Below are 115343 nucleotides of genomic sequence, written 5' to 3' on the forward strand. Positions count from 1 at the left end.
GAACGAGGCCACAGCGCACTCAACGGGCTCCCACCCATCAGCCGACTGTCACCAACCTGATGGCCGGGTACACCTAGAGTGTCCGGGACCCGGCGAAGGAGGACACAGGCATGGTGGCAATCGGCGCGCACGTCGACCAGACCGACCCGGTCGCGGAGGCGGTGGCCCGCGGCGCGGATGTGGCCCAGTTCTTCCTCGGCAATCCGCAGGGCTGGAAGGGCCCCGAGATCGCGTTCGAAGGCGGCGCGGCAGCGCTGAAGGCCAAATCCGCGGAGGCCGGCGTGCGCCTCTATGTCCACGCACCCTATGTGCTCAACGTCGCCTCGATGAACAACCGCGTCCGCATCCCGTCCCGCAAGCAACTCCAGGCCCAGCTGCACGCCGCCGCCGAGATCGGGGCTGCCGGGGTCATCGTCCACGGTGGACACGTCACCGCCAAGGACGACCCCGAGAAGGGCTTCGACAACTGGCGCAAATGCATCGACGGGCTCGAGATGCCGGTGCCGCTGCTGATCGAGAACACCGCGGGCGGCGACAACGCCATGGCCCGTCACCTCGACCGGATCGGGCGCCTGTGGGAAGCCGTGCACGATGCCGAGGGCGGCGACACGGTCGGGTTCTGCCTCGACACCTGCCACGCCCACGCAGGCGGCATCGAGCTGCCCGGGGTGGTCGAGAAAGTCCGATCGCTGACCGGTCGCATCGACCTGATCCATTTGAACGACTCCCGCGACGCGTTCGATTCCGGCGCCGACCGCCACGCCAACCTCGGGACCGGCAACTGCGACCCGGACGGTCTGGTCGAAGTCGTCGCCACGGCGGATGCGCCGATCATGCTCGAGACGCCGGGTGGCGTGGCTGAGCACGTTGCCGACATGAGGTGGTTGCTCGAGCGGCTGTGACGGCCCGGGACGATCGGGGACCTGCGCACCGCTCCGGAACGCGCCGCCCGGATATCGGGCAGGCGTCGCTAAGCTCACGCGCATGCCTACAGCCCTGATCACCGGCGCGACCGCCGGCATCGGCGCCGAGTTCGCGCGCCAGCTCGCCGACCGTGGTTATGACCTCGTGCTGGTCGCCCGCGATGAGGGGCGGCTCAAGGAGTACGCAGAGGAACTGCACCACGAGACCGCCGTCGACGTCGAGATCCTCTCGGCCGACCTCGCCGACCGCGATCAGACGCTGCAGGTGGCCGCCCGCCTGGAGGACCAGGCCCGGCCGATCCATCTTCTCGTCAACAACGCCGGTTTCGGTCTGCGCTCGACGATGCTCGAGCCCGACACGACGCTCGAGGAGCGCGCTCTCGACGTCATGTGTCGAGCCGTCATGATCCTGGGCGGTGCTGCAGCCCGCGCGATGAAGGAACGCGGCCGCGGCATCATCATCAACACCTCCTCCGTCGCCGGCGTGATGGCGATGGGCAACTATTCGGCCGTCAAGGCCTTCGTGACCGCTTATTCGGAGTCGCTCGCCACGCAACTCCGGCAGACCGGTGTCACGGTCACGGCCCTGTGCCCGGGCTGGGTGCGCACCGAGTTCCACGACCGCGCCCAGATCAACGCTTCCTCGATCCCCACTTGGGCCTGGATCGACAAGACCGTCCTCGTCCGCGAGGCGCTGGCCGACGCCGAGAAGGGCAAGGTCATCTCGATCCCCACACTCGGCTGGAAGGTCGCCATGACCGCGGCCCGGCTTATTCCCCGGTCGACCGCACGGTGGATTTCCGCCATGATCACGTCGAAACGGCACTGACCGGAGGCGGCCTTGGAGGGGTTCCACAACGAATTCACCCCCTTCGTCGTGCGGTCCCCACAAGCGTGGACCGGAAGGCGACAACGCTGTGAGGGAGGCTTAGTCTGTGGCGGTGAGTGAACGAGGGCGATATCGGTCGAAGAGCCACCGCGCGGCCCGTTTCGTCGCCCAACAACTTCTGCTCAAACCGACGGTGTGGGCACTGGTCGACGTCACAGTGCACGGCAAGGAGCGGCTCCGCCACCTCGAGGACCCCTATATCGTGGTGGCCAACCACTCGAGCCACCTCGATAGCCCCCTGATCATCGGCGCCCTTCCGCGTCGGCTGTCCCGCCAGCTCGCGACGGGCGCGGCGGCGGATTACTGGTATGGCAAGTTCTGGAAGTCGGCCTCCACCGGACTGTTCTTCAACACCTTTCCCGTCGAGCGCGGCCGCGGGCTGCGCGGTCGCGGTTCGAAAGCCCGAGGTCTGGCCGGCCATCTGCTCAACGACGGCGTACCCCTCCTCATCTTCCCCGAGGGAACCCGCTCCCGCACGGGCGCCATGGGCTCGTTCAAGCCCGGCACCGCCGCGCTCTGCATCTCCCGCAACGTGCCCTGCCTCCCGATCGCGCTCGTCGGCGCATCGTTGGCGATGCCGACCGGCAAAACGCTGCCCGTCAAGGGGCGGCCCAAGGTGCATGTGGTGTTCGGCGAGCCCATGTGGGCGACGCCCGGCGAATCGGCCCACGAATTCTCCGATCGCATCGCCGCGCGGATCCGGGAATTGCACGATGAGGTGGCCGCGCAGAGCGAACTGCCCCTGATGAGCGATTATGAACAGGCGGCGATCGCTGCCAAGGCAGCTGACCAGACCGCACCAGCGAATCCGGCTGAACCAACCGACGACGAACCGACACAGCAGTCGGACGAGGAGAAGGGGCCACAGCAGTGACCAATGGCGTGAAGCACATGAAGTGGTGGGGCTGGGGTGTCGAGGGCATCGCGTTCCACCACGAGGACAAGCCCCGATTCGCGCCGTTCGTGCTCGACAAGGTCGGCCTCGACGTGAACGCGCCGACGGAGAAGCCGCCGGCATTCGACGAGATCGAGGTCCCCGCCTCCCGCCTGACCGACGGCCTCAAGACCACGCTGACCGAGGTCCTGGGCGAGAAATATGTGGTCACCGAGGACATGGACCGCGTCGTCCACACGTTCGGAAAGTCGGTCCGCGACCTGATCCGCATGCGCCGCAATTTGCTCCAGCGCATCCCGGACGCGGTGCTCTATCCGGCCGACGAGGACCAGGTCCGGGCCGTCATGGACGCGGTCGTCGCGGCGGACGCCGTGCTGATTCCGTTCGGTGGCGGCTCCAACATCGTCGGTGCCCTCGAGCCGCGCGCCCGCGAGGAGCGCGTCGTGCTCTCGCTCGACCTCGGCCGCATGAACCGCGTGATCGACATCGACGACGAGGCCGGCCTGGCCCGCATCGAGGCCGGCGCCCTCGGCCCGGCGCTGGAGGAGCAGCTCAACCGCCGCGGCTGGACCATGGGCCACTTCCCCGACTCGTTCACCCACTCCACCCTCGGCGGCTGGATCGCGACCCGGTCGTCGGGCATGCAGTCCGACGTCTACGGCGATATCGCGGACATCACGCGGGGCGTCCGGGTCGTTCAGCCGGGCCGTACGCTGGTTCTGCGCCCCCTCCCGTCGACCTCCACCGGCCCGTCGGTGCGGGAGATGATCCTGGGCTCCGAGGGCCGGCTCGGCGTGATCACCGAAGCGACGGTGAACGTCCACCGGTTGCCCGAGGAGCGGGTGATTTTGGCGTACTTCTTCCCCGACTGGCCCACCGGCCTCAAGGCCATGCAGGCCGTCTCGAAGTCCGAGGCCGACGTGCTCGTCGCGCGCTGCTCCGACGACCGGGAGACCGCGTTCTCGTTCTCGACGCAGAAGAAGCAGAAGGGCCTGAAGAAGGTCGTCACCGAGGGCGTGTTCAAGGTGCTGGAACGCCGCGGGTGGGACATGGACAAGCTGTGCATGTCGTTCATCGGCTTCGAGGGCTCGAAGGAGCACGTGAAGCGCCAGAAGGAGATCGTCAAGAAGGTCGTCACGGCCCACGGCGGCATGGTCGTCGGCAAGGGTCCGGGCGCGCTCTATGACCAGAAGAAGTTCGACACCCCGTATCTGCGCGACTTCCTGCTCGACCGCGGTGCGGCCGCGGACGTGTCCGAGACCGCGGCGCCTTATTCGAAGCTGCAGACCCTCTATGACAACACGATCGCCGCCGCGGAAAAGGCGATGGCGGAGGTCGATTGCCGGGGGTACATCATGTGCCACCTCTCCCACAACTATCACTCGGGCGCGTGCCTCTATTTCACGTTCGCGATCGCCGACATGTCGGCTGACGTGCTGGTGAAATACGATCACGTGAAGCGCGCGATCCAGCAGTCGTTCATCGACAACGGCGGCACGCTGTCCCACCACCACGGTGTCGGCCGGGAGCATGCGCCGTGGATGGCGCAGGACATCTCGCCCGCGGGCGAGGCGATGATCTCCGACCTGATCGCGTCCGTTGACCCGAAGGACAACCTCAATCCCGGCGTCATCGTGCACACGGGCAAACCGGGCATCACCGTGATCTCGGCGGATCATTCCGATCCCGACGAAATTGCGTGACCGGACTCGCGGACGGGCGATTCTGGCGGATTCTTCCGTGATGGTCGACCAGGGCTCACACTTGGTGCCATGTCGCACGAGGTAGCCGTCAGTCGGACCATCGCCGCCGCCCCCGACGACGTCTGGGCTGTCCTGACCGATGTGGCCCGGTGGTCGTCTCTGCTGCGTCAGGTTGTGAGCGTCCAGGTCCTGACGCCCGGGGAGTACGCGGTCGGCACGCGGTGGCGCGAGACCCGCTCGATGTTCGGCCGGGACGCCACGCAGGAGCTGTGGGTCACCGAGGTCGAGGCGCCTCGGCGGACGGTGCTGGGCTCCGAATTCGGCGGCATGACCTATCGGATGGAGCATCTTCTCGAGCCATCCGGCGACCACACCGACAGCCGCCCCCGCACCCGGGTGACCGTGCGGCTGCAGTCGGACGAGTCCGAGGATGAGACCCTGTGGCTCTGGCGGGTGCTCGGCGCCCTCGGCTCGCGCGCGACGCAGGAGTCGATCGCCCAGGACCTGGCCGACCTTGCGGGCGCGGTCGAGCGACCGGAAACCCGCGACATGCTCGTGATCCATCGCCTGTTCACGCGCGAGCTCGCGGCGGGCCCGGACCTGGTCCGGGGGGTGCCGGCGGGTGACCTGCATCGCGCGGGAGTCGTGGCCGACCATCTGGCGGTCGTCCTCAACACCCTCGTCGATCACCACCACGGCGAGGATGTGCTGATCTGGCCGCTGCTGGCCGAGCGGACCACGATCGCACCGGACCTGAGCGCACGGCTCGATGAGCAGCACGAGCAGATCCACGCGGACATCATCGAGGCACGCATCCTGATGACGCGGTGGCTCGAGGCCGCCGACGGTGGCGTGCGCGACCAGCTGGCCGAACTCGTCACCAGCCTCGGCGCGGAGATCCGCGATCACCTGGAGACCGAGGAGAACGAGATCCTCCCGCTGATCGAGCAGCATCTGACCCGCGTGGAATACGAGCGACTCGTCGCCCACGGCCGGGAAAGTCTGCCGCGGGACAAGGCGGCCATGATCGTGCAGTTGTTTCTGGAGGGTGCGAACCGCAGCGAACGCACCCTGCTGCTCAACGACTATCCCCCGGCGATGCAGTTGTTCATCCGGACCGTCGGTGCCCGGCAATATCGGCGTTATGTGCGGCGACTCCGCGCGCGGGGCCAATAGACGCCAGCCGGGCGGGAACTAGCTCTCCAGTGTCCATTCCCCGCGCGCCCAGATGAGCAGAATCTCGCCGCCGTTGAGGTCGAGCACCTGCGACTCGAACCGACCGATGCACAGGTTTGCGGTGAAGCCGCGATCGTCCAGGCGATAGGCATAGGCGTTGAGCGTGTCCCGGGAATTCAGCGGCGCGAACGACAACCGCACGCTTGGGCTGTCGACTCGCACCACCTGGGCACCCTGACCCTTCAGCGGTCCTTGCTGGACGGGCAGGTCGTGCCAGGAGCGGAGGGTGAGCGTCCAGTTGCCGTGCGCGGTGATCAGCAACGAGTTGTGTGGCCCGTCGCTCATCTCGTGAATGGTGTCGATGAGCCACACCACATCGAAGCCCTCCCCGGCCGCCTCCCCACTGACGATCGGGAGCGCCGCTCCGGTATTGAACAACGACAGGTGGCCGACGCAGTCGTCGCACTGGAACTCGACGACCGTCGCGAAGTCCCCCAGTCGCTCGTAGGCGACTTCGGCATTGCCGGTCCCGTGCGCCTCCACCGGCATCCCGGTGTTGAGTCGGTGCTCCTGGCGGGGGAACTCCGGCCCGGGCTGGGGATCGGGTTCGCTCGTGCCCCCGGCGCCGTCACGGATGAGGCACGCGTCGGCCGGGGCGACGCCCGGCTCGCCGGCCGGGTCGGCGGGCCGGAAGGCAGCCACGTCCTGGGCCGCGCGTACGCCCACCAACAGCAGCAACGCGAGCACGCCACCGACGGCGACGGCGATAATTCCGTCGCGGACGGGGTGGCGGTTCGCGGGCACGGTGCGAGCCTACGCGCACACGCCTACGCTGGAGGCGATGAATGCACGTCCCCGGCTGAACCCCGGTCTGTCGTTCGCCGATCGCCGTGACGGCTGGGTCGGCGATATCGCGCTGACCGGACTGTTGCTCGCGCTCGCGGCCGTGTTCCCCTACCTGATCGGCTTCCGCTATCTCGTCAGCCCGATCGAGCTCCAGTTCCTCGTCTCGGTCCTGCTCATCGCCCCCTTGGCGCTGCGGAGCCACTATCCCCAAGTCATGCTCCTGTTGAGCGGATTGGCCGGGGTTGCCCACCTTTTTGTGGCCAACGGCCCGCTGCCCGCGCTCGTCGTGGTGCCGGTCGTCGTCTATTCGGTGGCTCGGGAAGTCGACGCCGTCAGCTCCCGCAGTGCGGTGCTCATCGGCTTGATCGGGGCAGTCGTGGGCCCGATGCACTGGTATCTCGCGAACAATTGGGAGATCAACTTCCTCGTCGTGGTGATGCTGGTGTGCACCGGGATGGTGCTGACCCCCTATGTCATCGGCCGCCGCCTGCAGGAATCCGCCAAGGCCAAGGACGCCGCCGAACGACTCGAGCACGAGCGGGTCCAGACGATGCTCGCGGAACGCGACCAGCGCGCTCGGATGGCCGAGATCAGCGCCCGCCAACAGATCGCCCGCGAACTCCACGACATCGTCGCCCACTCACTGTCGGTCATGGTCGTGCAGGCCGAGGGCGGTCGGGCTCTCGCCGCCAAGAAGCCCGAGAAAGCCACCGAGGTCCTCGAGACGATCGCCGGCACGGGGCGCGAGGCGCTCGTCGAGATGCGGCGGATCGTCGGGGTGCTCCGCAACACACCGGATGAGGAGTCGACCTATGCGCCGATGCCTGGGCTGGGCGACATCGGCGAGATGGTGCACCGGACCGGCGATCGCGTGACACTTCGAACGACCGGGCACCAGCCGGCCTGCGGCCCGGCGACCCAGCTGACGGTCTATCGGATCGTGCAGGAGGCGTTGACGAATTTCCTCAAACACGCCGGCGCCCGGGCCCGGGGCGAGGTGGAGCTGGACTTCGGCGCCGATCGCATCACCATCGAGGTCACCGATGACGGCTTGGGCTCCGCCGCCCAATCGGACGGCATGGGCAATGGCCTGAAGGGCATGCGGGAACGGGTGTCGGCCATGGGTGGCACACTCGAAGCCGGGCCCCGCCCCGAGGGGGGCTTCCGGGTGTGCGCTGTCGTGCCGCTCGCCGCGACGGGCAGCCATCGCTGGGCGGGCGGGGTGGCGTACGCCCGCGAACGACCGAAAGGACACCAGTGATCCGCGTATTCCTCGTCGACGACCAGTCCCTTGTCCGCAGTGGCTTCCGGATGCTCATCGAGGCGGAGGACGACATCGAGGTCGTCGGCGAGGCATCCGACGGTGCCGAGGCCGTCGCGGCGCTGACCGCCGACCCGGCCGACGTCGTGCTCATGGACATCCGCATGCCGGTTATGGACGGCGTCGAAGCCACCCGGCGGATCGTGCGGGCCGACCTCGGCACGCGCGTGCTGGTGCTGACGACCTTCGATCTCGACGAATATGTGTTTGCCGCGTTGAAGGCCGGTGCCTCCGGGTTCATGCTCAAGGACGCGCGGCCCGAGGAACTGTTGTCGGCCATCCGGGACGTCGCGGCCGGTGACGCGGTGGTCGCGCCGAGCGCGACCCGGCGGCTGCTGGATCACGTTGTGCCAACGCTGCCCGCCAATCCCGCAACCGGACCTGATCCGCGCCTGGACGTGCTGACCGACCGTGAGCTCGAGGTGCTCACGGAGATCGCCAATGGCGCGACGAACTCGGAGATCGGTGCGCGGCTCTATATGGCCGAGGGCACGGTCAAGACTCATATCGGTCGCCTCCTGTCGAAGCTCCAGGCCCGGGATCGGGTGAGTCTGGTGCTCTTCGCCTATGAAACCGGTGTCGCCGGCCGCTGAACGGCGCCTGATCGACCGGGACAACACTTCGGCGACCTCGGACAACACCTGAGCGACCTCGGACAACACCGGGGAGCCCTCGGGCAACACCGTGCACAACAGCCGCTGGAGAGGCTCATGGCATCACCTGCTGAGGGAGAAATGCCATGGGAGTCGCCGAACTGGTGCGGGAGTTCGAGTGGTTGTCGGAGACCGGTGCGCCGCGGGTCGCGGCCTGGGTTGATCGGCACCCGGCACTGGCCGGGTGCGTGAACCTGGCCGACGTGGTCGAGGCCGTCCGGACCGATCCCGACCCGGTCCTGCAGGCCTTGTTGCGTGAGGTGGGAGCCGGTTGCCTCTTGGCCGCCCGCGTGGTGCTGCAAACGATGCTGCCGAAGATGATCGTCATGTCCCGGAGTGACCGGGGCGCCTTCGTCATGGACTACGTGGCCCAGCTGTGGCTGCGGATCCTGGCCTATCCGCTGGATCGGCGGCCTCGGCGGATTGCAGCGAACCTGGCGCTCGACACGCTGAAGGCGGTCCAGGCCGAGCGCCGGCCGGGCGTCGTGCTGCTGGAGCCGCATCGGTTCGCCGAGCTGCCCGGGATGGTCGCTCCTGATCCTCCGCGGGAAACCCGAGGACTGCTGCGCACGGCTCTGGACCGCGGGTTGGTGGATCCGCACACACACGCCGTCCTCACCAGCGTCTATGCCGAAGGGTGCAGCGACAAAGAGGCCGCCGGGCGCTACGGGGTCTCGCCGGTCACGATTCAGCGTCGGTGCCAGCGCGGAGTGCGGATCCTCTCGGCCCACGCGGTCGAGTTGGCGGACGCGCTGTGAGCCGGTGCCGCTGCTCAGGTCATCGGTCGGGCCACCCTTGGCCATCACGGCCGACGCCGTCGTTGAGGTCGCGCGTTCCCCGGGCTGTGCGTTAGCCGATCAGAGCCCGCAACGCCTCGGTGTAGTCCTCGAACGCCCGGCGGCCCCGCTTGGTGAGCCCCAGGTAGGTGACCGGGGTGCGATTGTCGAAGGTCTTCTCCACTGCGATGTACTCGGCGTCCTCCAGTTTGCGCAGGTGCGTCGAGAGGTTCCCTGCGGTCATGTCGAGCAACTCCCGAAGACGCGGGAACGTGATCTGTTCGTCGACCTCAAGGGTGGCAAGCGTGGCCATGATCCGCAGTCGCGCAGCCGCGTGGATGACCGGATCGAGCTCAGTCATAACACCCGCCCCGGCGCGGAGCGTCGTCCGCGCCGGATCCACACGAGGCTGATGATGGCGGCGATCAGGAACCCGCCGCCGCCGGCGATCGCATAGACCAGATAGTGGGTGGGCACCCGGAAGAACGGCGCAACGGTGCCGACGACGACGGACCAAGCGCCGAGATAGAGCATCGGAACCGCGCGCCACAGGATTCCGGCGAAGACATACATGAGGCCGGCGAAGAAGACGTACATCGTCGGGTAGTACACCGCGAGGAGTTCGGCGGACATGCCGTTGGCGACCAGGCCGCCGCCGATGATGTAGATGGCAATGGGGCCGAGCCACCAGACCTGGCCATAGGCGACGCCGGTGAACACGGCATCCTTGCCACCGCGCGTACCACGCCCGACACGCGCCCCGAGCACGGCAGACAGGATGATCGCGGCGATGAGCAGCACGATGAAGATCGTGGCGGCGACCTCGATGGGCAGGGCGAAGCCGGGCCGGAGCCCCTCGGTGAGCCACAGGGCGGCGAAGCCGACGAGCCATGCTGTCCCCCACGCGAAAAGGATGAGCGGCACGAATCCGCCGCGCTTGCCGGCCACGCTGCGCTGCTGATCCTCGACGAGCGCGAGCATTTCAGCTGGCCCGAGAGCGCGGTCGTCGTCCAGAGGTGCGTCCGGTCTCATGATCAGGCTCCGTTCAGCGGCTGCAGGAAGGGGATGGCCAGTGCTGGCAGCGTGAACAGCAGATTGACCAAGCCGTGTGCGAAGACCAGCGGCATCAGTCGGCGCTGCCGGAGATAGATGACGCCCGAGCCCAGTCCCCAGACGAAGAAGGCCGCGGCGAAAACGAGCGCCGCTTCGGGTGTCGGGGCGTACAACAAATGCTGCAGGCCGAACAGCACCGCGGGCACGAGCAGAGCGAGAATCGGCGGCCAGACCCGGGCGAGTCGGCCCTGACTGAAACCCCGATAGACCAACTCCTCGGCGGGTGCGTTCAGCGGGGCGAACGTCAGCACGGCGACGATTCCGATCACGAGCCACACCATTGCGGGCAGGTCCGGCACGGCCGCCGGGTCAAAGAACACCACTTCGAAGCGCTCGAACGTCTCGCCACCGTGCAGCGCGAACATGACCAGCATGATCGTGCCGACGAACGGCAGATAGAGCACGACGATCCACAACAGGCCCCACAGCGCATCGCGCAGAAGTCGACCCCGCTGCAGCCCGAGGACGGCTCGCACGGTCATGCCGTCGCGGTGCAGCAGCCTGGCGACCAGCAGGAGACAGACGATGTTCACCGGGAGCATGGCCACGCTGGCGAGCACGGCGGGTGGCGGGAAGGCGACACCGGGCGCCACAGCCCTGACCAGCGACCAGGTCAATCCGCTGGCCGCAGCCACCAGAACGATGCGCAGCACGGGCAAACCCAGGGCCCAGCCGGTGTGCTTTTGACGATCACCGCTCCGAGCATCCGCGGAGGTCTCCTGTGTCAGGGTCATGTCAAGTTTGTAGTACAAACTACTTTTCACGTCAAGGGTCTTTGGGCTCGCTCGCCGGCCTGTGACAACTGTCATCCGGACTCCGTGACATCACCCCCTCATCAGGTGCACGCGTTTTCGCGACCCTTGATGCATGCCCAACCAAGCGGCGATCACGCTCACCGGACTCACCAAGACCTACGGCTCCCTCACCGCGGTCGACCAACTCGATCTCGAGGTGCCCGCCGGCCAGATCCTGGCCCTGCTCGGCCCGAACGGTGCCGGCAAATCGACGGCGACCGAAATGATCCTCGGACTCACCCAGCCCGACGCCGGGACGGCTCACGTCTTCGGCAACGATCCGACGACCGCCGTGCGCCGTGGCGACACCGGCGCGATGCTCCAGAACGGCACGCTCCTCTGGGACACGTCGGTGCTCCGACTGCTGAAGATGATGCGCGGCCTGCACGTTCGCCCGCTCCCGCTGAGCGAGATCATCGAACGCGCCGACCTCGGCTCGATCCTCAAGTCCAACACCAGCAAGCTGTCCGGCGGTCAGGCGCAACGGGTGCGCTTCGCACTCGCGATCATGGCCGATCCCCAACTGCTGCTGCTCGACGAACCCACAGTCGGCATGGACGTCGATGCCCGCAGGCGGTTCTGGTCGACGATGACCGATTTCACGGCCAGCGGCCGCACGGTGGTCTTCGCCACCCACTATCTCGACGAGGCCGACGAGTTCGCCGACCGCATCGTGGTGCTCAACCACGGCAGGCTCGCCGTGGACGGGACCGGCGATGAGATCAAGCGCATCGTCGGCGGCCGCCAGGTCAGCTTCATCGGGCCCGACCGCGACTGGGCCACCGTGCCCGGCGTCATCACCGCCGACCGGCACCGCGACCGCGTCGTCCTGCAGTGCGCCGATGCGGACACCACCCTTCGTGCCCTGCTGACCGGCGCGGACGCCGAGGCGCTCCGCGACATCGAGGTCACCGCGCCGTCCCTCGAGGATGCCTTCCTCAGCGTCGTCGCCTGACCGTTTCGCCCTCACGCACAAGGAGCCAGCACCATGACCACCACCGCCCTCACCCCGGGTCGCACGACCGAGGCGACCGCCCGATCTACCTCGCGTACCCCCCGATTCCTCCACTACTTCGTCCACAGCGTCAGCCACCTGGTCCGCGACTGGTCGTTCCTGGCCTTCCTGATCGCGATGCCCGTGACCATGTATCTCTTCTTCTCCGCCATCTACGGCGATCAGTACACCGAGGGCGGCGTCACCGTCGCGGCGGTCATGATGGTCACGATGGCCACCTATGGCGGGCTCGGCGCGGCCATGAGCGCCGGCGCCAGCATCCAGTCGGAGCGCTCGTCCGGCTGGTTCCGTCAGCTCATGCTCACCCCGCTCACCCCCGCGGAGTTCGTCCTGGCCAAGGTGCTGACGGCGCTCGCCGCGGTCCTGCCCGCGCTGACGGCGGTGGGGATCGCAGGAATAGTGCGGGGGGTACGCCTCCCGCTCGCCACGTGGGCCGGCGTCCTCGGGCTGCTCATGCTCGCCCTGCTGCCGATGGTGATCCTCGGACTCGTGATCGGCCTCTGGTTCAAGCAGCAGACTGCCAGCGCGGTGACCACGCTCACGATGCTCGCGCTGTCCATGGTCGGCGGCCTGTGGTTCCCGCTGGACATGATGCCGTCGGTGATGCAGACGATCGGCAAGCTGCTCCCGTCCTATTGGGCCGGCCAGATCGGCGTCTGGCCCATCGTCGGAGGTGGCTTCCCCTGGCAAGGGGTCCTGGTCCTCGGCTGCTGGGTCCTGGTGCTCATCGGGCTCGGGGCACTCGGCTATGGTCGCGCCGTCCGCAGCTCGCGGCGGTGACTCCAGGGAGGATGCCCGTGACGATGGCCGGCGGGGCAGGAGAGACCGGGTCGACCGACACCGCCGATCTCCTGGCGCCAGGATTCGATCCCGACGCCCAGGAACTGCCGTGGTGGCGGCGCATGATCGCGCAGGGGGTCGGGTACTTCGCGCCCAGCACCGTGTTCGTGGCGATCCCCGTCGTCTTCAGCATCGGCCAGCCGTTGCCCCGCGTGGTGGCGGTCAGCCTCGCGTCGCTGGTCATCGGTGCGCTGTTCATCGGCGCGACGCTGATCATGCACTGGTCGGAACGTGGCCGCTGGGGTTGGCTGGGCGCCATGGTGGTGGCGATTGCCGCGCTCGGTGTGTCGAGCACCGGGGACGCGCGACCCACCTACTTCGCGACCTATGTGAGCGCCGCCGGCGCTGTGCTCATCCCCTGGCGACGCGCGCGAATCCTGATCATGGCGGTTACCCTCGTCGTCCTCATCACCGCGTTGGTGCAACGTGATCTGTTCGGGGTCGTCATGGCGGCCATGGCCCTGGCGATCGGCCTGTCGGTCGGCCTGGGCTTGGAAACCGAGCGTACGCGCCGAGCCCTGCGCGTCGCCGAGGAACGGACCGCCGTCCTGGCAGTCACCGCCGAACGCGAACGCATCGGCCGGGACCTGCACGACATCCTGGGCCACTCCCTCACCACGATCGCCGTCAAGGCCGACTTGGCAGGTCGACTCGTGGGCCGCGACGACGAGGCAGCGCGGGCGGAGGTCGACAGCCTCGCCACCATCGCCCGTCAGGCGCTGGGCGACGTCCGGGCCACCGCCTCGGGCATGCGGGAGGTGCGGCTCGCCACGGAGATCGCCTCCGCACGGTCGGTGCTGGCCGCGGCCGGTGTCGAGGCCATCACCCCGAGCGCGATGCCCCTCCTGGAGGACGGCCGCTCCGAGCTCTTCGGCTATGTGCTCCGCGAAGCAGTCACCAATGTCGTCCGCCACGCGGAGGCCACCACCTGCACGATCACCTGCGACAGTGAGCAGGTGACGATCACCGATGACGGGCGTGGGCTGACCGGACGAGTGCCCGGTTCGGGCAGTGGGCTCGCGGGGCTGCGGGCACGGATCGAGGAGGCCGGGGGGTCGCTCCTCGTGGAGTCGGGCGGACGCGGGACGACCGTGACAGCCCGTCTGGAGCCGGTGGCATGACCCGCGTGCTGATCGCCGACGACCAAACCCTCATCCGGACCGCGCTGGCCACCATGCTCGGGCTGGAAGACGATCTCGAGGTGGTCGCGCAGGCGGACACGTGTGCGGCCACGGTGCGGCAGGCCGCGGAGAGCCGACCGGATGTCGTGCTGCTCGACGTCCAGATGCCCGCCGGCGGTCTCGGGGTGGAGGACGGAATCGACGCCCTCCCCCACCTGCTCGCGGCGGCGCCGGAGGCGAAGATCATCGTCGTGACCACGTTCGGCCGCCCGGGTTATCTGCGCCGCGCGCTGGAAGCCGGCGCCGTCGGGTTCCTGGTCAAGGACACCCCCGTGGATCGGCTGATCGAGGGCATCCGGAAAGCCGCCGCGGGCTTGCGCGTCGTCGACCCCGAGCTCGCTGCAGCGTCGCTGTCGATCGGCGCCTCGCCGCTCAGCGAGAAGGAAGCGCTGGTGTTGGCGGCGTCCACCGGCGGGGCCAGCACCGGCGAGATCGCCCGGGCGGTGCACCTGTCCGAGGGCACGGTCCGCAACTATCTCAGCTCCGCGATCGGGAAGCTCGGCGCCCGCAACCGGGCCGAGGCGCTGCGCCTGGCCACCGACAACGGCTGGGTATGATCAGCGTCGGCGGACCGGCCCGGCCGGCTGAATTCGTGGCATGTCCTTCCTCTTCCCCGGGACTAAACTGAGAAGTTGTGAACACTCCCCCGAGCCAATGGGCCCAGATCATCGCGGCCGACCCGCAGCACTCGCACCGCTATGCCGAGCGATTCCGTGCCCTCGAGGCGCGTGGTCAGGACATTTACGGCGAGGCCCGGCTCCTCGACTCCATGGTTGACCGCGGCGCGCATGTCCTCGACGCCGGGTGCGGCGCCGGGCGTACTGGCGGCTATCTCGCCCGGCAGGGCCACCGCGTCGTCGGGGTCGATCTGGATCCCGTCCTCATCGAGGCCGCTGCGGCGGACTTTCCGGGACCGACCTGGCTCGTCGGTGACCTGGCGGAACTCGACCTGCCGAGCCGGGGCGTGGCCGATCCGTTCGACGCCATCATCTCCGCAGGCAACGTGATGACGTTCCTCCATCCCGCCACCCGCCTTGCCGTGCTCAGGAACTTCGCTGCGCACCTCGCGCCCGAGGGTCGAGCGGTGATCGGCTTCGGGGCCGAGCGGGGCTATTCGTTCGACGCGTACGCCGCAGACGTCGCCCGAGCCGGCCTCCGGATCGATGCCCGCTTCGCAACCTGGGACCTCCGGCCCTTCACGGGCACGTCGGACTTCCTGGTGAGCATCCTCTCCAGAGCGTGAGGCTCCCCCAGCGTCAACTCCGCTGGGCCAGATAGTTGCTATTTCAACTGATCATGTCGCGAGGGCCGTTCACGAGACGCCCACGGACCGGACCAGCACGCCGGTCGCAGTCAACGGCCACCGGGTGGCAGACTGACTCGCTGAATGGATCACCAGGAGGTGCGGTGAGCGACGAACCACGGGCCGAGCCGCGAGACCCCGCGCTGGGCAGCGAAGAGGGCCTCGTGCCCCCTCGCGAGGGCCCGCGCGCCGCCACGGGTTCGGCGGCGGATCCGCATCCGACCGTCTACAACCACTACGGCCCGCACCGGAACGGCCTGCCGCCGATGCGGAAATACATCCGCGAGCTGTGGCAGCGCCGCGAGTTCGCCGTGGAGCTCTCCCGCTCGAACATGCGGGCCTCCAGCTCCGACACCTTCTTCGGCCAGCTCTGGCTGGTGCTCAACCCGCTGCTCATGGCGGCGGTCTATTTTCTGCTCGTCGCCATCCTGACCAGCCGGGCCTCGGCGAACCCGAGCTATTTCGCCCACCTGACCACGAACCTGTTCGTCTTCACCTTCATCACCACGTGCGCCAACGCCGGTGCGACCTCGGTCACCACAGCCGGCAAGATGATCCTGAACACCGCGTTCCCGCGCCTGTTGATCCCGCTCGGCGCCGTCCACACGGCCTTCTTCCGGTTCCTCCCGACCATCATCGTCACGATCGTCATCTTCGTCATCACCACCCTGCTCGGCGGAGACATCGGGTGGGGTCCCAAGCAGCTCCTCGCCCTCTATTTCCTGGTGATGATGATCCTGTTCGGCGCCGGCCTCGCGTCGCTGTTCTCGACGCTGCAGGTCTATTTCCGGGACACGAACAACTTCCTGCCCTATTTCGTGCGGATCTGGACCTATCTGTCTCCGATCCTTTGGACCGTCGACATGGTCCGGGAGCGAGCCGGGGCGCTGCACTCGCTCGCCCAGCTCAACCCCGCCTACCATCTGCTCGGCGGCTACAACGACCTGCTGCTGAGCGGCGAGATCCCACCCCTGAGCACGTGGTTGATCGCGACCGCGTGGGGCGTGGGCACGTTCCTCGTCGGCGCGCTGATCTTCATGACGAGGGAGCGTGAGTTCGCTGTCCGCATCTTCTGACCAGCCCGACGGGCGCCGCAACGGCTCCGAACGCACCCGGACGACCCGGGACGGCTATGTGCTCGAGCCCAACCGCACCGACCTCGCGGTGCGCGTGAGCGATCTCCGGATCACCTACAAGACCACCTTCGAAAAGCGCCCCACCCTCAAACAGGCGGTGGTCCGTCTCGGGCGCGGCACCCGACAGGTGCACACGGTCGAAGCGCTCAAGGGTGTGTCGTTCGACGTCAAGAACGGCACCACGATGGGAGTCATCGGCGCCAACGGCGCCGGCAAGTCCACCCTCCTGCGGGCGCTCGCCGGCATCCTGCCGCCCACCTCCGGCCATGTCGAGACCTGGGGCAAGGCGTCGACCATGCTCGCGCTGGGTGTCGGGTTCAACAACGCCCTCACCGGCCGGGAGAACATCATTCTCGGCGGGCTCGCGACCGGGCTGTCGCGCAAGGAAGTACGCCTGCGCGCCCAGGAGGTCGGCGAATGGGCCGAGGGCGGCACCGACCCCTTCATCGACCGCCCCATGCGGACCTATTCCTCCGGCCAGTCCGCCCGCGTCGGATTCTCCGTCGGCGTCCACATGGACCCCGACATCCTCATGGTCGACGAGGCCCTGTCGACCGGTGACGCCGGTTTCCGGGAGCGCGCGGCCGCCAAGCTCGAGGAGCTCCGGGCCCGCTCGCGGGCCATGTTCTTCGTGTCCCACGGCCTCGCCTCGGTCCGAGAACTGTGCGACGAGTGCATCTGGCTCGATCACGGTCGGCTGATGATGAGAGGCCACCCCGACGAGGTCACGGCGGCCTATCTCGAGTTCCTGCACGTCAAGAACTCCGAGCAGAACTCCGAAGAGGTCTGAGCCGCCGTTTTCCTATGGTGATCAGGTGCTGAGGACCTGGAACCGCTGGATTGCGTATCCCCTCGTCCTGCTCGCCGTCCTCGTCATCGCGACCATCCCGCACTGGATCGCGCGGTCGAACCAAGCCAACGCGCCGACCAACCAGTTCACGATCACCCACTTCACCGGTGACTACGTTCTCGAGCAACAGCCCGACGGGACCACGGACGTGTTGGTGACCGAGCGCATCGAGGCCTTTTTCCCCGCCGCAGGCACCAACCGCGGCATTGTGCGAGCGATCCCGCTGCACTATCAGGACCACACGAACACCCTGACCGAGCTCACGGTGACGGGGGACGTGCGCACCCGGTCCCCGCGCTCCGGACGGGGCGAGGAATCCGACGCAGCGGGCGCTCCGCAACCCTTCACGCGCACGGAGACCAAGGGCGTGGTGCTGCTGCGGATCGGCGACGCGAACCGTTCCCTGCAGCGGGGCCGGCAGGTGTGGGAGATCCGATATCGGCTCGGTGATGTGGCGCTGAACACCCCCGATCTCAGGGCACAGGAGATCTATCTCGACGCGAACGGTTCGGGGTGGGAGGTTCCGTTCAACCGGGTCACCGCCAATCTCCACGTGCCGGGCGAGCTGGCCGCACGGCTCAACGGGAACGCGGCCTGCTATTGGGGTCCCGAGGGTGCGACGAATACCTGCCAGGTCACCACCCGGACCAACGGAGGCGGGACGGTGGTCACCGGCACGGTGCAGAACCTGGACCGGCGCTCGGGGCTGACCCTCGCCGTGGGCTTCGAGAACGGCACGTTCCCGGTCGCCTATACCCCGACCCGCGAGCCGTGGCCCTGGTGGCTGTTCGTGCTCCCGGCGATCGGTCTGGTCTTCTATCTGGTCAGCCTCATCCGCTATCTCCGTGCCCGTGGGCTCGGCAAACCGCAGGTCCTGGTGACTGAATACTCGCCGCCGAAAGGGGTCCCGGCGCTCGCCGCCGCGGACATCATCGGTCGACCCGAGAAGGGCCCGACCGCCCAGTTGCTGGAGTTCGCCGAGGCCGGCGTACTCCACCTCGAAACGAGCCACCCACCCGAGCCGCGCCCGGACGGCCCGCCCACGTCCCTCGGGTTCCGCGCGCGACGCAGGCTGCGCGACTCACTCAGGATCCCGTCGGAGGACTTCGCCGCGATCGAGGATGAGACGGTGCGGGAGGTGCTGGTGGGCTACTTCCGCTATGGGTTCGACGCGCCCCATCCCGAGGTGACCGCGGAGCTCGCGGAGAAGCAGCAGGAGCTCGTGGTGCGCGGCGGCTGGCGTGAGTGGGGCCCCGAGCGCCCGGGTTGGTTCGGGTTCACCGTCTTCTGTTTTCTGGTGATCGGTGGGATCGGGATGTACGCGGTCCATCCGCGGGGCCAGGACTTCTGGTGGGCACTGCTGTCCGGGTTGATCGGGATGCTGCTGCTGATCGCCGCGCTCTATCGGGCTCCGTCCATCGGCCCGCTGACCGCCGAGGGGCGCCGGGTTCGCGACCACCTGCTCGGCCTCCGGCACTTCATCCGCATGTCCGAGGCCAACCGGATCGCGTGGCTCCAGGGCGTCGAGAGCTCTCCCGTGGCAAGCGCGGACGATCACGCCGGGCTGATCAGGATCTATGAGCCTCTGCTGCCCTATGCGGTCATCTTCGGGCTCGAGAAGTCGTGGACCGCCGTGCTCGGCGAACACCACCGGGTGGTCCCGGCGACAGGCCAGTGGCTCGGCGCGCTGCAGTCGCTGCCGTTGGGGGATGTGATGCGGACGCTCGACCACGGCTCCCGGCACCGCGGCCATCGGAACGCCGGTGGTTTCCGGTTCATCAGTGCCACCAACCAGTCGATCGGTGACGGATTCCGCGGATTCGGGGAGATCCTGGGTGACGGGATCGCCGCGATGTCCGAGGGGCGCAACGACGGTGGCGGGTCCCGGTGGGGCGGTGGCGGAGGGGGCAGCAGCTGGCGGTCCGGTGGCTCCCGCGGGGGCGGGCGGTCCGGCGGCGGCATGGGCGGCGGTGGCGGCGGCGGTTGGTGATGGCCGGGAGGTGACGCCGTGGCCCTGGCGTCGGGTTCGGTCCGCACGGGGCGACCATTCGCGCTGATGAGGCAACGGGTCGACTAGGCTGGTGGAGTCCTAGCCAGGGGAGTCAGATGGAGTTCTTCCGCGGCCTGAAGCGCCTCTGGCGCCACAAGCTGTTCCGCCAGCTCGTCGCGGTCCGCATCGGCACCCAGGCGTCCGACGGCATCCTGCAGGTGGGGATGGCGGCGTATGTCCTTTTCTCCCCCCAGGAACAGCCCGACGCGCAGTCGATCGCCCTCGTGCTCGCGATCACCCTGCTGCCGTTCTCGATCGTCGGACCGTTCGTATCCTTCACTCTCGATCATTTCAACCGGCGCCAGGTCGCCGTGGTCACCGACATCATCCGCGTGCTGATCGCCCTGATGCTCGGGGCCCTGGTCCTCAATCCCGACCTGCGCGACCACTGGACGATGTGGCTGTTCTATGGCGGCGTGCTGGTCGCGATGAGCCTCAACCGCTATCTGATGGCGGGGCTCTCCGCTGCCCTGCCCCACACCGTGGCCAAGAACGAATATCTGATCGCATCCTCCGTGATGCCGACGATCGGACCGGCTGGCGTGCTGATCGGGGCCGCGACCGCCACCGGCATCCGGTTCGGAGCGAGCACCCGGATGGAGACCTATCAGGCCGACGCGCTGATCTTCCTGGCTGCCGCGATCGGGTTCGCGATCACCGTGGGGCTCTCGCTCGCGATCCCTGTGCGGTCCCTGGGCCCGGATCGCGAGGAAGCCTCAGCGCCCGTGCCGTCACCGCGGGACGTGTTCGTCGGCCTGGCCGCTGCCATGGGCCATTTGCGGGAGCGTACGCCGGCGGCGATCGGCCTCACCACGATCGGCGCCCAGCGCATTGTCTATGGCATGACCCAGGTCGCCACGATCCTGCTGTTCCGCAACTGGTTCCACGAGGTCGAGGACATCGAGTCCGCGATGGCGGACATCGCGCTCTGGGCCGGTGCGACGGGTGCGGGGTTCATCGCCTCCGCCGTGGCGGTGCCGCCGCTGGCGCGGCGGATGGGCGTACGCCGCACCATGATCACGCTGTTGCTCGGCGCCGGGATCCTGCAGATCATTCCTGGTTCGATCTTCACTCTCCCGACGCTCGTCGCTGCCGGATTCGGGCTGGGTCTCGGCTCGCAGGCGCTGAAGATCTGCGTCGACACACTGGTCCAGGCCCACGTGGACGGGAACTTCAAGGGCCGAGTGTTCACGATCTACGACATGATCTTCAACGCCTGCTTCGTCGCCGCCGCCTGTCTGGTGGCGCTGCTGTTCCCGCACGACGGACACACGCTGCTCGGATTTGTCACCCTCGGCTGCCTGCTGCTCGTGGTCGGCCTCGCGTTCTGGATCCGCACCAAACCGATCGGTTCCCCGGCGTTCGACCGTGGCACGGAGTTCAACCCGCACGCCCAGCAGACCGCCGGCGCTCAGACGTGAACGCCGGGGCCTGAGGAGCCCGCTTCCCGGTCAGGTCACTCGTGATCGTGGCCCGCGTGGTCGTCGTGGTGATCATCGTGGGAATCGCTGCCCAACCCGACGTCCTGGATCTCGTTGGGCACGTGCGGCAGCGTGACGCTGTCGACGACCTTGGCCGACGGGAGATGCACCGCGTGCAACTGTGCGGTGGCCGGTTCGGTGACATAGGCAATGTTGCCCACGACCCGGAGGGTCGGGCGCGGGTTCTGCCAGGTCTCGGACTCCTCCCACGGTGCGGTCACCTTGATCGACTCGGTGATCGTGCCGTGCTCCGGATCGATCACGGTGAGATTGCCGTCAGTGGTGAGCACCAGGGCCTCGCCGTCGGGGCCGCGGCCCAGGGAACGGAACGAATAGCTGGCCGGGAGGTCGACCACCCGCAGCGAGTTCGCCTCGGTGTCGATCAGTGCTATCCGGGTCGGTCGCTCCAGCTTGGCGTCCTTGTCGGTCTTGTAATCCGCGAGCACATAGTCACTCGACCCGCTGCCCGCCTGGTTGCCGAGACGGCCATAGGCGTCGGGCGCTGCCACCTTGGTGATCTGCGTGCCCTTGATCACCAGGGTTCCGTCAGCGCAGCCGAGGGTGATTGCCTCGTGTGCGGCGGCTTCACCATGAAGGCCCGGGCACTCGTTGGTCGTGGCGAGCACCTGGCCGGACTTGTCGAGGACGTTCACGCCCGTGCGATCCGGGAGTGACACGATCATGCCGCCGCCCTGGATCGGAATCGCGACGCCATGGTGAGCCTCGAAGGTGGTCTTGATCGCAGCGTCGGGGCCCTTGGTCACGTCCGCCGGGTCCAGCACCTGGATGGTCCCGGCCTCGTCGCTGAAGAGCGCGAGGCGACCTGCGTGGAGAACCGCATGCCCGGGCTTGGGCGCAGGGAAAACGGTGTCTGTCAGCTTGGGCTCATGGCTGTAGAGGTGGAAGTGATCGTCGTGTCCGCGGACTTCGACACCGGTGTCGAGCACGTGGAAGCCCTGCGCCGTCGACACCAGCAGGTGCCGCTGATCGCCTGCCGCGTTGAGACGCAGGAAGCCATCGAGCGGAAGGTCAGCCACGTGCTGCATCGACTCTTCCTCGACGATCATGATGCCGCCGTCGTACGTGATGCCCAAGCGGGCATTCGCCACCTCCGGCGCTGCGGCCTGTTGCGTGACGTCGGGAGAGGCAGCAGGAGACATGAACGCTCCGGAGCTGGTGCATGCCGAGAGTGCCAACGCGATGGCAGCCGCCAGTGCCGCACCACGGAGTCGTTGTGGGGTGGGGAAATGCATGAATACCCTTTCTGCAAATGACAACGGTTTGCATTAGAGCACAGGGGGGTGTCTTGTATCAACGTTGGGCTCTCGCGGCGCGAGACCTGCCACCTCGCAGCATCAAGTGCCACACCTCGCACCATCGGCTGCCACGAATCATCAGGTGCCACCTCGCACCATCGGGTGCCACGCAACACCAGGTGCCACCTCGCACCATCGGGTGCCTCGCAACATCAGGTGCCACCTCGCAACATCAGGTGCCACCTCGCATCACGATCGCGACTTAGTGACGCGCATGCGTGCAGCGGAGTGAGTTTGGTGATGCAGAGTCGACACTGGTGTTGCAGAGTCGGCGGACTGAGGCCGCAAAGCCTGGCTGCACGGTGCGAACCGGGGCTGCCACACCAGTTCTTGGGGCGTGCCGAACCGGGGCTGCCACACCAGTTCTTGGGGCGTGCCGGAGCGGGTCTGCCAGACAAGTTCTTGGGGCGTGCCGAACCGGGGCTGCCAGACCAGTTCTTGGGGCGTGCCGGAGCGCGGCTGCTCAGCCCAGGTCGAGCCAGGAATCCCCCGAGTTCGGCCTCTGCTCCTCGGGGCGGTCGGTGCGCCACCGCGGGTCAGGGCCCGCTGGCCCGCGGCGCGAATGATCGTCCGCGCCTGCGTGTCCCGATTCCCCCATCTGCCCTGGCTGGGCCGATTCCCCCGCCGTCCCTGCCGATTGCACCGTCTGCTCGGGGATGTCCTCCGCGCCGGCGACATCGCGCGAAGCATCCGCCTGCTGCCCAGCGCCGGGGCGGTGACCATCACCGAGGTCCGGCGCCGGCACCGGGGCTCCCACGCCCTGTTCCATCCGCGGCCAATTCCCGGGCCCGGGATTCGCCGCGGCCGCGCGCGCGATCGACTGCGGCGTCGCGCCGGGCTCGCCTTCGGGGATCGGTGTCACGACGACGGCCGTGCCATAGGCGCACACCTCGGTGAAGCTCTTGCCGAGGTCGCTGGTGTCGAACACCATGCCCACCACGGCGTTGCCGCCGCGGCGCACGCACTCTCCCCACATTCGGCTCATGACCTCGTTGCGGCTGTCATAGACGACTTTGGTCAGCTCGGGCATTTCTCCGCCGCCGAGGCTCCGGAGACCGGCAGCGATGTTGGAGCCCAGGTTGGCGCTCCGCACGGTCATGCCCATGACCTCCCCGAGGACGGCCTCAATGCGATATCCGGGGATGCCGTTGGTGGTGACGATCAGCATGCGGCCCATTCAACCGGGCGCTCGGGTCGTGACCCGCACGACCCCGGCGCATCAGTTCTGCGCGGCCCACCACTCCCGCAACATCTCGGTCGCGCGCTCCTCCCCGAGCGGTCCGTGTTCGAGGCGGGCGTCGAGGAGAAACTTGTACGCCTGCCCCACCACCGGCCCCGGCCGCACGCCGAGCAAAGTCATGATCTGCTCGCCGTTGAGGTCGGGCCGGATGGCGTCCAGCTCCTCCTGTTCGGCGAGGGCCGCGATCCGCTTCTCCAAGTCGTCGTAGGCCCGGCGCAACCGCGCGGCCTTGCGCTGGTTGCGGGTCGTGCAGTCCGCGCGGGTGAGAATGTGCAGCCGTTCGAGCTGGTCGCCGGCGTCGCGCACATAACGTCGCACCGCCGAATCGGTCCATCCCCGCGCGTCATCGAACATGCCGTCCGAATAGCCGTGGAACCGCAGGTGCAACTCGACCAGGTGCGCGATGTCCGTGATCTCCTCCTTGGAGAACCGCAGTGCCCGCAACCGCTTCTTCACCATCTTGGCCCCGACCACGTCGTGGTGGTGGAAGGTGACCCGGTTGTCCTCGACGAACTTCCGCGTCGGCGGCTTGCCGATGTCGTGCAACAGCGCGGCGAGTCGGCCGACCAGGTCGGGTTCGGAGCCGCGCACCTTCTCGAGTGCGATGGACTGCTCCAGGACGGTCATCGAATGCTCGTACACGTCCTTGTGCCGATGATGCTCATCCACCTCCAGTCGCAGCGCGGGCAACTCGGGCACCACCCGGGCGGCCAAGCCGGTCTCGACCAGGAGGTTGAGGCCGGGCCGCGGGTTCTCGGTCAGGACCAGCTTCGACAGCTCGTCCCGCACGCGTTCTGCCGAGATGATGTCGATGCGTTCCGCCATGCCGATCATCGCGGCGATCACCTCGGGAGCCGGCGCGAACCGCGCCTCCGGCGTCGACAGTTGCGAGGTGAAACGCGCGGCGCGCATCATGCGCAGCGGATCGTCGGAGAACGACTGCTCCGGCGTCCCGGGCGTCCGCAACACCCCACTCGCCAGGTCCCGCAGCCCTCGGTGCGGGTCCACGAACTTGCGTTCGGGCAGTTTGATCGCCATCGCGTTGACGGTGAAATCACGACGCACCAGATCGCCTTCGATGGTGTCGCCATAGGTGACCTCGGGCTTCCGCGAGTCCTCGCGATAGATCTCGGCGCGGAAGGTGGTCACTTCGATGAGCCAGTACGCCTCCGTCTCGCTCTCCTCGGCTCCCGCGGCGGCCATCGGCACCCGCGCACCGATCGTGCCGAATGCCTTGCCGATGTCCCACACCGCGCCGCCGGGCACGCCGCGGGTGAACTCCCGCAACAGCGCCTCGACGTCGTCCGGCCTGGCCGAGGTGGTGAAGTCGAGATCGTGTCCGAGCCGGCCCATCAGGGCGTCGCGCACGGAACCACCGACGAGATAGAGCTCGTGCCCGGCGGTCGCGAAGAGTTCGCCGAGCCGGTCGACGACCGGGGCGATCCGCAGCAGTTCGGCGACCGCGTTGGCCTGGGCCTCGCTCAGGGCATGGGAAGGGGTTTTCGGCACGACAGATCAGTCTAACCGGCCGCCCGGAAGGTGTGTGCCACCCACACAGCAGGTTCCACGGTTGACGGGACCCCGGCGACTACGATGACCAAGTGAGCAGTCTGGGCCGGGACACGTGGCCGGGGGGCCGTGTTCGACGGGTCGCCGGCGTTCTCGGCACCCGCGCGGGACTGCTCGTGCTCACCTTCCTGCTGGTGGTCGCGGGGGCTCTCGGGGCGCCGCAGCCGGCGTACGCCCAAGACGATCTCCCGCCGGTCGACGTGCACCTGACCGGGCTCGATCCGGCGCTGCCGAGCCGATCCGACACTCTGACGATCCGCGGGACGGCCCGCAACACGTCGAGCGAACCGATCGATTCCGCCCAGGTGGTCCTGTGGCGGCACCGCTCAAGCCTCACCGACCTCGAGGATCTGCGGACGGTCGCCGGCCAGACGCCGGAGAGCGTGAACGGATATCAGCTGTGGACCGAGGGCGCCTACAGACGCCTCGCGCCGGAACAGCAGACCTGGGCTCCCGGCGAAACCCGGACCTTCGAGCTGTCGGTCCCCATGTCCGCCTTCTCCTTCGTGCGCACGTCCGGTGCCTATCTCATCGGCGCCCAGGTCGTCGGCCGCCATGGCGGCCGCACGCTCTCGACCCTCGGACAGGCCAGGGTCCTGCTGCCGCTCGGCCCGGTCGGTTCGGCGGCCACCGAGGGCACGAACACGGTCGCGAGCGCCGTGTTGCTGTCGAGCCAGCCCTCGATGATCGAGCCCGGCGTGTTCGCCGACCACCACCTCGCCGACGAACTCGCCCCGGACGGGCGGCTCACGGTGCTGCTGCGCTCGGCCCAGCGGGATCAGGTGTCCTGGCTCGTCGACCCCTCGTTGCTCGATGAACTGAGGGCGATGGCGGATGGTTACGTGGTCCGCACCCCCGACGGCGACCAGGAGGGCCCGGGTTCGGACGCTGCGGGCCGGTGGCTGGAGGCATACGGTCGCCTCGACCCCGCCCGCGGATTCCGTCTGCCCTTCGCGATCCCCGACCTCACGCTGCTCCAGCGGATCGGGCTGGCCGATGTCGTGAGGCGCGCGGCCACGACCACCGACAATCAGGCCGCAGACGGTCTGCCGCTGCTGGTCTATTCCGCCGGCGGCGCCCTCGACAACGAAGCCGTCGCCCTGGCGGAGTCCCTTGGCCCGGCCGCGATCCTGGCCTCCGGCGCGGACGCGCGGGGCGCTCTCATCGCCCCCGTCGGCACCGCCCCGATCATCAACTTCTCGCCCGGCAGCACGTCCGGGGGGCCCGGCCCCGAGCCCGCCCAGTCGCTGGTGCAGACCCGTCAACGGATGCTCGCCGAGAGCTTCCTCGCGGCCAACACCGAGTCGGGTTCGACGACCGTCCGGGTCATCACCAACGCCGAGGCGGCGGAGGCCGACGTGGCCGCCCAGGCGCCCTGGCTGCGACGCACCACCCTTACCAACCTGCTCACGGAGACCCCCGTGGACTGGGATCGCCAGCTGGCCTATGGCGACGCCGACCGCGTGGCGGAACTCACCGAACCACAGGTGGCCGCGCTTCAGGAGATCGTGAAGGGCTATGGGCCCTTCATCGAGATGCTCGCCGAGGGCGAGGACACCTCTCGGATGGCCGCCGCGACCATGGCCCGGGCGGCCAGCAGTTGGTGGCGGGATGACCGGCAGGGTTTCGATCGGTACGCAGCCCCGCAGCTCCAGGCTGCTCGGCAGCTCTGGAATGGTCAATCGGTGGAGCTGACCGCTCAGCGATCGGTCATCATGTCGGGTCAGTCGGGGTCGTTCCCGATGACGGTGACGAACAACCTTGATCAACCCATCCGGGTCACGCTCACCTTTGAATCGTTCCAGCCCCAACGACTGTCGATCCCGGCGATGCCCGACCTCATCATCCCCGCCAACCAGGGCGTGACCGTCAACGTGCAGCCCAAGGCAGTGGGCAACGGGCCGGTCCGGATCTCGGCCCAGGTGACCACGCCGGGCGGGACTCCGGTGAGCAAGCGCGTCTGGCTCACTGTCGAGGCCACCAACTTCGGCCGAGTCGGCTGGATCATCGTTGTCGCCTCCGGCATCGTGCTGATCGCCACCAGCGCCCTCCGGATCCGCCAGGTCCGTCGCGAGCGCCAGGCGGGCCGCCGAGTGGCACCCGATGTGCACACGACGCCTCCCGTCGTCACGATAGATCGATCAGACCCGCCGCCGGTCGGACCGGACGCTGCCGAGGAGCAGCCCGTGGTGCAGGATCGGTCCCCGGAAGGCGCAGCCCCCCACGAGCGGACCCCAGCGAGGTCCGACGGAGGAGAAAAACGGTGAACGAGAGCCCTCGTCAGGGTGGCCCGGCAGAGCTCGACTCCGACGCCGAAACTGCGCCGGTGCCCGCCGGCTCGCCCGCCCGCGATGCGGTGGAGGCCGACCGACCCGCGGCGGAAGCCGACCGGGCCGCTGCGGAGGCCGACGGACGCGCGGTGGAAGCCGACCGGTCCGCTGCGGACGTCGGCCAGAGCGCCGGGGGTGGCGCCACGCGCCGTCTGCTCAAGGCCCTGGCCGTCATGGGCTCCGGCACGATGGTCTCGCGGGTGTTGGGGCTGGCGCGGGTGGCGCTGGCGGCGTACGTCATCGGCAACGGAACCGCCCAAGCCGACATCTATGCGGTGGCGATCACCGTGCCGACGGCTCTCTACATCCTGTTCGCCGGCGGTGCGCTGAACAGCGTGCTCGTTCCGCAGCTCACCCGTGCGGCGAAACACGACGAGGACGGCGGTGAGGCCTACACGAACCGGATCACCACGGCCTTCTTGCTGATCCTGCTCATCGTCACCGTCACGGTGACGCTGGCCGCCCCGCTGATCACCCGGATCTATTCGTCGGACCGGTGGCGAAGTCCGGAGATGGCCGACCACTACCAGGCCATGGTGTTCCTCACGATGATCACCCTGCCCGAGGTGTTCTTCTATGGCGCCTTCGTCGTCCTCGGGCAGATCCTCAACGCCCGCGACCGGTTCGGTCCGATGATGTGGGCACCGGTGGCGAGCAACGTCATCCAGGTCCTCTCGTTCGTGGTGTTCCTGACCGCGTGGGGCAAGACCGACGGCGAGGATCCCTTCAGCCCCGCCCAGATCTGGGTGCTGGGCGGCGGCTATCTGTTGGGCTCGATCCTCCAGGCCGTCGTGATGGTGATCTTCCTGCGCCGGATGGGTTATCGGTTCCGTCCCCGCTTCGATCTCAAGGGCACCGGTCTGGGCAAGACGTTCAAGCTCGCCGGCTGGGCCGTGGGCTTCGTGCTGGTGAACCAGGTGGCGCTGGCGGTCGTCAGCCGACTCGCCACCTCGGCCACCGCCGGCGGAACAGGCGCGGGTCTCACCGTCTACAACAACGCCTATCTGGTCTTCCTGCTGCCGCACTCCCTGATCACCGTGTCCCTGGCGACCGCGATGGTGACCTCGGCCTCCCGACTTGCCGCCGCAGGCGACACCGCCGGCACCGCGGCCGAGGTCATGCGCACCATGCGGCTGGTCGCGACCGCACTCGTGCCCGCTGCGCTGCTGCTGGTCGCACTGGGCCATCCGATCGCCCGGCTGCTGTTCGGCAACGGCACGGGTGCGCGGGACGCTCCCCTGATCGGCTGGACGATCATGGCGTTCGCCGCCGGGCTCGTGCCGTTCACCATTCAGCACGTGTGCCTGCGCACCTATTACGCACTCGAGCGCAACCGGGACACGTTCTTCATCCAGGTCGTCATCGCCGCGGTCCAGATCGGCCTGTCGCTCGCGTTCGTCCTGCGCGCTGACCGGCCCTCGACGGTCGCCCCGATGTTGGCGCTCGCGCTGTCGCTCGCCTATCTGATCGGTCTGTTCATCTCCTTCCGACACCTGCGCAGGTTCCTGCCGGAATTGCACGCGGCCGAGTTGGTGCGCCACGTGGTGCGGGTCACGGTCGCCATCGCGCCGGGCGCCGCCCTGGCCGGTCTCCTCGCCGACCGGCTCGGCGAGACCCCGGGGCAGACTCTCCTGGGACTGGCCCTGGGCGGCATCGTGGCCGTCGGCTCCTATTTGGTGCTGGGGCGGGTCTTCCACATCACCGAACTCACCCAGATGCTGTCCCGCCTCCGACGCCGCAACCGCGGCGGGAGCGCAGCCGCACCGGACGCCGAAGCCGGCGTACCCCCCACGAACGACGACCCCACACAGGACGAATCCGACATCGCCACGCGAGTTCAGGCCGCGATCCGCGAGCCGCTGGCGGAGGATCTCGAGCCGCCGCTGGATCCCGATGCCCCGACGACGGCATTGCCGACGGGGGATGATGAGAACACAGATGATCTCGGGGGGACCGTGGACGACGAGGACCAGCACGACACTGCGGAGGAGGTGCACCCGATCCGGGTGCGGCCGGGCCGGGTGCTGGGTGGGCGATACAAGCTCGAGGAAATCCTCGTGCGCCGCACCGAGACCCAGACGTGGCGCGCCACCGACCGGGTGCTGTCCCGACCCGTCCTCATCCACCTCTTGCCGCCCGGCGAGGACGATGAACAGTTGCTGACCGCTGCCCGACGAGCGGCGGTCGCGACCGACTCCCGCTTCCTGCGGGTCCTCGACGCCCAGCCCGGGGACGAACCGCTGCGGCTGACCGGACCCGGCTCGGAGCACTGGGAGCCGGAGCCGGAGGATCCGGTGGGGCCATACATCGTGTGTGAGTACGCCCCCGGCGTGTCGCTCGAACAGCTCCTCGCCTCCGGACCGCTGAGCGCGCTCGAAGCGGCCTGGGTCGTCCGCGAGGTGGCCGACGGACTGGCGGGCATGCACGAGCAAGGGCTCTATCACGAGCGCATCAACCCCGACACGGTGGTGATCACCGCAACCGGCAACGTCAAGATCGTCGGTTTCCTGCTGGAGTCGGAGCTCTCTCCGCTCCGCCACCACCCCCTGATCCCGAGCACCGATCCCGAACGGGTCGACATCGCCGACCTCGGCCGGCTGCTCTATTGCACGCTGGTGTCGCGCTGGCCCGGTGGCCACGCGCACGGAATGGCTGCCGCCCCCGTCGACGCAGAGGGCCAGTTGCTCACGCCACGCCAGGTGCGGGCCGGCGTATCGCCCGCGCTGGACACGATCTGCGACCGCATCCTGTCGCCGGTGCCGCGGCAGCGTGAGGAGCCGTTGCACACGGCTCAGGACATCGTTCGATCGCTCAACCAGGTGCTCGGCACCGCCAATGCCGCGCAGGACCTCGAACGCCGCCTGCGCTATCCCGTGCCGGTCGTCCACATGCCTGAAGATCCGGAGCACGTGCCGGACAAGGACTTCTCCGATTTCGACACGGCCGCCGGGCTGCCGCTTGCTCCGCTGGCCGACCCCGATGCGCCGACAGGCCGCATTCCCGCCATCCGGGACGAGGAGCCGACCGACGAGTTCGCAGCGATCCGTGAGGAGTCCCCGTCCCATCAGTGGACGCCGTCGGACGCGCCTGAAACGAGCTACAGCCGATCCACGAGCTATCCCCGATCCGCGCTGGACGAGGAATTGCCCGGAGATCCGCCCCGACGCTGGATCCGCTGGCTGATCGCGCTCACGCTCATCGTGCTGTTCGGCAGCCTGATCGCCGTGGGGATGAGGTTCGGACAGGACCGTGCCGGCGACGGCGCCCCGCCGACGCAGTGGCCGATCGTGGGGGCGATCGACTTCGATCCCCAGGGCAACGACCGCCAGGAGAACCCGGACCAGGTGGCCCAGGCGCATGACGGGAACCAGGAAACAGCCTGGGAGACCGTCCCCTATCGGGCAGCGGGAATGAACAAGGCCGACGGCATTGGCGTGGTGTTCGATCTCGGCGAGGTACGCGAGGTCTCGCGGGCGGACCTGGTGCTGGCGGGCTACGGATCCAGCGTGGAACTCCGGATTCCGGAGGCCGGCGCCGAGGCAGCCGGGAACCTCGACAGCATCAAGCAGTCCGGGGTCTTCGCCGACTGGCGCCAGGTCCAGGCGACCGCGTCGCCGCGTCAGCCGGCGGCGGCGAGCGCCGAGCGCGAGGCCGTCACCTTCACGACGGACCAGCCGGTCCAAACGCGATTCGTCCTGGTCGTGCTCAGGGAATTGCCGCCCCCCGGGCCGCCATTCACCGGAGGCATCGCGGAAGCGGTGTTCTGGGGCTGACTTCGTGGCGTACGGTGAGATGGCAACATCTGCACCCGCAGCCGCGGAGGCAGCGGCACCACTTCCTGGGAGGTTCGCGCCGTGATCGATGATCGCTCCGACAGCGAACTCCTGAGCGACCACGTCGCCGGTGACCCCCTCGCGTTCGAAGTGCTCGTGACCCGCCACGCCAACCGCCTGTGGGCGGTGGCCCTGCGGACCATGCGCAACCCCGAGGAGGCGGCGGATGCGCTTCAGGACGCCTATATCTCCGCCTTCCGCCGTGCCGACACCTTCCGTGGCGACGCAGCGGTCACCACGTGGCTCCATCGCATCGTGGTCAACGCCTGCCTCGACCGCATCCGGCGCAACAAGGTGCGCCGGGCCGACCCGCTGCCGGAGGACCCGGATCGGGCCATGGAACTCGGCATCATCCCGGAGAGCGATGATCTGGAGGTCAAGGAGCGCCGGACCGACGTGGCGAACGCGCTGAGCCAGATCAACGCCGACCAGCGGGCCGCCTTGGTCCTGGTCGATATGGAGGGTTATTCGGTCGAGGAAGCGGCGCAAATTCTGGGCTGTGCGGTGGGTACCATCAAGAGTCGTTGTTCCCGGGGCCGGGCCAAGCTCGTGCCGCTGCTGGCGCACCTGCGCGAAACGCGCGGCACCGAAGCCGCTCGGGGATGATGGGAACCAACCGAAGCAGGACGACCGTCCAACCGGAGTCGCCCCGCCCTGTCCCCCACGGGGTGTCGAGCCGCCAAGTGGAGTCCTCGGACTGCACAGCACGAACCGCCCGACCGAATGTGAGGATCCAGTGACCGATCAAGTGCCCGGGCAGCGCAGATGCGAGCACATCGCGCTCGAAGTCCTCGCGGACGCCGCTGAGCACCTGCTGACTCCCGACGAGCAGCAGCGCGTCGAGACGCACCTGCAGATGTGTCCCGAGTGCACTGAACTCGCCGAGGCCTTGTCCGAGGCTGGCGCCGCCGTGCGGGAACTTCCGGCCCCGCCGATGCCGGCCGACGTGCTGGACCGACTCACCGGACTGGTCCGGAATGAGTCTGAGCGGCGGGCCAGTGGTGTCGCGGAGGCCGAAGCGGAATCCGGGTTGGTCGAAGCCGCCAAACGCACGGATCTGGGCAGCTTCCGACAGAACCCGATCGTCGGCAAGACGGTGTCACCTCATCAGGCCCATCTTGTCGGTCGCAAACTGCCCCGCGAGCAGCGATCGGAGCACTGACCGCCGGATGTCCCACCTCCCCCATCTCAACTCACCGCCATCCCGCAGGGGTGGCGGTCTTGTGGTCTGGGTGGCGACGGGCGTGGTGGTGTTCTCCGTCCTCTCCGCGCTCACGCTGGTGGTGCTCGTCCGATCCGCTCCACCCTCCACGTCGGCCTCCGTCCCGGTGAGCACCGCCGCGCCGGCGCCGGACCGCTCGGTCTCCCCGGCCCCACATTCGAGTCCGGCGCCGACGGCCAGCACGAGCGGGCGCGATCGGCTGAGCCGCAACGTCCTCACGCGGGTCCAACTCGGCGAGACGACCTGTCCGGACGTGCGTCTGCAGCGCGGTTCGGTGCAGGAGGACGCTCTGGCCGGCTATCTGCAGTCACTCGTCGACTGCCTGATGGCCGTCCACGAAGCACCGTTCGGGGCCGCCGGCGTCAACCTCCAGCCCCCGGCGCTCGCGACGGCATCGGAGATGGAGCGGTCCAGCTGCGTTCTGAGCACGGAGGAGCCGGGCGACTGGGCAGGGCTCTATTGCGGAGCGAACAACACCATCTATTACCGGACCGACTTGGCCCCGGATGACCCCCTGCATTATGTGGAGGTCATCGCTCACGAGTTCGGCCACCACCTGCAACACCAGACCGGGATGCTGGCCATCGTCGCCCGGGAACAGCGGGCGACGCGAACCGAACCGAACGGAGGTGCTCGAGCCCAGGAGTTGTCGCGGCGTCTCGAGCTCCAAGCCGAATGCCTGACCGGCCTTCTGGTGGGGCCGGAAGGGCCACTCGCCGTGCGGGCCCCGGAGTTCGGCGACTTCCTCGCGAGCAGAGCCGCCGTGCCGCCTGACTGGGCCGCCACCCACGGCACTGGCCGCGCTCAGACACGGTGGTTCAAGGCCGGTGCTGGGGCCAGCGGCTCGGATCGCCTCAGTGCGTGCAACACGTTCTCGGCGCCCGCCGATCTGGTCGACTAGTCGGACTGCGTCAGAGCCAGCGCGTCAGCACCGGCAGCTCACCGGGGCCCAAGACCTTGACCTTCGCCCCTTCGCGCCCCGCCAACCACGCGGCCATGTCCGCAGCCCGCGCCATCACCCGCAGGGGTTCACCCGGACCGTCCAGGCGCCACGCCTCCCCGGTGTCCTGGGAGAGGACCTCCAGGGCCGGGGTTCCGTCGTTCGTCCGGTGCCGGACCATGTCGTCGATCAAGGCGGCGAGGAACCCCGGGGGCAGATCGGTGAAATAGACCTCGTCGCCCAAGTCGGTCGCGTGGATCAAGAGCTCTCGGGCGAGGAGCCACGGCAGGTCACCGGAGGTCTGCTCGGCGCCATCGACGGTGACGGTGTCCGTCCAATCGGCACGCTTGGGTCGTTCGCCCAACACTTCCCGCAGGGCCAATGCGGTCTTCCGATAGGACTCGCGCAGTTCGGTCGGCGCCGTGGTGGAGGCCGCGGCCGGAACCGTGGCGCCCAGCGCTGCCGCGTACGTCCCCACCCGTTCCACCACATGCGCAACCAAGTCTGCCTCGGTCCAGCCGGGCAGGCTCGACTCCTGCGCGAGACGATCGTCGTCCTGCGCCGCCAGCGCCTTGGCGAACAGGTCCACGCCGAGGCGCACCCACTGCAACGATTCCGCCAGATCAGGCATTCAGATCTCCTCCGCGACGGCCCTGTTGATGCACCGTCCGAGATGCTCGATCTCGGTGATCACCTCGGCGCCGTCGGTCAGATAGCGAGGTGGCTTGCGGGCATGACCAACCCCGCCCGACGTCCCGGAAGCGATGACGTCGCCGGGTTTGAGGGTGAGGATGGTCGAGACATACTGCACCAGCGCAACCGGATCGAACACCAGATCCCTCGTGTTGTCCGACTGCATGACCTCGCCGTCGACGAGACAGCGGACCTCCAACGCCGGCCGGGTGCCGCCGGGGAGCTCATCCGGAGTGACCAGCCAGGGGCCGAACGGTGCCGAGTGCTCCCAGGTCTTGCCCTGATCCCACATCAGCGTGCGGTTCTGCCAGTCACGCATCGAGATGTCATTGATGATCGTGAAGCCGGCAATCGCGGCGTCCGCCTCGGCCTCCGTCGCCCGGCGGACCGGTCGCCCGATCACGATCGCGAGCTCACATTCCCAGTCGCCCTTGTCCGACTCGGGCGGCAACTGGATGTCGTCGCGGGCGCCGATAAGGGCCTCGGGGAACTTGGTGAAGAGCGTCGGATAGTCCGGCGCCTCGCGCCCCATCTCGAGGATGTGGTTGAGGTAGTTCTGCCCGACGCAGATGATCTTCCCGGGCCACGTCACCACGGGCGCATAATCGGGATCGCTCAGGGGAATCGCCGGACCGCTCGCGCGTCCCGCCTCCGCAAACCGCGCAGGATCGGCCAACAGTGCCTCGACGGTGGGCGCGCCCAGAGCGGTCGCGCTGTCGCCGTCGATTCGCACGGCGATCGTGCCGGTGTCGTGGCGCAGGGTGGCGAGCTTCATGGCGGACCTCCTCGGGACGCCGTCGATCCTAGCGCCGCTCGCTCATGACGGCGGCTACTCGGGGGTTCGGTCAGAAACCGCAACGGGAGGGGGGTCGACGACAACTATCTCCGTCGACCCCCCTCTCCGCGCGGTTTGTGACGTCAGAGCCACGTACCGCCCTGGCGGTCGCTCGGCTCCTCCTCATCCGCCTTGAAGGAGTGGATCCAGTCCAGGTGACGATCCCAGGAGGACGGATCAGCGAGGCGGGCGTTGCGCTCGTCCGCACGCTGACCCGGCGGCAGATGGAGGACGTCGGCGTTGGTGATGGAGGCGTACTGGATCTTGCGGGTCCGGCCCCGACGAACGCGTTCGAAATCGGCACGCGCCTCATCGAGGTCGTTTGTGGCGGCGAGCTTGTCGGCCAGCACGATCGCGTCCTCGATGGACGTGTTCGCGCCCTGACCGTGGTGGGGGACCAGAGCGTGCGCGGCATCACCGATCAGCGTGATGCGGCCCTTCGTCCAGCGGCTCAACGGGGGCCGGTGAAACAGCGCCCAGCGCTCGGTGCACGTCACCGCGGACACCATCTCGATAATCGCTGGGTGCCAGTCACCAAAGCCGGCGAGCTTCTCCGCGTCGTCCGTCGGGGCGATCCACGCCTTGTGCGGCCAGGGAGAGGGATTGCGTTCGACAAGGAAGAAGTTGTGGTCGCCGTCGGCACCGATCGGATAGTGCAGGCAGTGGCGGCCGTCACCCATCCAGAACTGGATGGCCTCCGGGTCGGGCATGGACGGCATCTTGTCCGGGGTAACGACGCCGCGAAAGGCGCTGGCGCCCGAATAGAGCGCGTCGTCATAGCCGAGCATCAGGCGGCGGACGGTGGAGCGGGCACCGTCGGCGCCGATGACCAAATCGGCCGTCGCGGTGGACCCGTCCGCGAACTTCAACACGGCCTCATTGCCGGAATCGTCGATCTCGAGCAGGCGCTTGCTCAACTCGATCCTGTCGAGGCCGACCGCCTGCGAGAGGACAACCTGGAGGTCGGCGCGATGAATGCCGACATACGGTGCGCCATAGCGGGCCTTGTAGTCGAAGCGATGCTCCGCGATCTTGTCGCCGCTGCGTCCGTCACGATAGATGAGGGCCTGGACCTCGTACCAGACCTTCGAAATCGCGTCCGCCAACTCCAGCCGCCCCGTATAGAACCGCGTCGCGTTCGCCGACAACGCCACCGCAGCACCGACCTCGCGGAGTTCGTCCGCCTGCTCATAGATGGTGGCGTCGAAGCCCTTCTGTCGCAGTGCCAGGGCGAGCGTCAGGCCGCCGATGCCGCCGCCGACGATGGCGATCCGCAAATCCTTCATGGGTGTCCTCCGCGTTGAGTTGCTGTGATGGCACCAGCCTAGGAGGCAGCACTATGTCGTGTCGTAGAGCAAAATTTAGGAATTTCCCTCGCACAATTCCGACACTCCGTCGGAACTACCCGTCTAGAGAGGGCGCTTCGCCGATTGGGCGCCGAGCCCGGACGTCAGCACGGGATGATCCCCGCAAGCTCGGCGATCCGGAGGCCCGTGTGGAGTTCTCGTCGGATCCGACCGTCCGCGAGGTCGACGCCGGTGACGGCGCGGACGCGGTCGAGGCGGTAATAGAGCGTGGAACGGTGGACGTGCAGCGCGCGTGCAGTGGCCGCCGCATCGCCACCGTGGGCGAGGTATTCCTCCAACGTGCCCAGCACCTCTGTCCCCAAGCCGGCGCTGAGCAGCGTCCGCACTGGAGGCGGCAGGTCGTCGAGCGTCAATTCGTCAAGCGGCAATCGCACGAGCAAGCGGTCCAGACCAAGGTCGGACCATGCGAGGACCCGTGCCTCGGCTCCCGTGGCCACGCCGACTCGCCAGGCATCGCGCGCCCGTCGAAACGAACCGCCCACCTCCGTGAGGTCGCCCACGAGCGGACCCAGCCCGGCGCGGACGCCGGCGTACTCCTCCTCCAGAATCCGCGCCAACCGCTCCGCGACGACTGGGCGCGGGAAGACGAGAATGCCCAGGCCGCCGCCGATGCCGGCGCCGGCCACCGAGGCGGTCGACGTGCGCCCCACGAAGTCGATCGTCGCCTCGACCGCGAGCCGGGCAATGGCATCGGCCTGAGCCGGATCGTGGGCGGGGTCACGGGGGTCGGGCCCGAGGGCTACGGCGGAGTACTGGCGCGCAGCTCCCAGCATCTCCTCCTCCACGAGCGCCGCCGCAGCCGAATCCCGAGCGGCCGAATCGGAGCCCAGCAGGCTGTCCAGCAGAGCGCGGACGCGGTGGCGGTCCCGCTCGGCATAGAGGGTGCGGAGGGACAGCAACAGACCCAGTTCGCCGGCGTGCTCCGCAAGCGTGGCGACGGTGGCGGACGGGAGCACGCCCTCATCCGGATCGAGAGCGAGCAACAGGAAACCCACGCGATGACGATGGTCGCGCAGGGGTGTGAACAGGACCGGCCCGATCCCGGCGACCTCCTGCAGCTGTGGTCCGGCGCCTGCCGGCGGGACGTGCCACGAATCGCTGTGGGCGAGCACGATCGAGAGCCGGGCGCGGTCGAGCTCGGATTCGTGGATGGAGTACGCCACCACCCGCAACCACTCATCGGTGATCACCAAACGGCGGTTGATCAGCTCCGACAAGTCCTGCAGCGAGTCGTGCAGGTCGGCGATGGGCGGCACGGGCACAGGGTACGCCGCCCATCGGTAGCATGGACATCCCTCGATGCCCCGGGAGGCATGCGCACATGGATGTGTTGATGGTCCTGAGCCTGATCGTCGCGGCCGGCATCATCGTGTGGATCGCCCAGCGGACCCGGAGGTCCGGCCCGACCCCGAGTCCGGGTTTCCTTCCGTTGCTGGAGGGCCGGTTGATGCAGACGGACGCCGAGCCGGGGGCGGTGCGGGATGCCCTCGAGGACGTGCTGCGCACATATCGCGAGCCGGTCCATCCCAGCGTTCCGCTCCTCACCCGGGCGGGATTTCGCTGGACGGGGGTGGCGGCGGAAAAACCGCGGGCGGCGTACCTCTGCCTCGACGACGACCAACGCACCCTCATGGTCACCCTCCGCCCGGTCGCGACCGGCACCGAGATCGGGATGATCCCCCTCCACAACCGCCCTGACCGCCTGCTCATCGCCATGGCGGGCCACCTGCACGCCCGGATCCCCGTCCGCTCGACAGGAACCGTGCCGAGCAATGTGATCGCGTTGACCGCACCGCGCGTGCCGAAGGACTTGGTCGACAGCACGCTGGTGCGCAGTGGCTATCCGGTCACGGCCGGAAACGTGGAGATCGTGGGGCAGCGTGCCGTGGCCGAGAGCGAGCGTCGGGCTCGGGAGATCGTCGCGAAACGCGATGGCGAATCCGCGGCGGACGACTGGCTGGCGGAGTGGCGCGCCCGGGACCAGCCCTCGGGTCCCGCGGAAGCGCATATTGCGCGGCTGCTCCAGCGGCTGGTGTCCTGGGATTCCAGCCTGCTCACGCAGATCCAAGGGTTCGCCCTGCACGTCCGAGCCAGTCTGTTGGACTCGATCGCCCACCGCGAGCCCGGCTCCGATTGGAGCGACCTCGCAGACGATGTGTCCGAATGATCCTGATCTGGGAGGCGTCATGATGAAGTTGCCCAACCTCGGCCCGATCGGGGAACTAGAAGCATCAGAGTGGATCGGCACGCCCCCGGCGCCCACCCTGGCAGAACTGCGCGGGCGGGTGATCGCCATCGAAGCGTTCCAGATGCTGTGTCCGGGGTGCGTCGCCCACGGTCTGCCCCAGGCCACGAGGATTCATCAAGGGTTCGGCGACGAGTTGGTGGTCCTCGGGTTGCACACGGTGTTCGAGCACCACGAGGTGATGACCCCTGCCGCGCTGAAGGTCTTCCTCAGTGAATATCGGATCCCGTTCCCCGTGGCGATCGACGAGCCAAGGGGAACCGGCACACCGGCGACGATGACGCGTCTCGGACTTCGGGGTACGCCGAGTCTGCTGCTCGTCGACAAACACGGCGACGTGCGTCTGCACCATTTCGGGCAGGCCGACGATCTGCTGCTCGGCGGAGTGATCGGCCGGTTGCTGGCCGAGTGAGCGCCGCCAACAGCAGCGTGCCGCACCAAGGACTGAACCATGGCCCGGCCGGCCTCCGAGGCTCTCAACGCTCCTCGAAGACCGGCCGGAACCGCTTCTGTCAGCCCAGGCCCAGCGCTGACAGCATGTTGATAAAGTTGATAAATCCGTAGAAGGTGATCGCAAGCATGATGGTGCCCTTCGTGGAGGCTCCGGGTCCAGCCCGGCTTGCCCTGCTTTCCACTTCCGGATCGTCGGATGCAGCGGACCTTCCGGCATGGGCACCCACGCGTTGCGTCGCTCCCGCTTCTGGCTATCGAAGTGCCCGCGGTTGTACCAGTTTCTGATGACATGACACGGCGCCCTCCTTGCGTTTGCATGGCGGTGACCACAGCACTCCGATCGGCGGGGCTGCTAGGTCACGCGACAGAGCTGCGATCCGTTGGGGGCAATCATGAGTGCGTCTGGTTCTGCTGTTGATCCACAGGCAACGGCTGCCGAAGCCGACTTCTATGAGGCAATCCCCCTCGATCGGGACGCCACGACCGAGGAGATTCGACAACGACTGCACACACTGAAACTGCAGTGGGGTGCCCGTGCCGGGAAGGCGGGCCAGACCGGCGAGCAGGCCCGCACCAAACTGGCGCTCATCGAGCGTGCGCTGGACGTCTTCGCCAACGAGGATGCGCGCGAGCTCTATGACCTGAGCCTGCGCCGGAAACCTGACGCAGGTCAGCCGGAAGAGCTGGTCATCGACTGGTTGGCGCGGGCCTGGACCTACTATTTCATCGAGGACGAGGGCGCCGCCGGGGTCGCTGCTCGGAAGGCGAAGGAGCAGGCACCGGATAATCCGCTGACCTATGTGGTCTCGGCGTGGGTCAACCTGATGCGGGATGAGATCCGCGACGCCAAGCGGGACGCCGACGAGGCCTTCGTGCTCGACGAGCTCGGTGAGGACACGGTGGATGTCCATCACGTGCGCGGGGTGGTCTTCTTCCAGCAGAAGATCTATGACAAAGCCCACCAGAGTTTCGACCGCGCGCTCGCGAAAGCGGTGCCGTTCGAGCAGGTCACCCTGCACCTCCGAAAGGCATGGGCGTTCGAGCAGGAGCACAAGGCCAGCCAGATGTTCGATGCGCTGGAACGCGCGCTGTCCATCCCCGTCGATATCGACTCGGCGCAACGTGACCGGCTCCACCGCACCACCTATTTCGCCGTAGAGCACCTGATCGCCGGAGAGCACGGAACTGTCGCACGGAGGACCCTCCAGCGACTGTCCCAGCGAGTCAAGAACAGCAAGATCAATGAGCGGTCCAAGACGGACATCCTGCGATTCATCGATCTCGCAGTGCAGCGAGCCGACTTGGAGGCACAAGCAGCCGAACTGGCCTCGGTCGCAGCGCCGGAGGGGCTGCCGGCAGACATTCCGTTCAAGTCACTCGGGGTTGCCCTTGTGGCTTTCTTCCTCGCCTTCGAACTGAGCTTCTTCTGGCTGGTTTTCCTCGGCGCAGCAGGATTCGCCGGCTTCATGATCTATCACCGGGTGCAGTGGAGCCAGACCAAGAAGGCCTTCGAAAGTGCTCAGGCCGAACTTGCCTCCATCCACGAACAGATCATGCGCAAAACGACCGTGATCGAACGCACGAAGAGCCAGGACGCGCTCACCGCGCGGTAGGCGATTTTAGTCCGGTCCCAGCCAGCCGCGGCTCAGCGGGAACGTCAGCTGAGGGTCAAACAACCAAGGAGAAGTGCCACCGTGCTGGACACCGCCACGCAGGTGCTTGTGGGCCGTTTCGAGCTTCCCCTGCTCGCGCACGGGAACATCTGGATCGAGGACTCGATCGAGAACCGGGACTCGATCGGCCTCACCCAGATGATCATCCAGCAAGCGTTGGCGCGGACGCACCCGGGACAGCTGGAAGTGATCGTCTTCGACGAGGGACTCAGCGGCTTGGGTGCGCCGTTCGCGCGGCTCAACAACGGCGGCGAACAACTCCTGCAAACCATCTTCGACACCCAGGACCTGACGGAGACCCTGACGTTTCTGCGGCAGCACGTCCAAGGCGTCAACGGCGTGATCCAAGGCCTGGAAAAGAACCTGTTCGACTATCGCGCACGGGTCAACTTCGCTGTCGAGAACTTCAAGCTGGTGGTGATTTCCACCGACGTCTCGATCCTGAACGAGGAGACCCAGAACAGCCTGAGCACGCTGCTCAAGGCCGGGCCACCGGCGGGAGTGAGCTTTCTCATCCACTCGATGACGCTGGGTGTCAACCCGTTTCTGGTCAGCCGTTGTCTAACGCTGTCGGTGCAGAACGGGGGGATCTATCTGGGCCCGGACTTCCTCGACGACTTCCGGGCTCCCTCAGCACAGGACCTCATCGGGCAAGCAGAACGCGTCGCCCGCACGTTGGCCCGAACTGCGGTGACGCCGATCGCTTTCGAATCGGTGCAACCCCTGACGGCCCCGTGGACGAAATCGAGCGCCGAGGGCATCACATTCTCCTTGGGCAGATTCGGCGAGGACGTCATCGAGGCGACCCTCGGCGACGAGTTGAACCAGCGCCACAACGTGTTGATCACCGGCGCCGTGGGCCAGGGCAAGTCCAATGCGATCTCCGTGATGCTGCACAGCCTGTGCCACCGCTATTCTCCAGCGGAATTGCACCTCTATTTGCTGGACTTCAAAGAAGGGGTGACGCTCCAACCGTTCTTCAATGCCGAGACCGGTGAGTTCCTTCCCCACGCTCGAGTCCTCGGGCTCGAGGCCGACCGCGAATTCGGGCTCAACGTCTTCCGGCACCTTTTCGAGGTCTATCGCGAGCGGATGGCCACGTTCAAAGCCGCTGGCGTGCAGAGCCTTCAGCAATATCGGCAACAGACTCCGCACATTGCGATGCCCCGGATCCTCCTGGTGATCGACGAATTCCAGATGATGTTCGCAGAACGCGACCGCATCTCCGATGAGATTGGCGACCTCCTGGTCAAGGGCGTACGCCTCTTTCGTGCCGCCGGAATCCACATCGTCCTGGCCTCACAGACGATCGGGGGCAACCTGACCCTGATGGGTTCGGCGGGCGAAGGCCTGTTCGGCCAGGTGCCGATCCGCATCGCCCTCAAGAACTCGCTGTCGGAGTCGTTCGCGACGCTCGGTCCCAACAACAGCGCCGCCGCCCATCTTCGGGCCCGTCAGGCAATCGTGAATCTCGACTACGGCAACCCCAGCAGCAACAAGAAGTCCACCATCGCCTTTGCCGACGAAAGTGTGCTGGCCCCGGCACGCACACACTGGTGGCAGCTCAGCGGACCGGACGCCCTGCCGCCCTATGTGTTCGAGGGACAACGCCGTCGCAGCCTCGCAGAGGATCGGCAACGGCTGCGGGACCTGGCGGCGAGTGCCACACCGACGGCCCTGCTCGGGATGCGCATCGAGGTCCATGGCCGCCCCTTGGAGATCCCTCTCCCCCGCGATCTCGGGCGGCACATCGCGATCGTCGGATCCGGCCGTGGCGCGACGTTGGTGTCCAGTGCGGGGGCGTCGCTCGCGGTTCAAGTGCGCGGGGCCCGGTTTGTCGTGCTCGATGGTCTGGATGGCGGGCCGGATGAGTACGCCGGCCTCGCGCAGGTCGTCTCCGCGTCCGGCAACAGCTTTGTTCATGTCCCCAAGGATCGGGTCGCGTCGACCGTCCAGGACCTTCACGACGGGATCGTCGCGACCGGCCAAGCCTCGGATCAGCCGGTGTTCGTGCTCGGCTATGCGTTGGATCGCTGCCGGGGGCTGCCGATGGAGTTCCAGTCCCTGTGCCAGGACGGCGCGGCGTTGGGCGTACACATCCTGGGGTGGTGGACCAAACTCGAACTCTTCCGCAACCAGGTCGGCTTCGGCGGGGAGAGCTTCTTCGACACCAAGGTCGCCCTCCGCCTCGATGCCCAGTCGGCCAAGCAGTTCCTCGGCGATCCCCTGCTCGAATGGGCGGCCCAGGACAACCGGGCGCTGGTCGTCGACACCGTCGCGCTGGACCGCCCAGTGCGGATCGTGCCCTATTCGCTGCCGGACTTTCCGGTCCTGACCCATTAAGTCCTCACCCACCGATCTGATCGGACCCACGGAAAGGCGTACCCCATGTCTCTCGGCCAAGTGATCGCGCTCGTTGCGGATCTGCAGCGCAGCATCGATCAACAAATGACCCAGATCACGGAATTTCAGCGGAACAACCGCGACAACATTGCGCTAGTGACCCAGGAACTCCAAGGCAGCCGCCGCGGTCACGACAAGCGCATGACAGCCCAACTGACGCGAGTCGAGGACTCGCTGTCCCGCTCGGCCACTTCTCTTCGCCAAGCCTCGCAGGCCCTGGCCCGGATTCAGCTCGTCTGAGGGAGACACCATGGCATCGCTCGATGAGGTCCGCGTTGCGGCCTATCGCATCCAACAGTCCGGGGACGAACTGTCGATGCGCCTCAAGGCTGCGGCCAACCACCTCAACCAGAAACGAAACGAGCTCGCGCGGGTCGTCGGCGCCCAGAGCCGGTCCGGTCAGGAGGCGCTGTCGCAGGTCTCGACGGCAGAGCGCCACGTCCTCGATTCCGCGGCCCAACTCCTCGGGCTCCAATGGCACATCGACGAACTCCTCACCGATCTGGCGAACTGAGGATGGCGCGCAAGGTTGACCCGGGCCTGGTGAAGCAGCGGCGGACAGCGCTCGACCTCCTCGCGATGGCAAGGCTGGAAGTCTCCACGATGGCAGAGAAGTCCGAGGAGATCCGGGCGCTCACCGAGGCGCAGGTGCGTGGTCACGCTGGCGGTGAGCGGGTCGCCCACCAGGCGGGTCGGGCTGCGGAGTTGCTGCACACGGCGCATCAGGCGCTGCTCTCGGCGTCGTCCGCCGCCCAGGACATCGATGTGACCGTCGAAGTGCCGGACGAGCCGCGCTATGACTGATCTGGCCACGATTGCCCGGGCGCTCGAGGCGCTCTGCACGGTCGTCCACGGGGATGTCTATCGGGTGCTGAGCAGGGCGGAGTCGTTGATCGCCGAGGCGCGCGAGGTGTTGGCGGAGTTCGACGACCCCGCCGCCCGCACCGCCCACCAGCACGCCACGACTGCGCTGGATCAGGTCCGCAACGCGCGATATGGCTTCCTCGATCAGTTCGTCAGACAGGGCACTGCGCTGTCGACCCGTCTGGACCAATTCTGAGGCTCGGCCGCACCGTGAGATCACAGGGATCTTTCCCGTGCTCCAGCGGGCGGACTGCCAGAGTAGGAACCAACTCATCGCATCACCGGGGGGACTGCCATGACGGACCATGTCGATGTCTTGTTGTCTTATGCCCACAAAGACAACGAGCAGGACTGGGATCTGCGGGTCAAGGACTGGTGCCGGACGCAACAACAGGCCGACGAGTGAGCGAGGGATCGATGTCCACGCCAGCAGCACCCAAGCCCCCGCGCAAGCGGAAGATCACGCCCTTTCTCCTGGTGAGCCTCGGATCGATGATCCTCGGCCTGATCGCGGGCCTCGTGCTGGGCGGCGTACTCCCCTCCCTCCGTCCACAGCCCGCGCCGATCGTCGTGACGCTTGAGCCGGAGACGCAGCAGGCGACGACACAGGAACGGGTGATGCCGGACATTCGAGGGCTGAGCGAGAAGGACGCCCAGCAAACGCTGGCGGACTATGGCGTCAACGCCGAAGACGTGAGCCTGACGCGGATCCCGCACCTGTCGCCCGCGGGGTTCGTGGTCGCGCAGGACCCGATCGGCGGGACGAAGAACCCGGGCAAGGTCACACTGTCGCTCCCCGAGCCGGCGCAGGTGCCGGATCTCGCGGGACGAGGCGAGGAGACCGCGCGAACAGCGCTGTTGGAGATGGGGGCGACGGCGACGGTGACACGGAGGTACGCGCCGGGGGCTCAGCCCGGTCAGGTCGTCGAGTCGTCGCCCAAGGCGGGCGAACCGCTGGTGGAGACGGTGGCGCTGGTGGTGGCGGCGACGCCACAGACGGCGTACCTCGGCAACATCCGCGCCTCCGGCTCCTGCTCCCGGGGCAGTGTGTCGGTGAACGGCGTACGTCACGAGAACTCCGCCACCTGCTCCGCCAGCCGCGGCCGGCAGACGGAGACCTATTGGCTGCTGAACCGGCGCACCGCCACCCTCACCGGCACCCTCGGCCTCGACGACCGCTCCGACCCGGACGCACGCGTGCGGATCGTCATCGCCGGGGACGGCCGGGAGCTCTTCGCGGGTGAGTTCCGCTATGGCGAAAGCCGCTCCATCGACGTCCCGACCCTCAACGTCCTGCGCTTCACCGTCACGACCGAACGGCTCGACGAGGGCCGCAACAACGCGACGATGGTCCTCGGGGAAGCGGTCGTGAGCGGATCGGTGGACGACCTGGCGTCGTTGGAGCAACGATGAAACGGGTGGGGTACGCCGTCGTCGCGCTCCTGATCATCCTCGCGTCGACGCTGTTCGGGCGTGGGCCGGGGGCGTACGCAGCAGTCACCGCCCCGGACAGCGTGCTGTTGCTGATGGACCTGTCGGGATCGATGTCCATGCGTGACCGGGCGCAGCGGATCAAGATCGAGGGCGCGAAGACCGGTGTCATCTCGCTGCTCGAATCACTGCCGAGCACCGCACGGGTGGGGTTGATGACCTATCCCGGGAGCGGTGGCTGCACCGCGCCGCAGCAGGTCCGTGGCATCACCCCACTCGCCCAGGGCAACCTCGGTGCGCAGGTGTCCTCGCTGCCCGCACCCGCCGGCGAAACGCCCACGGCGCTCGCTTTGCGTACCGCTGCGGAAACCGTCCGCGAATCGGGCGGCAACGCAACGATCGTGCTGGTCTCCGACGGGCTCGCCAACTGCGGCGAACCAGCCTGTCCGGTCGCCAAGGAGATCGTCGCGTCGGGGGTGCCGATCACGATCAACACGGTCGGGTTCGACATCGATGACCAGGGCCGCGCGGAGCTGCAGTGCATTGCCGATGCGACAGACGGCAGCCATGTCGACGTCACCGACGGTGGCGAGCTCGGCACGCAGATCGCGAACCAGATGTCCCCCACCCTGGAGATCTGGGCCAACTATCCGTCCGCGCCCGTGCCGGTGTCGTCGACCGGTGGGGTCGTCCGGGCCAAGATCACCAACAGCGCCGCGGTGACGGCCCAGAACGTGCGCGTCGCGCTGACGCCCCGGGATGGCGCCGCGTTCATCGGCATCCTGCGACCCGTCATGTCTCTCGGCAACATCGCCGGCGGGGAGAGCCGGGACGTCGCCTGGACGATCCCGACCTCCCCGGAGCTCGCCGGCAAACAGGTGGAGCTGCGGATCACCGTCACCAGCGCGAACGCCGCCATGGCGCAGGCTGACGGAATCGTGCGGTTCGGTGAGGGGGCGCTCGTCGGGCCGAACAGTCAGTTCGCCGACTTTGAGCGCGTCGCGGTGTTGGGTGACTCGTTCTCCGCCGGCGATGGCGCCCACCGCAAGGAACGCGACTATCGCGACCAGCCGACCGGGGGCCGGATCTGTCGGCAGTCGGACAAGGCGTACGCCGAGCAGCTCTTCCCCGGCAAGGTCGACAACTTCGCGTGCACGGGCGCGGAAACCGCGAATGTCACGGACAGCGCGCAACACCCGGGCGTCCCATCTCAGGTGCAGCAGTTGGCGAGCGCATTGAAGGGCGGCAAGCGCTATGACGCCGTCTTTCTCACCATCGGCGGGAACGACGCAATGTTCGGGGATATCGCCACGAACTGCATTGCACACCAAATGCTATCTCCGCTGTCCCGGGGAGCTGGCTATATCCTCAATCCGTGCGGCGTCGATCCGGCGTCTCTGCTTTATGGCGTGCAACAGGACCAATTCAATGGCGTTGCACCGCTGCTGAGCATGACCTATGAGGACATCGCCAAGACATTTGCCGCACAAGGTCTCGATGTGCCACCGATCATCGTGTCGCCCTATCCCTTGATGTTTCCCTCAGACCGCGGCCTCCGATCGAGTTGTGGACTCATTGACTTGGGTGTCAGCGCGCAGAGGGTCGAACAATTCTTGGTCTTCCAGCGAAAGCTCAACCGGATGGTTGAAGAAGCCGTCCATCAGGCTCGCACGACCAACGGCATCCCGATCTATTTCGCGAGCGGCGCTGAATTCGCCTGGCAACCGTCACACACCATGTGTGGGTCCAGCTCGTGGATCAACCTCCCCCGACCGGACAATGCCTTCACCTGGACGCGCCTGACCCATGACACGCCCTTCCATCCCAACACTGACGGACATGCGGCGTGGGCGCTCGCGCTCGCCCGCTGGTCCGAGACACCCGGGCTGGAACTGCAGCAGGGCACCAAGCCGGCTGGTTCACGGCTGCTGCCGTGGGTCTTCCAGCTCGCCCCGCGCGGGGCGATCAATGGTGATGCGGGCAGCAACGTGGTCACCACCGGGCTGGCTGATCTTTCGGTGAGCGGGTTGAAGCCGGGCACGCAGGTCATCGCGCTGGTCGCATCCCATCCCGTGCCCTTGGGGCATAGCATCGCCGACGACCAAGGCCGGGTAGCGCACTCCGTATCCCTCGACGACCGCATCATCCCGCCCGGACCCCACACGCTGAAGCTCGCCGTCACCGAAGGCGACGGCCGCGAGCACGTTCGCGAATCGCGGCTCTATGTGACCCGGCCAATGCCTTATGCGTACGCGGGTCTCGCTGGCCTCGGGCTTGTGCTCGTCGTCGCTGGCCTGATCACCCGGCTCGTTGGCAGGCGGGGGTAGGCCGTTTGGCTCACCCAAGCCTCGGTCGCTCCTCGCTAGATCGCGACAAAAGGTCGGACCGGATAGATTTCCACGTCCTCGCCCTCGTGGCCTGACGGGAGCTCTCCCACCCGCCAGCCTTCGCCGGTCGTCTCGCAGTAGTAGTAGCGCTGCCCCTCATGCTCCACGAAATGACCAGGAATCCCGTCGGGCACGGCGACGCCGAGCGCGGCATGGCTCGGCAAGAAGAGCACAACGACATCGTGGCCCAGTCGTCGCAGCAGTGAACCGGCAAGGAACGTGGTGTCCTCGCAGTCGCCGGTCTCGTCATGCATGGTTTCCACGGGATAGCGCCAATACTCCTCGTGCCCGGTCGAGTCGATGTCGAAGGAATAGGTGATGGATTGCACCATCGCCAGCACCGAGGAAATCTGTTCATAGGTCGAATAGCGAGAGTCCGTCGAGAGGTCCCGGAGGCGCACCGCGAGCCGCTCGACGTCGGCGGTGGTGCCGCGGACGACATAGCGTTCGATCTGCGGCACGCCGCCAACCCAGTCCACGCCCGGGTTCGACTCCTTCAACCGTTCGTAGGTGGGCAGGTGAACAGCCACCTTGACGGTGTGGTCATCGACCCCGAACACGTGCCGGACCTGCCAACTGAAGGTCCGAAAAACGAAGTCGGGGTGGGCCCCGTCGCCATCTCCGTCGGCATCTGGGTCCGGGGGCTCTGGAGGATCCAGGGTGGGCACGGGGGGTACGCCGATCAGCTCCCGCTCCTCGATGGGTTGCCCGCGCAGCACACCAAACCCGATCACAGCGCCCAGCGATAAGGGCAAGAGGGTGGGTTGAGTGAGGGATGCGAGCGACGCGAGGATAGCGAGCACCAGGCCCACGCCCTCCCAGCGGGCGAGTCCCACTCGCCGCTCGGACTCCCGGAGCCACCGTTCGAAGCGACTGCCCGAGCCCCGGCGACTGAGCTTCCCCGTGCTCGCCAGGAGGACCAACCACACCGCGATGCCGCCTGGGATGAACAGCCACCACGGAAGCATGTCCCGCAAGGGAACGCTGCCATAAACGAGCAGCGCCATGAGGGCGGTCGCCAGCAGTGCAGCGCTCTTCACCGCGGGCGTGGCGGCCCGCTTCCCCTCATCGGGTGCCCCGGTGAACAGCCGCTCCCAGAACAGCAGGATCCGGTCGAGCCACCGCAGAAACTTGCCGCCGAGTTCCTGCAATGCACGGGCGGGGGGCCCGAAGATGCGCGCCCAGATCCCCGGCGGCGTCCCCGGAGGGGTCTGCTCTGTGGGATCGGGGTCGGGTGGGCTCGACTGTGGAACGGGATCCACCGGGGGGTCAACAGGTGACGGAACCGGTTCGACAGGGTCGGTCATTGCTGTTTCCGTTCGAGCGTGGCGGCCGGCACGGCCCGCACCCCGATGTGCACCACCGAGTCGGCGTCGCTCGTGGCGATCCGGCCGGACACCCCTGCTCGGTTCAGGAGATCGTCGAGGGCGGACGGTGTGTTGAGCGTCGCGAAACGGTGCACACTGTGGGCCTCCACCAACTCGTCGACGCGCAGCAGCGGGGTCATCACCGCGCCCAGCACGTTCCTTGCCCGGTCTTGTGCGGATGAGCTGTCAGCGATCAAAGCGGAGAGGTTCGGCCACATCTGCGGGAGGAGAACGGTGTGCACCATCGTCACCAAGGCCTCATCGAGCTGGGTCGCGGAGCCCTGTGGATCGGCCAACACTTGCTGCAGCAGCCGACGCGGCAGGTCGAACTGTTCCGGGAGCGGCAGAGAGCGTGCGAGGTCAGCGGTGGAGAGGTCCTCCGGCGTCGGGACGAACACGGAGAAGTCTGTGGTCGACAGCTCACCCAGGACCCGGTCCTCGATCCGCTGCGCGCACAATGCGCGGAGCTCCTCGAGCGACGTCCGCAACGTAGCCAATTGGCCAGCCAGGGATCCTCTTGCTCCCACAGCCATTTCCCGCAACTCAGTCACGGACCGAGCAGCAGCATCGAGCACCGCCAGGGCCACCAGGCAACGGACCCGGCGCTCGGCCAACCGCAGATAGCGACGGCGCAGACCGTCGATCCGGGATCTCGCCCGGGCGTACCCCCACACCACCATCCCAACGCCCACCAACCCCACCACGATCGACAGCACGGTGAAGTTGGGATCCCAGCCGAACTGGCGTTGGAGAAAGAGGTACGCCCACACTCCGAGGGCCCCAAGTCCCAACCCGCGGACCACCACGGCGGCGGGATAGGGCAGCTTCCGCAGGCACACCGCCAAGTCCTCCTCGATCGCCGCCATCTCGTCCGCCTCGGCCGCACACGTCCCCTGCGCGTCACCGATCGCGAGAGCGACCCGCTCGGCAACCTCCTCCAGTTCCTCGCCGACGCACTCGACAAACCGCGCCGCACGCGCGACATTGACACGGCTGCGCAGCACGTCCCATGTCCGGTGCTCGAGATCCGCCTTGACGGGGTCCAGGTGCTCCGCACGATTGCGCTCGATCTGGATCCTCGCCTCGCGCACCAGATCATCCGCCTTCTGTTGCACGAAAGATCGAAGGGCATCCAGCAGCAGCTCCGGGCGCACATCGGTGAACAACGATTCGTCGATCTGAATCTCGCTCTGGATCGATGATCCCCGAGGCGAGCGGCTGAGTCGGTCGAGATGGCTGGCCCGGGCCAGACTCTGATCGACCACCCACTGCCGGCCCTCGTCGCACTCGGTGTGCTGGGCGGGCAGCGGGGCCAGCAGGGCGTCGTCCAACGCTTGGTGGACATGCAACGCCGCGATCGCTGCGGACAACACCCGCGGCCGGTAATGGACCGCCGACGCGCCCGCCAGCCAATGCATCCCTGGTTCGAGTGATTGGGGCAAGTTGGCGACGATGAGCGCGTACGCCAGGTCCGACGCAATCCCGATCTCCTCGTCCTCACTTGTCAGTGCCCGAGCATGGCTGGCGCGGCTGACCACGAGTTCAGCGGCTGGGGCGGCGTCTTCGGCGACCAGGCCGTCGCCGCCGCGATGATCGACCGCGTCGTCCACCACGCCGACGTCCTCACCCTCAAGGGCGCCAGCTACCGACTACGAAACCGCGGGATCGACACCCTGCCCAGCATCAAGACCCAAGACACGGCAGACTAAGCAACTACGAACCGGTGGCCTCGTTTTCGACCGGGTGGTTTCCAGCGATCATCGCAACGAGGACTACTCGTAAAGGGGTTCTCGCATGTCGTCTCGTCGTGTTCCGAAGGGTCCGGGTCGCCGACCAAGCTGGACACCGACCCCGTGCTGCGGGCCTATGTGCTCCACCGGCTACAACAACGCTGGAGTCCGCAGCAGATCAGCCGCGCCCTGCGTCTGGCACACCCGAGCGAGCCCGCCCGACGCATCGCCACCGAGACGATCTATCAAGCGATCTACCGCCCGAACTCGGGAATACTCGGCGAACCAGCGTGCTCACCGTTGCGCACCGGGCGTGATCACCGCCGTGGGCACACCCGCCAGATACGCGCCCGACGCCGGTTCGCCCAGCCCATGCTGTCCATCCACGACCGCGGCTTCGAGCCCACCGACCGATCCGAAGCGGGCCACTGGGAGGGCGACCTCATCGTCGGTCCCCACAACCGTTCCGCGATCGCCACGCTCGTGGAACGTCAAACCCGCTACCTGAAGCTGGTCCACCTGCCGGCCCACGACTCCACCGAACTGCACCGCGCGCTCGTCCAGGTGCTCCGACACCTGCCGCTGCGGCTCCGCCAGACGCTGACCTGGGACCAGGGGACCGAGATGGCCCGGCACCTCGATATCACGGCCGACACCGGCACACGGATCTTCTTCTGCGACGCTGGCAGCCCCTGGCAACGCGGCAGCAACGAAAACGCTAACGGGCTCCTGCGCCAGTACTTCCCCAAGTCGACCGACCTCTCGGTGCATACCGCCGGTGATCTCGCTCGAGTCGAGTCCCAACTCAACACCCGACCCCGCATCGTTCTTCAAGACCGCACGCCTGCAGCACTCTTCACCGCCTTGCTAGGCTCCGAAAACCACCCCTCGTTGCGATGACCACTGGAATACAAGCCGTCGGATCGACCCCATTTTCGAGCGTTGCCGACAAGATCGTGGTACTGGCCCTCCTCGTCCACGTCCGGGCTCATCTCGATCACGTTGAGCGGCCAGTTCCTGAAGGACCCACACAGCAAACTGAATTGACTCAGTGTGTCCTGCACGCGCCTTGCGGCAGCCGAATCGCCGAGGCGATTTGCGAACTTGCCCGGGGTCAGGCATGACGGCCGGAGTGAAGATGTCGGGCACGCGACTCGTTCCACGACGGCACGTCCATGCAGCCCGCCCGCAGGTGGCGTACTCATCGCATGCTGAGATGTACCGCCAGACCAGCCGGCATGGGCGGTGGGTGGATACCGGTGGTTGGGCGGGTGCTTCTCAGCATGCCGACGGGGCACGCCGCCAAGAGCGGGACGACGCCGTGCACGATCGAGGTCCGGTTCACGATCGGCTTCGTTCAGGTTGCTCGTTGCCATACCCGCGCACATCCCCCGGGCAGGCACCGGCCCGATGGCCGATCGCGAGAGCACGAACCTCGTTGTTCACCCGTGCGGAGTCAGCGGCCACAGGATCGAGGATCACGACGAGCACACGGCTGGCGATCAGCGGTTCGATCGCCCGGGCGTCGAGTTCGCCGGCTTTCACCGCCAGCGATCCACGGGGATCCGACGCTCCCACTGAGGCCGATGCCGCTTGCCGAGCCCCAGCAACCCGGCTCGCACGAGCAGAGCAGCCTGCTCAGCCCGATCCCGCTATAGGACACGAAGACGTCTTGCTCCCATGCCTCTATGGCACCGGGCAGCGCTCGCGTACCGTTTTCGACGCCCACGCCATCCGCCTTCCGTGACGCGCAGGGAACCACCCCGCGAGATTCACCCTAGGAAGGATGGGCGCGCCATACCTGTCCTGATTTGAGCGGACAGCCGGTCCCCCCCAGCCCCCGAGCTCTAACGCCGATATCTTTCGGCAAACCGGCTCTTCGTATTTGAGGGTGTAGCCCGCGCTGGGAATGGATCCGGCTTGGTCGGCGCGTCGGTGGCTGGGTAGGGGTCGAGGTCTTTCGATGATGAAGGTTCCTACACGCCTCATCAGAAAGACCTCGACGTGTCCGACGTTACCTTCAGCAGTGCTGACTTGACCACATTCACCGGCCTTGACGAGTTCGGCCTCGAAGTCACCGGACAACTGCTGAAGCAGGATCGGGCCGTGCTGGCGTGCCGGGTGGTTGAGCCGGATGAGTGGTGCCGTCGCTGCGGTTGTCAGGGCGCTCCGCGGGACACTCTTACCCGGCGGTTGGCGCACGAGCCGTTCGGCTGGCGCCCCACGATGTTGCTGGTCCGGCTCCGCCGGTACCGCTGCACCGAATGTGGCCATGTGTGGCGCCAAGACATGACCGCCGCGGCCGCGCCACGGGCCAAGATCTCCCGGGGCGGGCTGCGCTGGGCGTTGGTCGGGCTGGTCTGTCAGCACCTGTCGGTCGCCCGGGTCGCCGAAGGCCTCGCGGTGTCGTGGCACACCGCCAACAACGCGGTGCTGGCCGAGGGTCGCCGGCTGCTGATCAACGATCCCACCAGGTTCGACGGCGTCCAGGTGATCGGGGTCGATGAGCATGTCGTGCGCCACGAGGCGCTGTTGTTTCGGATGGAGGTGAGAGACCTGCATCGCACTGCTGTCGTAGCAGCGGGGTGAAGCTGGCGGCAGCCTGCCCTTGGGGAACGCCGGGGCCGGTGGGAGCAGCCGCGACAAAGTCAGGACGGTCCAGCACTGCCGGATGGACCGGGTCTGGTGAGCAAGACGGGAAGGTGTACGAGAGGAACCGGTGTCGTAACGCCTCTTGATCGTCGACCAGCTCGAACCCGGTGGATGCGGGCTGGAGCGCGGTGCAGAACCGCTTGGGGGCCGTCACCCAGATGGCCACCGGGGCGGGGAACTGTCAGAACGGCGAGCGTGTCGGGTCTGGCAGGTCGTGGTGAAGGTCTACGGCGTAGCCACGACGAGACCGCAGGGGCAAAGCCGGGCACCTCGCCCGTCGACCGAACAACAGTGAACGTGGGAACCACCCGCGGCCATTCCCCGAGTTGGGGGATAGGTGCGTTGCCTGCCGAAGGGCGCGGGTGGGGCGGAGCCGTCGTAGTACTCCGAGGCCGGGAGAGCCGGCCACTTGGGAAAGGACGGCAGCAAGAGAAGCAAGGGAGGGGCTGTGATGTCCGAAGATGCGCCGGTGAATACCGGCGCCGTCAGCTGGCCGAGCGATGCCCGGGCCTATCTGGCGGTACGGAGGATGCAGACCAAACTGCATGGTTGGGCGGCCGCTGACCGCGGCCGCCGGTTTGATGATTTGTACAACCTGGTCTGTGACCCGGCGTTCTTGACGATCGCGTGGGAACGCGTCGCCTCGAACAAGGGGGCACGGACCCCGGGAGTGGATCGCGCCACGGTGGCGCACATCACTGCCCGGGTGGGGGTAACGGCGTTCCTGCAAGACCTTCGGGACCAGTTGCGGTCCCGGACGTTTCGGCCGGTCGAGGTACGGCAGGTGATGATCCCGAAAGCGAGCGGCAAGCTCCGCAAGCTCGGCATCCCGACCGTGGCGGACCGGGTCGTGCAGGCCGCGCTCAAGCTGGTGCTGGAACCCATCTTCGAGGCCGATTTTCAGCCGATGTCGTATGGGTTTCGTCCGAACCGGCGCGCCCACGATGCGATCGCGGAGATCCACCACTTCACCAGCAAACGGTATGAGTGGGTGCTGGAGGCCGACATCGAGGCGTGTTTCGACATGATCGACCACACCGCCTTGATGGACCGGCTCCGGCGCAGGATCGGCGACAAACGCGTGCTGGCGCTGGTGAAGGCGTTCCTGAAAGCGGGGGTGCTCACCACGGTGGGCACCACCGAGGGAACGATCACCGGCACTCCCCAGGGCGGGATCTTATCCCCGCTACTGGCCAATATTGCTCTATCGGCGCTGGACGATCATTTCGCCCGGCAATGGCAGCAATCGATGGCCACCCACAGTAAGCGGCAATATCGTCGCCGAAAGGGCAAGGCAAATGTCCGGTTGATCCGGTATGCCGACGACTTCGTGGTCGTGGTAGCCGGAGACCGGCAGCACGCCGAAGACCTCCGCGACGAGGTGAGCGCCGTGTTGGCCCCGATGGGGCTGCGGCTATCACCGCACAAGACCCGCGTGGTCCATATCGACGACGGCTTCGACTTCCTCGGGTTCCACATCCGACGGATGCGCAAACGCGGAAGCCGCAAGTCGTTCGTCTACACCCGGCCCTCGACCAAGGCGATCGCCTCGATCAAGGCACGGGTGAAGATTATGACCTACAGATCAACCCTGCACCGCGAGCCGGGGTACCTGATGGACTACCTGGGCCGGGTGCTGCGTGGATGGGCACACTACTTCCGGCACGCTGCTGCGAAACGCAGCTTCAACGCGATCGATTCCTACACCTGGGAACGGATCACAGCGTGGCTACGGAAGAAGCACCGCATCGGATGGCCAGAACTCCGGCGCAGATACTGCCTGCCCGGAACCTGGCGACTCACCCACGACGGGGTCAGGTTCCGGGGCGCAGCCAGCGTCCCGGTCGTCCGGTACCGCTACCGCGGCTACCAAATCCCGACCCCGTGGACACCGACAGCTGCCACCATCAGCTGACCAACCACTACTCATGCGGAGAGCCCGGTGCGGTGAAAATCGCACGCCGGGTTCGGCGGGCGGGCTGTGGAAACCCACCCGGGGCAACCCGAGCAGGGCGCCACAGCCCGACCCAACTGGCGCCACACCCGTCGCGGGGACAAATACGTCACCGTCATCATCGACCTCACCCCAGTCCGCGACGGCACTGGGCCAGCGCGGCTGCTCGACATGATCGAAGGCCGCTCCAAGCAGGCCTTCAAGACCTGGCTGAGCGAGCGCGACGAGGGTTGGCGCCAAGGCCTGGACGTGGTGGCGATGGACGGGTTCACCGGGTTCAAGACCGCCACCACCGAGGAGCTTCCCGAGGCCTCCACCGTGCTGGACCCGTTCCACGTAGTCCGGTTGGCCGGGGATGCGCTAGATCGCTGCCGCCGCCGGGTCCAGCAGCAACTGCACGGCCACCGCGGCCGCAAGGCCGATCCGCTCTATCGGGCCCGGCGCACCCTGCACACCGGTGCCGATCTGCTCACCGATCAACAACAGGCCCGGCTGGAGACGCTATTCACCACCGATGAGCACGTTGAGGTACAAGCCACGTGGGGCATCTACCAGCGCATGATCGCCGCCTACCGCGAACCCGATCGCGCGCTGGGCCGGTTCCTGATGCAACAACTAATCGACAACCTCAGCTCCGACGTCCCCGACGCTCTCGTGGAGATCATCAGCCTCGGCCGGACGCTGACCAAACGCGCCGAGGACGTGCTCGCCTACTTCGACCGACCCGGCACCAGCAACGGACCCACCGAGGCCATCAACGGCCGACTCGAACACCTACGCGGCTTGGCCCTCGGATTCCGGAACCTCACCCACTACATCGCCCGCGCACTGCTCGAGACCGGCGGATTCCGACCTCGATTACACCGTGGATTGTGATGAGCCGGCAAACCCCTCGCCCGGCACGACCCAGATTGCTGCGGTCTCAGGCCGGCGTACCACCCAATCCCCCGAACGCACGACCACGTCACCTTCAAGCGTCTCGATCACTTCACCGGCCACCCCGCGCCGCGCTTCGACCGTGCCGGTCCGCTCATAAACATCGCCGTGCACCCACGCATAGGTCGCCCGGAACTCGTCATCGGTGATTGTCCAGTCACCATCGGCGGCGTGGCGGACGGGCAGGTGGGTGCTGTCGGGAGAATGAGTGCGTAGCGCCCAGTCGCCCGCACGCCCGCGCAGGAGGTCACCGCCCTGGGTCCGCCAGGCCAAGTCCTCGGCCAGTCGCCGCGCCCTCACCTGCCCACAGCGTCTAAAGCGCTGCCAATCGGCTCGACGGCTCCCAGCTACGTCCGCATCACCATCGGCTTCGTTCATCCCACTCACCTCTCCAGTCTCCCCCGGTCCGATGCGGCCACCAAGGCATGCGTACGGTTTGTTCCTCCGCCAGTCCTAAGCTGTCGTCACATTTACCCGCCACTGAGGCTCACGCAGCACACGTGTCAGCCAAAGTTGGGACTAGTCCACCCTCCAGCGTCGCGGCATGATGCGAGTAGTCAGACGTTTGACACCACCGGCATTGGACTTGAACTGGGAGAGTGCGCATCTATGGCAAGCATCGATGAGATCCCTGTCGCAGTCGCTGCTTTTCAGCGCTCCTCGGTCGGGAAGGAAACACCTTTGAACGGCATGTCCCACGGACCGACCACAGAGGTGTTCCGGCAGTGAAGCTCCGCGTCGGTCCCAATCTCCCGATAGTGCTCGGCACCGTCGGCGCCGCCAGTGCAGGTGCGTTGCTGCTGGAAAAGGGTATTGAAGTGCTCGCCGAACGCACTCAGTCCACCCTGCTCAAGAACGCAGCCGGTCTGGGACCCTGGGTGATCATCGCTATTGCTGCCCTCATCCTGGTAGTCAGCGGCATGCTGTTCTTCATCGGGACCACATGGAACAAGCGACGCTCCGCGCGTTTGGGCATCTTCCTCGCAGCTTTCGCCACCAGCCCGGTCTATGGAGACGATCGTGTGGATCACGAGATCTCCTTGTTCGAGGAATGGGCGCGCGACACCAACCCTGAAGTTCAACTGCTGCAGGCAGTCAAAGTCACGGTGACCGACCGCGACAGCATGACCCGCTTCCGTGATCGCGTCGAGAACAGCCTCACCCAGGGACGACGACTCACACCGAGTGGCCATGACACAACATTGCGGGTGAGCGGCCGCTTGGATGCATGCTTCCTGCTGGGCACAGCCCTGCGCAGCACGACGGGAATGGCCGGCCCGGTCTGGGTCGTTAGCGATAGTGCTACCAACTATGCAGACGGTTTCACTCCCGTCGCTGTGTTCCGCCCCGACGGCGAGGCCACGGATGAGCTGCAGCCGACGGATCATCCCGCAGATCTGCCCGCCTCCGAGTTGCGGGAGACCCCGGCCTATCTGCATGACCTTGAGCACAAGGCCGTATTGCCGCTGATGCGCTTCGATGACTCAGAACCAGTCAACGCGCTGTTCTGCCTCAACAACGGCACCTGGGAGACCTGCACACATCAGGCCCGTCATGGCGCCGTGGTTCTGGGCTTCGACTCCCTCAACGAGCCCAGCCCGCAGGGCCGCGTGCCCAGCACGCTCCTCGACCACCCCTCCACACTGGAAGATCCCGTGCTCGCGATCACCGGCATGAAAGGCATCGGGTCAACGTGGGACGCCTATCAGCGTGTCCTGGACCGCATCGTCGAGAACGCTGCAACCGCAATCTCCGCCGCCCACCCTGGAGCGCCTCGATTCGTAACCCTCGTCGGCCCCTCCGCGTTAGCCACTGCTTTGGGCGCGCGCTTGGGGTCGCCCGATGCGACGTGGGTGCCGCTGGCGTTCGTGAAGGAAAGGGGGTACGCCCCCAGCCCTCTCATCTAGGCAATGCTGAAGAAGCACGCCTTTTGGTCGACATCGACATTCCTCTATCAATGTGCGGGCGTTGCGAAGCCCGCTCGACACTGAACGGCTTAATCCATGGTCATCACGCTCATCAATCTGACCCCTCACCACGTCACCGTCTTCACTGATGCCGGAGAGGTGACGTTCGCGGCAACCGGCACATTCGCACGTCTGGCCGAGACGAAGACCTCAGCCGCCGACTTGACCACCGCCCAGGGGGACGTGCCCACCGAAGTGGTGACATACCACGGCCTCACCGACCTCCCAGACCCACAGCCAGGGATGGCCTATCTGGTCTCTCGGGTCGTCGCGGCGGAATCCGATCGGACCGATCTATACTTCCCCTCCGGTGAGGTCCGCGATAAGGATGGCCGGATCATTGGCTGCCGCACTCTGGGTCGGTTCGAGCATGCAGACAACCGCTGACCACGCCTTCGACGGGATGTGCGCGATCGGCCTCGCAGCGAAGTCAGCGGGAAGATCGCCCACTTCCAAGCCGAACTCCTGGGTGACCATTATGACCAGCGATACCCGGCGGGAAGTGCGCCCAACAAGGGAACAAGTGTGCAACCCCCCTGACAAGGGGAAACGCTCGATTGAAGGCTTTCGGAGAGCCCAGCCGCCACCCAGTCCAGGACAAGTGTGCAGAGCCCTCGTGTTTCCCCTTGTCAAAGATCCATCCCCGACGGTAGGGTCCTGAAGAACTCATCGCCAAACAGCGAATAGAAACGCGGCCGCCTTGGCGGACTTCTTCGCCGCCTGCTTGTCCTGAAGAACTCATCGCCAAACAGCGAATAGAAACGCGACTGCGGCGCTCGTGCAGAAGCTCACGGTTACAGTCCTGAAGAACTCATCGCCAAACAGCGAATAGAAACCCACGCGCCTCCATCGCTGGCCTGTTTGCGCCCGCTCGTCCTGAAGAACTCATCGCCAAACAGCGAATACCGACTGGGTGTTAGGCATTGGGGTCTTCATCGAGCTTGATACGCCATACGTGACGCTGGCACGTCGGTCTGCGCAACACAACCAAAGGGGCGCCGTGCTCAAGCGCCTGCTGAGATATACCGCCAAGCAGGCCGGAAAAGTCGATGGAGGGATGCCGGTGGGAATGGGCGGCGGTACCTCATTTTGCTTCGTTAGGTACCCCATTAGTTCAAGCGTTCCGGCAGATGCCCTGGCGCGAGGCTCGAGTTTGGGGATGCTGCGTCCGCCAACGCCTATCGCGCAGCGACGAACCCGAGAACGGCGAGCAAAATGACAAGTCCAAGGGCGAGCAGCCGCACAAGATCTCCTCGCCTGTGTCGGCGGCGTTGGAATCGGCGCTCATCGGCTTCCAGTTCCGTGAGATCGATGTGGGCGATGGCGGCATAGAGGGCGAGGCGTTCCCGATCGGCCGGACCGCCTTCCATCGACAGATCAAAGACCGAGGGGGCGCTAGCGAACGCCTGCTGCAGCACGGGCGGGACGTGGTCAGCGCGAACGAAGGAGCCCTGCCGCCACGTGAGATCCAGCTCCGGTGAGCAGGACACGAGAAGCAGCCGATCGGTCGAGCCGGTGGTGGCCAACCACGTCTCGATCTCGCTGTTCGCCCACGTGGAACCCGCGGTCTCGCGATCAAGGACGACGACAAGCACACGGCTGGCGACCAATGGCTCGATGGCCCGGGCGTCCGGTTCACCCGCCTTCAGCGCCAAACGATCGATGAAGATTCGGCGCTCCCACTGTGGTCGGTGCCGTTTGCCGAACTCAATCAGCGCGGCACGGACCAGGACAGCGGCCTGCTCAGCCCGTTCGCCACAGCACGACAGAAAGACGTCATGCTCCCAGGCGTCGACGGAGCTGGGCTGCCCTCCACCTCTTCGTTCGACCCCCACGCCATCCGCCTTCCGTGGGCCCACAAGGGACTACACAACTCACTCTAGGAAGCATCGACGCGGCATGCCTGTCCTGATTTGGTGGGACATCCGGGGCGCCCTCTTCCGGCCAAGGCCGCTATCTCTCGGCGAGCCCGTCGCGCCGGTCCCACCTGCGGGAAGAACCCTTCCGGAAGTGGACAGTGCGGCATGAGGCTCTTGATGTCGTACGCCGGTCCTATGCTGTGGCCACGTCCCGCCGCGAGTGCGGTCGGTGCGTGGGCATCGGGGGTTGCACGTGAAAACAACGAGAGAGCTGTGGGTCGACGCGTGGGGGACTCTGGACCTCCGGATCCGCGAGGGCGGTCTCACCAACGCCGAGACTGGTGGTCCGAATGCCGCCGCGGCGAAGCATCTCTTCCCGACCGTGTTCGGTGGGGACCTGGCGGCGGCCCATTATGCCTCCCGATCTGTGACCAGCACCAGCGCGGTGGTGGACGAGACCCTGTCGGGCACCCTCCTCCTTCAGGCGGTCAAGGCCAAGGAGGCCGAGCTGTTGCGGCTCACGCTGCTGCTCGCCAGGCTCGACAGGATCCGAAAGGCCAATGCTGCCGGCCGGCCACCGGAGGAGAACCCGAAAGATCTGCTGATGCCCGTCGCCCGCGAGGCATTCGAGTCGACCGCATCACGCCCGACCGATTCGGAGTTGCGCAGTCGGCTGCTCGCCGTTTGGCCCCATGTCGACGATGGCTGGGAGCACTGGCGGGTCCACAAGGTGAAGGTCGCCAACTGGGCTCTGGCTCGCGCCGAGATCGCCGCGGAAATGCAGCAGCAGATCGATCGGGCTTGGGCCAACCGGCCCATCTCACCATCAACGCCGGAACTCTCCACACCCATCGTCGAGGTGCTGAATCGGTGGCGCGAAAAGAAGTCTGCCCCCGGCCTGTCCCTCCACTGGGCGGCTCTGACAGAAGCCCTCACCGACACCAACACCGACGTCTGGGCACAAGCAATGCATGTCACGGGCACCCCCACACCCAAGCCCCACGTCGTTCACACGGTGAGCCCCTATCTGCTCGACTGCTCGCTGAAGAATCGTCTGGCGGGCGGTTTCAAGACCCAGGGCGGCACACTGCCGCCCCTGGGCCAGCTGTTGCGCGAGGCCGCCGGCCGCACGACCCTGCCCCTCGGTCTCGCTCAGCCCGAGGCTCGCGCGACGTTTGCGCTCGGGGCCATGGCCGTCCAGATGCTCCCGGTTTCCAGCCAGCCGGCGCAGGTGCGACAGGCGCTGCAACGCGACCGAGATCAGTTCGGCGGCACCGGGACGGACTTGCTGTCTGTCATGATCGAAACCCTGGACCGCAAGGGGTTGCTGCGCGACCACGTGGGTGGCGGAGAAGCGCCGCTCGACGAAGACCGCACAGACCAGCAGCCCGGCGCAACGGCTAGGCCGAACAACCGGGCGCGTCGCCAGCGGCGAGCGAATCGCTTCCCGCCAAGGCTCGCACTGCTCGCCGGCTATCCCGAGGTCTCGGGTGCGCTGCAGGATCCCTGGATCGGACCGCCCACCCGCCTGTGGCCACGGCTCTTGGGCCGCGAAGTCCGCGGGCTGCCGATCACCGACATCGATGATGCAATCGAGCTGATCCGATCGGCTTTCCTTTCGTGGGTGAACGACACCCTGAGCGGGAGGCTTGAGGGGCGCAGCCGTCGGCGAAAGCCGACCGCCCCCGATGACAGACTGATGTCGGACGACGTGCTCGCGCTCATCAGCGCTTGGCCGGACGCCGATCGAGCCCGCATCCGCGAGGCCATCGCCTGGGCTGATCCCAATGGGGAGTTGCCGGACGCCGAACCGTTCAAGAAGCTCTGGGAGAAGCTGGTGCCGTCTAAAGAGCCCGGCGCGATCCCCTGGCAGCACGCGCTCATCAACCTCCTCAACCATCGCCGAGGCCGATCATGACTACCCTTATCCTCCATCGCTCGGGCCCGGACTCCTGGGTCGTCACGTCCGACCCGAACCAGCTGACGATGCCCGAGATGCCAGCCATGCTGTCGCTGCGGGGCGGCCTATTCGCGGCCGATGCGCGACGCCCCGATCTGGTGCCTTGGGCTGATATCGACAACGTCGAGGCGGCAGCGGACTGGATCCTTGTCTTTTATGGCTCCGAAGTTCTCGCCGCGCTCGAGACTGAAGCAGCTGTGGGCGACCACATCGCGGTGGAGATCACCGATCCGCCGACGAACCACCCACTGGCCCGGCTGGCGCTCGCCCGCTGGCTGCACCGTTGGTGGCCCTCGGCACATGCGGGGGTGGCCCGCCTCGACCAACGCCTGCTGCGCGCCGAGATCGGAGCACTCACTTGGGCGATGCAGGACTGGCTCGACGAGGCCGACGGCCCCGAAGCGTGGCTAGGAACCCACGAGTGGGCCGCCGTCGAGACCGCAGTGGCGCAGGCACCAGGCTTTGCCTCCGGGGCCGAGCTCGCACTCGAACCCACCGCCTCGGGGGGCACAGCGGGTCGGCGTACCTCTTTCACCGCCTCCCTCCATCTCCTCATCGACGCCGCCGACGACTTGGCCCCGGACTCGCCCGTCGCGACCGCGGATCTGCCGTGGCCCGAAGAGCTGATCGAGCCGGCGCTCGTCCCAAGCGAGCAGGACGACTATGCGTTGACAGCGGGCGGCACGACGACCGCCGCACCCGACTGGTGGCTCGTCCCGCCGCGGAGCGTGGGGGGCGGGGAGGACGCGTTGCGCTGGACCGAAGATGCCGGCGATCTGACCGTCGAGGTGACCGTCGGGGACGAGCCAGCCGACGGGCTGCGGTTGCGGGCCTATGCGGAGGGTGACGATTTCCCGGTCGCCGCCGGTCCTCTGGTGCGGGAGGGGGCGGTCTATCGGGGCCGTGCCCGATCGACGGCTGTCGAACCTATCGACCTGGTCGAGGTCTATCACCCCGACCAGGTCCGACCGCCGGTGCCGAGCGGGATGGCGGAGAGTTGGCGGCGGGGAGTCCGCGGCATCGTCAACCTCAGGACCCATGCCGCCGCCACCGGTCAGGCACTGGGCGGGATCTGGCCCTTTGCCGCCGAGATTCTCGCCACCACCCCATTGACCCCGCAATGACCGCACGCCCGCTCAGGCGTCGGTGCCGCGCATCTGGAGCTCCGCGAGCCACCTTTCCAGGTCCGGGTCGTCCCGGCGCGGGGCTTCCTTGCCATAGGCCGCCTGCCGGATCTCCTCGGGGGTAATGGGCTGACGGTGCGCGAACGAACGGGCCCACCGCTGTGACCGGAGGATGATCCGCTGGGCGGAATCCGACGTGAGCGGCGGTCGACCGACCCGTTCGTTGTGGTCGACAACGAGGGTGAAGGCCTCGCTCGGGACCGCACCGCACGTCAACGTGGCGGCAGCTCGCTGAGCCGGGATGCGCGTCAGTTCCCCGGGCTGCCACCCGCCGAGGCGCGCACTGAGCCGAGCGGCGTCGTCGAGGGCACATCGGAACGCCAGCAGGCTTGCCGAGTTGGCTTCCAACGCCTGATGCAGCCCGGACGAGAGCTGGCCCTGGTGTTGGTGCGCGATGACCGCCCCGATCCCGAACTTGCGTCCCTCCGCGAGGATGCTGGGCAGCACGCCATGCTGGAAGAGGTGGGCCTCATCGATGACCAGGAGATGCGGATCCTCCCGGTCCTGCCGCTGCAGAATCGCCGCCCACAGCTGTTGCAGCACGAACATGCCGATCACCTGCGCGCCCGACGTTCCGAGCCGAGGCATGCCCAGATCGACGAGCGTGATCTCGCGCTCCGCCACCCCGAGCGGCAGCGCCAGTCCGTCCGCGCCACTGCCGAGCAGGGCTCGCAACTCGGGTGTCGCGAGCAGCCGCTGCATCTTCGAATGGACCCATCCGTCGAAGTCGGCTGTGTCCGAGCCGCCCTTCTGCGCCACGACCTCACGCAGCACCTGGGCCGACAGGTCCGGGTGGGACCGGGCGATCCGCTTCGCCGCGGCCGCGAGCACGTCCCGGTCGCGCCCCAGGAGGGTCATCGCCAGGAGGCTCGCGCGCGGCCCGAGCAGCGCCCGGCTCAGCGCGGCCATCTGACTGAACCACCGTTCGAACCGCGGCCCCACGATGCCTTGGCGGGTGGGATCGAAGATCTCTGACAACAGTTCGAGCGTCGCGGCGACCTCCGCCTCCATGGCACCCTCGCTGCGACCCGCCCACGGGTTGATCGGAATCACGTGCTCGAGGTCGGCACACCGGATCACGCGGATGCGGCCCGCGTACTCCCCCTCCGCCTCCGCAACAACCCGATCCACCGTCGTCCCGTGCGGGTCGATCAGGGTGACCCCGCTGCCGTTGCGCGCGGCTTCCTGGACAAGGGCCGCGAGCGCGGTCGACTTCCCGGTGCCCGTCTGTCCGATGATCTGCAGATGCCGCAGCAGATCGGTCATCCCCAGCCGAGCCTCTGCGGTCTGTCCGGTGGAAAGGGTGAGGGTGCCGAGACGTACGCTGGGTCCGCTCGGTGCCAGCTCGCTCGACAGCGCGCGGTCGCGTGCGGGGCGCTCCCCCGTGCGTACGCCGCGCAACGGCTCCGGTCCACAGGTGGGGATTTGCAGGAGCGCCGCGACCGCACCTTGGGGAAGCGCGGCCCCCGACAGGTCGTCGCCCTTCCACCGGGCAGCGTTCGACGGGAGCCCCAACGAGCCGTGCTCGATCAGGTGGAGGGCGCGGGTGGCCTGCCGGAGCAGGCTCCGAACCCGGGGCGGGAGCGCACCGCCGGACGCCACGAGCAGTCGCATGCGCAGGGGACGACCGAGATAGCCGGCCAACTCGGTCGACGCACCCTGCCACGTGTCGGTCAACAGATCCTCGACCGACTGCTCGTCTCCCACCGGGCAGGGCTGCAGGTGCCAGCGGATTCGCAGGCCGGGAGTGTCGGCGACGGCTTCGAGAAGGTCGGCGCCCACGCGGAGGCCGGTCGGCCAGCCGACCGGGGCGCTGACGGGGACCGGCTGGACCCCGAATCCGATAGCGGCACTGATCCGGTGCGGGATCGCCGCGGCGCAGACGATCTCGGACAGAACATCCGAATCGAGGGCCTGCGGCGACGGTGGCACGGTCGACTCGACCAGTTCCATGCCGGTGCCGAAGATCCATTCCAGGTCGGGAGCGGGAAGTGCCGTGGGGTCGGTCAGTCGCAGCGTGGTGCCACCGGTGCCGTTGTTCGCCATCTCCCAGGTCAGCACCGATTCCGCCGGGAGCTCGGCAGCAACGGTCAGGAGGCGGGCGGCGATCAAGCCGGCGACACGGTGGGGATCGTCCAGTCGATAGAGCTGTTCAACGCGATAGGTCTTCATGCCCCGACAACCCGCGGCCGGGTCGGCGCGTGCGAAAATTTCCGCTGGCGATCGCGGGTCGACGGGCGCACTCCTTGAGGTCGGTCAGTCGTCGGTCGTGCGCGGCAAGGTAATCCCGAGCGTGCCGGACTGATCGTTCCAGTCGAGCAACTCGGCGAGGAACGGCAGCTCGGGGTCATCGACGTCGGGGGGGCAGGAGGTGAGTACGCCAACCCCGACAGCCCACCGCGCCGCCAATATGCGTGCGGGTTGCACGGCCGCAGGATCCCAGCGTGCATCGGTCACCGCAGCGTTCGATCCCCCACCAGCGGTGAGCGCATAGTCCGATTGCTCCGCCGAAACGAGCGGTGCACCTGCCGCGACGCGGGCAGCGAGTGCTGCGTACTCCCCCCACAACGGGTCATCCACTCCCAACGACCGCACCATCAGTTCCACTGCTTGGGCCAGGACGTGCTCGATCCGTGGTGGCGGATCGGTGAGTTGGGGCAGCGCCGCGATGAGGTCGAGGAGGCCTGTGGCGTGGCGGGTGGGATCGACCTCGGGCGGAGCAAGCGCAGCGCACGTGGTGGCCAGGACGGCCAACTCGATGTCGGCCAGCAGGATCGCGGTTCTCGGGATGGGTTCGGTCCGGGGCCACCAGTGCCGGACCCACGCACCGACGGCCAGCCGCGAAGCAGCAAGCCGCAACTCGGTGGGCTCCAGCAGCTCCTCGGGAATCGCGTCAGCGCGCTGCGCGATCAGCGCGGCGGCTTCCTCACCGAGCAACTCGACCAGCCAGGACGCGGCGCCGTCAGCGGCGATGCGTGGCGGAGCCCAGGGGTCGTCGGCCAGGAAGGCGAGAACCCCACTGGCGACCGGCAACTCGGCTCGCGCCGACTCGGGCGCGTCGGCCCACCAGGCGGGTCTCAGCTCCCAGGCGTCGCCGTCCCAGAGGACGGGAATCATCGGGCGTTGCTCACTGTGCGCGGGGTCGTTCTCGAAGAGACCCAGCAGGCGGTCCAAGTCGGCGCGGAGCCCAGGATGGCGGTCGAGGATGCCCGAGACGTCGAGGTCGAGTTCGTCAGCTGGGTCGTTGAAGTGGTTGTTCGGCATATCAGACCTCGATGATGGGTCGGGAGGCGCGGGTGTGATGGGGGCAGCCGGGCAGGCAGCAGTGGTAACCGAGTTCGGCGGCTGTCCCGCCCTGGAGGGCGAGGGCGACGCGGGCTTCCAGGACGTGGAACTCGACCAGCACGGTCGGGAAGTGCTCGCGGGCAAGCAGATTCCAACGGCTGGGGTTTGCCTTGTCGACGTCCGCCGCGAGGGCTTCGAACTGGTCGGGATCCACGCTGAAGAACCCCGCATCGTCGGACTTGAGGGAGAGGGCGGCGAGGGTGAGACGTTTGTATTCCGTCTTGGTCACGCCATCCCGCCGGCCCACCATGTCGTCAACTGTGTCCAGGACTCCCGCCAGCGCTCCGGCCGTGACCTTCAGCATGTTCCGGCCGGCGAGGACTTGGAAGAAATACAACGTCCTGACGAGGCCTACCCGCAGCGCGTCCCGTTCACGGCTGAGACCGGAGGGATCCTTGCCATAGAGTGCGGCGACTTCCTTGCCGGTGCGCTGGTCCACCCCGGCGAACACGTGCGCCATGTCCACGGCGCGAGCACCCAGGTGACTGGGCGGAACGGGATTCTGGTGGCCGCGGTCGGCCAGCACCTGCAGCATCGTCGACACGCTTTCCGGTGGGACGGGCCCCGGCGACTCATCGGCCCAGAAGCGACCCATCCCCGGGTTCCACTCCCGCCTCGAAGCCGGCTGGGTACGCTCCCCGGAGAGCGGCAGCTCGGACACGTCCGGGCCCGTCTGCTGTCCCGCCTCCTTCTTGAGCAGAAGGCGAGCGGAGTTCTTGAGCGCCTTGTAGACATATCCGGGTTCGGTCAGCGTCGACAGGCGGTCGGGTTCGGTGCGGCTCCACAGCTCGTGCGACCGGAGAAACTTCCTCCAGGTCAGCGCCATGGCTGCTTCGGCGACGTCCTTGGAGAATCGGCTGTCCTGTCTCAGGGCGACGCAACGCTCAAGGAGCGTGGCCTTGAGCCGCTCACGGAACTCAGCGGACGGACTGGGGATCTCTGACATTCGTGCGGCCTTCCCTGTGCGCGGACATCATGACATGGGGTGCTGAATTCCGACGCTGCGGAGCATCCGAAACGGCGTCACAAGCACGGCAGACCCTGCACCGGCCTGCCCGTGCGCAGTTCCAGAGCGAGGGCGAGGTTCGCCTGACGCACGACAATCGGATAGCGAGGCACGTTGAGCAACAGGAACCGCTGAGCGCCGCCGTCGTCATCCGAGTCTGCCAGGGCACCGAACTCATCCAGCTGATCATCGGTGAGCCCGGCGCAGAGGGCCTCCCCCACCCGGAACTCGAGGCTGCGGAACCAGCGACGGTGCAGTTCCGCATTCTGGTCCTCGCAGCACTCCTGGCGGCCGGCGTCGAACAGCATGCGAGCGAAGGCCGGGTCGCCGCACGCGCCCGGGATTCTGCCGTTCTTCCAGGCGACCTCAAAAGCGGTCGGGCAGTGCAGATCGTCCAGCGCGCCGAGGCAGGCCCCGTCGGCATAGAAGCCCGGGCCGGGTGCTCCCCACGCGGGTCGGTCCTCCGGGCGCCAACTCGTCCGGCCCTCGGCCGCGATCACGTTGGCGCTGTCCGGCCCGGCCAACTCACAGACCAGTTTGGTCAGGGTGCCGCGCACGTCCCGAATCAAGTCGGCATCAACTGCCTCCGGTGCCTCGACGACCTGCTCATAGAGCCGCAGCGCGTGGCCCGCTGCGACCGCGAACTCGCCCCGAATGATCCCGATGTGGATCTGGACGAGTTGGACGATCACGTCGACATCGTCGGTGCCGAAAACGTGCGGCCGGTTCAACGCCTGCTCCCCGGCGGTCAGCTCCAGTTGTCGGATCAGCCCCATCGCCTGCGCGAGAGACTGCTTGCTCTGTTCGGTCGGAAATCTCATGCCCCGCTGTCCACTTCCGGAAGGCGCACCCAGGCCGGCGTGATCGGTGGCTGCTGAGCACTCGACGGCTGCGGTCTTGGTCAGCCCGCTGGATCAAAGTGCGGAAGACATGGAGGAGGCGATTCGGACAGCAGACGGAGCACGTCCACTCGAGGTCACGGTCGTTCGAACCCGTTGACCTTGTGAGTGCCGTCGCAGAAAGGCTTGGTGGCGGACCCACCGCAGCGGCACAGCGCGATGGTGCGGCGCTTGTCCAAGCGGTTGCCCTCGACGTCCACGACCTCGAAGTCGCCGCGCACGAGCAGCGGCCCTTCCGGACAGACCGTGATCCGCACCGCCGGTTCGCTCACGCGACGACCTCGTCGCGGGCTGAGGAAGGCAAGGGCTTGCGCAACGACGTACGCCCCCCGGTCCAGCTCTCCAAATAGTGCTCACCGGCCAACCGGTCGAGCTGGAGGGCACAATCGGCACCGAAGAGGACGTTCGGCCACTCGTCCGGATGGTCTTCCACCAACCGGCCGGCAAGCTCGCGGCCGGCGATCTGCTCGTGCACGGCGTCGGCTTCCACATGTTCGTCGAAATAGGCAGCAGCAGGTTCGGGCCAGTTCAGTCGGCGAAGGCCGCGCGCATAGTTGCGGTTCGGCTGGGACGAGGTCATCTCGAACATCGCGAGGTGCCCGGCGACCGCACCCCGCAGGCGTCTGTTGAGCCCGAACAGAGTCATCGCGTTGACCCCGGCGAGGGTGATGGCGGGAATGTGGTCGAGATACGCCCCATAGTTCGTTCTCAACCCCGCTGTCGCCATCGTCGTGCGGAACATCTCCGCGTGCATTCTCCCCGGAATCCCGCCACCGTATTCATCGGACTGGATCTCCACCAGCGCCGCCTTCGCTGGCCCGGTCAGGCGCGGAATCGCCCAGGTGTGAGGGTCCGCTTCCATCAGCTGATAGGGCGACTTCTGCACCAGCCACTCCAGGACCTGTTCCTGTGTCGCGCGCCGAGCCACGAAGCGGGACACGGAAGGTCCGGGTGCGTTCCGGGCGCGCTCGAACAGGACTTGGGCGACGTCTTCCGCCGTGCGGATCGGCGGTGCCTCCTCGTCGACCAGTTCGCGCAACGAGGTCTCGAAGCGATCCTCCAGAACCTGTCGCACCCGCAGCAGATCGGGGTCCCACTCCCAGCGGTCGTCGACCCCGGCGATGCGCCGATAGTGCAACGCATGCAGGAGAAAGAGCGTGATCTGGAAATCCTCGTCGTGCAGCAGATCACGCTGGGAACCGTCTTGCCGGAGCAGTTCCGCCGCGGCCACCACGCCGTCCCGACCGTCGCCGGGTGACTCCAGCAGCACCTCGCGGATCGCTGCACTCAGTGGCCCTCGGGGCGATGGGAGAAGCATCTTCTGTCCTCGTCGAACAGTTGCGCGTGACCCCGGTGTCTCGAGGTACCTGAACAGACCCAGCCTAGTCTGAGTCGCCAAAAGTCGACATCCGCTCGGAATTGGCGAACCCCCCGGCCGGTGTAGTCACGGTCGGGGGGTTCTGAATCTGCTGCTTACGCTATGCCAAGTCCTCGCGCCCGGGCATTCGCCGTGCCGTGGGTTGGAACGAAATCATCGGTCTTCTCCTAGGACGCACGTCGGTCCCTGGTCGCTCAGTCCGGAACCGCCGTGAGAATCGTCGCCAACAGGCGGCGGAGGGCTTGGCGCCCCTCGGGCCCGAGCAATGCATCCAGTTGGTCCTCGATGCCTTGGATGGTCGCCATGCCGGCCCGCACCGAGTCCTGCCCGCGAGCCGTGAGGGTGACCAGCTTGGCTCGGCCGTCGTCGGGATCCCGGGTGCGCACGACATAGCCGAGTTCGACCAGTTCGTCGACGAGTTCGCCCATGGCTTGGGGGGTCATGTTGGCCCCCCGCGCGAGATCGGTGACGCGGGATCCTTCCGGGCGGATCTGCGCGAAAACGGCGGAGTGCTTGGGCTTCTGCGGATAGCCCGCGCCCACGACACCGTCCACGATCTTGAAGCCCAACAGGCTGTACGCCTGCCCCAGCATCGCCACGGTATTCGGCAGATTCTCCTCGTCGCCCATGGACTCGATGATATTAGGAAGGCTACCTTTGTATCCTCCGCATCCATCCGTGCGATTCCCTGGAGGTCGACGATGACCACACCATCCACTGCTGAGCCTTTCTTGGCGCCCGAGGCCCCCGCCGAGATGGCACTGGTCCATCGCATCGCTCGGAGGGCCTTTCGGGATGTCGCACGGTGGATCGACCAGATTCCGCCGGAAGGCACGAAGCGCTCCCGGTCCGTTGGGGCTTTCCTGACGTCGATGCTCGATATGGTCCACGATCATCACGACCACGAGGACACGCTGATCTGGCCGAAACTGCGCGAGCGTGTCGACCCGAGCCTCGTCGATTCGATGGAAAAGGCGCACCAGGGCATCGCGGTGGCAGCCGCGGATGTTCGGCACCTGGCTTCCGCCTGGGAACGGGATCCCTCCCGCGCCCATCAGATGGCCTTGCTGGCTGCTCTCGCGAAGTTCCGCGAGCTGTTCACAACTCATTTGGACGAAGAGGAGCGGGAGGTCGTCCCGCTGATCGCCCGACACCTCACGCGTGCCGAATGGGCAGCCGTCGGGCAAGCCGGCTTCGAGAAGATCCCGAAGTCGTTCCGGTTCACGGCGACCGGTCTGCTCCTGGATGCGGCGACGCCGTCCGAGGCGGCCCGGCGGCTGGGTGATCTGCCCAGGCCGGTGCAGATTCTGTGGTCCCTCGTCGGCCGGCATCTCTATCGGCGGACCCTCAACCAGCTGCGCGGCGCCCCCATGCCGCCCCCGCTGCGTCTCTTCATGCGCGTCGGGGTCCAACGCAGCATCGAGGGCTATCGGCGCACCGGCGGCCGCACGGGAGCATCCGTCAAGGGGCTACCGGTCCTGCTGCTCACCGTCGTCGGGCGGCGGAGCGGCTTGGACCGGACTGTCCCGGTTGCCTATTTCGATCGGGGCCCGGATCGCCTCGTGGTCGGCTCCATGGGTGGCGCTCAGCGCGAACCGGACTGGTTCCGCAACCTCCGCGCCACAGACACCGCCACCATCCAGATCGGCGCAACCGTCCAGCAGGTCAGCGTACGCATCCCCGAGCGGGAGGAGCGCGACCAACTCTGGGAAAGCATCATCACCGAGGCGCCGTTCTTCATCGCCTATCAGCGCCGGGCGCAGCGCTTGATCCCCATCGCCGTGCTGACGTCCGTCGGCGACAGTTGAGCCGACTATTGAGCGCGCGAAGCAGGGCGGCCGGTCGGCGCTCATCGATTTGGCGAACCAAGAACGTTGTAGTAGCTTTCTTCAGCGGTGCTAACGCACTCAAGCGCCTATAGCTCAGACGGTTAGAGCGCTGCCCTGATAAGGCAGAGGTCACTGGTTCAAGTCCAGTTAGGCGCACCATACCTTTCCCTAATCAGGGCATGTTTTCCGCTGTCACAGGCAGAGCCCGTGCCCACCTATGCACCCGATTCCAAATGGAAATCTCAGGCAGCGTGAGTCAGGGAAGGACCAACGGCGGCCTGCAGAACCGGCATATCCAATTGATCGCCATCGGTGGCACCGGGCTCTTCATGGGCTCGGGCGGTTGGCTGAACTGGATCGCCAGGGGCATGGCGGACATGATGGCCGTCGCGGGCTAGGACTTATGACGGCGCAACACCAGGTGCCAATGTCCCCCATTTTGGGGACACCTGTGCGAGCGGGGTGGGCTTGTGCTGACCTGGCCCGCACAAGAGAATGCCGACGTGGGTGCGTTGTTGCTGTTCATCGGCCTACTCCTGCTCGCGCGAATCATCACGGCGCTGCGCGACACCGGCACTCGGGTCGGGGTGCCCCTGAGACTGATCTTCAGAGTGGGGGCGATCCTCGACTTCACCACCGTCCAGGACTTGGAGAGGGCCCTCGGCCAAGTGACGGCCCGGGGAGACATCGTGATGGACGCGCGTCGGAATGCGGTCTTCGCCCGGCGAATGTTCCGCCGACTGGATGTGTTCCGAGGGCTGGCACTGGCGACAGCAGCGGCGTTGATCTTGTTCACCGGGATTCCGGACGCTGTCGTCGCTGTCGTCGCGGCAGTCCTGCTGTGCGTCCACGGCAGCCGCTTGGTGAGCATTCTCTCACTGGGGCGGTCGGCCGGCCCGGGAGGTGCAACAGACAGATTCAGCACCTGGGTCGGGTACCTCACGAAGGCCGGACTGCTTGTTGCCGGACTGATGATGGTCGGCGTTGCGGGCGAGCGGTTCGAGGATGGTGCGGGATGGGTTGCGGCTCTCCTTGTCGTGCTCGCCACATGCGCGGTAGGTGGGAGCCATGTGCCGGCTCGCTGGTTGTCGCGGGCGAGGCAGAAACACGTGGCCGCCAGCGGGTTCGGCCGTGACGCCGATCGGGATTCGGTGCTGCTGCTGAGGTCGTTCGGTGACGACGGAATCATGATCCGGACACCGCTCGCCGGTCTCGGCCCGACCAACCCAGCGATCCCATTCGTCGTCCGGGAGCGATTCGAGGAGTTCCTGGGCAACACCCTGATGACCCGAACGGATCGCCTGGTGGCCATCGGCCGACCGGGGGAGCGGCTGCCGGAACTGGGCGCTGTTCGGACGTACTATCCCGATGACCAATGGCAGGAGGCCGTGCAGGTAACGGCCACGCGGTGCGCAATGATCATGATCATCGCCGGGAGCACCGACGGGCTGGCCTGGGAACTCGAGCAGCTCCGGAACTGGGAACTCCTCAACAAGACCTTGGTCCTGCTTCCTCCGGAATCAAACACGCAGCGGGCGTACACGCGATTCGAACGTGTCTATCAGCAGCTGTCGGAGGGTCAGGAACCCCCGACCGAGGAATGGAACCGGGCTATGTGGGTGGGCCTTTCGGTCCGCAGAGGCCGCGTTCGGCACCTGGTCGGCGAGGGTCAGGACTGGGCGTCCTATCTCACGGCTATCAGTTTGTTTCTGTCGGAGCGGGATGGCGATCTCGCGGCAAAGGGAGATCCCGACGCAGTCCGCAATACGGTTGCTCAGCCGGGCAGTGAACCCACCGCTCGCGACCGGCGCAGGATTCTCGCTCTGCTGGCCTCCGGTCAGGGCCAGCCTCCGTCGCTCGCGATAGAGACCTATCGGAAGGTCTCGGAGCGTGCCGAGCAAGCAGGCGCGGTGGCGCTGGCTGCCTATGCGAAGTACGCGTACGCCACCGCTCTCACTGCTGCGGGGGGGCACGGGTCTGCCTGGAACGCCTGCCTCGAGATCATCGCTGCCTGCCGCAGTGGATTTGCTCGATACCCCATCGGCTCGGGGCAGGTCATCAGCGATCTGGACCTGCACGTGCAGGCCCGCGAACTGATGCTGGCCCTGGCCGCCGAGCATGGTGTAGCCGATGTCAGTCAAGCTCTTAGGGACCTGTACGCGGCACTGGTCACCGCTCGTTCCTGGAAGCGCGCTGCCGAGGTGGCGGCCGAGATCGGCAGCGCGGAGGGAGCCATCGATGGAATCAATCACTGGTTCAGGTTGGCTGTCACCGCCGAACACCGCGCGGGGAACCAGGTGGGTGCCGCCCGAACGGAGGTCGAGTGGGCGCGCCTGCTGATCAGCCGGGACTGGAGTCATGAAGCCGAACCCCTCATCGCGCGGGCCATCGAGGTTCTTGATCGGGCGCACCTCGATGAGGATGTGAAGCGGGCCCGAGCGCTGTTGACCCGCGTTCCCAGCCAGGCAGTCTCCAATGAGGACGTCGAACACCAGGCGTTGCGGCGTCGGTGCCAGCAGATCGTCGAGGATGACTTCACGGAGGCGGCGGCAGATGACGTTGCCTGGGATATCCCTGCCCTCGTCCCCGATGGGTCCCTCGGCGATGATTCCCGCAAAGCTATTGGCGACCCAACCGCGATCGAGTGGGATTTCGGCGAGTGTGAGTCGCCCGCGGTCCCGGACTATGGGGAGCGCCCGCCCGGGCTGGCCGATGAGCCCTTGTCCCCGAGATCCGCACGGATTCTGGAGTGGCTTCTCGTTCTCGGCAACAGTTCGCGGTTCCTGCCGCTGCGCATGAGCGTCTGGCGGGTGGGAGTTTTCCTGGCCCGTCGGGCGGGAGCCTCTGGGGCCGAGGGCCTGTTCCGGGTCTTTATGGGCGAGCAACTGTCCGTCCGCCACCCCAAGAGAGCCGAGCGAATTCTGAAGAACGTCTTGGCGGCGCGGGAGGCCGGATGGATCAGACTCGGTGACATCACGTTGACCGGTGCCGAGTTGGTCGACGTCGCCTTGGGAAGCCTTGTGGGCGTCAAGATTCTTCAGTGTGACCTCGCCGCGGTGGCCGAAATCGAGCGACGGCGGCTTGAGAAGGTGCATCTGCTCCGGGCATCAGATGCCCCCGAGCTCGCCGCGAAAAGGCTCGCCCGCGCACTCGCGTATGTCGGGGGGTTCGAGGAGGCCGACAACCTATTCGCGCAGGCAGCGGAGCGGCGACCTGATGACCACCAGCTGCATTTCATGTGGGCGGCGAATTCCGTGGCCCGCGGCGATGGACCAGCTGCACAACGACAGCTCTTGCGGGCTATGGCTCTTCGCGGAGGGGCGACCCCCACTCCGGCCACCCTCGGGTTGGAGGGCGACGTGGCACGTCTGCTGGGTGATGACGAGGGCGCGCTGCAGGCGTACCGTGCAGGAGTCCTGAACGAGTACGCGACCAGCTACGACCAGCGCCGATTCGACCAACGCTTCACAGCTCTCGGGGCCGTGCGGTCGAGGGATTACTACGGGTAAGGCCAACCCAGACGCCTTGGCCCCGTGTATCTGCCTGTCAACCCTCTTGTAGTCGCGGCGAATCAGGACCGAGCGATATGGATGCCAGCAGGGCTCGGCGTCGTCTTCTTGCTCACAACAAGGCGATCGGCACTCCCGAGAACGGCGACGATCGCCATCGTGACGCCGATGATTTCCAACACTTCCTCCAAGTGGTACGCGAGCGCGAAGTGCCACGTCACGACCTGGAAGTGCTGCAACAAGAGGCTGCCGATGACCTCGAGCACGACGGCGCCGAGAAGGAACACCGCACCTGCCCACACGAGGCCGCTGCGGGTCTGGGCTGTTTCCGACCTCGCGAGGAGTACGCCCGCGATGCCAACGATCGCGGCCAGGAGGCTCCCCGGGATTACCCAGGCGTACGCAAGTTCCCAGCCCATGTACTGCTGCATCGCGGCGCCCAGGCTGTCGAGTCGTTCGTGCAACTCCGCGTACTCATCAACGGAAGCGCCCCAAGCCAGCACCCCCAGGGCATACCAACGACGCCGCCCGGAGGACCAGCCGACTGCGGCGGCGGCCAGTCCGAGCAGCAACCAGAGCATGGAGCTCCACCAGGCCGGGATCGTCTGCTCCCGGCCGAGGTCCACGGTCATGGAGACCGCCAGCCAGATCGGGCTTTCCGGCGCTGGTCGCCGCAACACGCCCCAGACATAGACCGCCCAGGAGATCGCGGCGAGTCCGAGAGCCACCCCCACACTCACACGGAGGAGGCGTCGCAAAGGGATTCTGACGCCGCGCCACCAGGATCGAGGAGTGAGCAAGGACATCATGCGCAGACACTAGGTCCCGAAGATGAGTTGAAGATGAAGCTGCTAATCGACAAGATCACGTGTCTCGCCGAACGATCCATCGACTCCAACGACCCGATCGGTTCCAAGAGCGGACCGGCACGATGCAGGATGAGCCCATGAACCCCACGATCGACGCTTGGGTGTCCGCCGACCGCCGCTTGGAGCTGTCCGCCATGCACGCGTGCTTGGCCCCCGGTGCTGTGCTGGTCTCGCCGCTGACCGATGCATTCACGTTCAATGGCCCGGACGAGGTAATCAAGGTGTTCGGCTCGGCGTTCGAGTTGCTGCGCGACATCGAGATCCAAGGCGTCACGGGCGCGGACAAGGATTGGGTCGTGCACGGCACGAACACACTCAACGGTCACAACCTCGAAGAGATCCAATGGCTCCGTCTGGACGAGCACGGGCTCATCGAAAGGATCACGCTGTTCATCCGGCCGCTGCCGGCGGCGTTGGATCTCCTTGCCAGGATCGGTCCGCCCATGGCACGCCGTGGCCTGTTCGGTCGAGCGGGTGCGGCCGCGTCCAAGGCGGCGCTGCCGCTGGCCGCGGCACTGCGCCTCACCGAGCGCACGGTGATGCCACGGCTGCGTTAGGGCGTGGCCATTCTCGGACCGATCACCGGGAGGGCTCTCAGTCCTCCGCGAGCGTGAGCTCGAGGCCGCCGATCATTGCGGAGGCGAGGTTGTAGAGGAAGGCGCCCAGCGTCGCCAACGCAGTGAAGATAACGACATCGATGACCGCGATCAGTGCCGCGGTGCCCATCACCTTGCTGGTGTTGATGTAGTCCTGAATCCGGAACGGGGTGTCATCACCGGGGGTCTGGATGATGTCGCCGACGATCTTGTTGATCTCCTCGAACATGCCGGATGAGGAGATCACCGCCCAGATCGTTCCTGTCGCGACCCAGAGCACGATGCCCGCCGCCACGGAGAACAGGAACGCCGTCTTCATGACCGACCACGGATCCACTTGCGAGAGCCGCAGGCGCGCCTTGCGGGTGCGGCGCGCCACGCCTGCCCGCCGGATCGACCCGGTGTCCTCGCTGGTGTCCGGGGCGGGAACCGCTGCCGCGGTGGATCCGGTGGCCTCCCGGGTTCCCATCGCTCCGGCGGCCGCACCGGCCACACCGGTGGACACGGTCCGGGCCCGGTCCTTCATCTTGTTCATGAAGCCGCCGCTCTGACGCGCTTCAGTCGCCTTGTCGGCCTGGGCGTCACCGCCCGGGCGCTTCAGCACAGTCGTGTCGGAGTCGCCGCCGTGGTCACTCTGATCACCGGATCGATAGATCTGCTGGCCCGGTGCACCCGGACCGGCGGACGGCCGGGATGCGCTTGGGGCTGACTGCGGAGCGCTGGCTGCAGAACGCGCTGCGCCCGCCTGCTGCAGGGGATCGGTGTGCTCCGTGGCCGGAGCGCCGGTCGGCGGGGTGTCACCCGGCGCGGCGCCCGTTTGCTCGGCCCCGGGCTGTTCGGCACCGGGCAGCCGCCCGCGGGACGAGGGATTGTTGCGCCGCACCCACTCCCGGACACGATCCGCGCGATTCCCGGTCTGGCCCTTGTCGTTGCCGCGGATATCGCCGGCTGGACGGATCATGGTCGTGTCGGGCTCCGCACCCGGCGGGGTCATGCCGGGTTTGTTCGGATCACTCACGGTTGTCCTCCTCCGCCTCGGCGGCATCGTCATCACCTGCGTCGCCTGCCCCCGACGTCACGTCGTTCGGATCGGAGTCGTGTCGCGACGCTCCATCATGCCCCCCGGACCCGGCCTCGGTCGATTCCGACGTTCCGTTATCGCCGTTCTCGTCACCGTTGCTGCCGTTGTTGCCATTTTCATCCGTCACCACCGAGTTCTCGGGATTGAGTGCGATGAGTGAGACGAGATCGTCCGCACGAACCCCCACGAACTTCACTCCCATGGTGTCCCGGCCCTTCACGGGCACCTCGGACACGGGGCTGCGCGTGATCTGGCCGCTGTTCTTGATCGCGATGACCTCATCGGACTCCTGGACCACCAGGCCACCGACAAGCTGCCCGCGTTCGTCGTTCAACCGCATGGCTTTCACACCAAAACCGCCGCGGCCCTGCTCGCGATATTCGCTGACGCGTGTCCGCTTGGCGAAACCCTCGTCGGTGACGGTGAACACGAACCGGTCGTCCTGCGGCAGATCCGCATCGATGATCGCCATCGACAACAACTCGTCGCCGTCACGGAACTTCATGCCGGTCACCCCGGACGTCGCCCGGCCCATCGGCCGGAGCTGGGAGTCATCGGCCGGGAAGCGGATGGCCTGACCCTTGCGGGACAGCAGCAGCACGTGGTCCTCCGGCCCGCACAGCCCCGCGCCGATCAACTGGTCATAGTCGTCACGGAAGTTGATGGCGATGACGCCGGCTTGACGTGGCGAGTCGTACGCCGACAGGTCGGTCTTCTTGACCAGCCCGTTCCTCGTCGCCAGCAGCAGATAGGGCGCATCCTCATAGCTGCGGATCGTCAACACCTGGGCGATCCGCTCGTCGGGCAGGAACGACAACAGCCCGGCCACGTGCGAACCGCGGGCGTCCCGCCCGGCCTCCGGCAGCTGCCACACCTTCGCCCGATAGACCCTGCCCATGTTCGTAAAGAACAGCACCCAGTGGTGGTTCGTCGTGGCGAACAGGTGCGCGACCTCGTCATCGGCCCTGAGGGCGGCTCCCCGTACGCCCTTGCCCCCTCGCTTCTGCACCCGATATTGCTCGGTGCGGGTGCGCTTGGCATAACCGCCCTGGGTGATGGTTACCACGACGTCGAGATCCGGAATGAAGTCCTCGTCCGACATGTCGCCGTCGGCGGAGACGATGCGGGTGCGGCGATCGTCACCGAATTTGTCCACGATCTCGGCGAGCTCGTCACCGATGATCGTCCGCTGGCGCTCATCGCTCGCGAGGATGTCCTTGAGGTCGGCGATCCGGAGTTCGATCTCGGCCAGGGTGTCGATGATCTTCTGCCGCTCGAGGGCCGCCAGGCGGCGGAGCTGCATGTCGAGGATCGCGGTCGCCTGGACGTCGTCGATGTCGAGCAGCTGCTTCAGCCCCTCCCGCGCCTCCTCGGTCGAGGCGGAACGACGGATGAGCGCGATGACCTCGTCGAGGGCATCGAGCGCCTTGACCAGACCGCGATAAATATGGGCCTGTTCCTCGGCCTTGTTGAGCCGGAACTGGGTCCGGCGTCGGATCACGTCGATCTGGTGGGTGATCCAATAGGAGATGAACTGGTCGAGCCGCAGTGTGCGCGGCACGTCGTCGACCAGCGCGAGCATGTTGCAGCCGAAGGTGTCCTGCAGCTGCGTGTGCTTGTAGAGGTTGTTCATCACCACGCGCGGCTGGGCGTCGCGCTTCAGCACGATCACGAGCCGCTGACCGGTGCGGGCCGACGTGTCGTCCTTGATGTCGGCGATGCCGCCGAGACGTCCCGTGTTGACCAACTCGGCAATCTTCTCTGCCAGCCGATCGGGGTTGCACATGTGCGGCAGCTCGGTGATGACCAGCAACGGCCGGCCCGACGAATCCTCCTCGATGTCGATCACCGCGCGCATCGTCACGGAGCCCCGACCCGTGCGGTATGCCTGCTCGATCCCGTCCCGCCCCACGATCAGGGCGCCGTTGGGGAAGTCGGGACCCTTGACCCGCTGCATGGCGGCCTCGAGCAGTTCCTCGCTCGTCGCCTCCGGGTTGTCGAGCGACCACTGGACTGCCTCGGCAACCTCACGCAGGTTGTGGGTGGGGATGTTGGTCGCCATGCCGACCGCGATGCCGGTCGAGCCGTTGACCAGCAAGTTCGGGAACCGCGCCGGGAGCACGGTCGGCTCCATCTCGCGGTTGTCATAGTTCGGCTTGAAGTCGACGGTGTCCTCGTCGATGTCGCGGACCATCTCCATGGCCAACGGCGCCATCTTGCACTCGGTGTATCGCATCGCCGCCGCCGGGTCGTCACCCGGTGAACCGAAGTTGCCCTGGCCGGACACCAGCGGGTGCCGCATGACCCACGGCTGCGCGAGACGCACCAACGTGTCATAGATCGCAGAGTCACCGTGCGGGTGATAGAGGCCCATGACCTCACCGACAACACGGGAGCACTTGTTCCAGCCGCGATCGGGGCGATAGCCCCCGTCATACATCGCATAGAGCACCCGGCGATGCACCGGTTTGAGCCCGTCGCGCACATCGGGCAACGCGCGGCCCACGATCACGCTCATCGCATAATCGAGATAGGACCGCTGGATCTCGACCTGAAGGTCGATCGGCTCTGTCGTCCCCTTTTGCGGGGGGACGATCTCGTCGACCATGGACTCGGTGTCGTTCGTCGGTTCGTCCGGCGTGTCGGTCATCAACGATCCTCACTGGTGGCGAGCCGCACAGCTCAATGCCGCCCGCCAAGGGTGTCTTGGCAATCCCTCCGATTCTAGTCGTTCCCTGCGCTAAGCCCAGCGCTAGCGCGGGCGTGGTCTCCGACCCGCGGGTCGGCAGGCTCGATCAAGCCCGCGGCGCCAGGGCGATCGGATTCGCATCGACGGGCTGCAGTGCGACCGCGCACGCCGCGCTCGCCTGGATCGACGAGCCGAAGCGCGTCCCCGCCACTTCGGCGTCCAAGCACGCCCGCGCTCGCGCCAGGACCGACGGATCCGCGGTGAAGGCCTGTCCGGCCAACACCAACCGATCCGCAGAGCACATGTCCAGCACGTGCCCGGCTGTCCGGGCGAGCATCTCGGCGCGGCCTGTCAACAGCGAGCGAAGCTCCACGCGGCCGGCCGCCGCTCCCCGGAACACCAGGTCGATCCGTGGTTTGTCGACCCAGCCTTCGGCGTACGCCCGCTGCGCGATCGCCGTGTCTCCCGCAGTGGCCATCAGGCACCCGGTCCGCCCGCACTCACAGGCGGCATCCGATCCCGTCGGGAAATGGTTCAGGGCCGTCTCGGGTGAGTGCACGGCCCGGTCGTCCGACTGATCCACCACGACGAATCCGGCGGTTTCTCGGGCATAGAGAAAGGCCGTACGCCCCGGGCCCGCCGCCTGCGGAGCCAGGAATTCGGCGCGGGCCATGGCCGGGATGTGCTCCGTTGTCTCGATGTCAAGACCCAGCACACCGTGCATCTCCTGCGCCACGTCCCCCGAGTTCCAGTCGAGCTCCCGCCAAGGGGCCACGATGCCGGCGGCCAACGGCTGGCGGTGGGGCGCAGCGGCAAGGAGATCGCCGGCCAGCTCGCCGAGTGCGCCTGGATCCAGCTGGCGATGCGGCTGGACGCGCGCATCGAGCACGCGCCCGGTCAGGTCACCGAGCGCCACCGTTGCCATTCGCCGTCCCAGATGCAGGCCGAGCACGGCGAAGCGGCGCGCGTCTACCGCCAGCGGCGTACCCGGACGGCCGACCCCGCGGATGGCCGGACGCTCGATGGCATAGCGAAGCAGGCCCGCGTCGACGAGTGCGGAAGCCGCTCGCGCCACCGTGGCGGCGCTCAGCCCAGTGCGCCGTGCGAGTTCTTCGCGCTTCGCCGTCCCGAGGCGCCGCACCAGCGCGAGAACCCGTCCCGCGGGTGGATGTGGTACGCCGATCTGCACCTTCGGGTCCTTTCGCCTGTCCGGGGCCAGATATTAGTCAGATCTATGGATGCATTGTCGAAAGTAATGCTCACGTTGAGACAAATGCGGCAGCAGGTGCCAAGGAGCGAGGCCTCGTTAGCCTCACGGTGAGCGAAAAGGTGTCCGGCCGGCTGGGTGAGGCATACGGTCTCCAACGAATCATCTATGGATTCATTGGATTTCGTAATGGAAGGAGCTCCCATGTGGAAGCTCGTCGTCATCGCGCTCGTGGGTCTAGCGGCCCAGCTCGTCGATGGTTCTCTCGGAATGGCCTATGGCGTGACGTCCTCGAGCCTGCTGCTGGCAGTCGGTATGGCTCCAGCGGCGGCATCGGCGGCCGTCCATTTCGCCGAGATCGGCACCACCTTGGTCTCAGGCGTTTCGCACACGAAGCTCGGCAACGTGGATTGGCGCACGGTCGGCATCATGGCCGTTCCCGGTGGGATCGCCGCCTTCCTTGGCGCGACGCTGCTGGCCAGTCTCGACGGTGATCTCGTCAAGCCGTTCGTCGCCGTCCTGCTTCTCCTGCTCGGCGCCTATGTGCTCGTCCGCTTCCTCGTGCTGCGGGGTGGGCGTCCCACCATCAAGGGCAGCCCGAAGGCCGTGTTCCTGATTCCGCTCGGCGCGGTAGCGGGCTTCATGGATTCGGTCGGCGGCGGTGGTTGGGGCCCGGTCGGCACCACGACGCTGCTCTCTTCCGGACGCCTCGAGCCCCGCAAGGTTGTCGGTTCGATCGACACCGCCGAGTTCGTGGTCGCGATCGGCGGTTCGGTGGGCTTTCTGCTGGCCCTCGGCCATGCGGGCATCCCCTGGTCCGTGGCCGGCGCGCTCCTGCTGGGCGGGGTCGTTGCGGCGCCGATCGCGGCGTACCTGGTCCGGATCATGCCCGCGATGGTGCTCGGCGTGGCCGCAGGCGGCCTGATCATCGTCACGAACGTGCGTACGCTCGGCAAGGCCGTGGGCATCGATGGCGCGATCCTCAGCCCCGTCCTGATCACCCTGGGCGCCGCGGCGATCGCCCTCACTATCTGGAGCATCCTCGCGGTTCGTCGGCGTTCACTCACCGAGCGCGCCGAGGCGCCGGCTGAGAGCGGGAACTCCGACGCGGAACTGCTGGACCGCAAGCTCTGACGACGACTGTCAGAGCTGCCTAGATGCAGTGCCCCACGATGGCCCCGGATCGCCCGGGGCTGTCGTGGTCCGGCCCCTGCGACGTTCCCTCAGCGTGTCAGATGTCCAGGAATCGAACATCCTTGGCGTTGCGCTGGATGAAGGTCCGGCGCATCTCGACGTCCTCGCCCATCAGGATCGAGAACATCTCGTCGGCGCGCGCGGCGTCCTCGAGCGTCACCTGCAGCAGGATCCGGTTCTCCGGATTCATCGTGGTCTCCCACAGGTCGTCGGCGTCCATCTCACCCAAGCCCTTGTAGCGCTGAATCGGGTTGACCTGCGGCAACTTCTTGCCTGCCTCCTGACCCGCCTTGACGAGCGCATCCCGCTCGGCATCCGAATAGGCCAACTGATGCTCGGCGTTCGTCCACCGCAGCCGGAACAGCGGCGGCTGGGCGAGATAGACGTGACCGTTGTCGATGAGCGGCTTCATGAACCGAAACAGCAGCGTGAGCAGCAGGGTGCGGATATGGGCGCCGTCGACGTCGGCATCAGCCATCAGCACGAGCTTGTGATAGCGCAGCTTGTCGAGGTCGAAGTCGTCCTGCATGCCGGTGCCGAGCGCGGTGATGATCGCCTCGACCTCCCGGTTGGCGAGAATCTTGTCCAGCCGTGCCTTCTCGACATTGAGGATCTTGCCGCGGATCGGGAGGATCGCCTGGGTCCTCGGGTCACGCCCGTTGCGGGCCGAGCCGCCGGCCGAGTCGCCCTCCACGATGAAGAGTTCGCACTCCTCGGGGTTGGTGGACTGGCAGTCCTTCAGCTTGCCCGGCAGACCGCCGGACCCGAGCAGCCCCTTGCGGTTGCGGGCCAGATCGCGGGCCTTGCGAGCGGCGGCACGCGCTGTCGCCGCAGCTTGAGCCTTGCGGACGATCATCTTTCCTTCGGACGGGTTCTGCTCCATCCAGTCGGACAGAATGTCGTTGACCGCGCGCTGGACGAACGACCGCGCCTCGGTGTTGCCGAGTTTCGTCTTCGTCTGGCCCTCGAACTGGGGCTCGGCCAATTTCACCGAGATGATCGCGGTCAGCCCTTCGCGGATGTCCTCACCCCCGAGCCGGTCCTCCTGCTTCTTCACCATGCCCCAGGCCTCGGCCCACTTGTTGACCGTATAGGTCAGCGCCGAGCGGAAGCCCTCCTCGTGCGTGCCCCCCTCGTGGGTATTGATGGCGTTGGCGAAGGTGTGGACCGATTCCGTGTACGCCGTCGTCCACTGCATCGCCACCTCCAGCGACAGGCCCTGGGCATCGTCCTCGGTCTCGAGATTGATCACGGTGGCGTGAATCGGCTCGCCCTTGCCACGGGTGTTGAGATGTCGGACATAGTCGATCAGGCCCTCGTCATAGCGATAGGTCGCCGCGTGCTGTTTGCCGTCCTCGTCGACCTTGTCCTCGCGCTCGTCGGTGATCTTGATCGTCAGGCCCTTGTTGAGGAACGCCATCTCCCGGAAACGGGTCGAGAGGGTCTCATAGGAATAGTCGGTGGTTTCGAAGATGTCGGGCGAGGCATAGAACGTCACCCGGGTGCCCGTCTCGGTCCGTTCGGGCCCCTTCACGAGCTCACCGGTCGGCACGCCGAGGTGGAACTCCTGGGTCCAGAGGTGACCGTCGCGCCGGACTTCGATCGTCAGCTTCTCGGAGAGCGCGTTGACCACCGACGCACCGACACCGTGCAGACCGCCGGAGACCTTGTAGCCCCCATCGCCGAACTTGCCGCCCGCATGCAACTCCGTATAGACGAGCGTCACCGCCGGAATGCCCTTGCCGGCGTGGGTCTCCACCGGGATGCCGCGACCGTTGTCGCTGACCGAGATGCCACCGCCGGCGAGGATGCGCACATCGATGGTGTCGCAATAGCCCGCTAGGGCTTCGTCGACCGCGTTGTCGACGATCTCATAGACCAAATGGTGTAGGCCGCGCTCGCCGGTCGACCCGATATACATCCCCGGGCGCTTGCGAACGGCTTCCAAGCCCTCGAGCACTGTGATGGCCGACGCGTCATAGACGCCTTCCTCCACCAGATGCCGCTTCTGCCGCTCCGCCTTCTCCTCGACCATCGCCGACTGCTCCGCTGTGATTCCAGGGGCCGCGTCGGGAACCGGCACGTCCGCGACGACTTCCTGGTCGCCATCCGGGGAGAGCGAGTCCGGGCTCTGCGTCATGGGCATCCTTCCGATCACAGGGGTGGGGGCCAACCTGGGCCAGTCTACTGGGTTTCGCCGGAGAATCAGAGTTGGCGAGGGCTGCTGTCCACAAGAAATGCCATTCATTCGCCCATAACGGGCTGTCGCAGCGTCCAGCGGGGGTGGAATAGTTCCCCTATATGGCCCCCGGGGCCACCAGGCCGCCAGAGGGCGATTCCGTCGCTCCCGGCAGGATCCGGGGAAGCCCCAATCAGACCCACGACCGTGCGCTCAAGCACACGCCACCGGGGTATATCCTCATATCTGGTGTGATCACGAATGCTCCGGGAGGTGGCGGACTAGATGGGCTGGATTCTGGCCATCGCCGTGTCACCGGCGCGCACGTGGGCCGCTCGCGCGCCCTTGGCCTCCGGCCCCGCCGAACCAGAGCTGATCCGCCTTGCCCCCGTGACTCTCACCCATGAGCCGGCCCCCGGTGCACCCGAGTCAGAACCCGAAGTGCCGAGCTCAGTCGTGGCCGGACCGGTTGCCGAGGACACGGCGGACGACTCGCCCGCACCGGTCGCGATCCGCACCGAAGGCATGCCCTCGGCCGTCTGGTCCGACGGCGAGCGCACCCTCGTCGGCGTCGCCGCCCTGGACCAGGCAGGTCTCCACCCCGAGGGCTTGGTCCTGGATCCGTATGCGTTGATCTCCGGCCAAGGCCCCGACAGCCCACATCCCGTGGCCGACGGGAAACATGACCCCGTCGAACTGGTGGCCGCGCTGCTGCGTGAGGCGTACCAACTGTCGGTCGACCACGTCGGCTCCCCACCCGACCGCACGCTCGTCACCCACCCCGACGGGTGGACCGGCGAGCAGATCCTCACCCTGCGTCGAGCGGCCGACCGGGTCGGCATCCGGCTCGATCCGGTGCCCGAACCGATCGCGGTGGCGGCGGCATATCGGGCGTTCGGTGGGGAAGGTACGCGGCTGCTCATGCTCGATGCCGACCGCAACACGGCCTCCGCGCTGGCCCGGATGGGCAACATGTTCATCGTGCTCGGCACCGCCGGAGCCGATGACAATCTCGCGGCTCCCGACGTGCTGCCCCGCCTGGCGAACGAAGCACTCGAACAACCCGGTGTGCGCCGCGAACTCCTCGACGACGTGCTCGTCACGGGAGAGTCGCTCGAAGCAGGCCTCGCCGATATCGGCACCACCCTTCTGCGGCGACCGGCCACCGAACTGCCGTCGTGGGTGCTCGCGCCGGGTGCGCTGCACTACGACCGCTCGCTCCACGAGGTTCCCCCCGAGCCGGCACCGGCGCCCCCGCCGCCACCACCACCGCCGCCCCCGGTGCCGCGGATCAACCACGCAGCGCCCGCGAAAAAGAAGCGCCTTCAGATCGTGCCGCTGCTGATCCTCATCCTTGTGGTGCTGGTGCTCGCGGAGTTGCTGTTCATCTATTGGCCGTTCTGAACTGAATTGATGCGGCGGACGACCCCGCACCCTCGTGCTCCGCAAAGTCTCTGCCGAGCCGGGTACGTGCCCCGTCACCGAGGCTCGTGCTCAGTCAGTTCCAAGGCCCTTCGGGGAGCACTGTCACCGGCACCCAGAAACCCATCGACTTGCCGTTGGGGGCGGTGTCCCAGGACTTGTCGGTAAAGCCCTGGTTGATCCGGTGTGCGGCATAGCTCTGCTCACGGACGCCGACGAACACGTGGCTGGTGGGTTCCCATTCCGCGGGCAGCTCGCCGCTCACCCGGACGGGCAGGTCGGACATGCCCGGGTCGAGTTGACTGCTCTTGACCGTGACGAGCTCCCCGTCAGGTCTGCGGACCATCGCGTGGAAGTCCCGACCGCGATAGATCCAGCCGTCGGGCAATGCGATCACGCCGGCCCGATAGAGAACCAGGCCCTCCTCGGTCGTGTTCGTCGCGGTGCCATACGCCCTCAATTCCCACGTGGGCTCGTCACTGCTGAATTCCTGCTTGGGCTGGAACCGCACTTCCGCCCGTTCCATGCGGAGGGTGAACGAGCCCGCGTCGAGGCTGGTTCCCGGCGGGTACGCCTGCACCCGATCCCGGCGGCGTTCGAACCCACCGCCGGCCCAGATCGTGCCCAGCACGAGAATCAGCACCGCCAGGATCACCAGCAGCGCCATGTCGCCACCGGGGCGCCGACGTTGGGGCGCTCGCCACGCCGGATCCAGCGGCTCGGGATCGAGTCGGATGCCGGGAGGATTGGAGTACGCGGAACCGAGGGGCGTGGTCATCTTGGCTCTCCCGGGCGCAGCACTTTGCTGCGATAAAGGCGGTCGGTCTCGAAGGTGAGCCGGATCCCCATGAGGTGGTCCGCCTCCGTCTGGGGGATCTCGAACATGATCTCCCCACGCGTCGGGACGCCCGGTGCGAACTCGTGACAGCTGAACGAGGCAGGCCGCCCGACAGAGGCTTTCGTGGTGTACTCCCACTTCTTCCCATCGCGGCCGAGCAACTCCATGTGGCAGAACGACTCGGGCTCGGGCACCGTGGCCTCGAACGTGGTGATGATGAACGTCGCGCCGGGCGATGCGGACTTGGTGGCGTACTCCCCCGACACCTCCCGGCTCTGGTGCATCGCGAGGATCCGGATCTCCACGCCGTCACCGGTCACCGCGCTCACACCCGGCGGCAGCTGCACCCCGACGGCCGTCTGGTGCATGGTGGCATAGAACACCCAGCCGGCGATGTAGGTCGCACACAGCATCAGCACGATCCACAGCCCCAACCAGGCACGCGGCCCCCGCCGGCTCACGCGAGCGCCGCCATGTTCTCCGGCGGCAGTTCGAGCATGTCCTCGACTCCGACCGCCCGGAGTTCCGCCGCCCGCGCCTCGTCGATGCCGAGGTCGACCACGGCCCGGGTGCGATAGCGGAACGTGGTCTCCACCTGCGCGATGGTCACCCGCAACCCCTCCAGACGATCGGGGTCGACGTCGAATGCGACCGTCCGCTCCTCCCAGAAGCCGGTCGCCACCTGCGGTGGACGCCCGGCGGCCACATCGGTGGGGACGTCGTCGGAATAGCGCGCAGCGAGCTCCGACATGTCGTTCGCGCCGGTCGTGTGGAACTCTCCCCGCAGTCGCACCACGATGAAGATGCCGTTGGCCACCCGCTCGTCGGTCGCATCCGCGACCCGATAGGCGGACCCGACCGAGAGCACACTCGCGCGTACGCCATCCACGTCCACCACGTCACCCACGCCCACATTGACGTTCTGGAACCGCGTCCCCCAGGCATCCGGACCGAAATAACGATCGAACAGGCCCTCCAGGCCGCCCGCCGCCAGGAGCACCACGAACGCCACGATCACCGCAGCGATGTTGCGGCGGGTCAGCCGACGCTTCACAGCCGTGATGCGGTTCATGACTCCGCCACCCGGGCAGGACGAGCGCCGGAATCCACGGGGGCGACGCCGGCATACCGCTGGGCATTCGCCGCCTCCGCGCGCGAACGGAAGAACAGCAGGCATTCCCGCAGCGCGACCGCGAGCAGGCAGACCCGAAGGGGCTCGAACGGCAGATCTCTGGACAGGTCGATGAGGACGTCCCAGGTGTACCAGAAATCGACCGTGTGACCGCCCATCGCCCGGGTCATCAGGCTGGAGAACACGTCCGACATCCGGGTGATCGCGAGGTGGAGGAAGGCGAAGGCGGCCAGGAAGAGCACCCCGGCATGCAGGACCAGGCGCAGGGACTGGAACGTCGGGACGTACTTGTCGTCGATGTCGCCGAGGAACACCTCCTGGAACTCCAGCCAGGCGCGGCGTTGGGTGGCCGAGCCGGCCCTGCGGGGGCCGGTGGACTTGCGGCGCGCGAGCTCGCGGGCGGCATCCGCGGTGCGCGTGCCCTTGCGCCACAGGTCGGCGAGCGACAGCACGTGGGAGCCGTAGATCAGCGCGGCGACGGCCAGCCAGGCGAGTGGCTGACCGATGACGTCCAACAGGAACGGGAACACACGCTCGCCGAGGAAAGCGCCGACGACCTTGATGATCGCGGGCAGGTTGATCTCGACGACCGCGAGCACCGCGGCGAGGCCGTCGACCCAGGTGTCGATCCACTGCGAGAGCGCACGGTCGAAGAACCAGTCCTTGAGGTAGGTCAGCAGGTGTCCACCCGACAGCAACAGACTGAGCATGAAGAAGGCCTCGACGAAGGCGGCGAGGAGCCCCAGAACCCGCCAGCCGGTCGCGTCGTGGACGAGGTCGAGAATGCGCCGGATGACGTACGCCCCCGCGACCACCGCGAGGACGATGCCCACCTGCTGCGCGGTCTGCGGCGCGAGCTGTGACGCGAGAGTCTTGCCGGAGAGGACGCCGGTCTGGACGAGCGAGCTGACCATGAGCTCCTGGGCCCGCTCCTGCACGAACCCGAACGCGGCATAGATGCCGAGAAACGGGAGCAGTGTCAGCGCCAACAGCCGCGAGATGCCCTCGTCACGGTCGTCGGCGGGCGCGTCATCGGGGAGCAGCCGGCGGATGCCGAGCTCCGCGCCGACGAGCCGGAGCTGCAGGACGATCGCACCGAGGACGAAGACGAAACCGGTGGAGAACACGACCAGCGCGATCCAGGGGTGCTCGTAGGAGATCGAGGCCCCGATGCGCAGCGCCGCGCCATAGCCGAGCCAGCCCAGCAACTGGAGGGCCACCAGCTGCGGGAACAAGCGCACGAACATCCGGACGGTGTCCACGGTGAGCACCCGGAGATACCGCCAGAACTCAGCGACCGCGTCGGTCAATGCGCCTGCCATCGGGGTGGATCATAGGCAAGGACGGGGGCGCGAGCAGCAGCCAATGGACGGCGCGCTGGTTAGCATGGGTGACATGCCCAACCCCCTGATCGAGTCGCTCCTGCACGCTGTCGAGGCGCGGCCGACCGATGTGCCCCTGCGGCTGCATCTCGCTGAACTGCTGATCCAGGACGGGCGCGGTCCCGAGGCCGTGCAGCACTGCGCCATCGCCCTCCAGCACGACCCGACCAGCACCCAAGCGCACGCTCTCATGGGCCGGGCATTCGCGCAGCACACTCCGGCAAGCCAGCAGCCCGAGCAGCACACTGCCTCACGCGAGGAAGCTGGGCCGACGGCCGAGGTGCCCCCGAGCGGACCTGCGGCGTACGCGAGCGATCGCGAAGACCAGGAACCGTTCAACTGGTCCGTCGCCGAGGAACAGTTCACTGACGGGCCCGGGCCGATGTTCGTGACCGACGAAACGAACGACAGCCAGCCGACGGCGCACCCCATGGCCGAGCAACTCCATGACGGGCCCCCGCAGCACATCCCGCCCGAGGACGTGTGGGAGGTCGAGAGGGCCGGGATCACGCTCGCGGACGTGGGCGGAATGCAGCACGTGAAGGAGCGCCTCGAGATCTCGTTTCTCGCGCCGATGCGCAACCCGGAGTTGCGCCAGCTCTATGGCAAGAGTCTCCGCGGTGGCCTCCTGCTGTACGGCCCGCCGGGTTGCGGAAAGACGTACATCGCCCGCGCGATCGCCGGCGAGATGGGCGCCGGCTTCATCAACGTGACGCTGTCGGACGTGCTGGACATGTATATCGGGCAGTCCGAGGGCAACCTCCACGACCTGTTCGAACTCGCCCGCCGCTCTGCGCCGGCAGTGCTCTTCCTCGACGAGATCGACGCGATCGGCCACAAACGCACCCAGAGCGGGTTCAACAGCCTCCGCAACGTCGTCAACCAGCTCCTGCAGGAGCTCGACGGTGTCGGTTCCGACAACGAGGGCGTCTTCGTGCTAGCCGCGACGAACACGCCGTGGGACGTGGACCCCGCCCTCCGACGACCGGGGCGCCTGGACCGCAGCGTGCTCGTCCTCCCACCCGACGAACCCGCCCGCGCCGCCATCCTGCAACACAACCTCGCCCGCCGGCCGGTCGAGGGGATCAACCTCGCGAGGCTCGCCCGCGACACCCGCGGGTTCACCGGCGCCGACCTCACCCACCTGTGCGAAAGTGCGGCCGAGTTGGCGATGATCGATTCGGTACGCTCCGGCCGCGCCCGGATGATCGGGATGAAGGACCTCGCCACCGCGCTCAAGCAGGTCCGGCCGTCTGCGCGGCCGTGGTTCGACATGGCGCGCAATGTGGTGACCTATGCGGATCCGAGTGGGGAGTACGCCGACCTCGCCGCGTATATGAAGCAGAACAAACTGCTGTGAGCGACCTCGGTCGGCAACTCCAGCGCGCCAACGAACTGGTCAGTCTGGGCCGGGACAGTCAGGCGATGGATCTGTTGCTGCAGCTGCTGCGCACCCATCCCGGGGAGTCCGGACCGATCGAGGTCTGCCTGGCCCGGGCCCATCTCGTGGCCGGGCGCGCCGAGGAGGGTCGCGAACACGCGCTGCGTGCCGTGCGCGCCGCCCCGAGCGACTATGGCGGACACCTGCTGTTGGGCATCGCCCTGCACATGCTGCAACGGCCGGCCGAAGCGGTCGAGCCGTTGACGGTGGCAACCCGCCTCGATCTCGACGATCCGGATGCACCCCAGCGGTTGGCGCAGGTGCTGACAGATCTGGGGCGGTTGACTGAGGCGTACGCCGCCGCCGGCGAGGCCATCCGCCGGGACCCACACTCTGCCAAGAACCACTTCGCCATGGGCTATGTGCTGCACGAGTCGAATCCGGCGGAGGCGATGCGGGCGTACCGCACTGCCCTCGAGCTCGACCCGCACCACAGTGGCGCCAAGCACAATCTCGCCGGAGTGGCGATCCAGGGTGGGGACTGGGCGACGGGTACGCGCGGCATGGCCGCCGTGCTCGCCGACAGCCCGCAGGCCCAGAGCCCCGTGTTCCTGTTCGATCAGCGACTGGTGAGCGTGCTCGCGTGGCTGCACTGGCTGATGTTCGGTGGAGTCATCGGTTATGGCATGGCCGCGTCGGTGCATCCGGCCGGGGCATTGGTGTGGGTGTTGGCGCTGCTCGGTGTCGGCGCAGTGATCGTCCTGCGCGGGACCAAGACGCTGCGGGCGTCACTGCCGCAGGGAGGAGGTCGCTATTTTGCGGGCTTCCCGAGGCGCGAACGCATCGCCGCAATCTGGGGCGGTCTGCTCGGAGCCGGCTGGCTGTGGCTGCTCGGCTCCGCGATCACCGGCCTGCTGGTCACCGACGGCCAATGGGCCGGCCTAGGCGCCATTGTCTTCCTGTTCCTCGGCTGGATCCTGAGCTGGGTTCGCGTACCCCTCGCGCGGCGCCGCGCCGAACGCATCCGGCACGGATAGGGCTGCGCGCTCGTCCGCTAACCGTACGTGTCCCGCGGGCCCCGGCCCTTCACCGACCGACGCCCGTGCTTCCAACTCGGTGCATCGGGGCCCTTCACCATGACGCGGGTGACCGAACCGTCCCCGAGCTCGCCGTTCAGCCGTGCGACGAGTTGAGGTGCGAACATTCGGAGCTGCGTTGCCCATGCCGTCGAGGTGGCGCGCACGGTGAGCACGCCGTCGGCAAACGCCTCTGGCGCGGAATGGTCCGCGTTGACCGGCCCCACGAGCTTCGGCCAGTTGCCGAGCAGCAGGTGGATGTTGACCTGCGTGTTCCAACCCTTCTGCTCCACCAACCGATCGAGGGCCGCGCCGACAAGCATCGGGTCCCGGTCATCGGGATGCGCCCCGGAGGACTGCGGTCCGGTCGGGCGGGGTGGTTTGCGGCGACGTTTGCGTACGCCCGGGCGCGACTGCGCCGACACCGACGCCGCGATCTGCCGGGCCAGGTCCACACCGGTGGGGTCGTGCTCCTCGCCGGCGGCCGCGAGCTCGGCGGAGCGCTCGACGGGCTCATTGGAGGGATCGCGCTCCCTCGCATCAGTCGGCTCACTCATCACGCACCTCCAGATCCATGGCGTCAGGGTGCACCTCACCCGCGGCAACCCGGAACCGCCGTCCGGCCAGGACGTCCGGCACATCGGCCCCGACAGCGGCGGTCACCAACACCTGCTCCGCCTCGACGACCCCCGCCGCCAACCGCTCGCGCCGCGTCGCATCGAGTTCGGCGAACACATCGTCCAACACGAGCACCGGTTCGATCCCATCCGCCCTCAGCAACTGGAAGGACCCGAGCTTCAGGGAGAGCGCGAAGGACCAGGATTCGCCGTGGGAGGCGTAACCCTTCGCCGGGAGGTCCCCCAAAGAGAACACCACGTCATCCCGGTGCGGTCCGACCAGGGAGACACCGCGGCGCACCTCGTCCGCCCGATTTTCGGTCATCGCGGTGGCCAGGGCGGCCGCCAGCCCGGCGCGGTCGCGGGCGTCGCCAAGTTCCACCGAGCACCGATAGTCCGCGACGGCAAGGTTGTTGGTGGGGGCGATGCCGGCGTACGCGGCCGCGGTGTGCGGCATCAGATCCGCCAGCGTGTCCAACCGGGCCTCCAACAGTTCGCTCCCCGCCGCGGCGAGCTGGGAGTTCCAGACCTCGAGTGTCGCGTCGGCGTACTCATCCACCGGGCCCTGCCGCCCCGCCATCGACTTCAGCAGGCTGTTGCGCTGCCTCAGAATGCGGTCATAGTCGGCGCGCACGCCGGCCATCCGCGGCCAACGGTTCACCACGAGCGCATCGAGAAAGGCCCGCCGCGCCGCGGGATCACCCTTGATCACCGACAGGTCTTCGGGAGAGAACACCACGGTCCGGAGCATCCCGACGAGATCACGTGGCCGCGGGAGCGGTGACCGGTTGAGCCGCGCGCGATTCGCCTTGCCCGGGTTGATCTCGATCTCCAACAGGATGCGGCGATCGTCGACCAGGCCCGCGCGTACGCCGGCCCGCACCACCGCCCGCTCCGCACCCGCCCGGACCAACGGGACCTCCGACGCGACCCGGTGCGAGGTGAGCGTGGACAGGAACTCGATCGCCTCGACCAGGTTGGTCTTGCCCTGGCCGTTGGCGCCGACGAAGACGGTCACCCCGTGAGTCAGCGCGACATCGACGCTCGGATAGGAGCGATAGTCGGCGAGCGAGAGGTGATCGACATACACGCCAAGGAAGTCTAGGCCGGGTTTCCGGGAGTCGCCGGAGCGTGCGGCGGAGGCTCGGCCAAGCGGGTTGCGAGTCGGTGGCTCGATGCCGTGTGGTTGGGGTCCCTGGCAGTCGACCTCGCTGCATGGCGCGTCACTCTGCATCCTGACTGCGACCTAGTGACACGCATGCGCGTCGGAGAGTGGACGTGGCGATGCAGGGTGAGGGCCCGTGTTGCGAGGTGGAGGGCCGTGTCACCGAGTGTCTGGGTGTCCTGGTTGCGGACCGGCGTCACCGTTCCTTGATCGCGTGGCCACCGAACTGGTTGCGCATCGCGGCGATCATCTTCATGGCCGGCGAGTCCTCCTGGCGGGAGGTGAAGCGGGCGAACAGCGAACTCGCGATCGTGTGGACCGGAACCGCCAGATCGATGGCTGCCTCGACCGTCCAGCGACCCTCGCCCGAGTCATCGGCATAGCCACGGATTCCGTCCAGGTGTTCGTCGGCATCGAGCGCGTTGACCGCGAGATCCAGCAGCCACGACTTCACGACCGATCCCTCGCGCCACGACCGGAACGTTTCCCGGACATCGGTCACGTGCTCGGCCGCCTCGAGGAGCTCCCAGCCCTCGGCATAGGCCTGCATGATGGCGTACTCGATCCCGTTGTGGACCATCTTCGTGAAATGTCCGGCGCCGTGGCCGCCGGCGTGGACATAGCCGAACTCGCCCTCGGGCTTGAGTGCCTGGAAGATCGGCTCGAGCACGGCGACGTCCTCGGCATCACCGCCGACCATGAGCGCGTAGCCCTGCTGCAGACCCCAGACACCGCCCGAGACGCCCACATCGAGATAGTGCACCCCGTTGGCGCCCAAGCGTTCGGCACGCGGGATGTCGTTGCTCCACCTGGAGTTGCCGCCGTCGATGACGATGTCCCCCGGACTCAGGTGCTGAGCGACGTCGTCGATCACGGAGTCGACAATGCGATCGGGGACCATGATCCAGACGACCCGCGGGCTCTCGGTCAGCTGAGCCACCATGTCGGCGGTGCTGGCGCTGTCCGATACCTCGGGATTGGTGTCATAGCCGATGATCGTGTGGCCCGCCCGGCGCAACCGCTCACGCATGTTGCCGCCCATCCTGCCCAGTCCGACCAGTCCCATTTGCATAGCGTGCTCCTCACTCGGGATCCCGCCTCACACGATATGACGAAGGCCTGGTCGACGACACAGCCCTTGCCCGAAGTTGCCGAGCCGGGACGTCAGGATCTCACTCGCAGTTGTCGCACACTCCGGTGGACGGCAGCTCGACGAAACAGGTCGGGCACAGCGGCCGACGGCGTTCCGCCGGCTTGACCGTGCGTTTCGGGCTCGTGCCGCCCCTGCTCGCGCCCGTGTTCGAACCACTGTTGCTCGAACCGAGGGATCGGGTGCGCGGCGACCGGCTCGAGGAGGTCTTGGCACGGGGCACCTTCGCCCCATAGGACTCATAAACCGATTGCCGGGCGGTCGGGTCGACCTTGCTGTCGGGATCGTCGACCAGCAGGCTGAGCGCCGGCTTGCCCGCTTCGCGGCACCGGCTGCCGACCTCCCGCAGCACGTCATCCAGCCACACCGCGAAGGGCATGTCGGTCAGGATCCCGGAGCGGCGTTGGACCTCGGCGCCCAGGTCGGCGTACTCGATCGTGCGGCCATAGCGGCCCGCAACCTCCGTGAGGATCTCCGTCGCTCGCAGGGTCCATTCCCGGTCCGCGTCTGCGACGCTCACGGGGCGATGATCGGTTGCTTGCCAAATACCCTGCGCCACGTGGTCCTCCTGGTTGCTCCCTGGATCAGGGTAGAACGTCAGCCCGGCAGCCGCATCAACATGATCACGTGGCGATAATCCAGCAGTTGATCGCCGTCGAGCTCGGCCAACCCGGTGATGAGGCACGGTTTGCCAGGGGCAGTGAATGAGAAGTGAGCGAAGGGCGCGTCCAGCACGCTCAAGGCGTCCAGCAGGTAGGTCGGGTTGAAGCCGGCGGCGGTGATGGGGGGCTCGCCACCGGAGAGGTTCTCCACCGCGGCCGAGATCGCCTCCGACGCCTGCGCCTGATCACCCGTTGCTGCTTCGAGGACGACCGAGTCCTCCTCGATCATCATCCGCAGCGAAGTGTTGCGCTCAGCGACGAGGGCCACACGCTTGGCGGCGGCGATCAGTTCGGCGGTGTCCGCGCGGACGGTCAGGGCAGGCTGGATGTTCATGAGGTGGCGCACCTTGGGGAAGTCCCCGTCGAGCAGGCGTGTGGTCGTTTCGCGGACGCCACCGGTGCCACTGCCCGAGAAGCCAATGATGCCGTCCGTGCCGGCGCCGGAGCCGGCCATCGACACCGTCACGGCATCGCCGGAGGTCATTGATTTCGCCGTGTCGGCGAGCACTTTGGCGGGGACGAGCGCGGCACCGCTCGCCTGTGGGCTGTCGGGCTGCCAGGTGATCTCCTTCAGCGCCATCCGATAGCGGTCGGTGGCCAGCAGCGAGATTGTGTCGCCGTCGATCTCCATGCGTACGCCCGTGAACACGGGCAGAAGCTCGTCTCGGCCGGCCGCCACGACGACCTGGCTCACGGCCTCGGCGAAGTCCGCCGATGCGATGCGACCGGCGGACTCGGGCATGGTCGGCAGCGCCGGGTATTCGGCGACCGGAAGGGTCTGCAGCGTGAACCGGGCCGATCCACAAACGAGTTCCATGCGGGAGTCGTCGGCAGAGATCTCGACTGGCTTGTTCGGCAGGGAGCGGGAGATGTCCGCGAGCAGCCGGCCGGAGACGAGCGCCTCGCCCTCGTCGGCCACCTCGGCGCGCACACTGATCTGGGCGGAGGTCTCGTAGTCGAAACTCGACAGGACGACACCATTGGAGTCTGCGCGGATCAGCAGACCGGCGAGGATCGGGACGCTGGGCCGATTCGGCAGACTGCGCGCAGCCCACGCCACGGCATCGGCCAACACGTCACGCTCGAGGCGGATCTTCACCATTCCTCCTTGCCGGTCGTCAACCTTGGAAGCATCCGGTCGCATCCAGGGCCCTCAAGTCGGCCAGGAATCAAAGAAACGCGGGCTCGACGGCGCTGTGATCATACCCATGTCTGCTAGATCGTGCCGAGGCCTGGGTCAGGTGATCAGGCGGACGCGGGAATGACACTTCTGTCCCCAGGTTGGCGTTCTGCGTGACTTCTCTCGAACCTTGAAATTTGTAATTCAGTAATTGTCATCACGGTTGGGGAAACTGTGGACAACTGGCCGTTTGCGCTGGTCGGCGCATGTTTGGGGGCGTTGGTGAGGGTGTGGATCGCAGAAAACTACACGGGGAGGATTTGAGGATCGTCCTGGCCGGTGGTGTGCCCGTGCACATTCACCACGGACGAATTGGGGACGGACCATCGTGCTGTCCACACGTTATCCACAGCTGTGCACAGGTTGACCGGTCAGCCGGATCACCTGACCATGACCTTAGAAATTGGGGTGCGGTCAGCTTGGTATCTCCCCCTCCGGCGGTGGAGACTGGCGCCATGGTTGGGGAAACTCTTAGCAAAGGAGGACGGCGCCGCGAACAAATTCTCTCGGCGGCCGTGGAGCTGTTCGGGGAAGTGGGATATCGGGGGACCTCGCTGCGGGACATCGCGCAACGAGTGGGTATCACGCATCCAGGTCTGCTCTATCACTTTCACTCGAAGCAAGAGCTGTTGAGCGCCGTCCTGGCACGGCGCGACGACAGCGACGAGATGACGTTCGGTCTGGCCGAACAGGGCGAGAGCGGCCGGGACTACGCCGCACGGGTGCTCAAACTCGCCGAGCACAACTCGACGACACCAGGGATGATCGAGCTGTTCGCAACGCTGTCCGCCGAGTCGACGGATGCTGAGCATCCGGCTCACGGCTTTTTCAAACAGCGCTATCAGAAAGTGATCGACGCGCTTCAGTCGATGTTCGACCGGTTGAGTGCCGAGGACGAGCTGCGCGATGGCGTGGCCACCGACGGCCTGGGAGTCGCTCTGGCCGCTCTGATGGACGGTTTGCAGGTCCAGTGGCTCTATGACCGCGAAGCAGTCGACGTGCCGGATTTGGTGCGCCGACACATCAATGCCTATCTGAAGACGCCTCTCTGAGGGCTGACCGTGACGCGGCGTCCAGTTGAGGGATGGGACCCATGCGGGGGATGGGGCCTATTCGCGGGGTCGTCGACGACGAGCGGCACCGCGCATCAGCGCTGAGCAGCCTGCTGTTTGATGCGACTGGTGAGCTCGGTGACTTGGTTATAGATCGTTCGACGCTCGGTCATCAGCTGTCGAATCTTGCGGTCTGCGTGCATCACCGTCGTGTGGTCCCGACCGCCAAACTCCGCACCGATCTTCGGCAGGGACAGGTCGGTGAGCTCCCGACAGAGATACATCGCAATCTGACGAGCGGTCGCGAGCGCATGGGTGCGCGACGATCCGCAGAGGTCATCGACGGCGAATGAGAAATACTGCGCGGTCTGGGCGATGATCAGCGACGCCGTGATCGGCGTCTCCCCACCATCCGGAATCAGGTCCTTCAACACTTGCATCGTGAGGTCCATGTCGACCTCCTGCCGGTTAAGGCTCGCGAACGCGGTGACGCGGATGAGCGCCCCCTCCAGCTCGCGGATGTTGGATTGCACCTTGGAGGCGATGAACTCGAGAACGTCGAGCGACACCGTGAGACGTTCCTGAGCGGCCTTCTTCTTGAGAATCGCGATGCGGGTCTCGAGGTCGGGCGCCTGGACGTCGGTGATGAGGCCCCACTCGAACCGGCTGCGGAGTCGGGGCTCGAGGGCCTCGAGCAGCTTGGGCGGGCGGTCGGAGGTCATCACGATCTGCTTCTGGGCATTGTGCAACGTGTTGAAGGTGTGGAAGAACTCCTCCTGCGTTTGGATCTTCGACTCCAGGAACTGGATGTCGTCGATGAGCAGGACGTCGACATCGCGATAGCGCCGGCGGAACTCAGCGGTCTTGTTCTCGGAGATCGAGTTGATGAAGTCGTTCGTCATCTCCTCGGTCGAGACATACCGGACGCGGACGCGGTCGTAGTAGTTGCGCACGTAATGGCCGAGCGCGTGCAGCAGGTGGGTTTTTCCGAGTCCCGACGAGCCATAGATCATCAACGGGTTGTACGCCTTGCCCGGCGCCTCGGCCACCGCGACGGCCGCGGCATGGGCGAATCGGTTGGACGCGCCGATGACGAAGCTCTCGAACGAATACTTCGGGTTGAGTCGGGAGTCGAAGGCCGACGTCGAGGTAACACTGCCGGTGTTGACCGGGACCAGGGGTCGCGTCGGTTCGTCCAACCCGGATTCGGCCGGACCATCCTGCGCGGGGGCCGCGGGTTCGGGTTCCGGGACCACCTCGAGCAGCGTGGGATCGATCGTGATGGCGAGGCGGCTGTCTCGACTGAAGAACTGAGAGAGTGACGCCTCGATGCTCTGGCGCAGACGTGATTCGACGCGCTCGCGAGTGAACTCATCGGGAACCGCGACCATCACCGTGGACTGGTGGACGGTCAGCGGCCGGGTGCGACGCAGCCAACTGCGGTGTTCCGCCGGGGCCTGCGCCACGATGTGGTCCCAGGCCTCCTGCAGCGTGGGTTCCGCGCGTCCGGCGTCATTCCGGCCGAAGCCCCTCGAAGGATCCGACAGGCCGAAGTCATCCAAAGCGCACCCCGAGGTTGGCTGGGCTCACGGGGGTGTCCCGCAAGCGGAATTCGACTTTCCCACACAATTGTCCACAGGCTGTGGGTACCCCACACTCTTGTGCGTACACCACATCGTCCAGGTCAGCCGTGCAGCCGACTTGAGATGCGACCGTAGAGCAAGCCACCCGACGATCGCAACACCCTGTCTTCCCATCTCGGCGTGTCGAGTGGACGTGTCCACCGTGAGTAGTTCGTTTGACCGATGGGGTGTGTCCGCGTACCGTAGTGAGGTCGCCGGGACGTCCGGCCACCTTTCTGTGCGCCCTGTTTCGGGCGTGACCGAGAACAATGTCCGAAGCCTACGAAGAATATGGGGTTGTCCCGTGAGCAAGCGCACCTTCCAGCCGAGCAACCGGCGCCGCAGCCGCACCCATGGTTTCCGTCTCCGGATGCGCACCCGTGCGGGGCGCGCCATCCTGGCCGCCCGGCGCCGCAAGGGCCGGGTCAAGCTGGCCGGCTGACCGACCACGCGCAGCAGCACCCGTGCTGCCCAAGGCGTCCCGGATGCGGTCGGCGCCGGAATTCCGGCGCACGATCAGGTCCGGCGTGCGCGCCGGGCGAACCACTGTGGTGGTGAGTGCCCTTCGAGCCGATCCGCAGGCGGCAGATTCGCGGGCAGTCGGAACCTCGGCTGCTGAATCAGAACCAGTGAGCGTGCGGGTCGGTTTCGTCGTGTCCAAGGCCGTCGGCAACGCGGTGATTCGCAACCGGGTCAGGCGTCGCCTGCGGCACTTGAGTCGGCCGTTGTTGGAGCGTACGCCTCAGGGCACGTGCGTGGTCGTGCGCGCCCTGCCTCCGGCTGCTCACCCCGACGCGGCACTCGGCACCGACCTGACCGGGGCCTGGGAGACCTGTTTGAAGCGGCTCGAAAAGCGTCCGGAGAGGGTGCGGCCATGAAATGGCTCCTCATCGGGTTCATCCGGTTGTGGCGCGCGGTGATCAGCCCGATCTACGGAAACGTGTGCAAGTACTACCCGAGCTGCTCGGCGTACGGGCTCGAGGCGGTCCAGGTGCACGGCGCACTGCGCGGCTCCTGGCTCACCGTCAGCCGGATCGCGCGCTGCAATCCGTGGTCGACCGGGGGTTACGACCCGGTGCCGGGGACGCCCGCCGCTGCTGACTGGGAGCGCGAACAACGCGAAAAGGCAGCAGCCGGACCCGGAGCGGACCCTGAGAAGCACGGGACGACCTGCTCCCACGGCGAGACTGGAACCACTGACCCGGCTGCGGAGTTCGACTCCGTGGCATACCCGCCTGTTGATCCCCAAGGAAAGAATTGATGGAGACATTGGCCCCGATGCTTGTCCCGATGGCCGGCTTCTGGGACACGATCATGGCGCCGCTGCACTGGGCCGTGTCCGGCCTGCTCGTGCTCGCGCACAACCTCTTCTCGCCGTTGTTCGGTCCGGACTCCGGCCTGACTTGGACGCTGTCGATCATCGTCCTGACCGTCGTCATCCGGACGCTGCTCATCCCGCTGTTCGTCAAGCAGATCCGCTCGTCGCGGAACATGATGACGCTGCAGCCGAAGGTGCGGGAGCTCCAGAAGAAGTACGCCCACGACCGGGAGAAGCTCGGTCAGGAAACGATGAAGATGTACAAGGAGGAAGGCGTCAACCCCATGGCGTCCTGCTTCCCGCTGCTGCTGCAGATGCCCATCTTCTTCGCCCTGTTCCAGGTCCTGAACGCAGCCGCCAGGGGTCAGGTCAAGGGCGCGTTCATGACCCAGGAGCTCGTCGACTCGATCGGGCAGGCCACGATCCTCGGGGCGAACCTGGCCGGCACCTTCCTGCCGATGGACAGCTTCGGGGCCGACCAGATCGTCGCTCTCGTGCTGATCCTTGCCATGGTGGCCAGCCAGTTCTATGTGCAGCTGCAACTCAGCGCCAAGAACATGCCGCCGGAGGCCATGACCGGGCCGATGGCGCAGCAGCAGAAGATGATGCTGTATCTGTTCCCGGTCATCTTCGGCATCGGTGGCGTCGCCTTCCCGATCGGTCTGCTGATCTATTGGACGGCCTCCAACCTGTGGTCGATGGGCCAGCAGTTCTATGTGATCCGGCAGTCGCCAACCCCGGGCACGCCGGCGTACGCCGCTTGGGAAGCCCGCATGCGCATGAAGGGCCATGACCCGTCGACGTTCAAGCCCGGTCAGAAGCCGCCCAAGAAGGCGGACAGCGTGGCGGTCGCCGAGACGCGCGAACCGTCCAACGAAGAGCTCGGAGCAGAGAACGTTCAGCCGGAACGTCCCCGGGTGCAGCGTCAACAGCCCCGTCGTCAGACGCGGTCCAACCGCAAGAGATAGTTCAGGTGGCGCCTGCCGAGGGCGGGCGCCACACCCATCCCCGGCCGACCAATGGCCACCCGTGGTGTTGCGCCACGGTTTCGTGAAGGAGATCTGAGTTGAGCGATTCTGCGAACCCCGTCGAGCAGGAAACGACCGAGAGTGCGGAGGTGGTTGAGTCTCCGGACGGTGGCGTCCTGGACGTGCGGGATTCTGATGCGTACGCCGCCGCGGACGACACTGCGCACGACGAAAGCGGCGATGACGTGGAATCGGACGAGGTTGACGCGGACGACGATGCCGACGCCGAGGATGACTCGGATGACGACGACTCGGATGACGACGACGCGGACGATGACGACTCGAGCGACGAGTCGGATGACGATGCCGACGACGATGAGTCGGAGGACGACACCGCAGAGCGGTCGGGGCGTTCCGCCAAGCTCGTGGCCCTCGATGAGGAGGGCGATATCGCGGCCGACTATCTGGAGGAGCTGCTCGACATCGCGGACCTCGACGGCGACATCGACACCTATACCGAAGGCGGCCGCGCCCACGTCTCCATCGTGACCGACGCGAACGTCCTCGTCGGCAAGGAAGGCGAGGTCCTCGAGGCGCTGCAGGATCTGTGCCGTCTGGCTGTGATGACAGAGACGGGCAAGCGCAGCCGGCTCATGCTGGACATCGCGGGGCATCGTGAGAAGCGCCGGCGAGAACTGACGGATCTCGCATCCGATGCGGTCGAGGAGGCCAAGGCTTCCGGTGAGGCGGTGCGGCTCACGCCTATGAACCCGTTCGAACGCAAGATTGTTCACGACGTGGTGGCGGCGGCGGGGCTCACGAGCGAGTCCGACGGTGAGGAACCGAACCGTCGCGTCGTCGTCATGCCGGCCTGATCGGCACGCGATGACCGGACCCGAAGGCGGGAGCGGGGGTGCGCCGAAGCCGGCGTACTCTCCCGGCGAAGCCGGTTCCTCCAGTCCCACCAGCGCCCTGGGCGAAGCCGGTTTCTCGAGCCCCGCCACGTCCACCGGCTCGGACCCGGTGGCAATCGCGCGGGAGGTCTTTGGCGAACGCTTTGATCTCGCTGAGGAGTACCGCAATGTGCTGGCGACCCAGGGCATCGAATGGGGGCTGATCGGTCCGCGCGAAGTGGACCGGCTGTGGGAGCGCCATCTGCTGAACTCCGTGGCCCTGGCCGACCTGGTGCCGGAGGGTTCGGAGGTCATCGACGTTGGATCCGGCGCCGGTCTGCCGGGAATCCCGCTGGCGATCCTGCGTCCGGACCTGGGAATGACGCTTCTCGAACCCCTCTTGCGGCGCTATAACTTTCTTACCCAGGCTGTGGACAACTTGGGGATAAGCGATCGGGTCGGTGTGGAACGCGGTCGGGCTGAGGACTATGACGGGGCGTACGACGTCGTCACCTGCCGCGCAGTCGCTCCTTTGGCGAAGCTGTTGCCCTGGGTAATCGGCCTGCTGGGTCCGCGCGGCGCCGTGCTGGCGTTGAAGGGGTCGAGTGCAGCGGATGAGGTGCGTGGTGTGGCCGGATACCTGAGCAAGAACCGCCTCCAGGCCCAAGTGCTTGATGTGCGTGCTCATCCGCAGGCGGAGGTCACGACCGTGGTGCGGATCCGCCGCAGCTGATCGTATTGACGCGTGCCCCAGGAGGCGCGGCGCGTCTGCCGGATGGGGTCGGCTGGGATGGGTACGGTCTTTGTGCTGATACAAATCCCGTCCTGAGCAGCATTTCCCCTGCATCTGACACGTTCGTTGCCCGGAGATTCTGATCGGGACCCCGAGTCGGGGGTTGACCGATGCTGTTTGTTGATCCGCGCTCCGAGGTTCCACTCTGGGAGCAGTTGCGCGATCAAGTCGCGTGGCAGATCCGGTCCGGCGAGCTCGTCGCCGGAGACCGGCTTCCCGCAGTGCGCCAACTCGCCGGCGAGCTGACCATCGCCCCCAACACGGTGGCACGCACGTATCGGGAGCTGGAGGGCGATGGGTTTGTCCGAACCGCGGGTCGCCAGGGAACGATCGTGCTCGGTCCGGGGGCGGATGACCTGGGTGATCAGGTGGTCGGGTTGACCGAGGCATACGTTCGCGGAATGCGAGCCCTGGGCCTCCAGCCGGAAGCGATCGTGACCTCCCTGCGGCGGACGTTGGCGGAACTTCGATAGACGCCGTCACGGACATCTCGTCCGACCAGTCCGCCGTGCGCTCGGCGGTTCGCCAGGCTGTGTGACTGACTTCGGTGACGCAAGGCAACGCTTGGATCGGGTTCCCGGCCGAGCTGGGCCGATTCCTCCGCCTGATCACGGTCGCACCGATGATGACAGCGACCGAAACGGGTTGTGGTCTGTTGAGTGAGTCTGGTGGGGGTATACCCCCACTAAAACCACTCACCAGCCAGCGGAGCGAGTAGTGCCATCCGTGGTTTCCGGCGCGCACGATCGCGGTCGAGGACGGCTGTCGGCTTTGCTGCCCTGCTGCTGATGATTTGCGGGTACTCGAGGTTCACCGCGGGCGGGCTCCCGACTCGGAAGACAACCGACTTGCTGCTGCGAACGCACTCCCCGCCCGCCGAAACAGCTCGGTTTCGAGCGCCGTCAACAGTTGGTCCGCTGGTGAGTGATTCTGGTGGGGGTATAGCCCCACCAGAATCACTCACGAGGTCACTCAGCCGATCACGTTTGGGTCGACGCAGTAGTCATTGCTGTCGATGCGGACGTAGTAGGCACGTCTCAGCCGGACCCGGTTGACCCATCCACTGCGGGCACGCCCGGTGGCAGCAGCAACATCGCCGCCCTGTCGGCGTCGAGCAGATCGACTGATCTGGCCTTGATCGTGGGCACCACCCTCGCGTTCGCCGTGGCCAACCACTGGCCGAACTGGGCGTCGAAGTCGGCCGGCGAGCTGAAGTCCCCGCCAGGGCATGAAGGAGGTCTCGAAGAACCCGTTCCTGCGTTCCACCGGACCCATCGACTCGGGGGCGTAGGGCTTGAGGCTGACCAGCGAGGTGGCCAGGTGCCGGTGAACGCGCCGACGCCTTCTGCGCCGTTTGCCGCCGATGCCGGATTCGGTGTGCCAGATCAACCCGCGCGGGACCCGTCCCAGCTGCTGCAGCAACAGCCACATCGCCAAGTCCTGGGGTGTGGCGCCGCGGGACCATCTTCGCCACCATGAAGCGGAGAGCCGCGGTGATCACCATGACCGGCAGCGGGACTGTCGAGCCGTCCTCGAGTGGGACCTTCCTCGGCGGGAACCACAGGTCGCACTGCGCAGCATCCCCGGCCAGCCACGTCAGCCGATCTGACGGGTCAACCCGTCGGTACTCAGACCGAAGTCGCCGCACATCCTCGCGGAACCACGTGATCGACCCCGTCCACCCGACCCGCTCAGCGAGCACCGTCGCCGGCATTGTCCGGCGTCGTCTTCAGTAGTTCCCGCACGTACGGCTCGAACGGCGTGAACGCCGTCGGCACCGCCGGCCGCTCGTACCTCGGCGGCCCATCTGAGGCCACTGCCCGCGCCACCGTCGACCGTCCGATGCCCAAGTCCCGCGTGACCTGCCGCTGCGAAACATCGTCCGCCACCAGCCGTCGAATCAGAGCCCAATCCTCCACAGAGATCACCCATCCAAGCTGTCGGGGTGGTTTCTCGCTTTCGACCGGGTGGTTTCTATCGGCGGCGCTTGAAAATCGAGCAGATGCGGCGCGTCGTTATGGCCCATTTCCAAGCGCCGTCGACAGGTGGCCTCGTACTGGGCACCGCGGTTTGCAGCGACATCGCAACGAGGACTACTCGGATAGGGGTTCTCGCATGTCGTCTCGTCGTGTTCCGAAGGGTTGGGTCGCGGCCCGATGTCGCAGAAGCGGCGGGAGTTCTTGGCACCGCTGTCGCGTGGTTCGTCCAGCCCCTGGCAAACGCGGTAGCAACGAAGCGCTAACGGGCTTGGTCCGGTGGTGAGTGATTCTGGTGGGGGTATACCCCCACCAAACTCACTCACCAGGCAGCAGTAGCGAACTCGCGAGCGCGGTTCTTGCCTAGTGACCAGGCACTTGGCGGCAGAGTCCCGTGGGGTGGTGGGCTTTGAGGTGATTCCTCGGTGCTATTCGCTGCCTTCGATGGCGGTGATGGGTGCATTATCCCGATCGGGGTAGAGCAGCGCCATGGATCCCTGGGACAGGTAGCGGCGGTCACCGGCTTGCCATTCGTCGTGCATGTCGGCCAGGACGGCGCCGACGAGCCGGATCACGGCGGCGGGGTTGGGGAAGATGCCGACCACGCGGGAACGACGTTTGATCTCCTTGTTGATCCGTTCCAGCGGGTTGGTGGACCAGATCTTGGGCCAGTGGCTACGCGGGAAGGTGATGAAGGCCAGGACCTCGGTCTTGGCCTGGTCCATGAGGGGTCCGATCTTGGGCCAAGTCTTGGCGAGCTGGTTGCGGACCTGGTCCCAGGCGTGCTCGACCGCTGGAGCGTCGGGCTGGGCGAAGATCGTGCGGAACAGCGCGGCGACCATGTCGGGATGAGACTTGGGCACGTGGGCCGGCAGGGTGCGGGCGAAGTGGACCCGGCAGCGTTGGTGTCCTGCGCCTTGGGGAACATCGCTTGAGTGCTTTGACCAGGCCAGCGTGCTCGTCGGAGATCACCAGCCGCACACCGTGCAGACCCCGGTTCTTCAGCGAGGTCCAGAACCCGCGCCAAGACGTCTCGTCCTCGCTGTCCCCGACGTCGAGTCCGAGGACTTCACGGGCGCCGTGGGCTGTGATCGCCGGTGGCGACCACCACCGCCATGGACACCACCTGGGAGGTGGTGTTGCGAACGTGGAGATAGGTCGCGTCGAGGGTAGACGTAAGGGAACTCGACATGGTCCAGGTCCCGGTTGCGGAACGCGCCGACGGTCTCGTCCAGGCCGGCGCAGATGCGAGAGACCTCGGACTGGCTGATCCCGGTGTCGACGCCCATGGCTTCGACGAGATCGTCCACGCTACGGGTCGAGGACGCCGAGGACGTAGGGCTCCATCACGACCGCGTACAAGGCTTGGTCGGAGCGGGCGGCGTGGCTCGAGGATCACAGGGAAGAACGAGCCCTTGCGCAGCTTGGGAATCCGCAGCTCGATGTCCCCGCCCTTGGTCGACACCGCGCGTGGTCGGTGCCCATTGCGCTCGGTCGTGCGGGACTCGGTGCGCTCGTACAAGCCGGCACCGATCCGTTCGGTGGCTTCGGCTTCGATCAGTTCCTGCATCACCAGCCGGACCGACTCGCGGACAAGGTCCACGCCATCACCGGCGCGGAATGCCTCGAGGAGTTCGGAAACGGGAGACTGGGACAAGGTCATCGGTTGGTCTCCTTCAGTGCGTCACCTGGTCGTTTCACACCGAAGATCCCGCCGATGGCCGCCTACGACACGACGACCCGCCGACCCTCAAACTCCACCACTCCAAGGGACTCATACAACGCGGTAGGAACGAGGCGCTAATGGGCTTGCTCCGCTGGTGAGTGAGTCTGGTGGGGGTATACCCCCACCAGACTCACTCACGAGGCAGCAGTAGCGAACTCGCGAGCGCGGTTCTTGCCTAGTGACCAGGCACTTGGCCTAGAACTCAGCTGGCCTGGAACCTCAGCTGACCTGGAACCTCAGCACGTTCGGACTCGAGCCGCTCAGAACCGGTCCTCAAACTTCTCCAACCACCGCCTCTGCCACGGGGTCTCGACGGCGCGCGGATGGTACGTGGAGCGCACTAGCCGCATCGCCTCCATGGCCGACAGCCCATCCAGCATCGCGATTGCCGCCAGCGCGGTTCCGGTCCGACCGACTCCTCCTCGACAGGTCACGTCGACCTTCTCCACCACGCTCCGCTCGTACGCCTCACGAAACGCCGATGCGGCCGCCACTCGCGGAATCGGAACCCAGAAGTCGGGCCAGCACACCCAGCGCGACGGGTAAGGCGCGCGCCGACTGGGCACACCGGACAACAGGAGCGTCCAGTCCGCGGCCTCTCCCGGGGAATTCCGGAACGGCCGTCCGCGGATCAGTCGCCCGGTTGGCAGGAGGACAACACGGGCCTCGGTCTGCCGCCACGTCATCCTCCGAGGATAGGACCCCCGGCCTGACCGCTGAATCACACTGTTGTGTTTCACGTGAAACGACCCGACCAGCCCGACCCGCCCCATCTTCCGCCCGTGAAACTACCTTTTTGTGTTTCACGTGAAACCATGGGCTGGGAGTGCCGAACAGTGGCGCAGCCAAGCACAGTTCCCGCCCCCGGATTGCGCGGGGTGGGGGTGGTGGTGTCGGGTACGCTGACGCCCGCTTGATGGATCTAGGGGAAGGTGGCCATGACCCGCGGAGAGCAGCAGGGACTCGGTTGGCCGACGGCACCAGCACCCGGTCAAGCCGGACTGGGGTGGCCGGTCGATGACTCCTCCGGGCAAGAGCCGGTCATCAACGACCCAGCCGTTGAACCGTCCGGGCAGCCCGCTGCCGAGGACGCGGATCCGGTCGAGGCTGCCGAGTTCCAGGCGATGCCGGATGCCTCCGAAGCCGGGCTTGAGGCGCAGGCGGTCTCGCAGGACGCACCTGCGTCCCCGGCCGAAGCACCGGCGGAGCCCGCCGGTGCTCCAAGAATCCATGTTCCCACTGGCCCGAAACGTGCCCGTTTCGATGTGCCCGAGGAAGGTGCTGAGCCGCCCGTTGGGGGTGAAACGCCGGTCCCCGGAGGCACCCAAGAGTCAGCCCGCACCGAAGATGGCGCACTGCCCACTCCTCCCTCCACGCGCATCATCGTGGTGGCGAATCAGAAGGGCGGCGTCGGCAAGACCACGACAGCGGTGAACCTCGCTGCCGCCCTGGCGATGGGTGGGCTCAAAGTCTTGGTCGTGGACCTGGACCCGCAGGGCAACGCATCCACTGCCCTCGGGATCGAGCACGAGTCCGGGATCCCCGGCACCTACGAGGTCCTCATTGACGGCGCCGCCGTTGCCGACCACGCCCAGCTCTCCGAAGAGGCCCCCAACCTCTGGGTCCTCCCTTCCACCATCGACCTGGCCGCGGCCGAGATCGAACTCGTCTCGACAGTCGCCCGGGAAAGCCGGTTGGCGAAAGCTCTGCGCACCTATCTCAAGACCCACGACATCGACTACGTCTTCCTCGACTGCCCGCCCTCGCTGGGCCTGCTGACCTTGAACGGACTGGTGGCCGCGCGGGAGATCCTGGTGCCGATTCAGTGCGAGTACTACGCCCTCGAAGGTGTCTCCCAGCTGGTCAACACCATCAACCTGGTGAAAGGCGAGCTGAACGACGAACTCCAGCTGAGCACGGTCCTGCTCACGATGTTCGATGCGCGCACACGGTTGGCGGCTCAGGTCACCGACGAGGTGCGCGCGCATTTCACCGAGGAGACGCTGACCACCGTCATCCCGCGGTCGGTGCGCATCTCCGAGGCTCCGAGCTATGGCCAGACCGTGCTCACCTATCACCCTGAATCCATCGGCGCCGTCTGCTATCTCCGCGCCGCAGAAGAAATCGCGCTCCGGGGCGCGAGCAAGGAGGATCTCTGATGACGACGATGCCACGACGCAGTGGGCTGGGGCGGGGGCTCGGCCAGTTGATCCAGAACACCGATCCCGCCGCGCAGCGCCATCGCCCGGTGGACGAGGTGATCGACTCCCAGAAGTCGCTGCGCCGGGTGCCCGAGGGCTCCTACTTCGCGGAGATTCCCGTCGATAGCGTCTCGCCCAACCCGCGGCAGCCGCGGTCAGAGTTTGATGAGGACGACCTCGCAGAGCTCAGCGAGTCAATCCAGGAAGTCGGTCTCCTCCAACCGATCGTCGTTCGACCGCTGCCGGACAACCAGTTCGAGCTGGTCATGGGAGAACGTCGCTGGCGCGCGTCCGAGCTGGCGGGCAAGGAGACGATCCCGGCCATCGTCAGGCGCACCGAGGACCATGACCTGCTCCGCGACGCACTCCTCGAGAACCTTCACCGCGCGAACCTGAATCCCCTCGAAGAGGCGAGCGCCTATCAGCAGCTGCTCGAGGACTTCGACTGCACGCACGAGGAGCTCTCCGCCCGCATCAAGCGTTCGCGTCCGCAGATCTCCAACACCATTCGTCTGCTCAAGCTCCCCGCCTCGGTCCAGCGTCGTGTGGCGGCCGGCGTGCTGAGCGCCGGCCATGCCCGCGCCCTGCTCGGCCTGGCGGACCAGCCCGCCCAGGAGCGGCTTGCCCAGCGCATCGTCGCCGAGGGCCTTTCGGTCCGCGCCACCGAGGAGATCGTCGCCCTCGGCGAGACCGGAGCAGAGCCGCGCGCACCCCGCCAACCCCGGGAATCCTCGCCCCGCGCGCTGGAGTTGACCGAATGGCTGTCCGACCACTTCGAGACCCGCGCCCGAGTGGACCAGGGCAAGAGCAAGGGCAAAATCGTCATCGAGTTCGCCTCCGAGGACGATCTGGAACGGATCATCGCCCTGATGAGCGGGGAGTAGGAACCGACCCCAACAGGCCAGAGGGCCGGCCCGCCGTTGTGCGGGTCCGGCCCTCTGCTGTGTTCGTCGGGTTCCGGCTGGTCTGGTTGCCCGGCCGGGACGACTGTTCGGCCTGCGCTCAGCGCAGGATCGGTGCGCCCTCCGCGGCGGCGAGTTTCTGCTTCACGTCCTTGGTGGCGAATCGCTCGGCAACGAACGAAAGGAACGGCACCGTCCCCGCGAGCGCAATCGACAGCAGGCGCTTCCAGGTCCACCTCACGCGCCGGCCGAGGTCGACAGCGGTGATGAGCAGGATCATGTACAACCACCCGTGCGCTACCCCGCACACCGTGTTGATCCTGCCGCCGAGGGCGTTGAGGTTGGGGTCATACGCGAGGTACTTCAACGGCAGCCCGATGCAAATCAACACGACCAGCAGGATGCCCACGACATAGGCCATCACCTGATAGCGCGTGAGTGCCCCACGCACCGCCTTCACATCCACGACGATTCTCCCGATCGAGTTCGAGCCCGCCATCGTCACGCGACTGGCGGCTTGTCCACAGTAGTCCGGTCCTCAAGGCCCGTTTTCATGGTCCGCACAGCGTCATCTGTGGACAATTGGGCGGAGTTGTCCACATTATCCCCAGGCTCCTCCACAGATTGCTGACCGCTGGCCATGAAACCGGTGCCTTTGGCGGCGTCCCGCGAAAGCTTCACCGTCGCGGCGACCGCTGCGGCGGCGAAGATCCACCACTGCAACGCGTACCCCTGATTCCTTGCATGGCCCGCATTGCTCGGCAGAGTGACCTCAGCCGGCGTCAGCCCCTGGGCCCGGGCCAGTTCCGCGTCCAACACCACGAACCCCGGCACGAGTGGCTGATCCCACAGCTGCGCGATCCGCGGCAGGCGGACCGACCCGATCTGCCCTTCGGGCAACTCGGACCCCGGTTCACCTTCACTCGGCAGGAGCACTCCCCGGACGCTGGTCTCACCACTCGGCGGCGCTGCGGGGGCTCCCTGCGCGATGCCGCGCTCGACGGGAACAACCGAGCCATCGGGCAGCTGGAAGGCGGTGAGCACGCGGTGCTGCGTCGCATCGCCGTGCACCGGCACCGTCAGCTGCTGGGCAGCCAGGAACTCCCCGCGGGCCTCAACCGTTCGGCCATAGCCGTCGGCGGGCATCTGCCCGACCGGGGCAGCCTCCGCCAAAGGGACGGCGGGCTCGTGCATGCGCTCGATCAGCGCCTGCTGCCCTTGGTTCTGAAAGGATTCCATCTGCCAAAGGCCGAGCCCGAGCATCACGGCGGTCACGAGGAGCCCGAGGGACCAGATCACGAGTTGTTGCCGACGCTTGTTCATCGGCCCTCATTCTACGATGGACCCATGACTGGCTCCCGCTATGAAGGACCGTTCGTCAAGGTCATCGGTGACGAGGATCTTCTGCAACCCACACCACTGCGGATCGGCTGGCTCATCGTCGGGCTGATCGGGGCGATCGTTCTGGGCTTCGCGATCGGCCTGGCCGCGCCGCGGCGCAACCCGGTGCGCATCGAGCAATGACCAGAGTCCGCGTCCGGCGCCTCGGCACGACAGATCTGCACCGTCTTCCCGAGACGTGCCCTCTGTGTCCCTTGGGGGCGGGGCATCAGCCGGGCCTCGATCCCGGCGGCAACGGGGCCGCGACCTGGGCTCGCGCCGCCGAGACCGACTGGGGCTTCTGTGGTCTCGGGATCGTGCAGCAGGACCGCGTGGTTGCGTACCTTCTGCTCGCCTCCCCCCTCCACGTCCCCCGCGTTGGGCCCCAGAGTGGATTCGGACTGAATCCGGATGCCGCGGTGGTGATGTCGGTGCGGGTGCTCGAGCAGTACGCGCGGCTGGGCCTGGGGAGACAACTCGTTCAGGCTGCGGCGGCGCGGATGGTCCGCACACCGTTTCAGGCGCTCGAAACGCGGAGCACGACCGGCCGGAGCGGCTGCGCGATCCCGCCGCCCGGATTCCTCGAGGCGGTCGGGTTCACGGTGATCGATCCGCATCCATTGGACCCGCGCTATCGGCTCGACCTGTCGCGGACCGTTCGCTGGGTCCCTGACCTGCGGCCCGCGTTCGACCGTGTGCTCGATTGGGTCCGCCCCCTTCCACCCGAACCCGCTGGGCGCGCCCACCAGGGCCCGTCCGGCGGTCTAGGCTCATCCACATGATCGAACCCAAGGGAACCGCTGACCTCGTCGACGAAATCGGACCGGAGGTCCGCAGCTGTGATACCCAGTTCCGCACGATGGGTGGGCGCGAGCAGTTCGCGGGCCGCATCGTGACAGTGCGGTGTCATCAGGACAATGCGCTGCTCAAGTCGATCCTCGGTGAGCCCGGGGAGGGCCGGGTCCTCGTCATCGACGGCGGCGGCAATCTGCACACGGCGCTGGTCGGTGACCTCATCGCGGAACTCGGTCGTTCCAACGGCTGGTCCGGGGTCGTCGTCCACGGGGCGATCCGGGACTCGGCGATCATCCGCGATATGGAGTTCGGCTGCAAGGCGCTGGGGACCAACCCGCGCAAGTCGACCAAGACCGGCGCCGGTGAGCGCGATATGGTCGTCTCGTTCGGCGGAGTGGATTTCGTGCCGGGCGAAGTGCTGTACGCGGACGCCGACGGAATCGTGGTTCGAGCGGAATGACTGACGCGACGCCGTTTGGCGCGTGGACCTCGCCCATCGGCACCGACCTCATCACCGGCGGCCAAGTCGGGCTCGCCGAGGTCGTCGTCGACGGCGCCGACGTCTTCTGGCTGGAGTCCCGCGCCGACGACGGCGGACGCACGAGCCTGTGGCGGGAATCCGCCGGTCACCGCAGCGAGGTCACGCCCGGACACTACGTGCGGTCCACCGTCCATGAATACGGCGGCGGAGCGTTCGACGTCGCCGACGGTGTCGTGGTCTTCTCGAGCTTTCCCGATGACGTCGTGTGGAAGGTGCAAGAGGGCGGCGAAGCGGTTCCGCTGACCGATGGTTCGAAAAGGTACGCCGGCTTCCGAGTCCGGCCAGACCTCGACCTCGTCCTGGCGGTCCGGGAGGACCACACCGCAGATGCTGACGAGCCTGTCGCCAGCATCGTCGCGCTCGCGCTGTCCGATGGGCAGGAGACCGTGCTGGTGACCGGTGCCGACTTCTACAGCGGGATAGCCGCGGGTCCGGACGGCAGGCTGGCTTGGTGCGAATGGGACCACCCGAACATGCCGTGGGACACCACGTGCATCCGGACCGCCCGGCTCGTCGGCACCGAGGTGGTCGACATCGAGACGGTGGTGCACAGCGAAGGCGTTTCCGCCGTGCATCCGGCGTGGTTCCCGGACGGTCGGCTGGTGCTCCTCAGCGACGAGTCGGGGTTCTGGAACTTCAACGTGTTCGACGGCAATTCCGTGACGCCTCTCCATGCGCACCCCGCCGACTTCTGCGGCCCCGCCTGGCAGCTGGTGCGAGGCCCGTTTGCGGTCCTCGACAACGAACGGATCCTGTGCACATGGCTCGAGCGCGGCATCGCGCAATTGGGTTGTCTGCAGGACGGGGAACTGGAACCGTTGCCGACCAACCAGGTGAGTGTCGACGCCCTGGCGGCTTCCCCCGAGCGGACGGCAGCGCTGGTGGGTTATGCAACCCGGCCCCGCGAGATCGTGGACATCCTGCGACCGTCCGGCGAGATGCGGCCGTTGCGGGTGTCGGCCACGGTCGAACTTGATCCGGCGTATCTCTCGACCGCACAGCCCATCTCGGTCGGCACCCCACCGGTGCATGCCTGGTACTACCCACCCACCAACCCCCGCCATCGCGGCCTGGAGGACGAGTTGCCTCCGCTGCGAGTGTTGTCCCACGGTGGTCCCACGGCGTTCTCGCCGCCGGCGCTGCGGCTCGAATACCAGTACTGGACCTCCCGCGGCTATGCGATCGTCGACGTCAACTACGGCGGATCGACCGGTTATGGCCGTGAATATCGCAACCGGTTGAAGGGCCAATGGGGCATCGTCGATGTCGCTGACTGCGTGACGGTGGCGCGTGAACTTGCGGTGGCCGGTCTCGGTGATCCCGAGCGGACCTATATCGAGGGCGGCTCTGCCGGGGGCTACACCACGCTCCGCGCCCTCACGTCGAGCACGGCCTTCGCTGCCGGCATCAGCTATTTCGGGGTTGCCGACCTGGCAGCGCTGGCCCGGGACACCCACAAGTTCGAGTCGCGCTATCTGGACGGATTGATCGGCCGGTGGCCCGAGGACCAAGCCGTGTACGCCGACCGCTCACCGATCCACCACCTCGATCAACTCGCGGCGCCGATGCTCATTCTGCAGGGCACAGAGGACAAGGTTGTGCCGCCCAACCAGGCGCAGGAGATGGCGACCGCGGTGCGCGGGAAGGGCTTGCCGTGCGCCCTCGTGCTCTTCCAGGGGGAGGGCCATGGGTTCCGCAAGGCCGCGTCCATCCGGCGGAGCCTGGAGGCGAGTCAGTCCTTCCTCGGTCAGGTGTTCGGCTTCACTCCGGCGGATTCCCTGGAAGGAGTCGATCTCAGGGAGGTGTGATCACGCCGTTGCGATCTGACCCGTGGGGCGGGTCAAAGGACAAGCGCGCCGTGCCTATTCTTCGAACTGAGGCCGGACCAGGTCGAACGCATCCCCGGGAAGGCCCCATTGAATGCGGCCGAGCCGGGAGACCGGCCGAAGGAGTTCATAGCGCGGATGGGGCTTGCCGTTCCTGCGCACCGGATCGAGGACTTCCTCCGCGAGTGCCACGCAGAGCACTTCACCGA

At 67.0% G+C, this 115343-nt stretch carries 105 protein-coding genes, 1 tRNA gene and 3 pseudogenes (1 of these 109 running past the window's edge); 64 read left to right on the forward strand and 45 right to left on the reverse strand.

Annotated features, from left to right (window positions below; genetic code table 11):
• The first annotated feature begins 110 nt into the window (after window positions 1–110).
• The 5 genes from ACQ260_RS10030 to ACQ260_RS10050 all read left to right on the forward strand — a co-directional run bounded on the left by ACQ260_RS10030 (window position 111) and on the right by ACQ260_RS10050 (window position 5586).
• Window positions 111–902: a deoxyribonuclease IV gene (locus ACQ260_RS10030; protein WP_432559301.1), complete on the forward strand. Its 792-nt coding sequence runs from the start codon at window positions 111–113 to the stop codon at window positions 900–902.
• A gap of 82 nt (window positions 903–984) precedes the next feature.
• Window positions 985–1752, forward strand: a complete 768-nt coding sequence (locus tag ACQ260_RS10035) for an SDR family NAD(P)-dependent oxidoreductase (RefSeq protein ID WP_432559302.1) — start codon at window positions 985–987, stop codon at window positions 1750–1752.
• Window positions 1753–1864: 112 nt separating this feature from the next.
• Window positions 1865–2686 (forward strand): lysophospholipid acyltransferase family protein, encoded by an 822-nt coding sequence (locus ACQ260_RS10040; protein WP_432559303.1) that lies wholly within the window; start codon window positions 1865–1867, stop codon window positions 2684–2686.
• Window positions 2683–4410, forward strand: a complete 1728-nt coding sequence (locus ACQ260_RS10045; protein WP_432559304.1) for an FAD-binding oxidoreductase — start codon at window positions 2683–2685, stop codon at window positions 4408–4410. The genes ACQ260_RS10040 and ACQ260_RS10045 overlap by 4 nt, the downstream gene beginning before the upstream one ends.
• A gap of 69 nt (window positions 4411–4479) precedes the next feature.
• Window positions 4480–5586, forward strand: a complete 1107-nt coding sequence (locus ACQ260_RS10050; RefSeq protein ID WP_432559305.1) for an SRPBCC family protein — start codon at window positions 4480–4482, stop codon at window positions 5584–5586.
• Window positions 5587–5604: 18 nt separating this feature from the next.
• On the opposite strand, the gene ACQ260_RS10055 is transcribed toward ACQ260_RS10050, so the two are convergent.
• Window positions 5605–6390: a hypothetical protein gene (locus ACQ260_RS10055; protein WP_432559306.1), complete on the reverse strand. Its 786-nt coding sequence runs from the start codon at window positions 6388–6390 to the stop codon at window positions 5605–5607.
• A 37-nt stretch (window positions 6391–6427) separates the two neighbouring features.
• On the opposite strand from ACQ260_RS10055, the gene ACQ260_RS10060 reads away from it, so the two are divergent.
• The 3 genes from ACQ260_RS10060 to ACQ260_RS10070 all read left to right on the forward strand — a co-directional run bounded on the left by ACQ260_RS10060 (window position 6428) and on the right by ACQ260_RS10070 (window position 9164).
• Window positions 6428–7693: a sensor histidine kinase gene (locus ACQ260_RS10060; protein ID WP_432559307.1), complete on the forward strand. Its 1266-nt coding sequence runs from the start codon at window positions 6428–6430 to the stop codon at window positions 7691–7693.
• Entirely contained in the window at window positions 7690–8346 is a 657-nt protein-coding gene (locus ACQ260_RS10065; protein WP_432559308.1) for a response regulator, read from the forward strand. Before ACQ260_RS10060 ends, ACQ260_RS10065 begins: the two co-directional genes overlap by 4 nt.
• A gap of 146 nt (window positions 8347–8492) precedes the next feature.
• Window positions 8493–9164, forward strand: a complete 672-nt coding sequence (locus tag ACQ260_RS10070; protein ID WP_432559309.1) for an RNA polymerase sigma factor — start codon at window positions 8493–8495, stop codon at window positions 9162–9164.
• Window positions 9165–9255: 91 nt separating this feature from the next.
• On the opposite strand, the gene ACQ260_RS10075 is transcribed toward ACQ260_RS10070, so the two are convergent.
• Genes ACQ260_RS10075 through ACQ260_RS10085 form a run of 3 tightly spaced genes read right to left on the reverse strand, consistent with a single transcriptional unit; the run spans window position 9256 to window position 11029 of the window.
• Window positions 9256–9543 (reverse strand): winged helix-turn-helix domain-containing protein, encoded by a 288-nt coding sequence (locus tag ACQ260_RS10075; protein WP_432559310.1) that lies wholly within the window; start codon window positions 9541–9543, stop codon window positions 9256–9258.
• The gene (locus tag ACQ260_RS10080) at window positions 9540–10214 is read right to left on the reverse strand and encodes a hypothetical protein (RefSeq protein WP_432559311.1); all 675 of its coding nucleotides are present in this window, start codon (window positions 10212–10214) and stop codon (window positions 9540–9542) included. The genes ACQ260_RS10075 and ACQ260_RS10080 overlap by 4 nt, the downstream gene beginning before the upstream one ends.
• Window positions 10215–10216: 2 nt before the next feature.
• Window positions 10217–11029 (reverse strand): CPBP family intramembrane glutamic endopeptidase, encoded by an 813-nt coding sequence (locus tag ACQ260_RS10085; RefSeq protein WP_432559312.1) that lies wholly within the window; start codon window positions 11027–11029, stop codon window positions 10217–10219.
• A 133-nt stretch (window positions 11030–11162) separates the two neighbouring features.
• On the opposite strand from ACQ260_RS10085, the gene ACQ260_RS10090 reads away from it, so the two are divergent.
• The 9 genes from ACQ260_RS10090 to ACQ260_RS10130 all read left to right on the forward strand — a co-directional run bounded on the left by ACQ260_RS10090 (window position 11163) and on the right by ACQ260_RS10130 (window position 20885).
• Window positions 11163–12044 carry an ABC transporter ATP-binding protein gene (locus tag ACQ260_RS10090; RefSeq protein WP_432559313.1) on the forward strand — a complete coding sequence of 294 codons (882 nt, stop codon included), beginning with the start codon at window positions 11163–11165 and terminating at the stop codon, window positions 12042–12044.
• A 33-nt stretch (window positions 12045–12077) separates the two neighbouring features.
• On the forward strand, window positions 12078–12884 hold the full coding sequence (locus tag ACQ260_RS10095; RefSeq protein WP_432559314.1) for an ABC transporter permease: 807 nt from the start codon (window positions 12078–12080) through the stop codon (window positions 12882–12884).
• Window positions 12885–12907: 23 nt separating this feature from the next.
• Window positions 12908–14065, forward strand: a complete 1158-nt coding sequence (locus ACQ260_RS10100) for a sensor histidine kinase (RefSeq protein ID WP_432559697.1) — start codon at window positions 12908–12910, stop codon at window positions 14063–14065.
• Complete coding sequence (locus ACQ260_RS10105; protein WP_432559315.1) at window positions 14062–14682, forward strand: response regulator; 621 nt, start codon at window positions 14062–14064, stop codon at window positions 14680–14682. Before ACQ260_RS10100 ends, ACQ260_RS10105 begins: the two co-directional genes overlap by 4 nt.
• 77 nt (window positions 14683–14759) lie before the next feature.
• Window positions 14760–15368 (forward strand): class I SAM-dependent methyltransferase, encoded by a 609-nt coding sequence (locus tag ACQ260_RS10110; RefSeq protein WP_432559316.1) that lies wholly within the window; start codon window positions 14760–14762, stop codon window positions 15366–15368.
• Between the two features lie 164 nt (window positions 15369–15532).
• Complete coding sequence (locus tag ACQ260_RS10115) at window positions 15533–16504, forward strand: ABC transporter permease (protein WP_432559317.1); 972 nt, start codon at window positions 15533–15535, stop codon at window positions 16502–16504.
• Complete coding sequence (locus ACQ260_RS10120; protein ID WP_432559318.1) at window positions 16479–17354, forward strand: ABC transporter ATP-binding protein; 876 nt, start codon at window positions 16479–16481, stop codon at window positions 17352–17354. The genes ACQ260_RS10115 and ACQ260_RS10120 overlap by 26 nt, the downstream gene beginning before the upstream one ends.
• A gap of 25 nt (window positions 17355–17379) precedes the next feature.
• Window positions 17380–19404 carry a DUF2207 domain-containing protein gene (locus ACQ260_RS10125; RefSeq protein ID WP_432559319.1) on the forward strand — a complete coding sequence of 675 codons (2025 nt, stop codon included), beginning with the start codon at window positions 17380–17382 and terminating at the stop codon, window positions 19402–19404.
• 116 nt (window positions 19405–19520) lie between these two features.
• Complete coding sequence (locus ACQ260_RS10130) at window positions 19521–20885, forward strand: MFS transporter (RefSeq protein ID WP_432559320.1); 1365 nt, start codon at window positions 19521–19523, stop codon at window positions 20883–20885.
• 35 nt (window positions 20886–20920) lie between these two features.
• On the opposite strand, the gene ACQ260_RS10135 is transcribed toward ACQ260_RS10130, so the two are convergent.
• From ACQ260_RS10135 to ACQ260_RS10145, 3 genes are all read right to left on the reverse strand, one after another.
• Window positions 20921–22105, reverse strand: coding sequence for a hypothetical protein (locus ACQ260_RS10135; RefSeq protein ID WP_432559321.1), 1185 nt, complete (start codon window positions 22103–22105; stop codon window positions 20921–20923).
• 619 nt (window positions 22106–22724) lie between these two features.
• On the reverse strand, window positions 22725–23429 hold the full coding sequence (locus ACQ260_RS10140; RefSeq protein WP_432559322.1) for a YbjQ family protein: 705 nt from the start codon (window positions 23427–23429) through the stop codon (window positions 22725–22727).
• A gap of 51 nt (window positions 23430–23480) precedes the next feature.
• A complete protein-coding gene (locus ACQ260_RS10145) occupies window positions 23481–24986 on the reverse strand; it encodes a CCA tRNA nucleotidyltransferase (protein WP_432559698.1) in 1506 nt (501 codons plus the stop codon).
• Window positions 24987–25102: 116 nt separating this feature from the next.
• Here ACQ260_RS10145 and ACQ260_RS10150 point away from each other — a divergent pair, with 116 nt between their 5' ends.
• The 5 genes from ACQ260_RS10150 to ACQ260_RS10170 all read left to right on the forward strand — a co-directional run bounded on the left by ACQ260_RS10150 (window position 25103) and on the right by ACQ260_RS10170 (window position 33356).
• A complete protein-coding gene (locus tag ACQ260_RS10150; protein ID WP_432559323.1) occupies window positions 25103–27337 on the forward strand; it encodes a DUF6049 family protein in 2235 nt (744 codons plus the stop codon).
• Window positions 27334–31173 (forward strand): murein biosynthesis integral membrane protein MurJ, encoded by a 3840-nt coding sequence (gene murJ / locus ACQ260_RS10155; protein ID WP_432559324.1) that lies wholly within the window; start codon window positions 27334–27336, stop codon window positions 31171–31173. Before ACQ260_RS10150 ends, murJ begins: the two co-directional genes overlap by 4 nt.
• A gap of 81 nt (window positions 31174–31254) precedes the next feature.
• Window positions 31255–31839: an RNA polymerase sigma factor SigM gene (gene sigM, locus ACQ260_RS10160; protein WP_432559325.1), complete on the forward strand. Its 585-nt coding sequence runs from the start codon at window positions 31255–31257 to the stop codon at window positions 31837–31839.
• Between the two features lie 130 nt (window positions 31840–31969).
• Window positions 31970–32395: an anti-sigma factor family protein gene (locus ACQ260_RS10165; RefSeq protein WP_432559326.1), complete on the forward strand. Its 426-nt coding sequence runs from the start codon at window positions 31970–31972 to the stop codon at window positions 32393–32395.
• Window positions 32396–32402: 7 nt separating this feature from the next.
• Window positions 32403–33356, forward strand: coding sequence for a neutral zinc metallopeptidase (locus tag ACQ260_RS10170; RefSeq protein ID WP_432559327.1), 954 nt, complete (start codon window positions 32403–32405; stop codon window positions 33354–33356).
• Window positions 33357–33366: 10 nt separating this feature from the next.
• On the opposite strand, the gene ACQ260_RS10175 is transcribed toward ACQ260_RS10170, so the two are convergent.
• The 4 genes from ACQ260_RS10175 to ACQ260_RS10190 form a co-directional block, all read right to left on the reverse strand.
• Window positions 33367–34026 (reverse strand): maleylpyruvate isomerase family mycothiol-dependent enzyme, encoded by a 660-nt coding sequence (locus ACQ260_RS10175; protein WP_432559328.1) that lies wholly within the window; start codon window positions 34024–34026, stop codon window positions 33367–33369.
• Window positions 34027–34863, reverse strand: a complete 837-nt coding sequence (locus tag ACQ260_RS10180) for a fumarylacetoacetate hydrolase family protein (RefSeq protein WP_432559329.1) — start codon at window positions 34861–34863, stop codon at window positions 34027–34029. It abuts the gene before it with no gap.
• Window positions 34864–35006: 143 nt separating this feature from the next.
• The gene (locus tag ACQ260_RS10185) at window positions 35007–36209 is read right to left on the reverse strand and encodes an FAD-dependent monooxygenase (protein ID WP_432559330.1); all 1203 of its coding nucleotides are present in this window, start codon (window positions 36207–36209) and stop codon (window positions 35007–35009) included.
• Between the two features lie 164 nt (window positions 36210–36373).
• Window positions 36374–37546 (reverse strand): PucR family transcriptional regulator, encoded by a 1173-nt coding sequence (locus tag ACQ260_RS10190; protein WP_432559331.1) that lies wholly within the window; start codon window positions 37544–37546, stop codon window positions 36374–36376.
• 65 nt (window positions 37547–37611) lie between these two features.
• Here ACQ260_RS10190 and ACQ260_RS10195 point away from each other — a divergent pair, with 65 nt between their 5' ends.
• The 10 genes from ACQ260_RS10195 to ACQ260_RS10240 all read left to right on the forward strand — a co-directional run bounded on the left by ACQ260_RS10195 (window position 37612) and on the right by ACQ260_RS10240 (window position 47686).
• Complete coding sequence (locus ACQ260_RS10195; protein ID WP_432559332.1) at window positions 37612–38457, forward strand: hypothetical protein; 846 nt, start codon at window positions 37612–37614, stop codon at window positions 38455–38457.
• A 19-nt stretch (window positions 38458–38476) separates the two neighbouring features.
• The gene (locus ACQ260_RS10200; RefSeq protein WP_432559333.1) at window positions 38477–38947 is read left to right on the forward strand and encodes a thioredoxin domain-containing protein; all 471 of its coding nucleotides are present in this window, start codon (window positions 38477–38479) and stop codon (window positions 38945–38947) included.
• Between the two features lie 433 nt (window positions 38948–39380).
• Complete coding sequence (locus ACQ260_RS10205) at window positions 39381–40601, forward strand: tetratricopeptide repeat protein (protein ID WP_432559334.1); 1221 nt, start codon at window positions 39381–39383, stop codon at window positions 40599–40601.
• Window positions 40602–40682: 81 nt separating this feature from the next.
• Entirely contained in the window at window positions 40683–43004 is a 2322-nt protein-coding gene (locus ACQ260_RS10210; protein WP_432559335.1) for an FtsK/SpoIIIE domain-containing protein, read from the forward strand.
• Window positions 43005–43049: 45 nt separating this feature from the next.
• Entirely contained in the window at window positions 43050–43304 is a 255-nt protein-coding gene (locus ACQ260_RS10215) for a hypothetical protein (RefSeq protein ID WP_432559336.1), read from the forward strand.
• Between the two features lie 10 nt (window positions 43305–43314).
• Window positions 43315–43578 carry a hypothetical protein gene (locus tag ACQ260_RS10220; RefSeq protein WP_432559337.1) on the forward strand — a complete coding sequence of 88 codons (264 nt, stop codon included), beginning with the start codon at window positions 43315–43317 and terminating at the stop codon, window positions 43576–43578.
• A 2-nt stretch (window positions 43579–43580) separates the two neighbouring features.
• Window positions 43581–43868, forward strand: coding sequence for a hypothetical protein (locus tag ACQ260_RS10225; RefSeq protein ID WP_432559338.1), 288 nt, complete (start codon window positions 43581–43583; stop codon window positions 43866–43868).
• Entirely contained in the window at window positions 43861–44124 is a 264-nt protein-coding gene (locus tag ACQ260_RS10230) for a hypothetical protein (protein ID WP_432559339.1), read from the forward strand. Before ACQ260_RS10225 ends, ACQ260_RS10230 begins: the two co-directional genes overlap by 8 nt.
• A gap of 221 nt (window positions 44125–44345) precedes the next feature.
• The gene (locus ACQ260_RS10235; RefSeq protein ID WP_432559340.1) at window positions 44346–45341 is read left to right on the forward strand and encodes a PASTA domain-containing protein; all 996 of its coding nucleotides are present in this window, start codon (window positions 44346–44348) and stop codon (window positions 45339–45341) included.
• Window positions 45338–47686 carry a GDSL-type esterase/lipase family protein gene (locus tag ACQ260_RS10240; protein ID WP_432559341.1) on the forward strand — a complete coding sequence of 783 codons (2349 nt, stop codon included), beginning with the start codon at window positions 45338–45340 and terminating at the stop codon, window positions 47684–47686. Before ACQ260_RS10235 ends, ACQ260_RS10240 begins: the two co-directional genes overlap by 4 nt.
• A 35-nt stretch (window positions 47687–47721) precedes the next feature.
• Here ACQ260_RS10240 and ACQ260_RS10245 read toward each other — a convergent pair whose 3' ends face one another.
• Both ACQ260_RS10245 and ACQ260_RS10250 read right to left on the reverse strand, forming a co-directional pair.
• Window positions 47722–49053, reverse strand: coding sequence for a transglutaminase-like domain-containing protein (locus tag ACQ260_RS10245; protein ID WP_432559342.1), 1332 nt, complete (start codon window positions 49051–49053; stop codon window positions 47722–47724).
• Complete coding sequence (locus ACQ260_RS10250; RefSeq protein WP_432559715.1) at window positions 49050–50726, reverse strand: hypothetical protein; 1677 nt, start codon at window positions 50724–50726, stop codon at window positions 49050–49052. The genes ACQ260_RS10245 and ACQ260_RS10250 overlap by 4 nt, the downstream gene beginning before the upstream one ends.
• Here ACQ260_RS10250 and ACQ260_RS17330 point away from each other — a divergent pair.
• Both ACQ260_RS17330 and ACQ260_RS10260 read left to right on the forward strand, forming a co-directional pair.
• Window positions 50631–50822 carry an ATP-binding protein gene (locus ACQ260_RS17330; RefSeq protein WP_502219709.1) on the forward strand — a complete coding sequence of 64 codons (192 nt, stop codon included), beginning with the start codon at window positions 50631–50633 and terminating at the stop codon, window positions 50820–50822. The two genes, ACQ260_RS10250 and ACQ260_RS17330, sit on opposite strands and share 96 nt — an antisense overlap.
• A 129-nt stretch (window positions 50823–50951) precedes the next feature.
• Complete coding sequence (locus ACQ260_RS10260; protein ID WP_432559700.1) at window positions 50952–51743, forward strand: IS30 family transposase; 792 nt, start codon at window positions 50952–50954, stop codon at window positions 51741–51743.
• Window positions 51744–52184: 441 nt separating this feature from the next.
• On the opposite strand, the gene ACQ260_RS10265 is transcribed toward ACQ260_RS10260, so the two are convergent.
• Entirely contained in the window at window positions 52185–52388 is a 204-nt protein-coding gene (locus ACQ260_RS10265; protein WP_432559343.1) for a hypothetical protein, read from the reverse strand.
• Between the two features lie 459 nt (window positions 52389–52847).
• On the opposite strand from ACQ260_RS10265, the pseudogene ACQ260_RS10270 reads away from it, so the two are divergent.
• From ACQ260_RS10270 to ACQ260_RS10280, 3 genes and pseudogenes are all read left to right on the forward strand, one after another.
• Window positions 52848–53366, forward strand: a pseudogene (locus ACQ260_RS10270) (transposase); the annotation flags it as partial.
• Between the two features lie 580 nt (window positions 53367–53946).
• On the forward strand, window positions 53947–55410 hold the full coding sequence (gene ltrA, locus ACQ260_RS10275) for a group II intron reverse transcriptase/maturase (protein ID WP_432559344.1): 1464 nt from the start codon (window positions 53947–53949) through the stop codon (window positions 55408–55410).
• Between the two features lie 117 nt (window positions 55411–55527).
• Window positions 55528–56325, forward strand: a pseudogene (locus ACQ260_RS10280) (ISL3 family transposase); the annotation flags it as partial.
• Here the strand turns inward: ACQ260_RS10280 and ACQ260_RS10285 are convergent.
• Entirely contained in the window at window positions 56308–56763 is a 456-nt protein-coding gene (locus ACQ260_RS10285) for a hypothetical protein (RefSeq protein WP_432559345.1), read from the reverse strand. The pseudogene ACQ260_RS10280 and the gene ACQ260_RS10285 sit on opposite strands and share 18 nt — an antisense overlap.
• Before the next feature lie 380 nt (window positions 56764–57143).
• Here ACQ260_RS10285 and ACQ260_RS10290 point away from each other — a divergent pair, with 380 nt between their 5' ends.
• Window positions 57144–58292 carry a hypothetical protein gene (locus ACQ260_RS10290; RefSeq protein WP_432559346.1) on the forward strand — a complete coding sequence of 383 codons (1149 nt, stop codon included), beginning with the start codon at window positions 57144–57146 and terminating at the stop codon, window positions 58290–58292.
• Between the two features lie 96 nt (window positions 58293–58388).
• A complete protein-coding gene (locus tag ACQ260_RS10295) occupies window positions 58389–58739 on the forward strand; it encodes a hypothetical protein (protein ID WP_432559347.1) in 351 nt (116 codons plus the stop codon).
• Window positions 58740–59530: 791 nt separating this feature from the next.
• Here ACQ260_RS10295 and ACQ260_RS10300 read toward each other — a convergent pair.
• Complete coding sequence (locus ACQ260_RS10300; protein WP_432559348.1) at window positions 59531–60187, reverse strand: hypothetical protein; 657 nt, start codon at window positions 60185–60187, stop codon at window positions 59531–59533.
• 277 nt (window positions 60188–60464) lie between these two features.
• Here ACQ260_RS10300 and ACQ260_RS10305 point away from each other — a divergent pair, with 277 nt between their 5' ends.
• Together ACQ260_RS10305 and ACQ260_RS10310 are read left to right on the forward strand one after the other, a co-directional pair.
• Window positions 60465–62129: a hypothetical protein gene (locus ACQ260_RS10305; protein ID WP_432559349.1), complete on the forward strand. Its 1665-nt coding sequence runs from the start codon at window positions 60465–60467 to the stop codon at window positions 62127–62129.
• A complete protein-coding gene (locus ACQ260_RS10310; RefSeq protein ID WP_432559350.1) occupies window positions 62126–63295 on the forward strand; it encodes a hypothetical protein in 1170 nt (389 codons plus the stop codon). Before ACQ260_RS10305 ends, ACQ260_RS10310 begins: the two co-directional genes overlap by 4 nt.
• Before the next feature lie 12 nt (window positions 63296–63307).
• On the opposite strand, the gene ACQ260_RS10315 is transcribed toward ACQ260_RS10310, so the two are convergent.
• The 7 genes from ACQ260_RS10315 to ACQ260_RS10345 form a co-directional block, all read right to left on the reverse strand.
• On the reverse strand, window positions 63308–65527 hold the full coding sequence (locus tag ACQ260_RS10315) for an ATP-binding protein (protein ID WP_432559351.1): 2220 nt from the start codon (window positions 65525–65527) through the stop codon (window positions 63308–63310).
• Between the two features lie 84 nt (window positions 65528–65611).
• Window positions 65612–66619, reverse strand: coding sequence for a hypothetical protein (locus ACQ260_RS10320; protein WP_432559352.1), 1008 nt, complete (start codon window positions 66617–66619; stop codon window positions 65612–65614).
• A 1-nt stretch (window position 66620) separates the two neighbouring features.
• Window positions 66621–67646 carry a hypothetical protein gene (locus tag ACQ260_RS10325; RefSeq protein WP_432559353.1) on the reverse strand — a complete coding sequence of 342 codons (1026 nt, stop codon included), beginning with the start codon at window positions 67644–67646 and terminating at the stop codon, window positions 66621–66623.
• A 77-nt stretch (window positions 67647–67723) separates the two neighbouring features.
• Window positions 67724–68527, reverse strand: coding sequence for a DUF5663 domain-containing protein (locus tag ACQ260_RS10330; RefSeq protein ID WP_432559354.1), 804 nt, complete (start codon window positions 68525–68527; stop codon window positions 67724–67726).
• A gap of 155 nt (window positions 68528–68682) precedes the next feature.
• Window positions 68683–68877 (reverse strand): CDGSH iron-sulfur domain-containing protein, encoded by a 195-nt coding sequence (locus tag ACQ260_RS10335; protein ID WP_432559355.1) that lies wholly within the window; start codon window positions 68875–68877, stop codon window positions 68683–68685.
• Window positions 68874–69923 (reverse strand): iron-containing redox enzyme family protein, encoded by a 1050-nt coding sequence (locus ACQ260_RS10340; protein WP_432559356.1) that lies wholly within the window; start codon window positions 69921–69923, stop codon window positions 68874–68876. Before ACQ260_RS10340 ends, ACQ260_RS10335 begins: the two co-directional genes overlap by 4 nt.
• A gap of 254 nt (window positions 69924–70177) precedes the next feature.
• Window positions 70178–70612, reverse strand: coding sequence for a MarR family winged helix-turn-helix transcriptional regulator (locus ACQ260_RS10345; RefSeq protein ID WP_432559357.1), 435 nt, complete (start codon window positions 70610–70612; stop codon window positions 70178–70180).
• A 126-nt stretch (window positions 70613–70738) separates the two neighbouring features.
• On the opposite strand from ACQ260_RS10345, the gene ACQ260_RS10350 reads away from it, so the two are divergent.
• The 4 genes from ACQ260_RS10350 to ACQ260_RS10365 all read left to right on the forward strand — a co-directional run bounded on the left by ACQ260_RS10350 (window position 70739) and on the right by ACQ260_RS10365 (window position 75321).
• Window positions 70739–71791: a nitroreductase/quinone reductase family protein gene (locus tag ACQ260_RS10350; protein ID WP_432559701.1), complete on the forward strand. Its 1053-nt coding sequence runs from the start codon at window positions 70739–70741 to the stop codon at window positions 71789–71791.
• A gap of 103 nt (window positions 71792–71894) precedes the next feature.
• Window positions 71895–71971 (forward strand) — tRNA-Ile (locus ACQ260_RS10355).
• 92 nt (window positions 71972–72063) lie between these two features.
• Window positions 72064–72210, forward strand: a complete 147-nt coding sequence (locus tag ACQ260_RS10360; protein WP_432559716.1) for a hypothetical protein — start codon at window positions 72064–72066, stop codon at window positions 72208–72210.
• 105 nt (window positions 72211–72315) lie between these two features.
• Window positions 72316–75321: a hypothetical protein gene (locus ACQ260_RS10365; protein ID WP_432559358.1), complete on the forward strand. Its 3006-nt coding sequence runs from the start codon at window positions 72316–72318 to the stop codon at window positions 75319–75321.
• 62 nt (window positions 75322–75383) lie between these two features.
• Here ACQ260_RS10365 and ACQ260_RS10370 read toward each other — a convergent pair whose 3' ends face one another.
• Window positions 75384–76049 (reverse strand): DUF8692 domain-containing protein, encoded by a 666-nt coding sequence (locus ACQ260_RS10370; RefSeq protein WP_432559359.1) that lies wholly within the window; start codon window positions 76047–76049, stop codon window positions 75384–75386.
• Window positions 76050–76267: 218 nt separating this feature from the next.
• Here ACQ260_RS10370 and ACQ260_RS10375 point away from each other — a divergent pair, with 218 nt between their 5' ends.
• Window positions 76268–76747, forward strand: a complete 480-nt coding sequence (locus ACQ260_RS10375) for a hypothetical protein (protein WP_432559360.1) — start codon at window positions 76268–76270, stop codon at window positions 76745–76747.
• Window positions 76748–76784: 37 nt separating this feature from the next.
• On the opposite strand, the gene ACQ260_RS10380 is transcribed toward ACQ260_RS10375, so the two are convergent.
• The 3 genes from ACQ260_RS10380 to ACQ260_RS10390 all read right to left on the reverse strand — a co-directional run bounded on the left by ACQ260_RS10380 (window position 76785) and on the right by ACQ260_RS10390 (window position 81745).
• On the reverse strand, window positions 76785–77804 hold the full coding sequence (locus ACQ260_RS10380; RefSeq protein ID WP_432559361.1) for a DUF3566 domain-containing protein: 1020 nt from the start codon (window positions 77802–77804) through the stop codon (window positions 76785–76787).
• A complete protein-coding gene (gene gyrA / locus ACQ260_RS10385; RefSeq protein WP_432559702.1) occupies window positions 77797–80475 on the reverse strand; it encodes a DNA gyrase subunit A in 2679 nt (892 codons plus the stop codon). Before gyrA ends, ACQ260_RS10380 begins: the two co-directional genes overlap by 8 nt.
• A gap of 187 nt (window positions 80476–80662) precedes the next feature.
• On the reverse strand, window positions 80663–81745 hold the full coding sequence (locus ACQ260_RS10390; protein WP_432559362.1) for an ROK family protein: 1083 nt from the start codon (window positions 81743–81745) through the stop codon (window positions 80663–80665).
• A 222-nt stretch (window positions 81746–81967) separates the two neighbouring features.
• On the opposite strand from ACQ260_RS10390, the gene ACQ260_RS10395 reads away from it, so the two are divergent.
• On the forward strand, window positions 81968–82897 hold the full coding sequence (locus tag ACQ260_RS10395; protein WP_432559363.1) for a sulfite exporter TauE/SafE family protein: 930 nt from the start codon (window positions 81968–81970) through the stop codon (window positions 82895–82897).
• Between the two features lie 97 nt (window positions 82898–82994).
• Here ACQ260_RS10395 and gyrB read toward each other — a convergent pair whose 3' ends face one another.
• Window positions 82995–84992, reverse strand: coding sequence for a DNA topoisomerase (ATP-hydrolyzing) subunit B (gene gyrB, locus ACQ260_RS10400; protein WP_432559703.1), 1998 nt, complete (start codon window positions 84990–84992; stop codon window positions 82995–82997).
• A 429-nt stretch (window positions 84993–85421) separates the two neighbouring features.
• Here gyrB and ACQ260_RS10405 point away from each other — a divergent pair, with 429 nt between their 5' ends.
• Entirely contained in the window at window positions 85422–86540 is a 1119-nt protein-coding gene (locus ACQ260_RS10405; protein ID WP_432559364.1) for a hypothetical protein, read from the forward strand.
• A gap of 94 nt (window positions 86541–86634) precedes the next feature.
• On the opposite strand, the gene ACQ260_RS10410 is transcribed toward ACQ260_RS10405, so the two are convergent.
• Genes ACQ260_RS10410 through ACQ260_RS10425 form a run of 4 tightly spaced genes read right to left on the reverse strand, consistent with a single transcriptional unit; the run spans window position 86635 to window position 89850 of the window.
• Complete coding sequence (locus ACQ260_RS10410; RefSeq protein WP_432559365.1) at window positions 86635–87336, reverse strand: hypothetical protein; 702 nt, start codon at window positions 87334–87336, stop codon at window positions 86635–86637.
• Entirely contained in the window at window positions 87333–87857 is a 525-nt protein-coding gene (locus ACQ260_RS10415) for a hypothetical protein (RefSeq protein WP_432559366.1), read from the reverse strand. The genes ACQ260_RS10410 and ACQ260_RS10415 overlap by 4 nt, the downstream gene beginning before the upstream one ends.
• Complete coding sequence (locus ACQ260_RS10420) at window positions 87854–88468, reverse strand: hypothetical protein (RefSeq protein WP_432559367.1); 615 nt, start codon at window positions 88466–88468, stop codon at window positions 87854–87856. The genes ACQ260_RS10415 and ACQ260_RS10420 overlap by 4 nt, the downstream gene beginning before the upstream one ends.
• On the reverse strand, window positions 88465–89850 hold the full coding sequence (locus ACQ260_RS10425) for a hypothetical protein (protein ID WP_432559368.1): 1386 nt from the start codon (window positions 89848–89850) through the stop codon (window positions 88465–88467). The genes ACQ260_RS10420 and ACQ260_RS10425 overlap by 4 nt, the downstream gene beginning before the upstream one ends.
• Window positions 89851–89923: 73 nt before the next feature.
• Here ACQ260_RS10425 and ACQ260_RS10430 point away from each other — a divergent pair, with 73 nt between their 5' ends.
• Complete coding sequence (locus ACQ260_RS10430) at window positions 89924–91270, forward strand: AAA family ATPase (protein WP_432559369.1); 1347 nt, start codon at window positions 89924–89926, stop codon at window positions 91268–91270.
• Window positions 91267–92328: a tetratricopeptide repeat protein gene (locus tag ACQ260_RS10435; protein ID WP_432559370.1), complete on the forward strand. Its 1062-nt coding sequence runs from the start codon at window positions 91267–91269 to the stop codon at window positions 92326–92328. The genes ACQ260_RS10430 and ACQ260_RS10435 overlap by 4 nt, the downstream gene beginning before the upstream one ends.
• Window positions 92329–92345: 17 nt before the next feature.
• Here the strand turns inward: ACQ260_RS10435 and ACQ260_RS10440 are convergent, their stop codons facing one another.
• From ACQ260_RS10440 to dnaN, 5 genes are all read right to left on the reverse strand, one after another.
• Window positions 92346–92924: a DciA family protein gene (locus ACQ260_RS10440; RefSeq protein ID WP_432559371.1), complete on the reverse strand. Its 579-nt coding sequence runs from the start codon at window positions 92922–92924 to the stop codon at window positions 92346–92348.
• Entirely contained in the window at window positions 92917–94074 is a 1158-nt protein-coding gene (gene recF / locus ACQ260_RS10445; protein WP_432559372.1) for a DNA replication/repair protein RecF, read from the reverse strand. The genes ACQ260_RS10440 and recF overlap by 8 nt, the downstream gene beginning before the upstream one ends.
• Before the next feature lie 271 nt (window positions 94075–94345).
• Window positions 94346–95221 (reverse strand): phosphogluconate dehydrogenase (NAD(+)-dependent, decarboxylating), encoded by an 876-nt coding sequence (gene gnd / locus ACQ260_RS10450; RefSeq protein WP_432559373.1) that lies wholly within the window; start codon window positions 95219–95221, stop codon window positions 94346–94348.
• A 100-nt stretch (window positions 95222–95321) separates the two neighbouring features.
• The gene (locus ACQ260_RS10455; protein ID WP_432559374.1) at window positions 95322–95819 is read right to left on the reverse strand and encodes a hypothetical protein; all 498 of its coding nucleotides are present in this window, start codon (window positions 95817–95819) and stop codon (window positions 95322–95324) included.
• 77 nt (window positions 95820–95896) lie between these two features.
• A complete protein-coding gene (dnaN, locus tag ACQ260_RS10460; RefSeq protein WP_432559375.1) occupies window positions 95897–97060 on the reverse strand; it encodes a DNA polymerase III subunit beta in 1164 nt (387 codons plus the stop codon).
• A 536-nt stretch (window positions 97061–97596) separates the two neighbouring features.
• Between dnaN and ACQ260_RS10465 the strand changes: the two genes are divergently transcribed.
• Window positions 97597–98193 (forward strand): TetR/AcrR family transcriptional regulator, encoded by a 597-nt coding sequence (locus ACQ260_RS10465; RefSeq protein WP_432559376.1) that lies wholly within the window; start codon window positions 97597–97599, stop codon window positions 98191–98193.
• A gap of 95 nt (window positions 98194–98288) precedes the next feature.
• On the opposite strand, the gene dnaA is transcribed toward ACQ260_RS10465, so the two are convergent.
• Entirely contained in the window at window positions 98289–99740 is a 1452-nt protein-coding gene (gene dnaA / locus ACQ260_RS10470) for a chromosomal replication initiator protein DnaA (RefSeq protein WP_432559704.1), read from the reverse strand.
• A 379-nt stretch (window positions 99741–100119) separates the two neighbouring features.
• Here dnaA and rpmH point away from each other — a divergent pair, with 379 nt between their 5' ends.
• The 7 genes from rpmH (at window position 100120) to ACQ260_RS10505 (ending at window position 104260) form a co-directional block, all read left to right on the forward strand.
• Window positions 100120–100257, forward strand: a complete 138-nt coding sequence (gene rpmH, locus ACQ260_RS10475) for a 50S ribosomal protein L34 (protein ID WP_432559377.1) — start codon at window positions 100120–100122, stop codon at window positions 100255–100257.
• A 22-nt stretch (window positions 100258–100279) separates the two neighbouring features.
• Complete coding sequence (rnpA, locus tag ACQ260_RS10480; protein ID WP_432559378.1) at window positions 100280–100693, forward strand: ribonuclease P protein component; 414 nt, start codon at window positions 100280–100282, stop codon at window positions 100691–100693.
• The gene (gene yidD / locus ACQ260_RS10485) at window positions 100690–101076 is read left to right on the forward strand and encodes a membrane protein insertion efficiency factor YidD (protein WP_432559379.1); all 387 of its coding nucleotides are present in this window, start codon (window positions 100690–100692) and stop codon (window positions 101074–101076) included. Before rnpA ends, yidD begins: the two co-directional genes overlap by 4 nt.
• The gene (gene yidC / locus ACQ260_RS10490) at window positions 101076–102101 is read left to right on the forward strand and encodes a membrane protein insertase YidC (protein WP_432559380.1); all 1026 of its coding nucleotides are present in this window, start codon (window positions 101076–101078) and stop codon (window positions 102099–102101) included. Before yidD ends, yidC begins: the two co-directional genes overlap by 1 nt.
• A 245-nt stretch (window positions 102102–102346) precedes the next feature.
• Window positions 102347–102976, forward strand: a complete 630-nt coding sequence (locus tag ACQ260_RS10495; protein WP_432559705.1) for a Jag family protein — start codon at window positions 102347–102349, stop codon at window positions 102974–102976.
• A 10-nt stretch (window positions 102977–102986) separates the two neighbouring features.
• Window positions 102987–103727: a 16S rRNA (guanine(527)-N(7))-methyltransferase RsmG gene (gene rsmG / locus ACQ260_RS10500; protein WP_432559381.1), complete on the forward strand. Its 741-nt coding sequence runs from the start codon at window positions 102987–102989 to the stop codon at window positions 103725–103727.
• A 170-nt stretch (window positions 103728–103897) separates the two neighbouring features.
• Entirely contained in the window at window positions 103898–104260 is a 363-nt protein-coding gene (locus ACQ260_RS10505) for a GntR family transcriptional regulator (RefSeq protein WP_432559382.1), read from the forward strand.
• A 499-nt stretch (window positions 104261–104759) separates the two neighbouring features.
• Here the strand turns inward: ACQ260_RS10505 and ACQ260_RS10510 are convergent, their stop codons facing one another.
• The 4 genes and pseudogenes from ACQ260_RS10510 to ACQ260_RS10525 form a co-directional block, all read right to left on the reverse strand.
• Complete coding sequence (locus ACQ260_RS10510) at window positions 104760–105218, reverse strand: hypothetical protein (protein WP_432559383.1); 459 nt, start codon at window positions 105216–105218, stop codon at window positions 104760–104762.
• Window positions 105219–105478: 260 nt separating this feature from the next.
• Entirely contained in the window at window positions 105479–105706 is a 228-nt protein-coding gene (locus tag ACQ260_RS10515; protein ID WP_432559384.1) for a hypothetical protein, read from the reverse strand.
• Window positions 105707–106191: 485 nt separating this feature from the next.
• Window positions 106192–107426 (reverse strand): annotated as a pseudogene (locus ACQ260_RS10520) (IS256 family transposase).
• Between the two features lie 323 nt (window positions 107427–107749).
• On the reverse strand, window positions 107750–108175 hold the full coding sequence (locus ACQ260_RS10525) for a protein-tyrosine phosphatase family protein (RefSeq protein ID WP_432559385.1): 426 nt from the start codon (window positions 108173–108175) through the stop codon (window positions 107750–107752).
• A 540-nt stretch (window positions 108176–108715) separates the two neighbouring features.
• Between ACQ260_RS10525 and ACQ260_RS10530 the strand changes: the two genes are divergently transcribed.
• Window positions 108716–109648 carry a ParA family protein gene (locus tag ACQ260_RS10530; RefSeq protein ID WP_432559706.1) on the forward strand — a complete coding sequence of 311 codons (933 nt, stop codon included), beginning with the start codon at window positions 108716–108718 and terminating at the stop codon, window positions 109646–109648.
• Window positions 109648–110574 carry a ParB/RepB/Spo0J family partition protein gene (locus tag ACQ260_RS10535; protein WP_432559386.1) on the forward strand — a complete coding sequence of 309 codons (927 nt, stop codon included), beginning with the start codon at window positions 109648–109650 and terminating at the stop codon, window positions 110572–110574. Before ACQ260_RS10530 ends, ACQ260_RS10535 begins: the two co-directional genes overlap by 1 nt.
• A gap of 118 nt (window positions 110575–110692) precedes the next feature.
• Here the strand turns inward: ACQ260_RS10535 and ACQ260_RS10540 are convergent, their stop codons facing one another.
• Window positions 110693–111058: a DUF3817 domain-containing protein gene (locus ACQ260_RS10540; protein WP_432559387.1), complete on the reverse strand. Its 366-nt coding sequence runs from the start codon at window positions 111056–111058 to the stop codon at window positions 110693–110695.
• A gap of 35 nt (window positions 111059–111093) precedes the next feature.
• Window positions 111094–111915, reverse strand: coding sequence for an SURF1 family protein (locus ACQ260_RS10545; protein ID WP_432559388.1), 822 nt, complete (start codon window positions 111913–111915; stop codon window positions 111094–111096).
• Window positions 111916–111939: 24 nt separating this feature from the next.
• Here ACQ260_RS10545 and ACQ260_RS10550 point away from each other — a divergent pair, with 24 nt between their 5' ends.
• The 4 genes from ACQ260_RS10550 to ACQ260_RS10565 are packed head-to-tail and all read left to right on the forward strand — an operon-like array spanning window position 111940 to window position 115116.
• Complete coding sequence (locus ACQ260_RS10550; RefSeq protein WP_432559389.1) at window positions 111940–112116, forward strand: hypothetical protein; 177 nt, start codon at window positions 111940–111942, stop codon at window positions 112114–112116.
• The gene (locus ACQ260_RS10555) at window positions 112113–112754 is read left to right on the forward strand and encodes a GNAT family N-acetyltransferase (RefSeq protein WP_432559390.1); all 642 of its coding nucleotides are present in this window, start codon (window positions 112113–112115) and stop codon (window positions 112752–112754) included. Before ACQ260_RS10550 ends, ACQ260_RS10555 begins: the two co-directional genes overlap by 4 nt.
• Window positions 112751–113227 (forward strand): ribonuclease E activity regulator RraA, encoded by a 477-nt coding sequence (gene rraA, locus ACQ260_RS10560; protein ID WP_432559391.1) that lies wholly within the window; start codon window positions 112751–112753, stop codon window positions 113225–113227. The genes ACQ260_RS10555 and rraA overlap by 4 nt, the downstream gene beginning before the upstream one ends.
• Window positions 113224–115116, forward strand: coding sequence for an alpha/beta hydrolase family protein (locus ACQ260_RS10565; RefSeq protein WP_432559392.1), 1893 nt, complete (start codon window positions 113224–113226; stop codon window positions 115114–115116). Before rraA ends, ACQ260_RS10565 begins: the two co-directional genes overlap by 4 nt.
• A gap of 54 nt (window positions 115117–115170) precedes the next feature.
• Here the strand turns inward: ACQ260_RS10565 and ACQ260_RS10570 are convergent, their stop codons facing one another.
• On the reverse strand, window positions 115171–115343 hold the end of the coding sequence (locus ACQ260_RS10570; RefSeq protein WP_432559393.1) for a flavin reductase family protein. It continues 439 nt past the right edge of the window; 173 of the gene's 612 nt are visible here — the last part of the coding sequence; its start codon lies beyond the right edge, outside the window; it ends in the stop codon at window positions 115171–115173.

Origin of the sequence: Ammonicoccus luteus, from assembly GCF_050880385.1 — a bacterium.
GTDB lineage: Bacteria > Actinomycetota > Actinomycetes > Propionibacteriales > Propionibacteriaceae > Enemella.

What these genes read in the sequence shown, in the direction of transcription:
- ACQ260_RS10030 (WP_432559301.1), top strand. Translation starts at nt 111, where the DNA reads ATGGTGGCAATCGGCGCGCACGTCGACCAGACCGACCCGGTCGCGGAG.
- ACQ260_RS10035 (WP_432559302.1), top strand. Translation starts at nt 985, where the DNA reads ATGCCTACAGCCCTGATCACCGGCGCGACCGCCGGCATCGGCGCCGAG.
- ACQ260_RS10050 (WP_432559305.1), top strand. Translation starts at nt 4,480, where the DNA reads ATGTCGCACGAGGTAGCCGTCAGTCGGACCATCGCCGCCGCCCCCGAC.
- ACQ260_RS10060 (WP_432559307.1), top strand. Translation starts at nt 6,428, where the DNA reads ATGAATGCACGTCCCCGGCTGAACCCCGGTCTGTCGTTCGCCGATCGC.
- ACQ260_RS10070 (WP_432559309.1), top strand. Translation starts at nt 8,493, where the DNA reads ATGGGAGTCGCCGAACTGGTGCGGGAGTTCGAGTGGTTGTCGGAGACC.
- ACQ260_RS10075 (WP_432559310.1), bottom strand. Translation starts at nt 9,543, where the DNA reads ATGACTGAGCTCGATCCGGTCATCCACGCGGCTGCGCGACTGCGGATC.
- ACQ260_RS10080 (WP_432559311.1), bottom strand. Translation starts at nt 10,214, where the DNA reads ATGAGACCGGACGCACCTCTGGACGACGACCGCGCTCTCGGGCCAGCT.
- ACQ260_RS10085 (WP_432559312.1), bottom strand. Translation starts at nt 11,029, where the DNA reads ATGACCCTGACACAGGAGACCTCCGCGGATGCTCGGAGCGGTGATCGT.
- ACQ260_RS10090 (WP_432559313.1), top strand. Translation starts at nt 11,163, where the DNA reads ATGCCCAACCAAGCGGCGATCACGCTCACCGGACTCACCAAGACCTAC.
- ACQ260_RS10095 (WP_432559314.1), top strand. Translation starts at nt 12,078, where the DNA reads ATGACCACCACCGCCCTCACCCCGGGTCGCACGACCGAGGCGACCGCC.
- ACQ260_RS10100 (WP_432559697.1), top strand. Translation starts at nt 12,908, where the DNA reads ATGGCCGGCGGGGCAGGAGAGACCGGGTCGACCGACACCGCCGATCTC.
- ACQ260_RS10105 (WP_432559315.1), top strand. Translation starts at nt 14,062, where the DNA reads ATGACCCGCGTGCTGATCGCCGACGACCAAACCCTCATCCGGACCGCG.
- ACQ260_RS10130 (WP_432559320.1), top strand. Translation starts at nt 19,521, where the DNA reads ATGGAGTTCTTCCGCGGCCTGAAGCGCCTCTGGCGCCACAAGCTGTTC.
- ACQ260_RS10135 (WP_432559321.1), bottom strand. Translation starts at nt 22,105, where the DNA reads ATGTCTCCTGCTGCCTCTCCCGACGTCACGCAACAGGCCGCAGCGCCG.
- ACQ260_RS10140 (WP_432559322.1), bottom strand. Translation starts at nt 23,429, where the DNA reads ATGCTGATCGTCACCACCAACGGCATCCCCGGATATCGCATTGAGGCC.
- ACQ260_RS10170 (WP_432559327.1), top strand. Translation starts at nt 32,403, where the DNA reads ATGTCCCACCTCCCCCATCTCAACTCACCGCCATCCCGCAGGGGTGGC.
- ACQ260_RS10175 (WP_432559328.1), bottom strand. Translation starts at nt 34,026, where the DNA reads ATGCCTGATCTGGCGGAATCGTTGCAGTGGGTGCGCCTCGGCGTGGAC.
- ACQ260_RS10180 (WP_432559329.1), bottom strand. Translation starts at nt 34,863, where the DNA reads ATGAAGCTCGCCACCCTGCGCCACGACACCGGCACGATCGCCGTGCGA.
- ACQ260_RS10185 (WP_432559330.1), bottom strand. Translation starts at nt 36,209, where the DNA reads ATGAAGGATTTGCGGATCGCCATCGTCGGCGGCGGCATCGGCGGCCTG.
- ACQ260_RS10195 (WP_432559332.1), top strand. Translation starts at nt 37,612, where the DNA reads ATGGATGTGTTGATGGTCCTGAGCCTGATCGTCGCGGCCGGCATCATC.
- ACQ260_RS10200 (WP_432559333.1), top strand. Translation starts at nt 38,477, where the DNA reads ATGATGAAGTTGCCCAACCTCGGCCCGATCGGGGAACTAGAAGCATCA.
- ACQ260_RS10205 (WP_432559334.1), top strand. Translation starts at nt 39,381, where the DNA reads ATGAGTGCGTCTGGTTCTGCTGTTGATCCACAGGCAACGGCTGCCGAA.
- ACQ260_RS10215 (WP_432559336.1), top strand. Translation starts at nt 43,050, where the DNA reads ATGTCTCTCGGCCAAGTGATCGCGCTCGTTGCGGATCTGCAGCGCAGC.
- ACQ260_RS10220 (WP_432559337.1), top strand. Translation starts at nt 43,315, where the DNA reads ATGGCATCGCTCGATGAGGTCCGCGTTGCGGCCTATCGCATCCAACAG.
- ACQ260_RS10225 (WP_432559338.1), top strand. Translation starts at nt 43,581, where the DNA reads ATGGCGCGCAAGGTTGACCCGGGCCTGGTGAAGCAGCGGCGGACAGCG.
- ACQ260_RS10230 (WP_432559339.1), top strand. Translation starts at nt 43,861, where the DNA reads ATGACTGATCTGGCCACGATTGCCCGGGCGCTCGAGGCGCTCTGCACG.
- ACQ260_RS10235 (WP_432559340.1), top strand. Translation starts at nt 44,346, where the DNA reads ATGTCCACGCCAGCAGCACCCAAGCCCCCGCGCAAGCGGAAGATCACG.
- ACQ260_RS10240 (WP_432559341.1), top strand. Translation starts at nt 45,338, where the DNA reads ATGAAACGGGTGGGGTACGCCGTCGTCGCGCTCCTGATCATCCTCGCG.
- ACQ260_RS10245 (WP_432559342.1), bottom strand. Translation starts at nt 49,053, where the DNA reads ATGACCGACCCTGTCGAACCGGTTCCGTCACCTGTTGACCCCCCGGTG.
- ACQ260_RS17330 (WP_502219709.1), top strand. Translation starts at nt 50,631, where the DNA reads ATGGCTGGCGCGGCTGACCACGAGTTCAGCGGCTGGGGCGGCGTCTTC.
- ltrA (WP_432559344.1), top strand. Translation starts at nt 53,947, where the DNA reads ATGTCCGAAGATGCGCCGGTGAATACCGGCGCCGTCAGCTGGCCGAGC.
- ACQ260_RS10285 (WP_432559345.1), bottom strand. Translation starts at nt 56,763, where the DNA reads ATGAACGAAGCCGATGGTGATGCGGACGTAGCTGGGAGCCGTCGAGCC.
- ACQ260_RS10295 (WP_432559347.1), top strand. Translation starts at nt 58,389, where the DNA reads ATGGTCATCACGCTCATCAATCTGACCCCTCACCACGTCACCGTCTTC.
- ACQ260_RS10310 (WP_432559350.1), top strand. Translation starts at nt 62,126, where the DNA reads ATGACTACCCTTATCCTCCATCGCTCGGGCCCGGACTCCTGGGTCGTC.
- ACQ260_RS10315 (WP_432559351.1), bottom strand. Translation starts at nt 65,527, where the DNA reads ATGAAGACCTATCGCGTTGAACAGCTCTATCGACTGGACGATCCCCAC.
- ACQ260_RS10320 (WP_432559352.1), bottom strand. Translation starts at nt 66,619, where the DNA reads ATGCCGAACAACCACTTCAACGACCCAGCTGACGAACTCGACCTCGAC.
- ACQ260_RS10325 (WP_432559353.1), bottom strand. Translation starts at nt 67,646, where the DNA reads ATGTCAGAGATCCCCAGTCCGTCCGCTGAGTTCCGTGAGCGGCTCAAG.
- ACQ260_RS10330 (WP_432559354.1), bottom strand. Translation starts at nt 68,527, where the DNA reads ATGAGATTTCCGACCGAACAGAGCAAGCAGTCTCTCGCGCAGGCGATG.
- ACQ260_RS10340 (WP_432559356.1), bottom strand. Translation starts at nt 69,923, where the DNA reads ATGCTTCTCCCATCGCCCCGAGGGCCACTGAGTGCAGCGATCCGCGAG.
- ACQ260_RS10345 (WP_432559357.1), bottom strand. Translation starts at nt 70,612, where the DNA reads ATGGGCGACGAGGAGAATCTGCCGAATACCGTGGCGATGCTGGGGCAG.
- ACQ260_RS10350 (WP_432559701.1), top strand. Translation starts at nt 70,739, where the DNA reads ATGGCACTGGTCCATCGCATCGCTCGGAGGGCCTTTCGGGATGTCGCA.
- ACQ260_RS10375 (WP_432559360.1), top strand. Translation starts at nt 76,268, where the DNA reads ATGAACCCCACGATCGACGCTTGGGTGTCCGCCGACCGCCGCTTGGAG.
- gyrA (WP_432559702.1), bottom strand. Translation starts at nt 80,475, where the DNA reads ATGGTCGACGAGATCGTCCCCCCGCAAAAGGGGACGACAGAGCCGATC.
- ACQ260_RS10395 (WP_432559363.1), top strand. Translation starts at nt 81,968, where the DNA reads ATGTGGAAGCTCGTCGTCATCGCGCTCGTGGGTCTAGCGGCCCAGCTC.
- gyrB (WP_432559703.1), bottom strand. Translation starts at nt 84,992, where the DNA reads ATGGTCGAGGAGAAGGCGGAGCGGCAGAAGCGGCATCTGGTGGAGGAA.
- ACQ260_RS10405 (WP_432559364.1), top strand. Translation starts at nt 85,422, where the DNA reads ATGGGCTGGATTCTGGCCATCGCCGTGTCACCGGCGCGCACGTGGGCC.
- ACQ260_RS10410 (WP_432559365.1), bottom strand. Translation starts at nt 87,336, where the DNA reads ATGACCACGCCCCTCGGTTCCGCGTACTCCAATCCTCCCGGCATCCGA.
- ACQ260_RS10420 (WP_432559367.1), bottom strand. Translation starts at nt 88,468, where the DNA reads ATGAACCGCATCACGGCTGTGAAGCGTCGGCTGACCCGCCGCAACATC.
- ACQ260_RS10425 (WP_432559368.1), bottom strand. Translation starts at nt 89,850, where the DNA reads ATGGCAGGCGCATTGACCGACGCGGTCGCTGAGTTCTGGCGGTATCTC.
- ACQ260_RS10430 (WP_432559369.1), top strand. Translation starts at nt 89,924, where the DNA reads ATGCCCAACCCCCTGATCGAGTCGCTCCTGCACGCTGTCGAGGCGCGG.
- ACQ260_RS10440 (WP_432559371.1), bottom strand. Translation starts at nt 92,924, where the DNA reads ATGAGTGAGCCGACTGATGCGAGGGAGCGCGATCCCTCCAATGAGCCC.
- gnd (WP_432559373.1), bottom strand. Translation starts at nt 95,221, where the DNA reads ATGCAAATGGGACTGGTCGGACTGGGCAGGATGGGCGGCAACATGCGT.
- ACQ260_RS10465 (WP_432559376.1), top strand. Translation starts at nt 97,597, where the DNA reads ATGGTTGGGGAAACTCTTAGCAAAGGAGGACGGCGCCGCGAACAAATT.
- yidD (WP_432559379.1), top strand. Translation starts at nt 100,690, where the DNA reads ATGAAATGGCTCCTCATCGGGTTCATCCGGTTGTGGCGCGCGGTGATC.
- yidC (WP_432559380.1), top strand. Translation starts at nt 101,076, where the DNA reads ATGGAGACATTGGCCCCGATGCTTGTCCCGATGGCCGGCTTCTGGGAC.
- rsmG (WP_432559381.1), top strand. Translation starts at nt 102,987, where the DNA reads ATGACCGGACCCGAAGGCGGGAGCGGGGGTGCGCCGAAGCCGGCGTAC.
- ACQ260_RS10505 (WP_432559382.1), top strand. Translation starts at nt 103,898, where the DNA reads ATGCTGTTTGTTGATCCGCGCTCCGAGGTTCCACTCTGGGAGCAGTTG.
- ACQ260_RS10510 (WP_432559383.1), bottom strand. Translation starts at nt 105,218, where the DNA reads ATGTGGCTGTTGCTGCAGCAGCTGGGACGGGTCCCGCGCGGGTTGATC.
- ACQ260_RS10525 (WP_432559385.1), bottom strand. Translation starts at nt 108,175, where the DNA reads ATGACGTGGCGGCAGACCGAGGCCCGTGTTGTCCTCCTGCCAACCGGG.
- ACQ260_RS10535 (WP_432559386.1), top strand. Translation starts at nt 109,648, where the DNA reads ATGACGACGATGCCACGACGCAGTGGGCTGGGGCGGGGGCTCGGCCAG.
- ACQ260_RS10545 (WP_432559388.1), bottom strand. Translation starts at nt 111,915, where the DNA reads ATGAACAAGCGTCGGCAACAACTCGTGATCTGGTCCCTCGGGCTCCTC.
- ACQ260_RS10550 (WP_432559389.1), top strand. Translation starts at nt 111,940, where the DNA reads ATGACTGGCTCCCGCTATGAAGGACCGTTCGTCAAGGTCATCGGTGAC.
- ACQ260_RS10555 (WP_432559390.1), top strand. Translation starts at nt 112,113, where the DNA reads ATGACCAGAGTCCGCGTCCGGCGCCTCGGCACGACAGATCTGCACCGT.
- rraA (WP_432559391.1), top strand. Translation starts at nt 112,751, where the DNA reads ATGATCGAACCCAAGGGAACCGCTGACCTCGTCGACGAAATCGGACCG.
- ACQ260_RS10565 (WP_432559392.1), top strand. Translation starts at nt 113,224, where the DNA reads ATGACTGACGCGACGCCGTTTGGCGCGTGGACCTCGCCCATCGGCACC.